At 59.4% G+C, this 115343-nt stretch carries 101 protein-coding genes, 2 tRNA genes and 4 pseudogenes (1 of these 107 running past the window's edge); 46 read left to right on the top strand and 61 right to left on the bottom strand.

Translation table 11 applies throughout. The features are described 5' to 3' along the window. Together PMI31_RS15390 and PMI31_RS29450 are read right to left on the bottom strand one after the other, a co-directional pair. A protein-coding gene (locus tag PMI31_RS15390) for a hypothetical protein (RefSeq protein ID WP_008019015.1) crosses the window boundary here: on the bottom strand, window positions 1-2259 show its 5' portion. Its footprint begins 411 nt before the window's first position; 2259 of the gene's 2670 nt are visible here — the first part of the coding sequence; it begins with the start codon at window positions 2257-2259; the stop codon falls past the left edge of the window. A gap of 117 nt (window positions 2260-2376) precedes the next feature. Beyond that, window positions 2377-2493 (bottom strand): annotated as a pseudogene (locus PMI31_RS29450) (IS3 family transposase); the annotation flags it as partial. A 241-nt stretch (window positions 2494-2734) separates the two neighbouring features. Between PMI31_RS29450 and PMI31_RS15385 the strand changes: the two are divergent. After that, entirely contained in the window at window positions 2735-3046 is a 312-nt protein-coding gene (locus tag PMI31_RS15385) for a TM2 domain-containing protein (RefSeq protein WP_008019014.1), read from the top strand. A 496-nt stretch (window positions 3047-3542) separates the two neighbouring features. Here the strand turns inward: PMI31_RS15385 and PMI31_RS15380 are convergent. The 7 genes from PMI31_RS15380 to PMI31_RS15350 all read right to left on the bottom strand — a co-directional run bounded on the left by PMI31_RS15380 (window position 3543) and on the right by PMI31_RS15350 (window position 9068). Further along, window positions 3543-3618 (bottom strand) — tRNA-Thr (locus PMI31_RS15380). A gap of 78 nt (window positions 3619-3696) precedes the next feature. After that, window positions 3697-4521 carry an FkbM family methyltransferase gene (locus PMI31_RS15375; RefSeq protein ID WP_008019013.1) on the bottom strand — a complete coding sequence of 275 codons (825 nt, stop codon included), beginning with the start codon at window positions 4519-4521 and terminating at the stop codon, window positions 3697-3699. 343 nt (window positions 4522-4864) lie between these two features. Next, window positions 4865-6094, bottom strand: a complete 1230-nt coding sequence (locus PMI31_RS15370; RefSeq protein WP_008019011.1) for a methyltransferase — start codon at window positions 6092-6094, stop codon at window positions 4865-4867. Further along, a complete protein-coding gene (locus tag PMI31_RS15365) occupies window positions 6075-6764 on the bottom strand; it encodes an ABC transporter permease (RefSeq protein ID WP_008019010.1) in 690 nt (229 codons plus the stop codon). Before PMI31_RS15365 ends, PMI31_RS15370 begins: the two co-directional genes overlap by 20 nt. Continuing rightward, entirely contained in the window at window positions 6761-7456 is a 696-nt protein-coding gene (locus tag PMI31_RS15360; protein ID WP_008019008.1) for an ABC transporter permease, read from the bottom strand. Before PMI31_RS15360 ends, PMI31_RS15365 begins: the two co-directional genes overlap by 4 nt. A 78-nt stretch (window positions 7457-7534) precedes the next feature. Then, on the bottom strand, window positions 7535-8281 hold the full coding sequence (locus tag PMI31_RS15355; protein ID WP_008019007.1) for an ABC transporter substrate-binding protein: 747 nt from the start codon (window positions 8279-8281) through the stop codon (window positions 7535-7537). A 13-nt stretch (window positions 8282-8294) separates the two neighbouring features. After that, entirely contained in the window at window positions 8295-9068 is a 774-nt protein-coding gene (locus tag PMI31_RS15350) for an ABC transporter ATP-binding protein (protein ID WP_007972784.1), read from the bottom strand. A 115-nt stretch (window positions 9069-9183) separates the two neighbouring features. Here PMI31_RS15350 and PMI31_RS30785 point away from each other — a divergent pair, with 115 nt between their 5' ends. Both PMI31_RS30785 and gabP read left to right on the top strand, forming a co-directional pair. Beyond that, entirely contained in the window at window positions 9184-9474 is a 291-nt protein-coding gene (locus PMI31_RS30785) for a hypothetical protein (protein ID WP_157213280.1), read from the top strand. 157 nt (window positions 9475-9631) lie between these two features. Continuing rightward, the gene (gabP, locus tag PMI31_RS15345) at window positions 9632-11023 is read left to right on the top strand and encodes a GABA permease (RefSeq protein WP_008019005.1); all 1392 of its coding nucleotides are present in this window, start codon (window positions 9632-9634) and stop codon (window positions 11021-11023) included. Window positions 11024-11093: 70 nt separating this feature from the next. Here the strand turns inward: gabP and vapC are convergent, their stop codons facing one another. The 6 genes from vapC to PMI31_RS15315 form a co-directional block, all read right to left on the bottom strand. Beyond that, window positions 11094-11501: a type II toxin-antitoxin system tRNA(fMet)-specific endonuclease VapC gene (gene vapC, locus PMI31_RS15340; RefSeq protein WP_008019004.1), complete on the bottom strand. Its 408-nt coding sequence runs from the start codon at window positions 11499-11501 to the stop codon at window positions 11094-11096. After that, window positions 11501-11731, bottom strand: a complete 231-nt coding sequence (gene vapB / locus PMI31_RS15335; RefSeq protein ID WP_008019002.1) for a type II toxin-antitoxin system VapB family antitoxin — start codon at window positions 11729-11731, stop codon at window positions 11501-11503. Before vapB ends, vapC begins: the two co-directional genes overlap by 1 nt. 163 nt (window positions 11732-11894) lie before the next feature. Beyond that, on the bottom strand, window positions 11895-12344 hold the full coding sequence (locus PMI31_RS15330; protein ID WP_008019000.1) for a hypothetical protein: 450 nt from the start codon (window positions 12342-12344) through the stop codon (window positions 11895-11897). A gap of 6 nt (window positions 12345-12350) precedes the next feature. Beyond that, complete coding sequence (locus PMI31_RS15325) at window positions 12351-12767, bottom strand: hypothetical protein (protein ID WP_008018998.1); 417 nt, start codon at window positions 12765-12767, stop codon at window positions 12351-12353. A gap of 38 nt (window positions 12768-12805) precedes the next feature. Continuing rightward, window positions 12806-13768 carry an alpha/beta hydrolase family protein gene (locus PMI31_RS15320; protein WP_008018996.1) on the bottom strand — a complete coding sequence of 321 codons (963 nt, stop codon included), beginning with the start codon at window positions 13766-13768 and terminating at the stop codon, window positions 12806-12808. Between the two features lie 68 nt (window positions 13769-13836). After that, entirely contained in the window at window positions 13837-14895 is a 1059-nt protein-coding gene (locus tag PMI31_RS15315; protein ID WP_008018994.1) for a PDDEXK nuclease domain-containing protein, read from the bottom strand. Window positions 14896-15149: 254 nt separating this feature from the next. Between PMI31_RS15315 and PMI31_RS15310 the strand changes: the two genes are divergently transcribed. Continuing rightward, window positions 15150-15599: a hypothetical protein gene (locus PMI31_RS15310; RefSeq protein WP_008018993.1), complete on the top strand. Its 450-nt coding sequence runs from the start codon at window positions 15150-15152 to the stop codon at window positions 15597-15599. Between the two features lie 30 nt (window positions 15600-15629). Here the strand turns inward: PMI31_RS15310 and PMI31_RS15305 are convergent, their stop codons facing one another. From PMI31_RS15305 to PMI31_RS15295, 3 genes are all read right to left on the bottom strand, one after another. Further along, entirely contained in the window at window positions 15630-16436 is an 807-nt protein-coding gene (locus PMI31_RS15305; RefSeq protein ID WP_008018991.1) for a TSUP family transporter, read from the bottom strand. A gap of 71 nt (window positions 16437-16507) precedes the next feature. After that, the gene (locus PMI31_RS15300) at window positions 16508-17587 is read right to left on the bottom strand and encodes a hypothetical protein (RefSeq protein ID WP_008018990.1); all 1080 of its coding nucleotides are present in this window, start codon (window positions 17585-17587) and stop codon (window positions 16508-16510) included. 601 nt (window positions 17588-18188) lie between these two features. Beyond that, window positions 18189-18923, bottom strand: coding sequence for a GIY-YIG nuclease family protein (locus PMI31_RS15295; protein ID WP_008018989.1), 735 nt, complete (start codon window positions 18921-18923; stop codon window positions 18189-18191). 890 nt (window positions 18924-19813) lie between these two features. On the opposite strand from PMI31_RS15295, the gene PMI31_RS15290 reads away from it, so the two are divergent. Continuing rightward, a complete protein-coding gene (locus PMI31_RS15290) occupies window positions 19814-20482 on the top strand; it encodes an NUDIX hydrolase (RefSeq protein WP_008018987.1) in 669 nt (222 codons plus the stop codon). A gap of 370 nt (window positions 20483-20852) precedes the next feature. Here the strand turns inward: PMI31_RS15290 and PMI31_RS15285 are convergent, their stop codons facing one another. The 18 genes and pseudogenes from PMI31_RS15285 to PMI31_RS15200 all read right to left on the bottom strand — a co-directional run bounded on the left by PMI31_RS15285 (window position 20853) and on the right by PMI31_RS15200 (window position 39227). Continuing rightward, window positions 20853-24053: a type I restriction endonuclease subunit R gene (locus PMI31_RS15285; RefSeq protein WP_008018985.1), complete on the bottom strand. Its 3201-nt coding sequence runs from the start codon at window positions 24051-24053 to the stop codon at window positions 20853-20855. Continuing rightward, window positions 24053-24670, bottom strand: a pseudogene (locus tag PMI31_RS31340) (restriction endonuclease subunit S); the annotation flags it as partial. The pseudogene PMI31_RS31340 and the gene PMI31_RS15285, both read right to left, overlap by 1 nt. 117 nt (window positions 24671-24787) lie before the next feature. Beyond that, window positions 24788-26755 (bottom strand): annotated as a pseudogene (locus PMI31_RS15280) (type I restriction-modification system subunit M); the annotation flags it as partial. 382 nt (window positions 26756-27137) lie between these two features. Beyond that, the gene (locus PMI31_RS15270; protein WP_008018981.1) at window positions 27138-27629 is read right to left on the bottom strand and encodes a hypothetical protein; all 492 of its coding nucleotides are present in this window, start codon (window positions 27627-27629) and stop codon (window positions 27138-27140) included. A gap of 543 nt (window positions 27630-28172) precedes the next feature. Next, complete coding sequence (locus PMI31_RS15265; RefSeq protein WP_008018980.1) at window positions 28173-29969, bottom strand: DUF927 domain-containing protein; 1797 nt, start codon at window positions 29967-29969, stop codon at window positions 28173-28175. Next, complete coding sequence (locus tag PMI31_RS15260) at window positions 29962-30837, bottom strand: toprim domain-containing protein (protein WP_008018979.1); 876 nt, start codon at window positions 30835-30837, stop codon at window positions 29962-29964. Before PMI31_RS15260 ends, PMI31_RS15265 begins: the two co-directional genes overlap by 8 nt. After that, window positions 30830-31120, bottom strand: coding sequence for a hypothetical protein (locus tag PMI31_RS29960; RefSeq protein WP_008018978.1), 291 nt, complete (start codon window positions 31118-31120; stop codon window positions 30830-30832). Before PMI31_RS29960 ends, PMI31_RS15260 begins: the two co-directional genes overlap by 8 nt. A gap of 3 nt (window positions 31121-31123) precedes the next feature. Beyond that, window positions 31124-31372, bottom strand: coding sequence for a hypothetical protein (locus PMI31_RS15250; protein WP_008018977.1), 249 nt, complete (start codon window positions 31370-31372; stop codon window positions 31124-31126). Further along, window positions 31369-31845, bottom strand: a complete 477-nt coding sequence (locus PMI31_RS15245; protein ID WP_008018976.1) for a Rha family transcriptional regulator — start codon at window positions 31843-31845, stop codon at window positions 31369-31371. Before PMI31_RS15245 ends, PMI31_RS15250 begins: the two co-directional genes overlap by 4 nt. Then, the gene (locus tag PMI31_RS15240; protein WP_008018975.1) at window positions 31842-32222 is read right to left on the bottom strand and encodes a hypothetical protein; all 381 of its coding nucleotides are present in this window, start codon (window positions 32220-32222) and stop codon (window positions 31842-31844) included. Before PMI31_RS15240 ends, PMI31_RS15245 begins: the two co-directional genes overlap by 4 nt. Next, window positions 32223-32483 (bottom strand): helix-turn-helix transcriptional regulator, encoded by a 261-nt coding sequence (locus PMI31_RS15235; RefSeq protein ID WP_008018973.1) that lies wholly within the window; start codon window positions 32481-32483, stop codon window positions 32223-32225. A 112-nt stretch (window positions 32484-32595) separates the two neighbouring features. Next, window positions 32596-33483 (bottom strand): DUF6387 family protein, encoded by an 888-nt coding sequence (locus tag PMI31_RS15230; protein WP_008018972.1) that lies wholly within the window; start codon window positions 33481-33483, stop codon window positions 32596-32598. Window positions 33484-33582: 99 nt separating this feature from the next. Continuing rightward, window positions 33583-34788 (bottom strand): tyrosine-type recombinase/integrase, encoded by a 1206-nt coding sequence (locus PMI31_RS15225; RefSeq protein ID WP_008018971.1) that lies wholly within the window; start codon window positions 34786-34788, stop codon window positions 33583-33585. A 209-nt stretch (window positions 34789-34997) separates the two neighbouring features. Further along, window positions 34998-35073: transfer RNA gene (locus PMI31_RS15220), tRNA-Phe, on the bottom strand. Between the two features lie 103 nt (window positions 35074-35176). Continuing rightward, window positions 35177-35449 (bottom strand): oxidative damage protection protein, encoded by a 273-nt coding sequence (locus PMI31_RS15215; RefSeq protein WP_007972770.1) that lies wholly within the window; start codon window positions 35447-35449, stop codon window positions 35177-35179. Further along, window positions 35446-36513 (bottom strand): A/G-specific adenine glycosylase, encoded by a 1068-nt coding sequence (gene mutY, locus PMI31_RS15210; RefSeq protein WP_008018970.1) that lies wholly within the window; start codon window positions 36511-36513, stop codon window positions 35446-35448. The genes PMI31_RS15215 and mutY overlap by 4 nt, the downstream gene beginning before the upstream one ends. Beyond that, entirely contained in the window at window positions 36510-38744 is a 2235-nt protein-coding gene (locus tag PMI31_RS15205) for an AsmA family protein (protein WP_008018969.1), read from the bottom strand. The genes mutY and PMI31_RS15205 overlap by 4 nt, the downstream gene beginning before the upstream one ends. A gap of 78 nt (window positions 38745-38822) precedes the next feature. Continuing rightward, entirely contained in the window at window positions 38823-39227 is a 405-nt protein-coding gene (locus PMI31_RS15200; RefSeq protein WP_008018968.1) for an acetyl-CoA sensor PanZ family protein, read from the bottom strand. Window positions 39228-39456: 229 nt separating this feature from the next. Between PMI31_RS15200 and PMI31_RS15195 the strand changes: the two genes are divergently transcribed. From PMI31_RS15195 to PMI31_RS15165, 7 genes are all read left to right on the top strand, one after another. Next, on the top strand, window positions 39457-41121 hold the full coding sequence (locus PMI31_RS15195) for an OFA family MFS transporter (protein ID WP_008018967.1): 1665 nt from the start codon (window positions 39457-39459) through the stop codon (window positions 41119-41121). Between the two features lie 250 nt (window positions 41122-41371). Further along, window positions 41372-41965, top strand: a complete 594-nt coding sequence (gene hisB / locus PMI31_RS15190) for an imidazoleglycerol-phosphate dehydratase HisB (protein ID WP_003186751.1) — start codon at window positions 41372-41374, stop codon at window positions 41963-41965. Continuing rightward, window positions 41965-42603: an imidazole glycerol phosphate synthase subunit HisH gene (gene hisH, locus PMI31_RS15185; protein WP_008018966.1), complete on the top strand. Its 639-nt coding sequence runs from the start codon at window positions 41965-41967 to the stop codon at window positions 42601-42603. The genes hisB and hisH overlap by 1 nt, the downstream gene beginning before the upstream one ends. Continuing rightward, window positions 42604-42864, top strand: a complete 261-nt coding sequence (locus PMI31_RS15180) for a DUF2164 domain-containing protein (protein WP_008018965.1) — start codon at window positions 42604-42606, stop codon at window positions 42862-42864. It begins immediately after the preceding gene. Between the two features lie 42 nt (window positions 42865-42906). Continuing rightward, the gene (hisA, locus tag PMI31_RS15175) at window positions 42907-43644 is read left to right on the top strand and encodes a 1-(5-phosphoribosyl)-5-[(5-phosphoribosylamino)methylideneamino]imidazole-4-carboxamide isomerase (RefSeq protein WP_007972753.1); all 738 of its coding nucleotides are present in this window, start codon (window positions 42907-42909) and stop codon (window positions 43642-43644) included. Window positions 43645-43653: 9 nt separating this feature from the next. Further along, window positions 43654-44424, top strand: coding sequence for an imidazole glycerol phosphate synthase subunit HisF (hisF, locus tag PMI31_RS15170; RefSeq protein WP_007972752.1), 771 nt, complete (start codon window positions 43654-43656; stop codon window positions 44422-44424). A gap of 78 nt (window positions 44425-44502) precedes the next feature. Then, on the top strand, window positions 44503-45258 hold the full coding sequence (locus tag PMI31_RS15165) for a substrate-binding periplasmic protein (protein ID WP_008018962.1): 756 nt from the start codon (window positions 44503-44505) through the stop codon (window positions 45256-45258). A 139-nt stretch (window positions 45259-45397) separates the two neighbouring features. Here the strand turns inward: PMI31_RS15165 and PMI31_RS15160 are convergent, their stop codons facing one another. The 4 genes from PMI31_RS15160 to gpmI form a co-directional block, all read right to left on the bottom strand. Next, window positions 45398-46174, bottom strand: a complete 777-nt coding sequence (locus PMI31_RS15160; RefSeq protein ID WP_008018961.1) for a divergent polysaccharide deacetylase family protein — start codon at window positions 46172-46174, stop codon at window positions 45398-45400. A gap of 1 nt (window position 46175) precedes the next feature. Beyond that, on the bottom strand, window positions 46176-47495 hold the full coding sequence (locus tag PMI31_RS15155) for a S41 family peptidase (RefSeq protein ID WP_008018959.1): 1320 nt from the start codon (window positions 47493-47495) through the stop codon (window positions 46176-46178). Between the two features lie 31 nt (window positions 47496-47526). Continuing rightward, entirely contained in the window at window positions 47527-48822 is a 1296-nt protein-coding gene (locus tag PMI31_RS15150) for a murein hydrolase activator EnvC family protein (RefSeq protein WP_043302410.1), read from the bottom strand. A 252-nt stretch (window positions 48823-49074) separates the two neighbouring features. Further along, window positions 49075-50604, bottom strand: a complete 1530-nt coding sequence (gene gpmI / locus PMI31_RS15145; protein WP_008018957.1) for a 2,3-bisphosphoglycerate-independent phosphoglycerate mutase — start codon at window positions 50602-50604, stop codon at window positions 49075-49077. Window positions 50605-50755: 151 nt separating this feature from the next. Here gpmI and PMI31_RS15140 point away from each other — a divergent pair, with 151 nt between their 5' ends. Genes PMI31_RS15140 through secB form a run of 3 tightly spaced genes read left to right on the top strand, consistent with a single transcriptional unit; the run spans window position 50756 to window position 51967 of the window. Then, window positions 50756-51169 carry a rhodanese-like domain-containing protein gene (locus PMI31_RS15140; protein ID WP_007989216.1) on the top strand — a complete coding sequence of 138 codons (414 nt, stop codon included), beginning with the start codon at window positions 50756-50758 and terminating at the stop codon, window positions 51167-51169. 1 nt (window position 51170) lies between these two features. Continuing rightward, on the top strand, window positions 51171-51425 hold the full coding sequence (gene grxC, locus PMI31_RS15135) for a glutaredoxin 3 (protein WP_008018956.1): 255 nt from the start codon (window positions 51171-51173) through the stop codon (window positions 51423-51425). 56 nt (window positions 51426-51481) lie between these two features. Further along, on the top strand, window positions 51482-51967 hold the full coding sequence (gene secB / locus PMI31_RS15130) for a protein-export chaperone SecB (protein WP_007972740.1): 486 nt from the start codon (window positions 51482-51484) through the stop codon (window positions 51965-51967). A gap of 169 nt (window positions 51968-52136) precedes the next feature. Here secB and trmL read toward each other — a convergent pair whose 3' ends face one another. Continuing rightward, window positions 52137-52592 carry a tRNA (uridine(34)/cytosine(34)/5-carboxymethylaminomethyluridine(34)-2'-O)-methyltransferase TrmL gene (gene trmL / locus PMI31_RS15125; protein ID WP_008018955.1) on the bottom strand — a complete coding sequence of 152 codons (456 nt, stop codon included), beginning with the start codon at window positions 52590-52592 and terminating at the stop codon, window positions 52137-52139. Between trmL and PMI31_RS15120 the strand changes: the two genes are divergently transcribed. After that, window positions 52591-53031, top strand: coding sequence for a hypothetical protein (locus PMI31_RS15120; protein ID WP_043302397.1), 441 nt, complete (start codon window positions 52591-52593; stop codon window positions 53029-53031). The two genes, trmL and PMI31_RS15120, sit on opposite strands and share 2 nt — an antisense overlap. Before the next feature lie 555 nt (window positions 53032-53586). Here the strand turns inward: PMI31_RS15120 and ntrC are convergent. From ntrC to glnA, 5 genes are all read right to left on the bottom strand, one after another. Then, complete coding sequence (ntrC, locus tag PMI31_RS15115; protein WP_008018952.1) at window positions 53587-55023, bottom strand: nitrogen regulation protein NR(I); 1437 nt, start codon at window positions 55021-55023, stop codon at window positions 53587-53589. Then, entirely contained in the window at window positions 55020-56105 is a 1086-nt protein-coding gene (gene glnL / locus PMI31_RS15110; protein ID WP_008018951.1) for a nitrogen regulation protein NR(II), read from the bottom strand. The genes ntrC and glnL overlap by 4 nt, the downstream gene beginning before the upstream one ends. 230 nt (window positions 56106-56335) lie before the next feature. Then, window positions 56336-56956: a DUF4124 domain-containing protein gene (locus PMI31_RS15105; protein ID WP_008018949.1), complete on the bottom strand. Its 621-nt coding sequence runs from the start codon at window positions 56954-56956 to the stop codon at window positions 56336-56338. Continuing rightward, a complete protein-coding gene (locus PMI31_RS15100; protein WP_008018948.1) occupies window positions 56953-57465 on the bottom strand; it encodes a DUF4124 domain-containing protein in 513 nt (170 codons plus the stop codon). Before PMI31_RS15100 ends, PMI31_RS15105 begins: the two co-directional genes overlap by 4 nt. A gap of 297 nt (window positions 57466-57762) precedes the next feature. Then, window positions 57763-59169: a glutamate--ammonia ligase gene (glnA, locus tag PMI31_RS15095; protein WP_007970634.1), complete on the bottom strand. Its 1407-nt coding sequence runs from the start codon at window positions 59167-59169 to the stop codon at window positions 57763-57765. 328 nt (window positions 59170-59497) lie between these two features. Between glnA and thiI the strand changes: the two genes are divergently transcribed. After that, complete coding sequence (thiI, locus tag PMI31_RS15090; protein ID WP_008018946.1) at window positions 59498-60952, top strand: tRNA uracil 4-sulfurtransferase ThiI; 1455 nt, start codon at window positions 59498-59500, stop codon at window positions 60950-60952. 139 nt (window positions 60953-61091) lie between these two features. Further along, window positions 61092-62912, top strand: coding sequence for a translational GTPase TypA (gene typA / locus PMI31_RS15085; RefSeq protein ID WP_008018945.1), 1821 nt, complete (start codon window positions 61092-61094; stop codon window positions 62910-62912). Between the two features lie 216 nt (window positions 62913-63128). Here typA and PMI31_RS15080 read toward each other — a convergent pair whose 3' ends face one another. Then, window positions 63129-63566, bottom strand: coding sequence for a YkgJ family cysteine cluster protein (locus PMI31_RS15080; RefSeq protein WP_008018944.1), 438 nt, complete (start codon window positions 63564-63566; stop codon window positions 63129-63131). Between the two features lie 257 nt (window positions 63567-63823). Here PMI31_RS15080 and PMI31_RS15075 point away from each other — a divergent pair, with 257 nt between their 5' ends. From PMI31_RS15075 to PMI31_RS15055, 5 genes are all read left to right on the top strand, one after another. Continuing rightward, window positions 63824-66274 carry a glycogen/starch/alpha-glucan phosphorylase gene (locus PMI31_RS15075; protein WP_008018943.1) on the top strand — a complete coding sequence of 817 codons (2451 nt, stop codon included), beginning with the start codon at window positions 63824-63826 and terminating at the stop codon, window positions 66272-66274. A gap of 174 nt (window positions 66275-66448) precedes the next feature. Next, window positions 66449-69652 carry a DUF2339 domain-containing protein gene (locus PMI31_RS15070; protein ID WP_008018942.1) on the top strand — a complete coding sequence of 1068 codons (3204 nt, stop codon included), beginning with the start codon at window positions 66449-66451 and terminating at the stop codon, window positions 69650-69652. Then, window positions 69649-71022 carry a DUF3999 domain-containing protein gene (locus PMI31_RS15065; protein WP_008018941.1) on the top strand — a complete coding sequence of 458 codons (1374 nt, stop codon included), beginning with the start codon at window positions 69649-69651 and terminating at the stop codon, window positions 71020-71022. Before PMI31_RS15070 ends, PMI31_RS15065 begins: the two co-directional genes overlap by 4 nt. A gap of 227 nt (window positions 71023-71249) precedes the next feature. Next, complete coding sequence (locus tag PMI31_RS15060; protein WP_008018940.1) at window positions 71250-72260, top strand: class 1 fructose-bisphosphatase; 1011 nt, start codon at window positions 71250-71252, stop codon at window positions 72258-72260. A gap of 3 nt (window positions 72261-72263) precedes the next feature. After that, complete coding sequence (locus PMI31_RS15055; RefSeq protein ID WP_008018939.1) at window positions 72264-72866, top strand: DUF924 family protein; 603 nt, start codon at window positions 72264-72266, stop codon at window positions 72864-72866. Between the two features lie 103 nt (window positions 72867-72969). Here PMI31_RS15055 and PMI31_RS31880 read toward each other — a convergent pair whose 3' ends face one another. Then, window positions 72970-73734, bottom strand: a complete 765-nt coding sequence (locus tag PMI31_RS31880) for a methyl-accepting chemotaxis protein (protein WP_443217012.1) — start codon at window positions 73732-73734, stop codon at window positions 72970-72972. A 90-nt stretch (window positions 73735-73824) separates the two neighbouring features. Next, window positions 73825-74850: pseudogene (locus PMI31_RS31875) on the bottom strand (HAMP domain-containing protein); the annotation flags it as partial. A gap of 292 nt (window positions 74851-75142) precedes the next feature. Between PMI31_RS31875 and PMI31_RS15045 the strand changes: the two are divergent. Continuing rightward, window positions 75143-75397 (top strand): hypothetical protein, encoded by a 255-nt coding sequence (locus PMI31_RS15045; protein WP_008018937.1) that lies wholly within the window; start codon window positions 75143-75145, stop codon window positions 75395-75397. 30 nt (window positions 75398-75427) lie between these two features. Further along, on the top strand, window positions 75428-75997 hold the full coding sequence (locus PMI31_RS15040; RefSeq protein WP_008018935.1) for a lipocalin family protein: 570 nt from the start codon (window positions 75428-75430) through the stop codon (window positions 75995-75997). Window positions 75998-76250: 253 nt separating this feature from the next. On the opposite strand, the gene PMI31_RS15035 is transcribed toward PMI31_RS15040, so the two are convergent. Beyond that, a complete protein-coding gene (locus PMI31_RS15035; RefSeq protein ID WP_008018933.1) occupies window positions 76251-77615 on the bottom strand; it encodes a formimidoylglutamate deiminase in 1365 nt (454 codons plus the stop codon). A gap of 146 nt (window positions 77616-77761) precedes the next feature. On the opposite strand from PMI31_RS15035, the gene hutC reads away from it, so the two are divergent. The 10 genes from hutC to PMI31_RS14985 all read left to right on the top strand — a co-directional run bounded on the left by hutC (window position 77762) and on the right by PMI31_RS14985 (window position 90460). Then, the gene (hutC, locus tag PMI31_RS15030) at window positions 77762-78472 is read left to right on the top strand and encodes a histidine utilization repressor (RefSeq protein ID WP_162135916.1); all 711 of its coding nucleotides are present in this window, start codon (window positions 77762-77764) and stop codon (window positions 78470-78472) included. Then, complete coding sequence (locus PMI31_RS15025; RefSeq protein ID WP_008018931.1) at window positions 78469-79038, top strand: HutD/Ves family protein; 570 nt, start codon at window positions 78469-78471, stop codon at window positions 79036-79038. Before hutC ends, PMI31_RS15025 begins: the two co-directional genes overlap by 4 nt. Window positions 79039-79534: 496 nt before the next feature. Continuing rightward, a complete protein-coding gene (hutU, locus tag PMI31_RS15020) occupies window positions 79535-81217 on the top strand; it encodes a urocanate hydratase (RefSeq protein ID WP_008018930.1) in 1683 nt (560 codons plus the stop codon). 151 nt (window positions 81218-81368) lie between these two features. Continuing rightward, window positions 81369-82841, top strand: a complete 1473-nt coding sequence (locus tag PMI31_RS15015) for a purine-cytosine permease family protein (protein ID WP_008018929.1) — start codon at window positions 81369-81371, stop codon at window positions 82839-82841. Window positions 82842-82910: 69 nt separating this feature from the next. Next, a complete protein-coding gene (locus tag PMI31_RS15010) occupies window positions 82911-83879 on the top strand; it encodes an ABC transporter substrate-binding protein (RefSeq protein WP_008018928.1) in 969 nt (322 codons plus the stop codon). Between the two features lie 70 nt (window positions 83880-83949). After that, window positions 83950-84801, top strand: coding sequence for an ABC transporter permease (locus tag PMI31_RS15005; protein WP_008018927.1), 852 nt, complete (start codon window positions 83950-83952; stop codon window positions 84799-84801). After that, a complete protein-coding gene (locus PMI31_RS15000) occupies window positions 84798-85628 on the top strand; it encodes a quaternary amine ABC transporter ATP-binding protein (RefSeq protein WP_008018926.1) in 831 nt (276 codons plus the stop codon). The genes PMI31_RS15005 and PMI31_RS15000 overlap by 4 nt, the downstream gene beginning before the upstream one ends. A gap of 141 nt (window positions 85629-85769) precedes the next feature. Further along, window positions 85770-87293, top strand: a complete 1524-nt coding sequence (gene hutH, locus PMI31_RS14995; RefSeq protein WP_008018925.1) for a histidine ammonia-lyase — start codon at window positions 85770-85772, stop codon at window positions 87291-87293. A gap of 115 nt (window positions 87294-87408) precedes the next feature. Next, window positions 87409-88941, top strand: coding sequence for a histidine ammonia-lyase (hutH, locus tag PMI31_RS14990; RefSeq protein ID WP_008018924.1), 1533 nt, complete (start codon window positions 87409-87411; stop codon window positions 88939-88941). 109 nt (window positions 88942-89050) lie between these two features. Beyond that, window positions 89051-90460: an amino acid permease gene (locus tag PMI31_RS14985; RefSeq protein WP_008018923.1), complete on the top strand. Its 1410-nt coding sequence runs from the start codon at window positions 89051-89053 to the stop codon at window positions 90458-90460. 92 nt (window positions 90461-90552) lie between these two features. Here the strand turns inward: PMI31_RS14985 and PMI31_RS14980 are convergent, their stop codons facing one another. The 7 genes from PMI31_RS14980 to PMI31_RS14950 form a co-directional block, all read right to left on the bottom strand. Beyond that, window positions 90553-91461 (bottom strand): MurR/RpiR family transcriptional regulator, encoded by a 909-nt coding sequence (locus tag PMI31_RS14980; RefSeq protein ID WP_008018921.1) that lies wholly within the window; start codon window positions 91459-91461, stop codon window positions 90553-90555. Window positions 91462-91587: 126 nt separating this feature from the next. Then, window positions 91588-92352: an ABC transporter ATP-binding protein gene (locus PMI31_RS14975; RefSeq protein WP_008018920.1), complete on the bottom strand. Its 765-nt coding sequence runs from the start codon at window positions 92350-92352 to the stop codon at window positions 91588-91590. 18 nt (window positions 92353-92370) lie between these two features. After that, on the bottom strand, window positions 92371-93483 hold the full coding sequence (locus PMI31_RS14970) for a succinylglutamate desuccinylase/aspartoacylase family protein (protein WP_008018918.1): 1113 nt from the start codon (window positions 93481-93483) through the stop codon (window positions 92371-92373). Between the two features lie 9 nt (window positions 93484-93492). Next, complete coding sequence (locus PMI31_RS14965; RefSeq protein WP_008018917.1) at window positions 93493-94191, bottom strand: ABC transporter permease; 699 nt, start codon at window positions 94189-94191, stop codon at window positions 93493-93495. 13 nt (window positions 94192-94204) lie between these two features. Further along, on the bottom strand, window positions 94205-94894 hold the full coding sequence (locus tag PMI31_RS14960; RefSeq protein ID WP_008018916.1) for an ABC transporter permease: 690 nt from the start codon (window positions 94892-94894) through the stop codon (window positions 94205-94207). Window positions 94895-94985: 91 nt separating this feature from the next. After that, a complete protein-coding gene (locus PMI31_RS14955; RefSeq protein WP_008018915.1) occupies window positions 94986-95762 on the bottom strand; it encodes an ABC transporter substrate-binding protein in 777 nt (258 codons plus the stop codon). 656 nt (window positions 95763-96418) lie between these two features. Next, window positions 96419-97372 carry a LysR family transcriptional regulator gene (locus PMI31_RS14950; RefSeq protein WP_008018914.1) on the bottom strand — a complete coding sequence of 318 codons (954 nt, stop codon included), beginning with the start codon at window positions 97370-97372 and terminating at the stop codon, window positions 96419-96421. A gap of 132 nt (window positions 97373-97504) precedes the next feature. Here PMI31_RS14950 and PMI31_RS14945 point away from each other — a divergent pair, with 132 nt between their 5' ends. The 5 genes from PMI31_RS14945 to PMI31_RS14925 all read left to right on the top strand — a co-directional run bounded on the left by PMI31_RS14945 (window position 97505) and on the right by PMI31_RS14925 (window position 101800). Continuing rightward, entirely contained in the window at window positions 97505-98674 is a 1170-nt protein-coding gene (locus PMI31_RS14945) for a M20 aminoacylase family protein (protein ID WP_008018913.1), read from the top strand. A 60-nt stretch (window positions 98675-98734) separates the two neighbouring features. After that, window positions 98735-99523, top strand: coding sequence for an ABC transporter substrate-binding protein (locus PMI31_RS14940; RefSeq protein WP_008018911.1), 789 nt, complete (start codon window positions 98735-98737; stop codon window positions 99521-99523). 89 nt (window positions 99524-99612) lie between these two features. Next, on the top strand, window positions 99613-100302 hold the full coding sequence (locus PMI31_RS14935) for an ABC transporter permease (protein ID WP_008018910.1): 690 nt from the start codon (window positions 99613-99615) through the stop codon (window positions 100300-100302). Further along, window positions 100299-101012, top strand: coding sequence for an ABC transporter permease (locus PMI31_RS14930; RefSeq protein WP_008018908.1), 714 nt, complete (start codon window positions 100299-100301; stop codon window positions 101010-101012). The genes PMI31_RS14935 and PMI31_RS14930 overlap by 4 nt, the downstream gene beginning before the upstream one ends. Before the next feature lie 20 nt (window positions 101013-101032). Next, entirely contained in the window at window positions 101033-101800 is a 768-nt protein-coding gene (locus tag PMI31_RS14925) for an ABC transporter ATP-binding protein (RefSeq protein ID WP_008018907.1), read from the top strand. Window positions 101801-101991: 191 nt separating this feature from the next. On the opposite strand, the gene PMI31_RS14920 is transcribed toward PMI31_RS14925, so the two are convergent. From PMI31_RS14920 to PMI31_RS14905, 4 genes are all read right to left on the bottom strand, one after another. Further along, complete coding sequence (locus PMI31_RS14920) at window positions 101992-102435, bottom strand: hypothetical protein (protein ID WP_008018905.1); 444 nt, start codon at window positions 102433-102435, stop codon at window positions 101992-101994. Window positions 102436-102774: 339 nt separating this feature from the next. After that, window positions 102775-103377: a TetR family transcriptional regulator gene (locus PMI31_RS14915; RefSeq protein ID WP_008018904.1), complete on the bottom strand. Its 603-nt coding sequence runs from the start codon at window positions 103375-103377 to the stop codon at window positions 102775-102777. 140 nt (window positions 103378-103517) lie between these two features. Next, on the bottom strand, window positions 103518-104846 hold the full coding sequence (locus tag PMI31_RS14910) for a spinster family MFS transporter (RefSeq protein ID WP_008018903.1): 1329 nt from the start codon (window positions 104844-104846) through the stop codon (window positions 103518-103520). Beyond that, window positions 104843-105826, bottom strand: a complete 984-nt coding sequence (locus PMI31_RS14905) for a flavin reductase family protein (RefSeq protein ID WP_008018902.1) — start codon at window positions 105824-105826, stop codon at window positions 104843-104845. Before PMI31_RS14905 ends, PMI31_RS14910 begins: the two co-directional genes overlap by 4 nt. Before the next feature lie 169 nt (window positions 105827-105995). On the opposite strand from PMI31_RS14905, the gene PMI31_RS14895 reads away from it, so the two are divergent. The 6 genes from PMI31_RS14895 (at window position 105996) to PMI31_RS14865 (ending at window position 115228) form a co-directional block, all read left to right on the top strand. Beyond that, complete coding sequence (locus PMI31_RS14895; protein ID WP_274517737.1) at window positions 105996-107459, top strand: coniferyl aldehyde dehydrogenase; 1464 nt, start codon at window positions 105996-105998, stop codon at window positions 107457-107459. Between the two features lie 55 nt (window positions 107460-107514). Then, window positions 107515-109167, top strand: a complete 1653-nt coding sequence (locus tag PMI31_RS14890) for a methyl-accepting chemotaxis protein (protein WP_008018900.1) — start codon at window positions 107515-107517, stop codon at window positions 109165-109167. Between the two features lie 85 nt (window positions 109168-109252). Further along, complete coding sequence (locus tag PMI31_RS14885; protein WP_008018899.1) at window positions 109253-110821, top strand: amidase; 1569 nt, start codon at window positions 109253-109255, stop codon at window positions 110819-110821. A gap of 219 nt (window positions 110822-111040) precedes the next feature. Next, window positions 111041-112750 carry an FAD-dependent oxidoreductase gene (locus PMI31_RS14875; RefSeq protein ID WP_043302393.1) on the top strand — a complete coding sequence of 570 codons (1710 nt, stop codon included), beginning with the start codon at window positions 111041-111043 and terminating at the stop codon, window positions 112748-112750. Between the two features lie 8 nt (window positions 112751-112758). Next, window positions 112759-114444, top strand: a complete 1686-nt coding sequence (locus PMI31_RS14870; protein WP_008018896.1) for an FAD-binding protein — start codon at window positions 112759-112761, stop codon at window positions 114442-114444. Between the two features lies 1 nt (window position 114445). Further along, entirely contained in the window at window positions 114446-115228 is a 783-nt protein-coding gene (locus tag PMI31_RS14865) for an SDR family oxidoreductase (RefSeq protein WP_008018895.1), read from the top strand. Window positions 115229-115343 lie beyond the last annotated feature (115 nt).

The raw sequence follows: 115343 nt of genomic DNA, 5'->3' as shown, positions 1-115343 counted from the left end.
GTCCTGTTCCTCTATGTAGAACGCATTGATTACGCACAGGGCGAACAACTCCATGAGGCTGGCGGCACCTACCCCATCTTGAGCAACCTTGGGCCTGTTGGCATCACACACTTTCTCCAAGCTAAAGTAGAGGCGCGTCCAGACCTTGCCGATTAGCACAGCAGACGGATTCAGCTTTGTGCGAAGACTCGCTGTGTCGTGAAGCCATTGTTCGACAGCGCGTTCGAGCGTGGCGAGTTTTGCCGCATCGTCGGTTGCATCCTGCTCGCTGTCTTCCTCTTCGACAGTGTCATTTTCCCATTGTGGACGGGAAACACTAAGCGGTGGATAGGGTTTAGGTAAGACGCTGAGCACGGGATATTGTTTTGTATGATCTGGTTCAAGTGCGAGCAAGCGGGCCATCAGACCTAAGATGTTGTAGATCGAGGCATACGTCCGTGAGGCGGTGCCTGATACGTCGACAAGGCTCAGTGCAAAAGCTGGGAGATCTTTACTGCTTTTGAGGACGCTGAGGGCTGTCTTATAGTTAGACTCGCTTTCCTTGGGGGCCTGATCTGGTTTGCCCTTGTTGAGCCCGATAATTCCGGAATAGACCACCGCGCGGTTTGGGTTAGCACCGTATGGTGCGGAGAAAATTGTTACAGCATGACGTGCCCAGTTGAGAGCATCTTCTTTACGCCCAATACCCATGTATTGCTCGAATTGCTGGCGTAGTGTCTGGGCGTCATCCCCGGTTCGGAGATCTTTACCCTTACGCCGTAGTACTTGGCCATACAGGGCTACACTGCCGGGAGCGGCTAGCATGTAGTCGATGAGAGCTGCAGGCTTTTCTGCGCAAAGTCGAGTGACATCTGCGGAAAGGGCCGCGAAGCTGTTTTTGAGGTCTGCATTGCTGGGTTGGGGGCGCAGGTAAGCGGCGGTGTCAAAGTCGCCGTCACGCACTGCAAGGTCGAATACGGCTTTGGTCAGCGCGGGTAGTTCGTGAGCAGCGATTGCGTCTACATCCACGCCGAATTTGTATAGGCTGCCCAATGCAAGAGCTCGAAGGCTTTCGCTTAGAGCTTCGGATAGTTCTTTATTCCATGCATAGGATTGATCATTTGAGTTGTCCTTTGCGAGGAAGGGCACGCACCGGCACAGTACCTGAAGTATTGAGCGCAACGGTTGTTTTAGAAGGAATTCGCGATACAGTTCTAGGTCACGGGGAGTTTTGATTCGAAGTCCTTGCCGGACCAATTCGTCCACCACTGTTGCGGGTTTTCTTGGGGTTTGCTCGCCCCATTTGTTGTAACTCAGTTTGTAAAGTTCTGAATCGCTTTTTAGCAGGTTCCATAATGGGCGCAACTGAAGGCGCCGTTGCATGGGAAAGAGTTTGAGCAGGTATTGGTCTTCCAAATGGTCGACCATTTTGTTGCGTTGATCTTTGCGTTCCGGCGTCTGATCATGCTTAGCCTCTCCGAGGCTGTCATAGAAATGATCGCGGACCATCAGGGAGTATAGCTCGATATCACCGGTAACTAAGATCACGAGGCGAGGGGTATCAAGGTATTTGCGAATGCATTCTAGGACATTGCGCGCGTGCTGGGCATTGGTGTCTGCATCGTCAAAGGCGAGAATCAACGCATCGACACCCAGCGAGTCGCAAGTAATATCGAACAGCGCATGCAAATTTTTACGAAGGTCCGCACTGTGTCCGGCGCGCTCAAGACCCCATTCAAAAAACAACTCAGCATCTAGGTCTTGGAGCTGATCGTGACTCTTTGTGAAGAGGCTCAGACCACCAGCAAGCTTCTTGAAACCCTCCCGAAAACTCTTATTTACTCGCTCCCCTTCTAGCGTGGAGGCCCTTCTTGAGAGTGCGAGCATCTGTGTTTTTAGAGCTTTGAGTATGCTCAGGAGGATAATTTCACTACGCTCGATGCGACTGGGGTCGATGTACGCTAGAGACTCAACTGTGTGCGCTTTAAGATCCTTTGGCAGGGCATGATAAGCACTTTGGAGGAAGGTGGATTTTCCGGCGCCGCGAGTGCCATCAATGAAGTAGACCAAACCACTGCCATAGGGGTAGTTCTTGGTGGGCCCGGTTTGCCCCTCTCGCTTGGAGTCTTGCTCAGCCTTGGCGAGGTCTGCGGTAATACTGTTTTTTAGACTCATATAACATGCATGCTGAACAAGCTGCTGCACATCGACGTTTGCGTTGTTGTCGCTGCAATCGAGATCGATAATGATGGTCTTACGGCTTTCTGTTTGTTCAGTCATGAGAGTCTCAAGGAAAAAATGGTGCCTTCATCATCGATATCAGACCATATGACTGATACAAACTCCATACGATAAGGTCCTCCAAGACGCTCTCCTCACTGAATCGCCCTGGATTCCCTAGACACCCTGCGAGCTCATTGCATTACGCTTTTCAAACTCTACCGGTGACAACTGATTGTTGAAGCCATGACGGCGTTTCGGGTTATAGAACATCTCGATGTAATCGAACACATCCCCCGTGCATCCTGTCGCGTGGCTTTGCAGCCCTGCTTGGATAGGTCTGCGTGGCCCCGAGATACTGAGGGTATACGCCTACTCTGTTGCTCCGCGTTTTGCCTTCAGCCCATTACCTTGAACAACACCGACACCAGCCCACTCAATTTCAGATGTTTGATTGCAAGATGCCATCCTTGCGCTTCAATTGACCTTAGTGTCATCCCGGCACACGGACTCCCTGACGGGAAAGGAAATCTGAATGTCTTCCCTGCAAGCTGAGATGCTAATTGAGCAAAAGGTCGCCAATGCTCAAAGATCAACAGGCGTGGCTTATCTGCTGTGGTTTTTCCTGGGAGGCTTCGGTGCCCACCGGTTCTATCTCGGTAAGACCGGAACTGCGGCTGCACAATTGATTATCACGATCGTTGGGCTTTTTACTCTGATCCCTCTTATCGTCACAGGCATCTGGCTGCTAGTGGACCTCTTTTTGATTCCTGGCATTATTCGTGAGCATTCTGAAAAAGTTCGACATGATGCCCGCCTCGAAGTGGCTCTAATGCAGGAAAAATAAAGTTCGTTACCCGATTCGAGTCAATCTTGGAGGTCGTTGAGTACACACGATTGATGAGGTTCTGCGCCGCCGGATCAACCCCGAAAATGATTCAGACTCTGTCAGCTCTTGCTGGTAACGAATCGATTTGAGTACCGGCAATCTCAGCTTCAACCAGTCTGGCCATCATCGTTGCTTGGCAGCTCAAATTGCTGTTCTACGTTGAGGGCTGGCTTGTCGAGGGGCTCATGTAGATTCTCGAGGCAAAGAAACCCGCACGATTTGAGCTTGCTGACTGGGTCAACCTAGGCTTGGCGGGTGTATTAGGGCTGCATTTTAAGTCGCTGGAGCAGGTCGTCAACGTCACGCTGAAGTGAAATTGTAACGGGTAGGTGTGTAGCCAGATTTTGGTGCAGGTGAGGGGTAAGACGGTGTCGATGGAGGCTGTTAGTAGTAGCTGGATTTCTGGATGCCAGAAACAACAAAGGCCCGCATTTCTGCGAGCCTTCGTTTTGTATGGTGCCGGCACCAGGAATCGAACCCGGGACCTACTGATTACAAGTCAGTTGCTCTACCATCTGAGCTATACCGGCGTGTCAGGGCGACGATTATAGCGATTGGCTGGCTTCTGTAAACCCCTGAATTTTGACTATTTTTGCGCAGGCTTCAGGTCAGGCGCGCAGCAGGGTTTTCTTGAGTTTCTGAATGGCTTTCCAGGCTCGACTGTTTTGCATTGCGCGCAGCTGGGCTTCGGCCTGTTCGGCGCGTTGCAGGGCGGCGGCGAGTTGGTGTTCGGCGTCGCCGACGGGGTGGCTGAAGTTGTGGCCTTTGCAGAACTGGAACTCGTCCAGGTTGCACGGCGGGATGTCGAAGGCGGGTTTGAGGTTCAGATGTTCTTCGGCGAGGTAGTAGGTGTTGATGCCGTCGAACAGGATGGACTGGTAGCCGGCGCCGGTGACGAGGGTTTCCCAGGTCTGGTCGCGCTCCCACGGGGTTTCGATGAGGATCACCCATGGTCGCCACCGGGTGAAGTCCATGCCGCGCAGGACGGTCTCTTCGTGGCCTTCGACGTCGATCTTCAGGAAGTGAATGTCACGGCCCCGGGCGTGTTCTTCGCAGATGGAAGTCAGGGTGCGGGACTGGACGGTCTGGCTGCGCACGTCCATGCCGGCGTCTTTGTGCATCTGCGCCATGGCAGGGTCAGCGGTCGAGAGGCCGGTGCCGGCGATGCCGTAGAAGGTCAGGCTGTCGGCACTTTCGCCGGCCACGCACTGCAGGTTGGTGTCTTTGGGGCGTTGCTGGCACAGGGCTTGGTAGTAGTTGGGCATCGGTTCGACGTTGATGCCGGTCCAGCCATGGTCATAGAACGCCTTGGTGACCGAGTCATGGGTGGGATCGTTTGCCCCGACGTCGATGTAGAAGCCGTTCTCGACGGTTTTCAGGGCGCGCCACAGGCGTATGTCTTCGAAGTTCTGTGCGTAGGAAATGAACGTCACTGGCGCATCCTGTCGGAAGAATGTTCTTGTTCGTGGCCGCGCTGCTGGCGCCCTTGCGTGTGTGTATAACAAGAGTCATGAAAGGGTGCAAACCCCCCTGTCCGCGGTCCGGGATTAGGCGTTTATGTCGTTTTCATTAAATGCTTATGCACAATGCCGTTAGAAGCGCACTGGGTTTAGGTCGAATTTGTGGATCCGTTCTCATTTGTCTGCAAATGCCTGTTTTTTCGATTTTTTATACGTGTGTACAAAAAGTGAACAGTATGGTTTTTGCTCTGAAACTGGCATGGATCTTGGATCCACGATAATTTCATCAACAGAGTTATCCACAGGCTGGGCGTGTTTAAGCGCGTTCGGCCAGGAGCAGAAAATTACGCGGCGTGAGCGGGGTTTTGCAGAAGGTGCCGACGCGGACGCTGTAGCCCTGTTCGGCGAGGAAAAGTGCTCGGTCAAGGACCAGCCAAAGCTCCAGCGGACGTCGGAAAAGTCCGCGTAGTAGCTCAAGGTTGCGCATCTCGGCCAGTCGCTGCCAACCGGCAGCTTCGAAGGCTGGCCAATCTTGCGGGCCGATTGTGGATAACTCTTTGAGTGCGGCCAGGTGATGGCAGTAATCGGCGAAGCGTTTGTCCAGCCAGGCGCTGGGCAGGGAAGGGGTTGGCAGATACTCGTCAACGCCGCGCAGTTGCCGTTGCAGCAGGTCGAAGCCCAGGCGCCGGGCCATGGAGGTGTCGCGTTGACGGCGCACGCGGGCTCCGGCGGTAACGGTTTCGCTCATGGGCAACGCGAGATCGTCGAGGGAAAGCTGTAAGCCGGAGCCTTGGGCGGCCGAGGAAATCGGTGAGTATTCGGCAAGACTGATCCGGTTGTAGCAGCACGGCGCAATGGCGAGTTGTTTGCAGCCTTTCGCACTGGCGAGTTGTATCAGCCGCACATGCAAATCACCGCAGGCGTGAAGTGCGACGGGCGTGTGATGCGCACTCAGTAAAGAAGCTGCGTTTGCCGCGAGCACGTCCTGTTCTATATGCAGCGCGTGCAGGTGATGACGTTGGCTGAGTGCCTGGCCGCTGGTTACCAGGGCCGGGTCGTATTCCAGGCATGTCAGTTGCTGCCCCGTTTGCAGCAGGCGGCGCCCGAGATGGCCCTTGCCCGAGCACCAGTCCAGCCAATGCTGCGGTGCCTCGGAAAACTGCAACCGACTGGCGAACGCTTCGATCTGTTGCCATTTGCGCCCCGGTACATCGACGTTCAATCGATGTCCTGCCGCTTCGAGCGTGCGTGCAGGCAACTCGTCCACTGCACTCAAAGCAACGGACATCGTTGCCAGCGATGCAAAGGGTTCGGGTGCGTGCAGAAGAGCCGGCTGGTTGTGAGCGTTTTCGGCGTCGTCCAGTGTTCGCCCGCGTAGCCATGCGGCTAACTCCGGGTAGGAGGCTTCCCAAGGTAGTTGCAGATAAGTGAACGGACGAGGTTTCCACAACGCCTGATGCTTTGTGAGAAAAGCATCCAGCGCAGTGAAGCGGGCGAGTAGCGCATCGCCCGTCAACACGCAGCTATCAACGCCCTTGGCAGGCATCGACGCGCAACCAGCGCTCCAGCAACTTGAAGCCACGCACCAGCACATAGGCCATCACCAGGTAGAACATGCCCGCGGCGAAGAAGATCTCCACCGGCAGGTAGGTCCGGGCAATGATGGTGCGGGCCATGCCGGTCAGTTCCAGCAAGGTCACGGTGCTGGCCAGGGCACTGGCCTTGAGCATCAGGATCACTTCGTTGCTGTAGGCCGGCAGGCCGATGCGCGCGGCGCGCGGCAGCATGATGTAGAACAGCGCCTTGGGTTTGGACATGCCCAGCGCCCGTGCCGCTTCGATCTCGCCCGGTGGAATCGCCTGAATGGCGCCGCGCAGGATTTCCGCAATGTAGGCCGCAGTGTGCAGGGTCATGGTTGCCGTGGCGCACCAGAACGGATCGCGCAGGTACGGCCACATCGAGCTGTTACGGATCACGTCGAACTGCGCCAGGCCGTAGTAGACCAGGAACAGTTGAACCAGCAGCGGCGTGCCCCGGAAAAAGAAGATGTAGCCGTAGGGAAATGCCCGCACCCACCACAGGCGCGACGAACGGGCGATGCCCAGCGGAATGGCCAGCAGCAAACCGGCGATCACGGCGATGGCCACCAGCTCCAGGGTCAGGGTCGCGCCTTGGGCCAGCTTCGGCAGCCACTTGATGATGACTTCCCAGTTCATTGGGCGCTCCTCGCGAAGCCGCGAGCGGCGCGCTTTTCCATGAAGTGCATGCCGGTCATGGCAAGAATCGTCAGGCCCAGGTACATGAACGCGGCCACCATATAGAAGGTGAACGGCTGTTTGGAGACGGTCACGCCGATTTGGGCGTGACGCATGATTTCTTCCAGGCCGATCACCGACACCAGCGCAGTGTCTTTCATCAGGATCATGAACAGGTTGCCCAGGCCGGGCAGGGCGATACGCCACATCTGCGGCATGATCAGCCGGGTGAAGATGCGCAATTTGGACAGGCCCAACGCCACGCCTGCTTCACGGTGACCTTTGGGGATGGCGAGGATCGCCCCCCGAAACACTTCCGTGGCGTAGGCGCCGAAGCACAGTCCCAGCGCAATCACGCCGGCGGCAAAGGCATTGAGTTCAAGGTCGGGGTTGCCGAAGAACTCGCCCAGGGCACGCATCAGGTTGACCGTGCCGAAGTAGATCAACAGCACCCAGAGCAATTCCGGGATGCCGCGAACCAGGGTCGAATAGGTGCCGCCAAGCCATTGCAGCGGCTTGTACGGGGAAGTCTTGGCCAAGGCGCCGAACAGACCGAGCACCAGCCCCAGGCACAGGGCCGAGAGCGCCAGTTTCACAGTCATCAGCGCGCCAGCGGCGAGCGCCGGGCCGAATCCGTAGAGGTCGATAATCATGGATTTCTTTTCAAATCGCGGCAGGCAAGGCCGGGGACCGGCGCCGTCACAAGGCGGCGTCGGTCCGGCAGGTCAGAATCAATAGATGCTGAACGGGAAGTACTTGTCGTTGATTTTCTTGTAGGTGCCGTCAGCGACGATTTCTTTGAGCGCGGCGTTCAGCTTCTCGCGGATCGGGTCCTTTTTGCGCACGGCAATACCGATCTTGTCGCTTTCCTCCACCGGATCGCCCTTGAACTCGTAGCCACGGCCAGCGTCGCTTTTCAGCCACTCGTAGTTGACGTACTTGTCGGCCAGGATGCCGTCCAGACGACCGGAAGTCAGGTCGAGGTAAGCGTTTTCCTGGGTGTCATAGAGTTTGGTTTCAACGCCCGGCATGTTGTCTTCGAGCCAGGTGCCGGCCAGGGTCGCGCGCTGAGCGCCGATCACTTTGCCCTTCAGCGCATCCTTGTCGGTCTTGAAGTCGACGTCTTTCTTGGCGATGAACTGCAGCTTGTTGGAGTAGTACGGGTCGGTGAAGTCCACCGCTTGCTTGCGCTCGTCGGTGATCGACATCGAGGAGATCAGGAAGTCGAACTTCTTGGCGTTCAGGGCCGGGATGATGCCGTCCCAGTCGGAAGTGACCACGGTGCACTCGACTTTCATCTTGGCGCACAGGGCGTCGCCGATCTCTTTGTCGAAGCCGACGACATTGCCACTGGCATCTTTATTGTTGAACGGCGGGTAGGCCGCTTCGATGCCCATCTTCAGGGTTTCGGCCATGGCACCGGCGCTGAACGCCAGGGTGACGGCGGCAGCCAGGAAGACCTTTTTGTACTTCTGCATGTGGATAGCTCCGTTAGCGGTTGCTGGACATGAATTGTTTGCAGCGTGCCGAAAGCGGGTTTTCAAACACCTGCTGTGGCGATCCTTGCTCTTCCACCAGGCCCTGGTGGAGAAACACCACTTCGCTGGAGACCTGGCGGGCGAAGCCCATCTCGTGGGTCACGAGCAGCATGGTGCGGCCTTCTTCGGCCAGTGCGCGGATGACATTAAGTACTTCCTGGACCATTTCCGGGTCAAGCGCGGAAGTCGGCTCGTCGAACAGGATGACTTTGGGCTGCATGGCCAGGGTGCGGGCAATCGCCGCCCGTTGTTGCTGGCCACCGGACAGTTGCGCGGGGTAGGCATGGCGCTTGTCGGCGATACCGACCTTGGCCAGCAGGGCTTCGGCAACTTCAATGGCTTCGGCCTTGCTCTGGCCGAGCACGCGGCGCGGGGCTTCGATGATGTTGTCGAGCACGCTCATGTGCGGCCACAGGTTAAAGTTTTGAAACACAAAACCGATTTCGCTGCGCAGGCGATTGATCTGTTTGCCGTCGGCGGCCACCAGTTCGCCGTTCTTCGCGGCCTTGAGCTTGAGTTCTTCGCCGGCGACCAGGATCTGGCCCTGGTGCGGGTTTTCCAGCAGGTTGATGCAACGCAGGAACGTGGACTTGCCGGAGCCGGAAGAACCCAGGATCGAGATCACATCGCCGTCGCGGGCGGTCAGCGAGATGCCCTTGAGCACCTCCAGCGAACCGTAGCGTTTGTGCAAGTTGCGGATTTCAAGCGCGGGCGTGGCCTCAGCCATGTGCGTTCCTCATATATGTTGCGCTCCTGCTGTTGGCGGCCTTCCTGACGAGGCGGCCAACCTAGCATAGCGTTTCAATGGCAGCCAACAGCGCTACGGACGGTAAACGGCTGGCGTGTGGCAGGTTGTCGCATCGGCGCAGCAGACTGTCGCCCCATCAACAACCGAACAGCCGTTTGAACCTTGCCTGTCGATAAAAAGCGCGGTGGCTGTCGCAAAAAAGGGCGCGATGTTGCCAGCTTTGGCGGGGGGTTGGAAGCGCTATCCGGCCGAACGTGGCAGATCTGCACTTTTATCGTGCGCCGTGTCGTTTTTAGATGTGTTTCCGGTGCGCAATTTCGTTCTCAAAGTGGGTCGCAGGGTAACGTTCTGGCAAAGTGCCATTGATTTCAATGGCTTGCGATGACTGCCAGGTCCGGTCGAAATCGCCGGGGTAGACGCTTTTGAAACATTTTGGCGCAATTATTGCGTGCAGATTCCGGAACACCCCGTTGGTTTCTTTTTACAAGAAGGGCATCCAAACGGGATGCACGCATTCGCTTTTCCTTACAAAGGTAGTTTCAATGAGCAGTACCCAAAGCTCTAACGGCCTCGAACAGGGGCTCAAACCGCGTCACGTGACCATGCTGTCGATTGCCGGGGTTATCGGTGCCGGCCTGTTCGTCGGCTCGGGTCACGCCATCGCGGCCGCAGGCCCGGCCGTGCTGTTGGCCTACGCTGCCGCCGGCATGCTGGTGGTGTTGGTGATGCGCATGCTCGGTGAAATGGCGATTGCATCGCCGGACACCGGCTCGTTCTCGACTTATGCCGATCGCGCGATCGGTCACTGGGCCGGTTTCACCATCGGCTGGCTCTACTGGTGGTTCTGGGTCCTGGTGATCCCGTTGGAAGCCAACGCCGCCGCGACCATCCTGCATGCCTGGTTCCCTGGCGTGGACATCTGGGCCTTCGCCCTGGTCATCACCATGCTGTTGACCGTGACCAACCTGTTCAGCGTGAAGAACTACGGTGAATTCGAGTTCTGGTTTGCCCTGATCAAAGTGTTGGCCATCATCGGTTTCATTGTTCTGGGCCTCATGGCGATCTTCGGCTTCCTGCCGGGCAGCCAGGTCAGCGGCGTTTCCCATCTGTTCGACACCCAGGGCTTCCTGCCAAACGGCATGGGCGCGGTGTTGGGTGCGATCCTGACCACCATGTTCTCCTTCATGGGCACCGAGATCGTGACCATCGCGGCCGCGGAATCGAAGAACCCTGGCAAGCAAATCTCCAAGGCCACCAACTCGGTGATCTGGCGGATCGGCTTGTTCTACCTCGTATCGATCTTCATCGTCGTGGCCCTGGTGCCTTGGAACGACCCGGTACTGGCAAGCCTGGGTTCCTACCAGACTGTGCTTGAGCGCATGGGCATCCCTAACGCCAAGATGATCGTCGATATCGTGGTACTGGTCGCCGTGACCAGTTGCCTGAACTCGGCGCTCTACACCTCGTCGCGGATGCTGTTCTCCCTGGGCAAGCGCGGCGATGCGCCGGCCATGTCCACCCGCACCAACAAAAGTGGCACGCCATACTGGGCGGTGATGCTGTCCACTGGTGCAGCGTTCCTGGCAACCTTCGCCAACTACGTGGCCCCGGCGGCGGTGTTCGAGTTCCTGCTGGCCAGCTCCGGCGCCATCGCGCTGCTGGTGTACCTGGTGATCGCGATTTCGCAACTGCGCATGCGCAAACAGCGCATGGCTCGCGGCGAGAAAATCGTCTTCAGCATGTGGCTGTTCCCGGGCCTGACCTACGCGGTGATCGCATTCATCGTTGGTGCCCTGACCATCATGCTGTTCCAGGAAGCCCATCGTGTGGAAATCCTCGCGACCGGTTTGCTCAGCGTGTTGGTGGTGGCTGCTGGATTGCTGGTGGCTCGCCGTCGCAAGCTGGAAAAAAGTGGCGCGGTGGTGTTGAACTGATCCATACCGCGTAACGCAAAACGGCCGCTGTCAGTGATGACAAGCGGCCGTTTTGGTTTCTGGGGCAGACTTACTCGGGATTAACCCAGTCTTCAACGCGCAATCCCGGGACCCGATCAAACTCCCTGACGTTGTTCGTCACCACAATGAAGCCGCGGGAACGCGCGTGCCCGGCAATCATTTGGTCGTACGGCCCTATAGGTGTTCCTGCCTTCGCCAACTCCGACCGAATCATCCCGGTATGCGCGGCAGCATCATTATCGAAAGGCAAGACTTCAAGACGGGCTGCAAATCCCTCAATGATCGCCAGGTTTTTCTCGGGATCTGCGGATTTTTCAGCTCCGTAGATCAGCTCCATCAACGTGACAGCACTGATGCACAATTGATCGTGATGGCGATTGAAGGCCTCGCGTACGACGGGTGGTTTGTTCTTGATGGTGAAAATGCAGATGTTGGTGTCGAGCATGAATTTAATCATCAGAACGCTTCACGTTCCTGATCGGCGGGTTGTTCGCGATCATTCATGAAGTCTGAAGTGATGCTGTCTCCATCGAACCAACTGTCCCAGCTTTCTCCAGCGGGCGTGATGATGCGCGCCCTGCCAATGGCGATAACATCCACCCGCTTGACGTCGCCAGGCATCGCAACGGCCTTTGGAAGGCGAACAGCCTGACTCCTGTTGCTCATGAAAAGGGTGGTCTGCTCCATATTTAGCCTCCTGGATCATTATGAGTACTGAGACAGGATAGATTCCAGGTGGGATATGTCAATGGGATATACGTTTCAGCGGATGTGCGTCGTCTTACACGTAATAAATAAAACGGCCGCTGTCAGTGATGACAAGCGGCCGTTTTTGTTTGAGTCGTAACCTTTACTCGGCTTTTTCTTCCGGCGCTTCCAGCGACTCGCGGTAGACATCCAGTGCAGCGCCGAAATCGGCAATGAACTGCGGCTCGCTCAGCCATGCCTGGGCGGCGTCGCGGTCCATGCCGTCGGCCCACATGCGGTAGTCGATCAGCATATCGGCGGCCAGGTGGGTGGCGGCCATGCCTTCGTCGTCGGCGTTTTCCATGTCCAGCAGTTCTGGATGGTCGATGATGATGAAGGCGAGATTCGTCAGCAGCACCGAGAGCATTTCGCTGCGGCTGATGGCTTCCGCGTCACGCATTTTGCTGAACATCGCCAGGGTGTATTCCGGGATCGGCTCCGGGAGATCCAGGTCGCTGTCCAGTGCCAGGGATTTACGGCCGACCATGCGGATTTGCTTGGCTTTGGCTTTTGCGCGCTTGGCGCGTTTCTGTTGCTTGTTCAGGGAGGCCATGGGAACTCAGTTCGGTTTCTGTTGGGTTTGCGCGGCAATGGCGTCGGACGCCGCCACGTAGTCAGCCTGGAAGGCCGGTGATTCGATCCACGCCAGTGCGCCGGCCTCGTCGGTTTCAGTGGACCATTGGCGATACTCGATCAGCGCGGCAAGGATGAAGTCCATCGCGCCTTCTTCACCTTCCTGCTCGTACACCAGTTCCAGCAGCGGGTCTTCGAGGAAGGCCGTGCACATGGCTTGCTGGCTGATCTTTTCGGCGTCGATCATTTTCTTGAACAGTTCGGTCAGGTCCACCGATTCGAAGTCGATGCGATCATCGTTCGGGTCCAGTTCGACCGGCGCGGCAGCCCGCTGGGTGCGGTTCTGCTTGGCCTTGGCCTTGGCGCGGGAAGCGCGTTTGTGCTGCTTGTTGGCGGAGGCCATGGGTGTTGTTCCGTAATTCGTTGAAAGGGGCGGGTGGCTCAGCTGCGTGGCACCGTTCGCCCGGGTGTACCGGGGGGCAGTTCGCCGTTTTGCAACCAGGACAATGCAATGGGCCATAGTGTGGCTTGGTATGCGCTGCGAAAAAAGGCGAAATGCCCAACTTCTTTTTCGCCGATGTCTTCGGGGGCTATGCGCAGGTGGGTGTTTGTGCTGCCGGTGAAATAGGCGAGCAGGCGTTCGATCGCCGGGATCGTGCCATAGGGATCGTCGCTGATGCTGATGGCCAGGGCTTTTGCGGTGACGGCGGCGAAGTTTCTGACATGGATGTCCTGGCCGCTGGGGCGCTGCTCGTAGCGAGCGGTGGGCGTGCTCCAGTCGCGGACTACACCGGCAGGTGTGTCTTCCAGCCAGCCGAGCCGTTTGCCGGGGAAGTAGCCGCACAGCATCGTCACCAGCGGCATCACCACATGCCACTTGCCGAACATCCGCCAGCGATGAGCGGGCGCATAGTCGCGCCAGTAAGCGAATTGTGCGCCGACCGTCACCAAGTGCCGGATGAGTTGTCCGGAGGCTCCCAGGCCCGCTGCACAGCCGCCAAAGCTGTGGCCGACCACATTGATCGGTTGCCCGGGGAATTCGCGCTGAGCGCGCTTGAGCATCGCCTCGAAATCCAGCGCACCCCAATCGGACCACGAGGCCTGAAGTCCCTTGAGCGATCCTGGCCGCGATTCGCCGATGCCGCGGTAGTCATAGGTGATGACATCGAAGCCGTGGGCGAACAGGTAGTCGGCAAAGCGCGAGTAATGGCGACAACGGACCGAGGTGGCGGCGTTGATGATAACGACCGGACGAGCGGCGTCCTGAGAAGGGTGCCGCCAGGTGAAGCCGCCGAGGATGAAACCGTCCGGGGCGGTTTCCTTGAACGGTTTGCCGGGCGTGGTAGTCGGCCGTGACAACTCGATGTGATTGGGGGCCAGTGAAGGCGTGTCCTGCAAATTCATTGGCGTCAGTCCTTTGCGGGTAGCTGACAACGATAGTCTTCATGCCGTTGATGAACAATCCATTGGCCTCAACGCAGTGGTTGATCGAGCAATCGCTCTTCAAGTGCCGCCCGTTCCCGATCCAGCTCGTTACGGAGTTCCTCCTCACTCGGCAGGACAAGCTTGTACTTGCTGGCGAACAGTTGCTCGTTTCCTTCAAGCACCGAGTAACGCACCACGGATTCATCCTTTTGCGCACAGAGAATGATGCCGACAGTGGGGCCGTCTTCCACGCCGCGTTTCAGGTCGTCGTACATGCGTACGTACATGTCCATCTGCCCCACATCCTGGTGGGTCAGTTCACCGCGCTTGATATCGAAGATGACGAAGCACTTGAGCAGGTAGTTGTAGAACACCAGGTCGATGTAGAAGTCTTTGCTGTCCGTACTGATGCGTTGCTGGCGGGCAATGAACGCGAAGCCCTTGCCCAGCTCCAGCAAGAAGCCTTGCAGTTGTTCGATCAACGCTTGTTCGATCTCGCTTTCCTGAAGCTTTCCGGCATTGGGTAGACCAAGAAACTCCAGCACTACCGGATCACGGATGAAATCCCGAGGGCTGGCTTTCATGTTCTGAATGTTGGTAGCGGCCTCCTGCATGATGCTTCCTCGATCGCGGCTTGCCAGCAGGCGTTCGTAATACAGTGTGTTGATCTGGCGTTCCAGAGCGCGGCTTGACCAGTTTTGGGTGGCTGATTCGTTCATGTACCAAAGACGAGCGCTGTCGTTGTCGACCCGAAGCAGGCGGCGGTAGTGGGTCCAGCTCAATTCGGAACGCACTGCGTTCCAAATTGGAAAAGTTTGATAAAAATCCCGCATGTAACGCAGATTGCGCTCGTCAAAACCTTTGCCGAAGTCGGCACTGAGCACTTTCGCCAAAGTGGCCAGCAAGCGCTTGCCATAAGCCGCCCGTCGCGCGCCGTTCTGTTCGAACTCAACGATGTGCCACCCGATCTGCCAACAGGTCTGCACTTGAACGGTATCGACCGCCCGAAGCACCTTCTGACGTGCCTGACGGATCAATTCGCCAAGGTTGCCAAGTAGTGATGCGAGTTGTGGGTCTTGAGTGTCATTGGATGTGAGAGTCGTCATGAAGTCTTCCGCAGCAGATTGAGCCGCGAAAGAGCATGACAAGTGAGCACCCTTCGAAGATGCCGGGAGTTACTGAAAGACAGGCAGGAAATACCGGGCTCTTCGGCAGGACGGGTCTAAATCCGGGCGAGGGCTGAGGAACAAATGGTGTAGTACGTTTCGTACTCAGGCCAAATCAATCTAAAACCCCTGTCCCCGCCTGGAAATCCAAAGGATGTAACGATAGGGTTCTGCGGAGCCCGGGAGTCGTCATCATGAAATACCTCCATTCACTCCTGTTGCCTCTCACCGCCGTCGGCGTGCTGATGTTTCCATCGATGTCGCCCGCCGCCAGCCTTGATCCAATAGACAGCGCTGGCGTACAGGTGCAGCGCCAGGAGCAAAACGGCATCGCCTACCTGTCCGGCGGTATCGGCGAGGATGAGTCGAAGGCTATTCAGCAGACCACCGGCTATAACCTGCACATGACGTTCTCTGTCGGGGCGGGAAATGAATACACTTCCGACGTGAGCGTCGTTATTCAGAAAGACCCAGGGCAAACCGTGCTGACGCTCAATGACGCCGGTCCGCTGGTTTACGTGAAACTGCCGGCCGGTAAATACACGGTCATTGCGACGCGCAAGGGCGAAACACGGCATGACGTTGCCAATGTTGACAGTGGTGCAGCTCATAGCCTGGTTTTCCACTGGAATGATGCGAGTTAACGAGAGGCTCTAAACCCTGAGTCCTGCGACTCAGGGTTGTTGGTTATTAACACCCGCGTACGCTTGGATGAGTACAACGCGTAAAGGGTTGGTTTCTACGCTCAGCAGCTTGATGGCCAAGGCGCAGCAGACCACGATCAACATGGGTTTGATCAGTCGTGGTCCGACCCGGACAGCGGCCCGTGCACCCAATTGAGCGCCGACGAAGGCCGCCAAAGCCATGGCTATGGCTATCGGCCAGATAATCACGCCTTTGGTAATGAAGACCGACAGAGAACCGAGATTGCATGAGGCGTTGGCAAGTTTGGTAAAACTCATGGCCCGCATCATGCCCAAGCCGCAGAGCAGGACAAATCCGACAATAAAGAATGAGCCCACGCCGGGGCCAAATATGCCGTCGTAAAAGCCCAGGATCGGCGCCACGGTAAACGAAAAGAGCAGAACACCGATTTTTTTGCGTCGATCTTCACTGGCCAGCTTTGGAGAGAATGCAAAATAGATGGCTACCAGAATCAGCATGATAGGCACGCAGACTTCCAGATAGCGCTTATCAATAGAGCTGACCAGCAAAGCACCACTGGCACCGCCAATAAATCCGCAGATAATCAGGTAGCGGCCTTCACGCCACTCGATCATTCCTTTGCGAGCAAAGGTTGCAGTTGCCGAAACAGTTGCCGAGGCCGCCTGGAATTTGTTGGTGGCAATTGCACTGATCGGATCTACACCTGCCAGGAACAATGCAGGCAAGGTGATCAAACCGCCACCACCGGCAATCGCATCAAAAAAGCCGGCGCAAAAAGCGACGAGCGCCAACATGCCAATTACATCCCAGGACATTACGTTCTCTCTTTTTAGTTATTGACCAGTAATCACATGACTGGTCGTTCAACAGCCTGATCACATGAAAATCAGCCCTGCAGTACTAGCGGGTCCTCTGACACAACGATGGGGGAAGAAAATTTTGAAAGTCCAAAAATACGAACCAAGACCCGTCTGTTGTCTTTGATGACATCGCGGCAGTGCAGAGCCCGGATGTTGTTGATGACCATGGCTGATTCCTGAGTCAGCGTGTATTCAACCGGAATTGCTTCACCCACACCTTGGCAAAGGGCGGTGTAAGCCGTTTTCACAAAGGTCGAGACGTTGTCATTGACCGAGAATCGATACGAGTTAAAGCGGGCGGCGAACCCTGTCTTGTCGTCGAACTCCAGAATCGAAACGTTGCGGCCATCTTCCCCTTTGCCATTGACAAAGGAGTCACTGCGGGTGAACTGGAAGTTACCCGTGGTTAGTGCGAGGCAGTTGGTGACGCCAATTTTCTCGAGTATGGAAGGTAGTGGAATGACTCGCGTAGGCTCAAGACTCGGGTTCCACAAGGCGGAAAGTATGAGCGACGATGGAGAGGGCGAGTGCCCGTCTTTCGCGTTCACGGCGCACCAGTAAGGCGCCTCTGTATGAGGGCCAAGCGCGAGGCCGGAATGGGAACTCAGTTCTTTGATGTCCGGCTCGGCAGGGATTTTGGTCAGTCCGCCGCCCTTGAAGTTGGCCACCAGTCGAACCAGTTTTCCTTCATTGTCCATGTCATAGGCAAAGGCAAGGTTATCCACCAGTTTCAACAAGATCTGATTGCGGGCGGCCAGACAAAGTACGTCGTAACGATTTTCCAGGGATGCCGGATCTGGCAGTTCATTTGGAGGGCTGACGTCGGTGATTTTTTGCAGCCCTTCAAAAATCAATACGGAAACAAGGCCATCGGAATAGGCGTCCAGCAGTTCACATTGGTTTTTCGAAAACGAGAACTTTAATTCGGTCGCTGCCAGAGACGCTTTGGACTTGGCTCCTGGTACCTGTGGTCCGCCGATGGCGGCCAGTTTTTTGGCGAACTTGTGCAGCAGGGTTGACTGCTGATTATCAAAGCTGAAAGTTCTGATTTCCTGTTCAGTAAAAAACTCGGCGGTTTCGACGTCTGGTTTGATGGCGTCAGTCATTGCCTATATCTCTGCTGTGTATCTGCTCCCGGTAATGCGGCAGCTCCTCTTTCGATTCTGCACAAACCAAAGATCGGCGTATGTCATCCGTTTCCGTTAAAGCATACGGAGCGTTCTTACAGGCCAGATACCGCCAGGAAGGGGGGCTCTCCAATGTCGGAAGCTTTTCAGGGCTCGGCCCCGGCAACCGTTGCGGATGCCTGTGGGTGCGGCGATAGGAGGTGGGGAATTGTCGCTTCGAAAGTGACTGGATCGGTGCCTGATCAAATCGCAGGCATAAAAAAACCCTGAATCTTGCGATTCAGGGTTTTCGGTATTTGGTGCCAGAGACGGAATCGAACTGTTGGGTTTTGGCCTAGTATTTACTGGCTTTTGAGTTGGTGGTTTATTTTTCTACTCACAAATCTACTCGCTTTTTTGTTTGCGGCCCTTCATCCAGTCGTTTCCCCTTTCGTCCAGGGCGTCTCCGTATCGGGATTTCTTCGATTTTTGCCATCGAACTCTAGGGCAGTTGCTGGAGCTGATTGAGCATGTGACCGACCGCGAAAGCTACTTGAAGCTGATACCCAGGGAGTTCAGAGGCAAGGTGCTGGAAGACGAGCTAGGGCTGTGAAAAATTAGTGTTCGCAGCTGCGGCAGTCATTCGCTCCATTTCCTCACGGGCTTCCTTCCTAAGCCTGTACAGTTCGCTTTGTCTCTTAAGGCGCCGCTCATATTTAAAGTTTTCGATGATGCCCAGGGCGATAGAAGCATCTGCTGATGGGGCGCGCTCGGTATCCTGGAACAACCTCGTACCGAACAGCCAGTTAATCACCGGAGCGATGACCTGCAGGCCAGAACGTAGCCTACTGAACAGATCCTCAACGAAACGCTCCTTGGCATCATCAAAGGCTTTTTGCTTGAGTGCCGTTTCTTCAGACGACCACGTACGCATGAGGATTGCCAGCTTAACGCTTGAGCGAGTCTTTTCCGATTGCTCCTTGGTGAATGCACTGTCCAGTCCCAAGATATCGTCGTAGTAAAGCTCCGACTGACCATTGCCACACAGCGGCATATCGGGAGCGGCACTGAACATGCGAAAGACACTCTGACTGGCAAAATGCGCGTGAAGCGTGGTTTCGAGATCGAAGGCATTCTCGTGGTAGACGAAGTACAATACCTCATCGATGTAAGCCTCATCGCCAGTGCCTTGATAGCCAAGACGCTTGGCCACCGACTCAAGCGAAGTGAAGCCCAGCTTGTAGAAAATACCAAGGGGCGTGTTAAGCCGCACGTAGTAAAGATTTCCATTCTTTTGGGCGGGCTGATGTGGCCTTAAAACTCGGTATCTGCGCATCGTCAGCGTCCTTGTCTGTGGCTTAAAACGCCCATGATCATATCGGCTTAATCAGCTCTTTGCATCGATGACTTCAGCTGCCGTTGCAACGTCTGGATAGTTTCGAAAAACGACCGTTTTATGAAACCGTTTCCGCTATCGCGGGGAAAGGCCACCAACACCCGAAAATCAGTGCAATAAATCCGTCTCACGAATCAAAGTTCGTTAGTTCGCAGTCGCTGACGAGTAAAACAAACTCTAATTCGGCTTACGTTGGTTTTCAGTTCCATTGCTACCCAAACCCCAATTTCTAATGATTTATAGGAACGACTGATTGCCTGCTGTGGGTCGAAATCGGCCATCACACGAATAGACTCCAGCCATGGCTGAAGCTCGGCTATGGCCGGATTTACCATAAACGCCGTTATACGCAGCCCCTCGCTCGCTTACATTGGCTCGGTTTACCGGCCGCTTGGGTCGTTCTTTGCCGGTCATAGTTACAAAGCGTGCTGGTCAAATCGAATGCAAATGACTGGTCAGGTCGAATGCAAACGGTTGGGCAAGTGGAATGCAATTTCGCACCTGAGCAGGGGAGACAAACCGTCCACCCCTTGGCGTCGGTTCACCCGATCAGGTTTTCCATGATGCGGTCTTCAGCTTCCGTGTCGTTCCGGTCAACCACCTTCACACCTACAGGGCAAGGGGCCGGAGGGCGCCTTGATCTGCCAGCGGACTGCGCTGAGAGCCATAAGGCGAAAAAGCATCGTCCTTTTTTTTGGGTTCCCGTGACAACAAGGGGGGTGACACGTCATCTTTGTCACCCCCTTGTCACCCCCGGCTCCATCATCCGCGCTGGCGCCGCTGTGATACAGACAATCCCCAGTCTTCGCCATGACAAAAAGGAGTAAGGCATGTCCATCTACCACCCACATCAGGACGAGCACGGGAAACCGGTTCTAATCAAGCATCCGAGTACATCCTCGACTGCCGAGACTTGGCAGGATGCCGCCACTATTGCTACGGCAATTCCCGGCGGAGATTTGCCAAGTATGATCAACGGCATCCCGGTCTCACCTTGGACAGAACACCCGACAACGGCTGAAGGCTGGAACGCGATTACAAGCCAGCTTCTCGACCAAGAGGCGCCACCACTCAAGCAAACGCCAGGCTTGAAAGCCAGTGCAGGCATTATTGTACTGGAAGGTGATGGTAGGGTATGGATCGTTGCACCCACCAACGGCTTCGGTGGCTACAACTGGACCTTTCCAAAAGGAACTGTCACCAAGGGCATGACGCTGCAAGCGACGGCGATCTGCGAGGCTATGGAGGAGTCGGGTCTACAGGTGCGGATCACCGGTCTGCTGGGTGACTTCACTCGCACGACCAGCGTTTGCCGCCTCTACATCGGCGAGCGCCTCGGTGGATCACCGGCGGCCATGGGCTGGGAAAGTCAGGCTGTCGGCCTGGTGCCATTGGATACCCTACCGAGACTGCTGAACGGTACGGCAGACAAGCCTGTAATCGAAGCGCTGAGGGAGCGCTTGGGCCAGAGGGGCGGCGCCGGACTGTCAGCACCTTAACGCTCAAGCTGGTGTCGGGCTTATCGGCAATGTCAGCAAGACGGTGGATAATCAATTTTTCAGTTAATCAATTACCCAGTTACCACGCTATTCAATTACGTAATTAACGGGTTACCTGCTTACATAGTAATCCGCTTGTGCGAGCACCCGCATTGCAGATGGTAGAGCGGGCCGTGGGCAAGAACCTCAGCCCCATTGGTCCGCTCCTGGGTAATTGCACAGACTTGCCCACCCATTTGCATTCGACCTGACCAGCACGATGTCGTGGACATGACCGGCAGAGATCGACCCATTGCAGCCGGTGGCGATGGGCAGACGTCGGCAAAAAGCAGATGTCGGCGCGTATTTCGTTGATGCGTTTTATATGGATTCAGGCATCGCTCAAGCCGAATTCATCAAAGGCGGCCGCCGACTTCAGCATCTTCAAAATCACCAAGGCAAATGCCCGGCTTTTGGTCTCATTATCCAGCACTTCCAGCGACAGCTTCTCGTGGTCGGTCATGGCATCCAGTACGGTGTCCAGAACGCGTTTGGGGAACAGGCCATGCATCACTTGATCCACCGAGTGATTGTTCACCTGGGCCATCACATCTTCCTGGCGGCTGATGCGCTGGGCGATGCCGGTGAGGAACTGCAGCTGGTCGTCATCGCTCACATCGGCACCAAAGATATCGTTCAGCGCCTCAATGATTTCCGACAAGCGCTTCTTCTCCGGGTCATGGGGCTTGCCGCTGCCCACATCACTGCCAGGTTTGAGGGTGTATTCGCCGTCGTCCTCGTTCAGACGTAACTGGTGTTCGGCGCGCTTGCTCAGGCGGTAGTGGCTCAGTTGCAGCTCGCCCACGTCCACGTCGTCTTGTTGCAGACGATCCACGCGCAGCAGAGGGTACAGGTGCTTGGCGTACACGCAGAGCTGCTCCAATTCGCGGTCCTCGTAGGGCACGATCTGTGAGAGGAACTCGTACAGGCGCACAAAGCTCTGCAGGTTCTTGCGGAACAGGTCTAGTTGGTCTATCTGCTCGCCGGCCTCTTTCAGCGCGTGCTCGGCTTTTTTCAGGCGAGTGCTGTCGCCGTCGGCTTCGGCTGTGCGCTTGTAATCCAGCGCTTGCTGGCGCGACTCCACCGAGAAGGCGTAGCGCTTGGCAAAGCGCTCCTTTGCCGGAGTGCAGTAGTAGCTGAGCTTGCTGGCTGCCGCCTTGGGGTCGAAGAAGGCCATGGCGAACGCCTCGACCTCCTGCCAGTGATAGATCCCCTCGGCATCCAGCTTCTTCTGCAGGTCATAGATGATCTGCGGGTCGGTTACATCTGTCAGCTCGGCCTTGGTGTAGTACGGTAAGAAGGCGTCGAGAATATCCTGCGGTTCATTGAAGAAGTCGAGGATGAATGTTTCCTTGCTGTCACCGAACGTGCGGTTCAACCGCGACAAGGTCTGCACGCAGTCCACGCCTTGCAGCTTCTTGTCCACGTACATGGCACACAGTTTGGGCTGATCGAAACCGGTCTGATACTTATTGGCCGCAATCATTACGTTGAAGTCTTGGGTGTCGAACGCAACTGCCAGGTCGCGGCCATTCAGGCTAGGGTTGAGCAGGCTGCTACTTTCCGTCACCTCTTCGGGGATCACCTCATCCGGTAGCACGCTGCCGGAGAACGCCACCAGTGGGTGCACATCGTTGTAACCCATCTGCTGTACATAGGCTCTCACCGCCAACTGGTAACGCACCGCTTCTTGGCGGCTGCTGGTCACCACCATGGCCTTGGCCTGGCCATTGAGCAGATTACGGATATTGGCTCGGAAGTGCTCGACGATCACTTCAACCTTTTGACTGATGTTGTATGGATGCAAACGCACCCAGCGCGCAAGTTTGATGCGTGCCTTCTTGCTGTCTACCTCGTCGTCTTCGCCATTCGGGTGGGCGATCTTCCAGGCGGTGCTGTAGGTGGTGTAATTGCGCAGCACGTCGAGGATAAAGCCTTCCTCGATGGCCTGGCGCATGGAATACAGATGAAACGCCTCCGGCTTGTTGCTGGAGCTAGCCGGCAGCATAGGGTCGGCCGGGCGACCGAACAGTTCCAACGTCTTGGCCTTAGGCGTGGCGGTGAAGGCGTAGTAACTGATGCGCTCATTCGGTTGGCGCGCCTGTACGGCGGCGTCCAACAACTCTTCGGCGCTGACTTCCTCGGCGTCCAGTGCATCGCTGCCGAGAATCTGCTTCAGTTTGCTGGCCGACGAGCCAGTTTGCGAGGAGTGCGCTTCGTCGGCGATCACCGCATAACGCCCGCTGGCCAGCTTGGGGTACTTGTCCAGGGCATCGAACAACGCCGGGAAGGTCTGGATGGTGACGATAATAATGCGCGTCTGTTCGGCCAGCGCCTCAGCCAGTTGTTCGGACTTGCTTTGGTTGCCGACATCACGACTGATTGGTTTGACCACGCCCTGGGCGTGCTCGAACTGGTAGATGGTGTTCTGCAACTGACTATCCAGCACCGTGCGGTCGGTGACCACGATCACCGAGTTGAACAGACGCTGACCAGCATCGTCGTACAGCGAGGCCAATTGATGCGCAGTCCAGGCGATGGAGTTGGACTTGCCCGAGCCGGCGCTGTGCTGGATTAAATAGCGCTTGCCCGGTCCTTCCGTGTGGGTGGTATTGACCAGCTTGTTGACCACTTCCCATTGATGGTAACGCGGGAAGATCATCGTTTCCTTGCGAACCAGCGTACCGTCGAAGCCTTCGCTGGTTTTTTTGTCCAGGTGAAGAAAGCGCCCCAACACTTTTAGCCAGGCATCTGGCTGCAACAGCCGTTGCCACAGGTAGCCGGTGGCGTACTGGCTATCGTCGGCAGGTATTGGGTTGCCAGCACCGCCTTCCTCGCTGCCGAGGTTAAAGGGCAGGAAGAGAGTGTCCTTGCCCGCCAGTTTCGTGGTCATCGCCACCTCATTCTGCCCTACGGCGAAATGCACCAGCGCGCCACGCTTAAAGGTCAGCAACGGCTCAGGCTTACGCGTTAGCGGGTCTTTCACAGGGCGGTCGTAACGGTACTGACGCTTGGCGTTCTCGACCGACTGCTTGAACTCGCTTTTCAGTTCCAGCGTGGCGGTGGGGATGCCGTTGACAAACAGCACAAGATCCAGCCGTGGATTGTAGCTCTGTCCACTGCTGCCGGCCTCACGCGCGTGTGGTGAATAGGACACCTCCGGCACCACGCGCAAGCGGTTGCATTGGTAGCGCTTGAGAGTGTCCGGGTTCATGCCGTGGTCGGGCTGAAAGCTACACAGCTCCACTTTTACCGCCGGCAGCTTAAAGCCATGGCGCAGCGCATCCAGGGTGCCACTCTGTTCCAGCTCGCGCACCAGCTTTTGCACCAGCACATCCTCTGGCGCATTCGGGTTCGCCTTGGCGAACTTATCCCAGCGCTCCGGCCAGGCGTCCTTGAAGTAACCCAGCGCATCTTCGGTATACAGCGCCGTGCGGCGGTCGTAGCCGCTGGCCGTGCCGACTAGCCAGCCTTGAGCGGCTAGGTCGTCGATGATGTCCTTCTGAAATTGAGCTTCCTTGCTGTCCGCCATTACACGGCCTCTTGTGCTAATTCGGGAATAAGCGCGCTGACCGGAGGCTGCCAGCCGCGCACGTCAATTTTGCCGGTGACGGCGGAAGAGATCACGGCCTGACGCTTTTCCTTGAGCATTTCAATGAGGCGTTGCTGCTCTTCAATAAGCGCGTCGATGCGAGCGGTTTCGTGGTCGAGAAAGCGAGCGATTTGGATTTGTTCTTGCATAGGAGGAATCAGGGCAGGTATTGCCCTAACGGAGTCAGTTGAGACGCTCGCCTGGTTGATGGCAGGCTTTGCTCGGCTCTCTATCTCTTGACGTATATTTTTGGACTTCAACCAATAGAAGATCCAATCACTCACGACATCAGTGCGAGGCTGTATCCGTAGCAAATTCATGCCATGCAAAAGGGATCTGCCGCCACGATAAAGCGCGACATTACCTACCATCGGCAAAGAGTTAATATGCGAAAAGAGAATATCACCCTCATTTAGCAAGAATCTCTTTGCGGCTTCGGCGTGATCAACATACCCAACTTTCTCAAAATTAATTTCGCCAGTAGATATAGTCTCGATTCGACTAACTGCAACGGTATTTTCAGTTTCATCAACCTGATCAGCAGTCGTCCCATTGCTTACCGACTTAATTAATCGTCTGAAGCTGCCTACATCCCAATGCTTCGGCACCTCATCAAGCCACTCCACCCCTGATTTTTTGTATTCCGGATTCCTTGGAAAGCTCATGCCGACAGCCCCCTCAATCATCTGTTTGATAAGGTCAGTGCAAGCTTTCAGATCGCGGTCAATATCAGCCAGCGCACGCGATGGCTGGAACTCATAGAAATAGCGGTTAAAGGGAATCTCGAAGCCCACGATGCCGACCTCGCCGTCTTGTTCGTCGGTTTTGCTTTCGTCAATCCATGCGTCCGGCACATGGGGCTTCACTTCGCGCTCAAAGTAGTCATTCACCGACTCTCCCAAGGGCACATTCTCGTTGTCGCGCAGGCCGGTATCTGCCTCCGGCACGCCCTTGTTGGTACAGATGTCAGCGTCGGGGTCGCGCTCGCTCAAGGCGTTGAGCAGCGCCTTGAGTTCCGCCGCAGTGGGAAATACTTCGTACTCGCTCAGGGACTTTTTTAACAGTTTGCCGAACTGCTCGCGATTGTTGTGTAGCACGCTGCCATTCATGGCCCGCAGGGCGCTTAGCAGTCGCTGCTGTGCGGCATTGTCGAGTTTCTGCATGATCTTTTCCTCCAGCACGCGCTCGATGCGCTCGGCGCTAGTCTGGAAGTTCAAGCGTAACGGGCGCTCGACGGTGATGCGGCGGTAGCCAAAGGCGTCGGTGGGGAAGATTTTGCTTTGCGCGGTTTGCTCGAAGCAGCCATAGAGGCGCACTAGCTCGCTGATTTGATCTTCGGTGATGTACTGGCGCTTGCTGCCAAGCGACTTGCGCATTTTGGCGAAGTGCTGGCTGCCATCGATCAACTGTACCTTTCCTTGGCGCGCAGCGGCCTTGTGATTGCTGAGTATCCACACATAGGTGGCGATGCCGGTGTTGTAGAACATGTCTGTCGGCAGCGCGACGATGGCTTCGACCAGATCGTTCTGCAGTAGGTAGCGACGAATCTCCGACTCGCCCGAACCCGCGCCGCCGGTAAACAGCGGCGAACCGTTGAGGATGATGCCTATGCGCGAGCCACCGTCACGCGGGTCGCGCATCTTGCTGACCAGGTGCAGGAGGAACAGCAGCGAACCGTCGGACACCCTTGGCAGACCCGGACCGAAGCGCCCGTCGAAACCCTTATTGTTGTGCTCGTCGGTGATTTGCTTCTGCACCTTCTTCCATTCCACACCAAACGGCGGGTTGCTGAGCATAAAGTCGAAGTGCTTGTCGGCCAGTTGGTCGGTTGACAGGGTGTTGCCCAGTTTGATGCTGGTCACGTCCTGGCCCTTGATCAGCATGTCCGCTTTGCAGATGGCGTATGACTCGGGATTCAGCTCTTGGCCGTGCAGGGAGACGCTGACCTTTTCGCTGATGGACTGGATGTACTCATCACCCTCGGACAGAAAACCACCCGTACCCGCCGTTGGATCATAGATGGTGACGATGCTGTTGGGCGCGAGTTTGTGGTCCTGATCGGTGATCACCAGCGAAGTGGTGAGGTGCACGATATCGCGCGGGGTGAAATGCTCCCCGGCGGTTTCGTTAGAGCTTTCCGCGAACTTGCGGATCAGTTCTTCAAAGATGATGCCCATGCCGAAATTGCTAATGCGCGCAGGTTCCAAGGGCGCGACGGCAAATCGCTGTACCACCTGATACAGCAGGTTGGCGGTCGCCAGCTGCTGGACGAAATCCTCGAAGTGGAAGTGCTCGAAGATCTCTCGGGCGTCCTTGCTGAAGGACTGCACGTAGCTCATCAGATCGGCCGAGGTCTGGGTATCGGACAGAGTGCCGAGGGTCAGCGGCGAGGCGTTAAAGAACTGCAGGCCACCTGCTGCACGCAGCATATACATTTCACGTACGGCGTCCGGGCGACCTTCCTGGGCGTAGAACTCGCGAATCACGGCATCCTTGGTTGGCGCCAGCACACACTCCATGCGCCGTAGCAGGGTGAATGGCAGGATAATGCGACCGTACTGAGACTGCTTGAAGTCACCGCGTAGCAGATCGGCAATCGACCAGAGAAAAGCGGCCGTCTGGGAATGATTTTCCGTATTCACGCAATAACTCCTTGGAGTTGGGGCAAAAGCGCAAGTCTAACACCCGAGGGTGCCCATCAGGAGCGTCCATCGGTTGAATCTACAGTTGTGACAACCGCTGAGCGGGGTCCGCTTTTGGCCGTTCTCTGCCGATCATGGTTACAAAGCGAGCTGGTCAAGTCCGATGCAATCGGTGGTCAGAACAAATGCAAATGACTGGTCAGGTCGAATGCAAACGGGTGTTCAAGTGGAGTGCGATTTCGCAGCTCCCAAGTCGATTGGTGAAGCACCTTCCACTCATGCGCACCTAGGAAGCACCACAGCTTGTCACCTGTCACGGATACATCCGTGCGGACGTGGCCCTTGACCTCGGACTTCAGCAGAAAAACCGCGCGCGTATCCATCAGACTCTCTTTGTAGTGCCGGTCAGCAGGCGAATTACGCTTTTAAGGCGATCGCCCATCTTCAGCGCGGTAAGATCCTCGTCGTCGATTTTCATCGCGTCGACCGTCGCCCATAGTAGCCAGCCGTAACAAGCCCGATACGGGTCATTGCCAAAGGTGTCCCGATTGTTTTGCCAGTAGTGGCCAAGGTCCGCCATCAGGTAGGCGCCCAGGCCGCCACCAGAGCGCGTGTTCCAGCCGATAATCCCGGCATAGTCCGGATTCTCGCCGGAGAAGATTGCGGCAAACTTGCGACTGCGCGCATAGGCCAGCTCGGTCATCTCATCCGCGGTCATGGCACCGCTCGAGCGCTGCCCCACCCACCCGTAAATCTCGGTCACGAACTCATTGAGAATCTCGGCAACCGCGTTCGGGTTGCCCAGGTAGTTCGGCGCCATCTGCTCAACGAGGGGCGCCGGGTACTCGGTCAAATACTCTTTGCGATCAGTCATGCTTGCGTATCCACAATGCTTATCTCCGATGTATGCATTTCACGAATCTTTCGGACATGCCTTCACTCTGCGGGCTGCGAATTGGGGTGGTCATTTTTCGAAGCAGGCTTGTTCAGAATACCCTGCTCATCGCCGTCCTCCCCAGCGAGGCAACTGTTCGCCGCACTAGGAGTAAATCAAAAGCAACTGCTGGGTAATTCAACCTGCTCGAACCTTTAACAAACACATGCTCCTGTGAATTCAAAAACACCGGCAACCGTGGCAACAATGGCAACAGCCTCTTAAACCGTGGCTTCCAGGCGTTGCCGATGCCGGGATTTTGTTGCCACCGGTTTTTTACCGGCAACAGTGATAACCAAAAGCAATGTTCGACAGGCTCTTTTATATTGAAATTGATGTGTGTGTTGCCAGTTGTTGCCACTTTTTTATAGGGTGGCAACGGCTCTAAGCCACGGAGCACAAGGCCGTTGCCGGTGTTGCCACTGTTGCCAGTGATTCTAGGTTCCTGTGAACTCGGGCATTAGTGTTTGGTGGTAGTGGCGGTCATACGCGGCCCCTTTCGCCGTCAAGGGCTTCGGGGTCAATCACATACAGACGTTCTTGCCCGCCACCAGGCAGGCGGTAGTTTTTCATCTTGCGCTCGTTGTTGTGGTCTGCGAGGGCGTTTGCCCCCTCCAGCGCCTTGACCACGCGGGGCAGGCCATGGCCGTGCGCGGCCTCGATCAGTGCCGGCTTGTTGAACAGGTACAGGCGCTTACCCATTGATAACTCCCAGTACCCGGCCCGGTTGAACACCTTGGTGTCATCTTCTGATGCGTTCACGTTGGAAAAGCGGCTGCTGCCGTGCTTGGCGATGAAGTCGGCGATGCCTGCGAGGATCTGGCGGTCTTCGGCATTGCCGCTGCCTACCCGGCTCAACCACTCGCCATAGAGCAACTGGCAATCGGCCAGGGCGCTGCCTGGCGCCCAAGGCAGCAGACCATAGGCGATGGCCATTTCCCCCGCCAGCGCGATGACGGCGAACCGATCCGCTACCCGTCCGGCTTGAGCGTTGTCATCGATGAACTGGGCGCGGATGCCGGCGAAGTCTTTCAGCAGGCCGGGACGGTCATCACTGGCGAGCAGCTTTTCCACGAATGCTGGCCCGATATGCCCATGGTGGGCACCGACAGCAACCGTCAGCTCACGGTGGAAGTTGGCGCCGTCCAGGCCGTGCAACTCGTCGAAGGCCCGATGGGTGCGAGTACCGGCATTCACGTCCACCATGCGCAGTTCAGCGCCAGCGTGGGCCGCATTGCCACCGATGGCCGCGTGTTCGGACAATGACCGCTCGCCGCTGGAGAGCGTCAGCAGGCGCCAGCTCAACTTGGGCCGACCTTCACGCTCGCGGGTCATGGTGCCCTTGCCCTGGCCGTTGGCGAGCGAGTAGGCCATTTCCTGTACGCGCTTGGGGTCGGCGCGCTTGATCTCGTCCAAGGGCAGCAGAGTGTCATTGCGGCCCGAGGCTTCAATCTCCAAACCGCCCTTCGTCATGTCCCAGGACGCGGCAAAGATGCTAGGGTCGCCCCACACGGAGGAGCCGATCAGTTGTGCCAGTGACTTGCCGCTGGAGCTGTCACCCACCAGATGAACACCGCCACCCAATACGCCCACCAGGCTCAGCAGCGGGCCAGCTAATGCGCAACCGATAGCGAGGGTCAGCACCGGGTTGCCTTCACACTTGGTCGCGACTTCGGTTTTCCAGCCCTCCAGGTCGCCGCGCAGACTGAACAGGTTCTGCCCCTTGCCGCTGGACTGATAGCGCACCTTGTGGCTGCCAATGGTGCGCCCTGGCAGTACAAAGGCGCCCGACGACTCATGCCAGCCGGGACGGCAAGTGGTGGCGAACACCTCGGTGGGGCACTGCGCCAACAAGTACTCCATGAACGCGCCACGTTTCTTGAGCGCGATGATGACGCCCATGCCGAACAGCTGCCGTCTAGCATCCTCGCCACTGCCGCCGAAGACCTCCATGGGGATGATCCATTCCCTGACCCCGCGCTCGGTCACCAGACGCAGTAAGCGGCCTTCGCTGTCGTCGTCGCTGTTGGTGGTGCGGGCAATCACCGTCACCGGGCTGGCGATCCACTCGTCAACGGTGGTGCGGGCGGTGTTGGTGTCCTCGTCGGTATCTTGATCGAGGACGCTACGCTTGAAGCCATGCCGGTACACGCCCGGACGCAGCTTTTCGCCCTTCTCGTTCGTTACCCAGTGTTCATACACCGCCCAGCACGGGCGATCCGGCTTAATGGTCGCAACGTCTGGGCGCAGTTTGATGACGTTGGCGTCAGGGTTATTCATGGGAGCGTTTCCAGTTGGCGAGGTCGTTGAAGTCGGAGAGAGCGGTGGGCGCGTCGGCGGGCCAGTCGGGGAAAGCCACTTGACCACCGGCAGCGACTGCCGCCGCATTGGCAGCGGTGCGCCCCGGATTGCCCTCGGTATGCCGGTCGTCGTCGCCAGCGAGGATGAGTTCCAGACCCGGATAGCGGGCACGCAGCGCCAGCGCCACCGGCTTGAGGTTCCCGGCGTTCATCGCGGCGGCAACCGTGTAGCTGCCGTCCTGGTGGAGCGTGGCGCCCGTGGCCCAGCCTTCGCAGATACACAGCGGACGATCGGCGGCGACCTGCCCCAGTGGCGAATAGCAGCCCTTGATGCGACCGCCGAACAGAAAGCGCTTGCTGCCGTCCTGGGCAATGCGTTGCAGGTTGACCAACTGGCTATCGGCGTACAGTGGCACCAGCAGTTCGTCACCACGCTGGCGCAGGCCGTGAGGGCCTACCCTCTTGGCCAACAAGTACGGGTGATCCGGATCGGCGCGGCGCGCATCCCTCCACCAGTGGTTGGCCAACTTGGCGGTCTTCTGCTGGCGCCGCTGTTGCTCGGCTTCGCGCTGCTGGCGGGCCTGCTCGACGCGTTGGCACACCTGCTCGGCTTCGCGGTAGTCGGCAGGTTCACGACTGGTCCAGGTGTGAGTGCCGCCAGCCTTCCAGCTGCCGAACGCCCCCGAGGCAATGCCGTCCAGGTACAGCACGTACCAGCCGTTGAGCGAGCCGGGCTTGTCGTCGGGCACACGGAAGCGGTGAATGGCGCCATCGGGCACCGGCAGTCGGTCGAGCGGGCCATAGACCGACTGGAGCGCGTCATGGAAAAGGATCGTGGCGTCAGTCATGGCAGACGCTTCCTTGGTGATCAGCGCCAGCAAAGGCCCGACAGACCTGCCCGTTATTCACGGCGTGCGAGCGGGTGAAGTCGTCCAGGTGATCGATCAGAGCGGACGTGACCAAGGCATCGGCACTACGCATGACGATGCGCCCACACTCGGCGTCAGCCTCGGTCAGGAACGGCCCTAGCAGCGCTTTGGGCGCCTTCGGGTGGGTCACATAAAACAGCTCGGTGGCTTTCTTCGGGCAAGCCGATCCCGTCAGCGCTTGCGCACTGTTTTGAGTTTTCAAGGGTTACGCCCTCAGTTCGATAGCTTCGAGCTGGTCGTTGAGTTGGCTGAACTGGTCGTCCAGATTATTGCGGTGATCGTCAGCGAGGTATTGGGCGAGGTCCGCCAGATCCTTTGCGATAAGGCCGTGACCAGTGGACAGGTCAGTGTGAATCGCCTTGCCGAGTGCCGACAGCCACCGTAGGTGGTCGCGACTGCATTCCATAGTGTCGAGCGATTCATTGGCGATTTGCGCGAAAGTTCCGAACGTCATGAGCGCATGTCCTCCAGCTCGATAGGCAACTTCAGTTGCTCTTTCAGATAAGCCACATCTTGCACCAGGCCTGGCTTGTCCCAGCGAAAGTGGGCGAGGCTGCGACCGCTCTGGCTTGCCTCCTGCGTCCGAGACTCCAGCTTCTGGCAGGCGTACCCATAACGGGTCTCGCGAAACGCCACAATCAGATCCGACTTCAGCTCTACCACTTGATCAGTATTGCGAGACAGCGCTAGCAGGAAAAACGCTTGATCTTCGTTCAGCAGGGCGAACCGCCGATGTTTTGCACCTCGAGAGCCTGGCGCCTTCACTGCCTCCGTTTGAAACGGAAGAAGTCCAAATCGTTTGATCTCGCTGGCGTACCGGTCGATCAATTCCATGGTGTTTTTGTGTTGATTACCCATCTGTTTGGCGAGCACGCGACTATCCACGCGGGGCTCGCCTTGGGATTTGATTAGGGTGATAGGGCTCATGCCGCCACCTTCTGGCGCTTGGCTGTTCGGTTGAACATCAGCGTCAGCACCTTGTCGGCCAGGGCGAACGAGCTTTCCAGCAGGCGGTAACGGTTACAGTCGCAGGGCTCACCCCAATTGTTCGGCGACTTCTCCGGCAAGTGTTCAAAGGTCAGGCAGTAGCTGTTCTCCAGTACGGGGATGGTCGAGTTCAGGCTGGTATCGCCAACCCACGTTGGCGCCTCAAAACGGTTGAGCGATTCAAAGTTATGGAAGTACACCAGGACGCGGGCAATCTTGGTGGGCGCCGTTTCCAGCAGGGCGGCTAGCGTGCCGCTGGTGGTAGTATTGCCTTGCGACAGGCTGCGTTTCTCTTCGAGGATCGTGGCCTTTTTCATTTAGGCCACCGCGCGGCTTTCGGCGATGCGGTCGTTCATCCAGTCGTAAATTTCAGCCTCGACCCACACTACGCACTTCGGCCCCAGCATTACTTGCTTTGGGAAGTTGTCGGCGGCAATGCGGCGGTAGATCTCGGTACAGGAAAGGCCGGTGATACCTTCAACTTCCTGGCGCTTGATAAAGCGGATTGCTGGCTTGTCGCCGGGGGCAAGTACGGCTTGCTTGGATTGTGTGCGGATGGGGTGGGGGGTGGCTGTCATCGTCTAGTCGCTCCAGGGAGGTTTGGGTAATTGACGATGGCTATTTGATACATTGCGCTTACGTGTTTCTATCCGAGTTTCAACGTCCGAAAGTTTCCGGAAAGTTTAAGCCTTAGAAAGCTTCCGGTTCTGCTGGTGCTCGGGCGGCGGCTTCTATCAGGGCCAAAGTTTCAAGCTCCGACAGATCTATCATCAGGTGGGCTGCCAGCGGTGCGATGGTCTTACGTAAGTTCGCCTCGCCAGCATCGTAGAGGCTTATAGCCGCGGACATGACGCGATCCGGAATATGGGTTTCGGTCTCCAGTGACCAGATCAGAAGGTCAAGGTAAGGCAGCAGTCCATAGCGCGCCCAGCGATCAAAGGGTGGTGTTCGGGGTTTACGCGCTCCGACCTGGTGGCTTGCCCTAGCATTCTTCAACCACGAATCGAATGCTCTTTTCAGTAAGGCATCAGGCGTACGCATATCAACCAAAAGTGCTGCGTTAGGTATTGGCTGGAAGAGAAAATAGTCGCGGAACTCAAGCGGCAAGTGAAAGTCACAATCGTCGGGGACGGGAGAATGGCCGGTTATAGCAGTCCATCTCTCAGCAAGGTCGCGCCCACACAGGCCATTTTCTGCTCCATGCTGGTCAGACTCCGCCTGCATACGCAAGTCGAGCGTGGTTATGTCTCTTACTGGCTGATTACCAGGGTGGCTAAGCCATGAAGAAGGCGAAGCTTCGCCATAGATGCGGCACCATAGTGGATTTTCGCGTACCTCGCGTAACTCCTCTGCCCTTACTTTTAGCCGCTCGCTCCATGCGTTGTAAAAATCTTCGGAGGTGGCGTCCGGCGATGCGCGTCTGCTTATTTCGCTAAGGAAATTGGGATGATCAAAAAGCGCCCACTTCCGCACGTCCAAGCACTCGAACCAGTCCACTGCGCCGAACGATCCAGTCCATCGGTACTTCTCCAGATCGAACCATTCCGGCAGGTCTTCTACGCGATCAATTTTTGCCATTTCTGCGCCCTCCCAGGCGATCCCGTATTGAATAGATCGGCTGACCAAGCGGGTGGGAAATTCGCGTTTCGGGAGCTACCCTAGATCAGCCAAAACTTGTTATGCCTTTCGCTTGATGCTCACCACGTTAGCGCCAGCGCATACGGCATCGATTGAGTCGGCCCAAGATTGCATCATCTCCCGGCGTTGCTCGACGTAGGCGGCATGGTTGTAGGTGCCCCGGATCTCATCGGTGTCACCGTGGGCGAGCTGGCGCTCGATCCAATCTTTGTTATACCCGCGTCCGTTCAGCTCGGTGCTGAGCAGGTGGCGGAACCCGTGGCCGGTCTGGCGCCCTTCATATCCCATTAGGCGAAGTGCCTTATTTACGGTGTTCTCGCTCATGGGGCGTTCAGGGTTGGCGCCAGCAAAGACCAGGGAGTAACGTCCGGTGACACCTTGGAGCTGGCGCAGGATGGCAACGGCTTGGCGGGGCAGGGGCACGATATGCGGGCGACGGGCTTTCATGCGCTCAGCAGGTATCGTCCAAGTGGCGGCGTCTAGATCGAATTCGGCCCATGGCGCTTGACGTAATTCACCAGGGCGAACCGCTGTCAGCATCAGCAGGCGGATGGCGTGTCGGGTCAGGATATGGATGTTCGCGGCTTCGCACTGGCCCAGCAGCTCGGGCAGCTCGGCAAAAGTGACGTGCGGGTGATGGCGGGCTGCTTTGACTGGAGCCGCTACCACGCTCAGATCGGTGGCCGGGTTGGCGTCTACCACGCCCTTGGCCAGGCCGTAGCGGAATATCTGGTGTAGCCATTGGCGGATCTTGCCGGCTGCGTTGAGCGTGCCCCGCGCTTCGACCGAGCGCACCAGCTCGACCAGCTCGGGTCGGGTGATGGTTTTTATCGGGCGGCTACCGATGCCGGGGATGATGTCGTTATCCAAATACAGCTTGGCCTTGTAGGCGGTAGCCTCTGCCCATCGTGGCGAGTTGTAGTCGTACCATTCCCGCGCTAGCGTCTCGAAGGTCAGCCCATCGACCTTCTGAGCCTGTTTGGCGGCTTTCTTGTGTTCGGCGGGGTCTGTGCCCTCTGCCAGCAGGTTGCGAGCCTCATCGCGGCGCTGGCGAGCTTTTAGCAGGGTGACAGCGGGGTATGCGCCAAGTGCCAGCATCTTTGCGCTGCCATTGAAGCGGTACCGATAGCGCCACAGCTTGGAGCCGGTCGGGGCTACTTCAAGGCATAGGCCATTGGCGTCGGTAAGCCGGTAAAGCTTGTCCTTCGGCTTGGCGGTGCGGATGGTGGTATCTGATAGTGGCAAAGCAGCCCCCTTGCAGGCCGCACCAGGCAGGCATTTAGCCGACTTGGTGTGAGTAGATTCCTAGACCGAACTGGGTCTACTCACGAATCTACTCACAAATGTTTGGGCTTACAAGGGAAGGGGTGGGAACCCTAGATAGCAAAAAACCCGCACTAGGCGGGTTCTCTGTGGGCTTTCAGGTGTTGTTGGTACCACCTGAAAACGAAAGGTGGTGCCCAGAGACGGAATCGAACCGCCGACACGGGGATTTTCAATCCCCTGCTCTACCGACTGAGCTATCTGGGCAACGGGGCGCATTAAACGGGTTTTTCAGGGGGTCGTCAAGCAAGTTTTCAAAAAAAATTTAATTATTACCGTCGCTTACGTTCCGACCCCCGAAAAATCGGGGTTATTCCGACGGCGGCACGTAGCCTTCGGCCTTGGCGTAATCCTCGCCGGAGAAGTACTTGTCCATCTCGCCTTGCAGATATTTGCGATCTTCGGCGTTCATCATGTTCAGGCGTTTTTCGTTGATCAGCAGGGTCTGGTGCTTTTGCCAGTCGGCCCAGGCCTTGGCCGAGACGTGGTCAAAAATGTCCTGGCCTTTGGCACCCGGGAACGGTGCGCGCTCCAGGCCTGGCAATTCTTCTTTGTACTTGCGGCACATGATGGTGCGGGTCATGACGACTCTCCTGCGTTCAATACGGCGGCCGCGCGTTCGAGCAAGGTCTTGACCGGGGCGGCAAGGCCCAGGCGCGGCGGGGTGGCGAGGTTATACCAGAGCCAGTCAGCCTCGGCCACGTGATGGCCGGTCTCCTGGACCTGAACCAGCCAGGGTTCGATGGATAACTGAAAATGGCTGAAGGTGTGCACCAGGCTCGGCAATGCCTGTTGTGTGCCCAGTTCCAGCGAATGCTGCGATGCCAGGTGCGGCAGGTCGTCGAGGTCGTCGAGCTCCGGAAGGCTCCACAAGCCGCCCCACAGGCCCGTGGAGGGGCGACGGTAAAGCAGAATGGCGCCCTCGGCGTTGGCCAGCATTGGCATCAGCGTGCGCTTCTGCGGGATGGCCTTGCGCGGCTTGGGGATCGGGTAACTGGTTTCCAGGCCAAGCATGTGCGCCTCACAGCCCTTTTCCAGCGGACACAGCAGGCAGCTCGGTTTACTGCGGGTGCAGAGCGTGGCACCGAGGTCCATCATCGCCTGGGTGTAGGCGTTGACCCGGTCGTGCGGCGTGAAGCGCTCAGCGTTGGCCCAGAGCTGTTTCGCGACCTTCGGCTCGCCGGGGTAGCCCTCTTGTGCGGTAAAGCGCGCCAGCACCCGTTTGACGTTGCCGTCGAGGATCGGCGCGCGCAGGCCCATGCTGATGCTGGCAATCGCACCAGCGGTGGACAGGCCGATGCCCGGCAGATCAGTGAGTTTTTCCACGTCCCGGGGAAATTCGCCGCCGTACTGCTCGACGACGATTTTCGCGGTCTTCTGCAGATTGCGCGCACGGGTGTAGTAACCCAGGCCTGTCCACAGGTGCAGCACTTCGTCTTCCGCTGCCGCCGCCAGGGCCTCGACCGTTGGCAACGAGGCCATGAAGCGATCGAAGTAGTTCAGCACGGTGCTGACCTGGGTCTGCTGCAACATGATTTCCGAGACCCATACCCGATACGGGTTGATGCCCTGCTGCCAGGGCAAATCGTGACGGCCGTGGCGGTCGAACCAGTCCAGCACCGCCGTTGAAAACTGCTCGGCTCTCATCGCTTGAACAGTTCCTTGAGTGCGTCTTTCAGTTTCGGGTCGACTTTGTCGCCCCATTTTTCCTCGATTTTTTCGCTGATCCTGTCGCCGGCCACCTTGGTCGCGACCTGGCTCATGCGTTCGTTATCCACGCGGCAAGCCTTGGCGCCCAGCTCCAGCGGGCCGCGGCAGCGCAGTGGCCACTCGATACCGACAAACTTGTCGCCGACCTGGCAGGCCGGGTCCGGCATGGCGCTCGTATCGCCTTCGACGATGATGCCGACGCGATAGTCCATGCCCAGCACTCGCAGATCGATGTCACCGTCACCTTTGACGGCCATGCCCGGGATGCGCACTTTCAGGTCCGGGTTGCTGGCTACGCCGTTATGGAAGGTCAGGTTGCCCTTGAGCTCCTGGAACGGTGTGTCCTTGCCCCGCGGCTCGCCGCTGAGGGTTTTGCGGTTGAGCGTGGCGATGCCTTTGCACAACTGCTGCTCAATGTTGGCATTGAGCAGCACGCCATTGTTGATGACGATACTGGCGTTGCCATTGAGGGTTTCGATCAATGCTTTCTGGCTGTTGCCGTTGCCGGTCAGGCTGCTGTTGAGCGTGACCAGGCCTTTGACAGGCGGATTCTTGCCCTGGCTTTCGAGGATTTTTTCTGCCGGTACCCGGTTGATTTTCGTCTGCAGATTCAGCGCCGGCACTGGCTGGCGCACATCGAGCGTGCCAGCGGTTTCGAAGTTGCCCTCGTACAGATCGCCACGCAGGTTGGCCAGCGTCAGCAGGCCGCCCTGGCCGGTGGCCTTGAGCGCAGCGTTATGGATCGGCAGTTTTTGCAGGGTCAACTGGCCGAAGGTCAGGTCGGCGTCCACATCGAGCTTGCTCAAGCGTTCCACTGGCAACAGGCGCTCGCTGCTCCAGGCGTCCTTGGTCGGCGCGGGGGGCAGTGGTGTGCTGCCCGCACCGGCCATGGCATCGGCTTCGGTGCTGGCGACTTCGGCCTGGCGGACTTGCGTGGCGCTATTGGCCTCAGCGGATTTCGGCGGCAGGTAACGGTCGACGTTGAAGGTGTCGGCCTTGAGCACGGCGCGCAGCGATTGTTTGGCAAAGTCTTCGACGGCAATGCGGCCGCTGAAGGTGCTGTCGTCGACTTTCAGGTTGAGGTTGTCGAGCGCCAGGCTGGTCGGTGTCGCTGCCAATCGGCTGACCAGCTCGACTTTGCTCAGGCTGCCTTCGGCCATGGCCGGGAGTTTCTGGCCGATGCTTTCGACGAATTTCGCCAGGTCGAACTGGGCAATCGAGACGCCACCGCTGACCTGTGGGGTCTTGTCGAGGTCGTTGACCTTCAGTTCACCCAGTGCCCGCAGTTGGTTGGCGGAGATCTTGATACCGGTCCACTCGGCAACGTTGGCGGCCTTGTCCAGCACCAGCTGGCCTTGGGCGGAGAACGTCATGGTCTTGCCTTGCAGCGGGTCGCCGGTCACTTCACCGGACAACTTCATGTCTTCGAACTGATAACGCTGCAGCGCTCGTGCGATACGCACCTCACCATTGAGCTCGGTCCGAACCCGCAGTGCCGGCTGGTTGGCAGACAGGAAAGCCGTGAGCTTGAGCGGAATGTTGACTGAGTCGTGAACCGCACCGGTACTCAACTGAATACTTTCGGCGCTGAAGCTCTTGCCGGTTCGTTCGTCGGTGTATTCAACCCGTGCGTTGTTCACGGTCAGGCTGTCGATGTCCAGGCGAATCGGCTGAGGCGGTTTCTCCGCCGCGACGCTGGCTTCGGGCGCAGGTTCGACAGCGGCTGGCGGGGTGCCGGTCGCCGCGCCGGTGTTGGTCGTTGCAGGCACCTTGCCGATGTCCTCCCAGTTGCCGTGACCATCCTTGTCGCGGTTCAGGCGCAGATTCAGGCCTTCGACGCGCACGTCGCTCATCTGCACTTCACGGCGCAGCAGCGGCAGGACGCGCACCGACAGGCCGAGCATCTGCAGATCGGCGTACGGTTCGGTCGGTTTGACCAGGGTCGCGACACTGGCGTCGTGCAGTTCCAGGCCCAGCCACGGGAACAGGCTCCAGCCGATATCGCCATTGAGCGTCAGCTCGATGTGGGCCTTGTCGCGGGCAATCTGGCGGATCTCGTCTTTGTAGTCGTTGGGATCGAAGAGGTGGGTCAGGGCAAAGCCCAGCGCCACAATGATCAGCAACAGCCCGAGAAGTACCAGACCCAGGATTTTGCCGAACGCTTTCATGGGCGAGTCCTTGTAGATAGTCGAATTCAAAATTTAGCCGAGGAGTATAGCGCCACCGGATAGACGACCGGTCAGCGATCACTCCGGCAACACATCCAGCGACAGTTTCAGCTTGGCGGCCAGTGCCTGTGCCTCCAGGTGCCCGGCAGGCGCCAGCAAGCGCAGGGTCATGCCCGATTGCTCGGCCATTTTCCGGGCTTCGGCCACCAGTCGCTCGGCAACACCGCGGCGACGGGTAATTTTTCGCACACAAATTTGTGACAAGTACCAGGCGTCCTGGTGCCTTTGCAAACGGGCCGCGCCCAGCAGGCGATCATTGAAGCGCCCGGCGATCAGTGTGCCGTCGCGCAAACAGTCTTCGATCAACTGCGCTTCCCCGGAAAACGGAGCGAACAACCAGTCTGGAGCATCGCGGTAGATCTTCTGCAGATCCTGCCGATCCTGGGACGTGGCGTGGTTCAGCGGCTCGACAATGATCGGCATGGTGATTCCTGTGAGGTCATGAGGCGAGAGAGATCGGATAACGTACAAAAGGTGATGTCAGTTTGGTTTTTCGGTCACTTGCAGATGGTAACCTTTGCCCGTTCGTCCGTCCTTCTGCGACCTGTTGTCGCACAACAAGGTGCTCCGCAAAAAACGGTCATGCCTGCGTGCATAAAGGCCGGGAGTGGACCGTGGCTGGCGAACCCTACTGATAATTGGGGGAAACACAATGACTACGAGCATCACGGCGGACGGCTTCAATGCCAGCCAGCCTGCGTTCCTGTCCAAGGAACGGATCATCGCCAGGCCCGGTTTCAACCGCTGGCTGGTACCACCGGCCGCGTTGGCCATCCACTTGTGCATCGGCATGGCCTACGGTTTTTCGGTGTTCTGGCTGCCGCTGTCCAAGGCGCTGGGCATCACCGCTCCGGTAGCCTGCGCGCCGGACATGAGTTTTATCGCACAAGTCTTTTCGTCTCAGTGTGACTGGCCGATCTCGATGCTCGGCTGGATCTACACGCTGTTCTTCATCTTCCTGGGGTGCTCGGCCGCCATCTGGGGTGGCTGGCTGGAGCATGCCGGACCGCGCAAGGCCGGTGTCGTATCGGCGCTGTGCTGGTGCGGCGGTCTGCTGATTTCAGCGCTGGGGGTGTATACCCACCAGATCTGGCTGATGTGGATCGGCTCCGGGGTCATTGGCGGTATCGGCCTGGGCCTGGGGTACATTTCACCGGTATCGACCCTGATCAAGTGGTTCCCGGACAAGCGCGGCATGGCGACCGGCATGGCGATCATGGGCTTCGGCGGCGGCGCAATGGTCGGCGCTCCGCTGGCGGCGGCGCTGATGGGGCATTTCGCTTCGCCAACCAGCGTCGGCGTGTGGCAGAGCTTCCTGGTGATGGCCGCGATCTACTTCGTGTTCATGATCGGTGGCGCGCTGTCCTACCGCGTTCCGCCAACCGGCTGGAAGCCCGAAGGCTGGACCGCCCCGGTGAAAAAAGCCTCGAACGCGATGATCACTCATCGTCATGTTCACGTGAATGTGGCCTGGAAGACGCCGCAATTTCGTCTGGTGTGGCTGGTGCTGTGCCTGAACGTATCCGCCGGTATCGGCATCCTCGGCATGGCGTCGCCGCTGTTGCAGGAAGTGTTCGCCGGCAAGTTGCTGGGCAATGACCTGGCGTTCGGTCAGCTCGACGCCTCGCAGCTTGCTTCAATTGCCGCCATCGCTGCCGGTTTCACCGGTTTGCTGAGCCTGTTCAATATCGGCGGGCGTTTCTTCTGGGCTTCGTTCTCGGATTACCTGGGCCGCAAAAACACCTACTTCGTGTTCTTCGCCCTGGGCTTTGCCTTGTACGGACTGATTCCGAACCTTGGTCATCTGGGCAGCGTCGCGCTGTTCGTGGCGGCGTTCTGCATCATCCTGTCGATGTATGGCGGCGGGTTTGCGACTGTTCCGGCGTATCTGGCGGACCTGTTCGGTACGCAAATGGTCGGCGCGATCCACGGTCGTCTGCTGACCGCCTGGGCTGCTGCCGGCGTGCTGGGTCCGGTACTGGTGAACTACCTGCGTGAATATCAACTGAGCATCGGCGTCGAGCGCGCAGCGGCGTACGACATCACCCTGTACATCCTCGCCGGCCTGCTGGTGCTGGGTTTCCTGTGCAATCTGCTGGTGCGTCCGGTGGCCGACAAGTATTTCATGACCGACGCCGAACTGGCCGCCGAACAGGCGCTGGGCCATGACAAGGGCGCTGACAGCAGCACCGTGTTGGAGTGGAAAGCGGCTGCCGGCACCAAGCCTTTGGCTGTTGCAGCCTGGTTGGTGGTGGGTATTCCGTTGGCGTGGGGCGTTTGGGTGACCCTGCAGAAAACAGCGGTCCTGTTCCACTAACGCAATACCTTGTAGGAGCTGGCTTGCTGGCGATCAATGCGGCACGGTGTGTCAGATACGCCGCCTTCGCTGCGATGCGTCGACCCGACAAGCCAGCTCCTGCAAGTCCGTGTTTCAGGTTGTCATGACAGGTATATCCCCGACGGCACGGGGTTCTATCCGTCAGCCATATCACCTCGCGTGTTTCTGTTTGGCGCCCGCGCCCCTATAATGGTTGCCTTTTTCGCCCAATGATTTTGCGGAGCTGGTGATGGCCGAACGTAAGGCGTCTGTCGAGCGCGACACTCTGGAAACCCAGATCAAAGCCTCGATCAACCTCGATGGCACCGGAAAGGCCCGATTCGATATCGGTGTTCCTTTTCTTGAGCACATGCTGGACCAGATCGCCCGTCACGGGCTGATCGACCTGGATATTGTCAGCAAGGGCGACCTGCATATCGATGATCACCACACCGTGGAAGACGTCGGTATCACCCTCGGCCAGGCTTTCACCAAAGCCATCGGCGACAAGAAAGGCATCCGTCGCTACGGTCACGCCTACGTGCCGCTCGATGAAGCACTCTCGCGTGTGGTGATCGACTTCTCCGGCCGTCCAGGCCTGCAGATGCATGTTCCCTACACCCGTGCCACCGTCGGCGGCTTCGACGTTGATCTGTTCCAGGAATTCTTCCAGGGCTTCGTCAACCACGCCAACGTCACCTTGCACATCGACAATCTGCGTGGGCACAACACCCACCACCAGATCGAAACCGTGTTCAAGGCTTTCGGCCGCGCCTTGCGCATGGCCGTCGAACTCGATGACCGCATGGCCGGGCAAATGCCTTCGACCAAGGGCGTGCTGTAATGCAGACAGTCGCGGTTATCGATTACGGCATGGGCAACCTGCACTCGGTGGCCAAGGCCCTCGAGCATGTCGGTGCCGGCAAGGTCCTGATCACCAGCGATGCGAACGTGATTCGCGAGGCCGACCGGGTGGTTTTCCCCGGCGTGGGTGCCATTCGCGATTGCATGGCGGAGATCCGTCGCCTCGGCTTCGATTCGCTGGTACGTGAAGTCAGCCAGGACCGTCCGTTCCTTGGTATCTGCGTGGGCATGCAAGCCTTGCTCGACACCAGCGAAGAGAACGACGGCGTCGACTGCATCGGTCTGTTCCCGGGCCAGGTGAAGTTCTTCGGCAAGGATCTGGTCGAGGACGGCGAACACCTGAAAGTCCCGCACATGGGCTGGAACGAAGTGAAGCAGAAGGTGAGTCACCCGCTGTGGCACGACATCCCGGACCAGGCGCGGTTCTACTTCGTGCACAGCTACTACATCGCTGCCGCCAACGCGCGGCAGGTGGTGGGTGGCGGTCACTACGGTGTCGATTTTGCCGCGGCGCTGGCCGAAGGCTCGCGTTTCGCCGTGCAGTTCCACCCGGAGAAAAGCCATACCCATGGCCTGCAGTTGCTGCAGAACTTCGCTGCGTGGGACGGTCGCTGGTAAATGGCCGTCAAGAAATCCAAGCCGCCCATCCTCACGCTCACCCCTGAGCAAGAGGACGAGGCCAATCGCAAGATCAAGCGTTTCATGGAAGACCGCTTTGAACTCGACCTCGGCTCGTTCGAGGCGGCGGAGATTCTTGAGCTGTTTACCCGTGAAATTGCTCCGCACTATTACAACAGGGCGATTTTCGATGTGCAGGCGCACCTCAAAGAGAGGTTCGAAAGCATCGAAAGCGACCTGTGGGCGCTCGAGAAAAACTGATTCCCGAGCCAAGCTGAACATTCAATTTTGAAGGTTTGCCAGATGCTGATTATTCCCGCTATCGATCTTAAAGACGGTGCCTGTGTTCGTCTGCGCCAGGGTCGCATGGAAGATTCCACAGTGTTCTCCGATGATCCGGTGAGCATGGCTGCCAAGTGGGTGGAGGGCGGTTGCCGCCGTCTGCATCTGGTCGACCTGAACGGCGCATTCGAAGGCCAGCCGGTCAACGGCGAAGTGGTCACCGCCATCGCCAAACGCTACCCGAACCTGCCGATTCAGATCGGCGGCGGTATCCGTTCCCTGGAAACTATCGAACACTACGTGAAAGCCGGCGTGAGCTACGTGATCATCGGCACCAAGGCCGTGAAAGATCCGGCTTTCGTCGCCGAAGCCTGCCGCGCATTCCCGGGTAAGGTGATTGTCGGTCTTGATGCCAAAGACGGCTTCGTCGCTACCGACGGCTGGGCTGAAATCAGCACCATTCAGGTGATCGACCTGGCTAAACAGTTCGAAGCCGACGGCGTGTCCGCGATCGTTTATACCGACATCGCCAAAGACGGCATGATGCAGGGTTGCAATGTACCCTTCACCGCCGCACTGGCTGCCGCCACGAAGATCCCGGTGATCGCTTCCGGCGGCATCCACAACCTGGGTGACATCAAGACCCTGCTCGACGCCAAGGCGCCAGGCATCATCGGTGCCATTACCGGTCGTGCGATCTACGAAGGCACCCTCGACGTCGCTGAAGCGCAAGCTTTCTGCGATTCGTACAAAGGCTGAGGACTGATCATGGCGCTGGCCAAACGCATCATCCCTTGCCTGGACGTGGATAACGGCCGGGTGGTCAAGGGTGTGAAGTTCGAAAACATCCGCGATGCCGGTGACCCGGTGGAAATCGCCCGTCGCTACGACGAGCAGGGCGCCGACGAAATTACCTTTCTCGACATCACCGCCAGTGTCGACGGTCGCGACACCACGCTGCACACCGTAGAGCGCATGGCCAGCCAGGTGTTCATCCCGCTGACCGTGGGCGGCGGCGTACGCACCGTGCAGGACATCCGCAACTTGCTCAATGCCGGCGCGGACAAGGTCTCGATCAACACCGCTGCGGTGTTCAACCCGGAGTTTGTCGGCGAAGCCGCGCAGCATTTCGGTTCGCAATGCATCGTGGTTGCCATCGACGCGAAGAAGGTTTCCGGGCCGGGCGAAACCCCGCGCTGGGAAATCTTCACCCACGGCGGCCGCAAGCCAACCGGTCTCGACGCCGTTGAGTGGGCGAAGAAAATGGAAGGCCTGGGCGCCGGTGAGATCCTGCTGACCAGCATGGACCAGGACGGCATGAAAAACGGTTTCGACCTGGGTGTCACCCGCGCCATCAGCGATGCGCTGGGCATTCCGGTGATCGCCTCCGGCGGTGTCGGCAACCTGCAGCACCTGGCCGATGGAATTATCGAAGGTCACGCCAGCGCGGTATTGGCGGCGAGTATTTTCCACTTCGGCGAATACACCGTGCAGGAAGCCAAGGCCTATATGGCTCATCGCGGAATCGTGATGCGTTAAACAAACCGATACAGGCCAGTGGACATCATGGCGGGCTCAAGGCACTCTTGGGTACGCCATGGATTTCGGTAGCCAGACATGCTTAAACGCCTTCTTCTAGCCCTCGCCAGTGCTTCTCTCTTGTTGGTCACCGGGGCGTACGCTAAAGACAGTCCCGATAGCGACATGGTGTTGCTGACGGAAAACTTCCCGCCGTACAACATGGCGAAGAACGGCAAGAACTTCGCTCAGGACGAGAACATCAATGGCATCGCCACCGATATCGTCCGCGAGATTTTCAAGCGCGCCGAGATTAACTACAGCCTGACGCTGCGCTTCCCTTGGGAGCGAATCTACAAACTCACCCTCGAGAAGCCCGGTTACGGCGTATTTGTCATGGCGCGGTTGCCGGATCGCGAAAAACTCTTCAAGTGGGTTGGTCCCATCGGCCCGGACGACTGGATCATGCTGGCCAAGGCTGACAGCAAGATCACCCTCGAAACCCTGAATGACGCACGCAAATACAAGATTGGCGCCTACAAGGGCGATGCGATCGCCGAGACGCTGGCCAAGCAGGGGCTCAATCCGATCGTCGTGCTGCGCGATCAGGACAATGCGAAGAAGCTGGTCAACGGTCAGATAGACCTGTGGGCTACGGGTGACCCGGCCGGGCGCTATCTGGCACGCCAGGAAGGGGTAAGCGGGTTGAAAACCGTACTGCGTTTCAACAGTGCCGAACTGTACCTGGCACTGAACAAGGATGTGTCGGACGAGACGGTGGCCAAGCTCCAGGCGGCGCTGGATCAGATGCGCAAGGAAGGGCGGGTGGACGAGATCATGGCGCAGTATCTCTAACTGCACACCTGCACACCTGCACACCTGCACATCCCTGTAGGAGCTGGCTTGCCAGCGATGGCGGCCGCAAAGGCAATGCAATATTCAAGACCGCTTCGCCGGCAAGCCGGCTCCTACAGTGGTTCGGTGGTGCTACGGATTAGCGGTATACGCCATCCTTGCCATGCGCTGCCGTCGCCCGATTGCCGCGCACACTGATCATCTGCCGGATATCAATCCACTCGATCCCTTGAGCCTTGAGCTTGGGCAACTCGCGTTCCAGCACCGTGAGCGTCTGTGGATACGGATGCCCGATCATCACTGCCGAACCCTGCTTGCGCGCGAGGCTGATCGCCGTCTGTAACTGCGTAAAGATCGCTGCTTCAGTACGTTCATCGTCGAGAAACACATCCCGCGAAACGCTCGCCAGGCCGATCTTCTGCGCTTCGGCAGCAGCCACGGTCTGCGCGCTGGTGCGACTGTCGACGAAGAACTTGTGCCGTCGTTGCAAGTCCGCCATCAGCCAGGCCATGGCGGCGGGTTGTGCGGTCATGCGGCTGCCCATGTGATTGTTGATGCCGCTGGTGTACGGGACCATTTTGAACGCGGCGTTCAGGCGTTTTTCCAGCTCGTCGATGGGCAACTCGGGGTGCCAGGCGAACGGTCCGGTAGCCGGATCCATGGGCATGTGCAGGATGACGATCTTGCCGGCGCGATGGGCTTCGCGGGCGAATTCGGTGGCGTGGGGCGTGTCGGGCATGATTGCCGTGGTCACCGGGCCGGGCAGGGCCAGCACGCGACGATCCCGAGGCAGGTTCTGCCCCAGGTCGTCGATGATCAGACTCAGGTAGGCTTTGTGGGGCGTCGATCCGGCGGGTTCTGCGTGGGCAATACCCGCCAGACAGCACAACAGAGCAATCAGCAACCGCAGAAACATCTCAACGGCCGGACGTGATGCTCAGCCCTTTGAGCAGGCTCAGGGCCTGGGCCAACTGGTAATCATCATCCTGTGGCATTGGCTTGGCTTTGCCGCTGGAGCCGGTCGGTTTGTCGGCGCCGCCGTTGCCGTTGCCCAGGTGACCCTGCAAGTCAGCTTCCTTGAAGTAGTCGCCGTCCTGCTCGCTGGTGATCTTGGCCTTGCGCACTTCGATGTCCGGGACGATGCCCTGGGCCTGGATGGAGCGGCCGTTCGGCGTGTAATACAACGCCGTGGTGATTTTCAATGCGCGTTCATTGTTCAGCGGCAGTACGGTTTGCACCGAACCTTTACCGAAACTGGTGGTGCCCATCAGCACGGCGCGTTTCTGGTCCTGCAGGGCGCCGGCGACAATTTCCGAAGCCGAGGCGCTGCCGCCGTTGATCAGCACGACCATTGGCACGGCTTCGCTTTCGTCCTTGCCGGTGGCAGAGAAACGCAGCTCGGAGTTGGCGATGCGGCCCTTGGTATAAACGATCAGGCCCTTGGTGATGAAGTGGTCGACCACTTCTACCGCCGCCTGCAACACCCCGCCCGGGTTGTTGCGCAGGTCGAGAATGATGCCCTTGAGTTTCTTGCCGTTGTCCTTGCGCAGCTTGGCCAGGGCCTTGGAAACCTCTTCACCGGTCTTGACCTGGAACTGGGTGATACGGATGTAGCCGTAGCCCGATTCCAGCAACTGGCTCTTCACGCTCTTCACCTGGATAACGGCGCGGGCCAGGGTCACGTCGAACGGCGTGCCGCCGTCGCGCACCAGGGTCAGGGTGATTTTCTGGCCGATCTTGCCGCGCATCTTGTCGACGGCTTCGGTCATGCTCTGGCCGCGGGTAGGCTGGCCGTTGATCTTGACGATGAAGTCGCCGGCCTGAATGCCGGCCTTGGAGGCAGGAGTGTCGTCAATTGGCGACACCACCTTGATGAAGCCGTCTTCGGCGCCGACTTCGATGCCAAGGCCGCCGAATTCCCCACTGGTGCTTTCCTGCAACTCGGCGAAATCTTCAGGGCCGAGGTAGGCAGAATGCGGGTCGAGGTTGCTGAGCATGCCCTTGATGGCGTTTTCCAGCAGGGTCTTGTCGTCTACCGGTTCGACATAAGCGGCCTTGATCCGGTCCATCACCTCGGCAAAGGTGCGCAACTCGTCCAGCGGCAGTGGCGCCTTGGTGGTCGCAGCAGTGCCCGCAGGCGCAACCGCCGGGGCTGGTTGAGCGGCAAACGCCAAAGGCGCGCCGATCACCAGGGCGATCGTCAGGGCCAGCGAGGTAAGGCGGGACAAATGCAGCATGTCGAACGAACTCCTGAATTAGGCGACGCGCTTATCCTTGCGCGTGACACCATTGCGCCGGGTCACTCGGGTGACCCTGCTGACGAATTGCGAAATACAGCGCTGGTGTGTCCTGCCCGCCACTGTTACCGACAGTGGAAATAGGCTCACCGGCTTTTACAACGTCACCCGCAGACTTGAGCAGTGTCTGGTTGTGACCGTACAGGCTCAAATAACCATTGCCGTGGTCGAGAATCACCAGCAGCCCGGCGCCGCGCAACCAATCTGCGAACACCACGCGACCACCGTGTACGGCATGCACCGCACTGCCGGAAGATGCGCCGATCATCACGCCATCCCACTTGGTCCGGGCATCATCGCCACGGCTTTCACCGAAGCGCGCCAGCAGTCGACCATCGACAGGCCAGGGAAGTTTGCCGCGGGTTGATGCAAACGGGCCGCCAAAAGTCTCGCCGGAACTGGAAACCAGTGCGCCGGGAGTCGACTTGACCGGTTTGCGTGGGGCATCGTCGTTGGCATCTGCCAGCGCCTGGGCCTCACGTAAACGCTTTTTTTCGGCTTCCTGCTGGGCAATCAGCGCTTTTTGCCGCGCTTCTTCTGCCTCACGGGCCTGGCGGGCCAGAGTTTCTTCAATGGTTTTAAGGACTTTAGACAGGTCTGCCTGATCCTGCTCGCGCGCCGCCAGCTTCTGATCGCGAGCCTTTACATCGTCATTGAGCTTGGCCAGGACTTGCTGGCGCTCCTTGCGGACTTTCTCGAGCTCGTCGCGCTGGGTGTCGAGGCTGCTTTGCTGCACCAGCAGTTGCGCCTGCTGCATCGCGATGTCTTTCTCGACATTGGACAGTTGGCGCAGGGTTTCGTTGAAACTCTTCAACTGCTCCAGGCGAGCCTGGCTCAGGTAATCGTAATAGGTGAGGGTACGGGCGAACTTCTCGGGGTTCTGCTGGTTGAGCAGCAGCTTGAGGTATTCCTGGCGACCGTTCTGGTAGGCCGCCCGGGCCTGTATGGCGATCAGTCGTTGCTGTTCAGTGCGCGCGCTCTGGAGTTTTTTTTTCTCTGCATCGAGGCGCTGCAGCTCGGCTTCGCTTTTCTTCAGCTCTTTTTGCAGGGCTTCGACCTGCTTCTCGAGCTTGCCCATTTCGGTTTCGGTGCCCTTGAGCTCTTTCTGCACACCGGACTTCTCTTCCTGCAACTTGCCCAGCAGTTTCTTCAACTCGGCAATGTCCTGACGCGTGGCGTCCAACTGTTGTTGGGTTTCTGCGCGCTCGTCAGCAAAGGCCGGTTGGAGCAGGCATGTCAGAGCTAGGGCTATCAGGACGCGAAGCATAGGGGCGGGCGGCACCAGGGAAAGGGACGGCCTAGTATGCCCGCCATGGGCGGCAAAAAAAATGCCCATTTCTGACTGTGTGATAACTGGAGTGAGCGGCAGGCTGAATTCCATTTCGAAAACTCCATAAACCACTGTGGGAGCTGGCTTGCCAGCGATTGCGTCGGCACATTCAACATAGCTGTTGGCTGCCAGATTGCTATCGCTGGCAAGCCAGCTCCCACAGGGTTTAGCGGGGTTTCGCGGATTCAGTTACACCAGAATCGAAGTCCCGGTCATTTCCGCCGGTTGATCCAGGCCCAGCAACTTCAGCATGGTTGGCGCCACGTCTGCCAGCACGCCGCCTTCGCGGACCTTCAGGTCGCGCTTGCCGACATAAATGAACGGCACCGGCTCGGAGGTGTGTGCGGTGTGCGCCTGGCCAGTGGTTTCATCGGACATTTGCTCGACGTTACCGTGGTCAGCCGTGATCAAGGCTTCGCCGCCGACTTTTTCCAGGGCGTCGACGATGCGGCCCACGCACAGGTCCAGGCATTCAACGGCTTTCACCGCTGCTTCGAACACGCCACTGTGGCCGACCATGTCGCCGTTGGCGTAGTTGACCACGATCACGTCGTAACGCTGGTTTTCGATGGCGTCGACGATGCGATCGGTGACTTCCGGTGCGCTCATTTCCGGCTGCAAGTCATAGGTGGCGACTTTCGGCGACGGAATCAGGATGCGCTCTTCGCCCGGGAACGGTTCTTCGCGGCCGCCCGAGAAGAAGAAGGTCACGTGGGCGTATTTTTCGGTTTCGGCGATGCGCAGCTGGGTCTTGCCGTTTTTCGCCAGGTAGTCGCCCAGCACGTTTTCCAGGCTGCCGGCAGCGAAGGCCGATGGCGCAGGGATGCTGGCGGCGTATTGGGTCAGCATGACAAAACCGGCCAGTTTCGGCTGGCGGGCACGCTCGAACTCACTGAAGTTGTCTTCGACGAACACGCGGGTCAGCTCGCGGGCGCGGTCGGCGCGGAAGTTCATGAACACCACGGCATCGCCGTCTTCGACTTTTACCGGCTCACCGATGGAGGTGGCTTTGACGAACTCGTCGCTCTCGCCGCGCTCGTAGGCCGCTTGCAGGCCTTCCTGAGCGGTGGCGGCGTTGAATTCGCCCTGGCCGTCGACAATCAGATTGTAGGCTTGGGACACTCGGTCCCAACGGTTATCGCGGTCCATGGCGTAGTAACGGCCGATCAGGCTGGCGATCCGGCCTTTGCCCAGGGCCTGGAAGGTCGCGTCGAGCAGTTCGATCGACGATTGCGCGCTTTTCGGTGGGGTGTCGCGGCCGTCGAGGAAGGCGTGCAGGTAGATGTTTTGCGCACCGCGCTTGAAGGCCAGTTCGGCCATGGCGACCAGGTGATCCTGGTGGCTGTGCACGCCACCATCGGACAGCAGGCCCATGAAGTGCACGGCTTTTCCGGCGGCGACGGCTTTGTCCACGGCGGCGCAGATGGTCGGGTTCTCGAAGAACTCGCCGTCGCGGATCGATTTGGTGACCCGAGTGAAGTCCTGATACACCACGCGGCCGGCGCCCAGGTTCATGTGGCCGACTTCGGAGTTGCCCATCTGGCCATCCGGCAGGCCGACGTCCATGCCGCTGCCCGAGATCAGGCCGTTTGGCACAGTGGCCCACAGACGATCCAGTACAGGCTTCTTCGCCGCGAAAATGGCGTTCGATTCGGGGCTGTCGCTGTGACCGAAGCCGTCGAGAATCATCAGGACCAAAGGTTTAGGCGTGGTAGTCATGGAATCCACTCTGGCTTAAGTTAAAGGGGCGATGGAAAAGGGAGTCGCAGTTTAAAGCGAAGTTCCGGCCACGTCACCGCCGGACGGGGTTTGGCCCACCATAGTGGCTGTGTATACTGGCCGACATTTTAACGCCCTGGAACCTCCTTCGATGGTTGCTCACCTGATTGAATTCGCCACTAACCACTACATTCTCGTCGGTATCTTCGTCGTACTGCTGGCGTTGCTGATTGCCTATCAAATGCAGGGCGGCGGCCGCAGCCTGAGCACCGGCGAACTGACCGGCCTGGTCAACAAGGACGCGGGCGTCGTGGTCGACATCCGTCCGAGCAAGGATTTCGCCGCCGGTCACATTGTCGGTGCGGTGAACATTCCCCAGGACAAGCTGGCCGCCCGCGTTGGCGAACTGGAAAAACACAAGGCCAAGACCATCATCCTGGTCGACGCCATGGGCCAGACCGCCGGTACCCACGCCCGCGAACTGATGAAATCCGGCTTCACCGCGGCCAAGCTGTCCGGCGGTATTTCCAGCTGGAAAGCCGACAATCTGCCGCTGGTGAAGTGATATGAGCAGCGTCGTCGTCTATTCCAGCGATTACTGCCCTTACTGCTCGCGAGCCAAGTACCTGCTCGAGAACAAAGGCGTGGCCTTCGAAGAGATCAAGGTCGATGGCAAGCCGCAGGTGCGCGCTGCGATGGCCCAGAAGGCCGGGCGTACGTCCGTGCCGCAAATCTGGATCGGCAGCACTCACGTGGGCGGTTGTGATGATTTGTTCGCCCTGGAGCGCGCCGGCAAGCTCGACGCGCTGCTCAAGGCCTGACGGCAATACCCCAAACCAGCAAACCTAAAAGAACCCTGGATCAAGAAGGATCTGCGATGACTGACCAACAGAACACTGCTGCGAACGAAGAAGAAACTGCACCGCAATTCTCCTTGCAGCGCATTTATGTGCGTGACCTGTCCTTCGAAGCTCCGAAAAGCCCGGCGATCTTCCGCCAGCAGTGGGAGCCGAGCGTCGCTCTGGATCTGAACACCCGTCAAAAGACACTGGAATCCGACTTCCACGAAGTCGTGCTGACCTTGTCGGTTACCGTGAAAAACGGTGACGAAGTGGCGTTCATCGCCGAAGTGCAACAGGCCGGGATCTTCCTGATCAAGAACCTGGACGACGCTTCGATGAGCCACACCCTGGGTGCGTTCTGCCCGAACATCCTGTTCCCGTACGCTCGCGAAACCCTGGACAGCCTGGTGACCCGCGGTTCGTTCCCGGCACTGATGCTGGCTCCGGTGAACTTCGATGCGCTGTACGCACAAGAGCTGCAACGCATGCAGGCTGCTGGCGAGACGCCGACCGTTCAGTAAAAGCTTCGTTTGCTCCATGAAAAAAGCGCCTCTGAAGGCGCTTTTTTCATGGAGCAAACGAAACCTGTAGGAGCTGGCTTGCCAGCGAAGGGGCCATCACGCTCAGCCTCTGTGCTGACTGTTACACCGCTTTCGCTGGCAAGCCAGCTCCTACACAAGGGTGGCGGTGTTATTTGAAGTTGTTCTGGCGCCAGGCTTCGTACACGGCCACTGCCACGGTATTGGACAGGTTCAGGCTGCGGCAGCCTTCGCGCATCGGCAGGCGCAGGCGTTGCTCGGAGGGCAGGGCATCGAGCACCTCGGCAGGCAGGCCGCGGCTTTCCGGGCCGAACAGGAATGCATCGCCGGGGACGAAACTGGCGTCGTGGAACGGACGCGAACCTTTGGTGGTGAAGGCGAACAGCCGCGGGTTGCCCAGGCTTTCCAGGCAGCTGGCCAGGTCCGCATGGCGTTGCAGGGTGGCATACTCGTGGTAGTCGAGGCCGGCGCGGCGCAGACGCTTGTCGTCCATCTCGAAGCCCAGCGGTTCGATCAAATGCAGGTGGCAGCCACTGTTGGCGCACAGCCTGATAACGTTGCCGGTGTTCGGCGGAATTTCTGGTTGGAAAAGGATGACGTGAAACATGCACGGCTCCGAAGGTAAAGATGACGCGCATTCTACGCCGCCGGAAGGCGTGCGTTCGAAACTATTCCTGCCGGTGATGGGCTCGCTGGCGATTGTCGGGGTGATGGTCGGGATGATGATCGGTCGCCTGACCACACCAGACCCCAGTCAGTTGCAGCAGGTCGAGGTGACGAGCGACGGGCTGGTGGTGTGGTTCAACAACGAACCCAAGACTCACGGCGAAATTGTCGACGGTAGTGTCGCGCTGCTGTTTGACGCCGAGGGCAAGGCGCAGAAAGGCCAGCTCAAGCTCGGCGACAGGGAGGTGAACTGGCGGGTACGTTTGAGCGATGGGGGGGTGTTGCTGACACTGGTGGCGGCCCGGCCCCTGCAGGGCGAGTGGGCCGGTAGCGAGGTCGACGACCGCTGGCGACTGGAGATCCATCTCCGAGAGCAATAAAAGAGGGAATCCCCGGCCTGCCTGTACCAAGGTTCCCGAAACGGGAGGCTCGTCGCGACTGCGGTTTGAGCCTGGTGTAAAGAGGGAACCCCTGACCTGCCTGTATCAAGGGCCCCAAAACGGTTGGGCTCGTCGCGGAGGCGGTGTGAGCCCGGTGTAAAGAGGGGAATCCCCGGCCTGCCTGTACCAAGGTCCCCGAAACCGGTCAGGTGAACTGATTCACCTGAAAGAGTTATTGCAGGGGGCGTGCCAGGTTTTAAGAATGCGAAACAAAATAACGCCTCAAAACGCCGAAAGCCCCGTAATCCGGGGCTTTCGTGTTTTTTCGATAGGGGTTCGATTGTGAGCTCTGGCAGGGTTTCGGAGCGATTGCTGTGCGCGATTGCGGTTCACGGTGCATTGCGGCGGTGCATTAGGCCTCCAAAAGCATCGCGGGCAAGCCCGCTCCCACAGGTTTCAATGTTGCTCACCAGATAGTGAAAACACAGAAAATCCATTGTGGGAGCGGGCTTGCCCGCGATTGGATCTAACGGTCAGTAAAGTACTAAAGGCAGTTCAGCCCTCATCCCCCTCATCATCATCCCCACCATCCACCTTCATCCCCAGTTCCTTGATCTTGCGGGTCAGGGTGTTGCGCCCCCAGCCCAGCAAAACGGCGGCATCGCGGCGGCGACCGGCGGTGTGTTTGAGCGCGGTCTCGATCATGATCCGCTCGAAGGCCGGCACGGCACTGTCGAGCAGGCTCGACTGACCGCGGGCCAGCGCCTGGTCCGCCCACTGGCGCAGGGCCTGTTCCCAGTTGGTCACGGGGGCCGAATCCTGCGGCAGGCTCAGCAACTCCGGTGGCAGGTCGCCGATGTGCACTTCGCGACCCGAAGCCATCACCGTGATCCAGCGGCAGGTGTTCTCCAGCTGCCGCACGTTGCCGGGCCACGGCAGGTTCTTCAGGTATTCCTCGGTTTCGCTTTTCAGCAACTTCGGCTCGACGGCCAGCTCCTGGGCTGCGCGGCTGAGGAAGTGCCTCGCCAGGGTCGGAATGTCTTCGCGACGATCCGACAGGCGCGGGATATGGATGCGGATCACGTTGAGGCGATGGAACAAGTCCTCACGGAATTTCCCGGCATGCACCAGGGTTTCCAGATTCTGGTGAGTCGCAGCGATGATGCGCACATCGACCTTCACCGGCACATGACCGCCGACGCGGTAAAACTCGCCATCAGCCAGTACGCGAAGCAAGCGGGTCTGGGTGTCGGCCGGCATGTCGCCGATTTCATCGAGGAACAGCGTGCCGCCGTCTGCCTGTTCGAAGCGCCCGCGCCGCAGGTTGGCTGCGCCGGTGAACGCACCTTTCTCGTGGCCGAACAGCTCGGACTCCATCAGATCTTTAGGAATCGCCGCCATGTTCAGTGCGATGAATGGCGAAGCTGCCCTTGGGCTGTGACGGTGCAGGGCGTGGGCCACCAGTTCTTTACCTGTACCGGATTCACCGTTGATCAGCACGGTAATGTTGGAGTGGCTCAAGCGGCCGATGGCGCGAAACACCTCCTGCATCGCGGGTGCTTCACCGATGATTTCCGGGGTGCGGGTCAGGGTCGGGGCGACTTCCAGGCCTTGTTGTTCCTGGGCGTGCTGGTTGGCGCGCTTGACCAGGGAAACCGCTTCATCGACGTCGAACGGCTTGGGCAGGTACTCGAAGGCGCCGCCCTGATAGGACGCGACAGCGCTGTCCAGGTCAGAGTGAGCGGTCATGATGATCACTGGCAGCCGTGGATGCTGCTCGCGAATCCGCGCCAGAAGGTCCAGGCCGCTGGTGCCGGGCATGCGGATGTCGGAAATGATCACGTCCGGTTGCTGGCGCGCCAGGCGGCTCATCACGCCATCGGCGCTGTCGAAGCTTTGCGTGGTCATGCCTTCCTGTTGCAAGGCTTTTTCCAGGACCCAACGGATAGAACGGTCGTCATCGACGATCCACACGGTTTCACTACGGCTCATGTCGATGTGGCTCCTTGTTCCAGTGGCAGAAAGATCGAGAAGGTGGTGTGGCCGGGGTGGCTGTCACACTCGATCAGGCCCTGGTGCTGGCTGATGATGTTCTGGGTAATGGCCAGGCCAAGCCCGGTACCGTCCGGACGGCCGCTGACCATGGGGAAGAAAATGGTTTCCTGAAGTTCCGCAGGGATGCCCGGACCGTTGTCGATGATCTCGATCTTGGTTACCAGGCGATGGCGCACGTGGCCGATGGTGAACTGGCGCATGGTCCGGGTGCGCAGGCTGATGCGGCCCAGGCGCAGTTCGTTCTGGCTACTGATGGCCTGCATCGCATTGCGCACGATGTTCAGTACGGCCTGGATCATCTGTTCGCGGTCGATCAACACGTCGGGGATGCTTGGGTCGTAGTCGCGCACCAAAGTGATGCAACCCTGGCTTTCGGCCTCCACCAGCTGGCAGACACGCTCCAGCACTTCGTGGACATTGCACAGAGCCAGTGACGGCAACTTGTTGGAGCCGAGCATGCGGTCCACCAGATTACGCAGGCGGTCGGCTTCTTCGATGATGACGTTGGTGTAGTCGCGCAGGCTTTCTTCCGGCAGTTCCCGGGCCAGCAATTGCGCAGCGCCGCGAATCCCGCCCAAGGGGTTCTTGATTTCATGAGCCAGGCCACGCACCAGCATCTTGCTGGTTTCCTGCTTGGACAGCTGCGCTTCTTCCTTGGTGATCCGCAGCAAGCGGTCACGAGGGTGGACTTCAAGCAGCAGCATCGTGTCGCCATTGCTCAGGATCGGCGTTACTGCGTAGTCAACGGTCAGGGTCTGGCCGGTGAGGGCGGTGAGCATGGCTTCGCGCTTGGTGAACGGGTGCGCTTGTTCGACGGCCTGGCGCAACGAATTCAGCGCTTCGGCCGATTCGGTAAACAATTCACTGATGAACTGCCCATGGCTGCGCTGGCCGCTGATGGCCAGCAGCATCTCCGCCGCCGGGTTCATATACTCGAGGCGCAGTTCGGCGTCGAGCAGGATGGTGGCGGTGGTGAGGTTATCGAGTAGCAAACGGTGGAGTGCGTCGCTAATGGTCATCGGGACCTCTTTCTGGGCAGAGCATGCGCTAGAAAACAGCGCTGATACGGGCAAAATGCAAAAACCAAACCAAGGCTCCGAAAAGAAGCGTTCAGCGCCTGAAACGGGTGTTTGACGCTCGATTGCGTGGCGCTTTGCCAGCTTTCGCGGGTAGTTTCGAACCAAAATGGGTTGGAATGTGAGTACGGTGCAAGCAATTGCACCAATATAGTGCGCAAACCTGAACGAGGTTAGAAAAGTCGCAAGAAAGGCTTTTTTTCTTCGGTGGGTTTGTCGCTGAGAGGGCATTCCGGCCGCTGACCGTAGTCATCGAGGGTGCAGGGTTTGATCTTGCGCTTCTGGGCGAGCGACGTGCGCTGCATATGGAAGGGTTGGCTGGCGGTGCGTTCGACGATGCGTCCCTGCTCATCAAGGATTTCCACGGACAGGGTATGGCTGCCGCGATCGATGTTGCTCAACGGGAACACCGGGCTCAGGCCGGGTTCGGCAGTGGGCTGGCCGTCGAGCAGCAGCCGGTAGCGGTGACCGGGTTGCAGGCCGGGCTCGTTGGTGGCGCTGACGATGACTTCGCCGGCGTTGCTGCGGATGGTCACGTCGGGTTCCGGGACCAGGATGCGCAGCAGGTCATAATGGAGCGGCACCTGTGCTTCGGGGCTGCTCTGGGCAATCAACGGCGCTGTGCGGGTAGGGTCGGCTGCCATTCGATTGCTCTTTGTCAGCGGCACACGCCTGGCGTTACCGGGTTTGGGCTGGTCGGTGAAAACCCGATTGCCTTGGGGGTCAACGTAAGTAAAGACCTCCGCCGACGCGGACAGCGCGATGAAGCAGGCGAGCAGCAACCAAAACTTCAAGGCGTGTGTACCCGTTGCACGGTGACGGTCGTGGCGGGGCTTTGCTGCACTATTTTTTCGCCTTCGATCACTTGCACGGCGAGGCGGTGTTCGCCGCGATCGATGTTCACCAGTTGCAGGGTCGGCACATTGCCAGGCTGGCCATAGGGCTGACCGTCGAGTAGCAGGCGCAACAGATGGGAGCCTTGCAAGCGCGGTTTGATCTGTACGTTAACAGTGAACGTGCCGTTGTTGGCGCGCAGGGCTTCGGTGGTGGGCAGGCCGGTGAGTTCGAGTAGCTCGTAGGCGTTGCTGGACTGTTCGCGGTTGTCTGCGGCAGCTTGAGCAGGGTTGCCCGGCGATTGGGGTTCGACGCTGTTGAGCGGCGGCAGCTCGACCGGTTGGGCTTTCACGCCATCAGGCGGTTGATTGCTGTAAGCGGTGTTGCCGTAGGTGTCGGTGTACTTGTAGATCTGCGCTGCGGCGGGCAGGGCGATCAGTAGCAGGATGAAGAGAAAACCACGATCCATAAAATCGACCGGAAACGAAAGCGATGGGTTGCAGCATAGGTCAGGGATGGTGGTTGGCCCAGCTCGTTAACATCCGGTTTTGGTTTCGCTGTGGTATCAAATCGCCTTAATTTCCTGTGGGAGCGGGCTTGCCCGCGATAGCGTCGGCACACCCAGCATCAATGCGGCAGACAATACGCCATCGCGGGCAAGCCCGCTCCCACAGGGCTCTCTATCGTCCGTTGAATCGCTGGCAATAAAAAAGGCCTCCCGAAGGAGGCCTCTTTTTGTCACGCCGCGTAGCGCAGCGCTACTGGATCAGCAGCTGTAGTACAGCTCGTATTCCAGTGGGTGTACGAAGGTACGTACCTTGATTTCTTCTTCGCTTTTCAGAGCGATGTAAGCGTCGATGAAGTCGTCGCTGAAAACGCCGCCTTTGGTCAGGAACGCACGACCTTTGTCCAGCTCTTCCAGGGCTTCTTTCAGGCTGCCGCAAACTTGTGGGATCTCTTTGGCCTCTTCAGGCGGCAGGTCGTACAGGTTTTTGTCAGCTGCGTCGCCAGGGTGGATCTTGTTCTGGATGCCGTCCAGGCCAGCCATCAGCAGTGCAGCGAAGCACAGGTACGGGTTGGCAGCCGGATCCGGGAAGCGTGCTTCGATACGACGGGCTTTCGGGCTCGACACGTAAGGAATGCGGATCGAAGCGGAGCGGTTGCGGGCCGAGTAGGCCAGCATCACTGGAGCTTCGAAGCCTGGAACCAGACGCTTGTAGGAGTTGGTTGCCGGGTTGGTGAAGCCGTTCAGGGCCTTACCGTGCTTGATGATGCCGCCGATGAAGTACAGGGCGGTATCGGACAGGCCGGCATAGCCTTCGCCTGCGAAGGTGTTCTTGCCGTCTTTCCAGATGGACATGTGTACGTGCATACCCGAGCCGTTGTCGCCGTACAGAGGCTTAGGCATGAAGGTAGCGGTACGGCCGTAAGCATCGGCAACGTTGTGCACGACGTACTTCAGGGTCTGGGTTTCGTCGGCTTTCTTCACCAGGGTGTTGAACTTGACGCCGATTTCGTTCTGGCCGGCAGTTGCCACTTCGTGGTGGTGAACTTCAACGGTCAGGCCCATTTCTTCCAGTGCGTTGCACATGGAGGTACGGATTTCGTGGTCGTGGTCGAACGGTGGAACCGGGAAGTAGCCGCCTTTGACGCCTGGACGGTGGCCCTTGTTGCCGCCTTCGATGTCCTGGTCGGACATCCACGAACCTTGTTCGGAGTAGATCTTGAACATGGAACCGGAGATGTCGGACTTGAATTTCACCTGGTCGAAGATGAAGAACTCTGGCTCTGGACCTGCGAATACGGTGTCACCGATACCGGTGGCTTTCAGGTGCTCTTCGGCACGCTTCGCGATCGCACGTGGGTCGCGGTCGTAACCTTGCATGCTCGAAGGTTCGATGATGTCGCAGACCAGGATCAGGGTCGGCTCTTCGGTGAACGGGTCCAGCACGGCAGTGGAATCGTCCGGCATCAGGATCATGTCGGAGGCTTCGATGCCTTTCCAGCCAGCGATGGAGGAGCCGTCGAACATTTTGCCGACTTCGAAGAAGTCGTCATCCAGCGCATCGCGAGCCGGCATGGTCACGTGGTGCTGAGTGCCTTTGGTGTCCGTGAAGCGCAGATCAATCCACTTGACGTCATGATCTTTGATGAGTTGAACCGACTTCGACATAGTGTCCTCCGGGTGGATTAGGGCTGGTAGTGGATGCCCTTAAATGTTTGTGATGCCGGCGCGAATACTCTGCCAAGGCAACCTGCCTCACAAGGGAGCAAATTGCATGCCAGTGCCCCAGCATGGGTTTTTTGCTCCAAATTCACGCTTATAAAGCGCTAAAGCACCTTAAAGCGGAAAATCCCGCCCTACAATGTGGCGTTCATTTCAATAAATGACCTGTTTTGGTGCGTGCAAAACCTTCTGCACATTAACTGGTTAAACCTTGAGCAATTTCCGCTATAATCCGCGCCCCCCTTTTTCGGCTGGCCCAGCGCGCGCTGTTTTCATGAAACTAATCGTAAAAGTCTTTCCCGAGATCACCATCAAGAGCCGCCCGGTACGGATGCGTTTCATCCGTCAATTGGCCAAGAACATCCGTGCCGTGCTCCGCGATCTGGACCCGGCCGTGGTGGTGAACGGCGTGTGGGACAACCTCGAGCTGGAAACCCGCGTCAGCGACCCCAAGGCCCTGAAAGAGATGGGCGAGCGCCTGAGCTGCATGCCAGGCATCGCGCACTTCCTGCAGATCGATGAATACCCGCTGGGCGATTTCGACGACATCGTCGAAAAGTGCAAGCAGCACTACGGTGATGCACTGGCCGGCAAGATCTTCTCGGTGCGTTGCAAACGCGCCGGCAAGCACCCATTCAGCTCGATAGATATTGAAAAATATGTCGGCAGCCAGTTGCGCCGTCAGTGTGGTGCCGCCGGGATCGACCTGAAAAAGCCGGAAATCGAAGTCCGCATTGAAGTTCGCGACCAACGGTTGTTCGTGATCCACAGCCAGCACAACGGCATCGGCGGATATCCGCTGGGCGCCTTGGAGCAGACGCTGGTGCTGATGTCCGGCGGCTTCGATTCCACCGTTGCGGCCTACCAGATCATGCGCCGCGGCCTGATGGCGCATTTCTGCTTCTTCAATCTGGGCGGACGGGCCCATGAACTGGGCGTCATGGAAGTCGCGCATTTCATCTGGAAGAAGTACGGCAGCTCCCAACGCGTGTTATTTGTCAGTGTGCCTTTCGAAGAAGTGTTGGGAGAAATTCTCGGCAAAGTCGATAACAGTCATATGGGCGTAGTATTGAAGCGTATGATGTTGCGCGCTTCCTCCCGAATTGCCGATCGACTGCACATCGAAGCGCTGGTGACCGGTGAGGCGATCTCCCAGGTGTCGAGCCAGACGTTGCCGAACCTGTCCGTGATCGATTGCGTGACCGACAAACTGGTCTTGCGCCCGCTGATCGCCAGTCACAAGCAGGACATCATCGACACGGCCAACGAGATCGGCACCGCCGATTTCGCCCGACACATGCCGGAGTACTGTGGCGTCATCTCGGTGAATCCGAAGACGGCCGCCAAACGCTACCGTGTCGAGCACGAAGAGAAAGAATTCGATATGGCGGTGCTCGAGCGTGCGCTCGAAAACGCCAAGCTGGTGCCGATCGATCGCGTGATCGACGAATTGGGCCAGGACTTGCAGATTGAAGAAGTCAGCGAAGCGCTGGCCGGTCAGATCGTCATCGACATCCGTCACCCGGATGCCGCTGAAGACGACCCGCTGGAGCTTGCTGGCATCGAGGTACAAACGATGCCGTTTTATGCACTGAACGCTCGTTTCAAGGAACTGGACCCTACTCGCCAGTACCTGCTGTATTGCGACAAAGGCGTGATGAGTCGCCTGCATGCCCACCATTTGCTCAGTGAGGGGCATGCCAATGTGCGCGTTTATCGACCGAGCTAAGTGCCCGGGGCTGTTTGCCTGTGGCTTGCGTCACCGGCCCCCCGATGCCGCCGTCAAGCTGTAACGGCTTTCACGGACGCTACTGTTAATCGCTGCCAAGACTTGTCAGCACACCGAATCCTCTGATCGAGATACACAAGTGATCGAAAATCTACGCAACATCGCCATCATTGCCCACGTTGACCATGGTAAAACCACCCTGGTAGACAAACTCCTGCGTCAATCCGGCACCCTGGAGCGCAACGAGCTCAACGACGAGCGCGTGATGGACTCCAACGACCAGGAAAAAGAGCGCGGTATTACCATTCTGGCGAAAAACACCGCCATCAACTGGAACGGCTACCACATCAACATCGTGGACACCCCGGGCCACGCCGACTTCGGCGGCGAAGTTGAACGCGTAATGTCGATGGTCGACTCCGTTCTGCTGCTGGTTGACGCTCAAGACGGCCCTATGCCGCAAACCCGTTTCGTGACCAAGAAGGCTTTCGAAGCCGGCCTGCGTCCAATCGTGTGCATCAACAAGGTTGACCGTCCAGGCGCGCGTCCGGACTGGGTTCTGGACCAGATCTTCGACCTGTTCGACAACCTGGGTGCCACCGAAGAACAGCTGGACTTCAAAGTCGTCTACGCCTCGGCCCTGAACGGTATTGCCGGTCTGGACCACAACGAAATGGCTGACGACATGACCCCGCTGTACCAGTCGATCGTCGACAACGTACCGGCGCCGGCTGTTGACCGTGAAGGTCCGTTCCAGATGCAAATCTCCGCACTGGACTACAACAGCTTCCTGGGTGTTATCGGCGTTGGCCGTATCGCTCGTGGTCGCGTCAAGCCGAACACTCCGGTTGTTGCTATCAGCGCCGACGGCAAGAAGCGCAACGGTCGTATCCTGAAGCTGATGGGTCACCACGGTCTGCACCGTGTAGACGTTGAAGAAGCTGCAGCAGGCGACATCGTGTGCATCAGCGGTATGGACGAGTTGTTCATCTCCGACACCCTGTGCCAGCAGGACACCCCGGAGGCGATGAAGCCTCTGACCGTCGACGAGCCAACCGTTTCCATGACCTTCCAGGTAAACGACTCGCCATTCTGCGGTAAAGAAGGCAAGTTCGTGACTTCCCGTAACATCAAGGAACGTCTGGACAAAGAGCTGCTGTACAACGTTGCACTGCGCGTTGAAGAAGGCGACTCGGCTGACAAGTTCAAGGTTTCCGGCCGTGGCGAACTGCACCTCTCGGTACTGATCGAAACCATGCGTCGCGAAGGCTTCGAAATGGCTGTAGGCCGTCCGGAAGTGATCATCCGTCTGGTTGACGGCGTGAAGCACGAACCGTACGAAAACGTCACCATCGACCTGCCGGAAGAATCCCAGGGCAAGGTGATGGAAGAGATGGGCCTGCGTAAGGGCGACCTGACCAACATGGTGCCGGATGGCAAGGGCCGTGTACGTCTGGAATACAACATCCCTGCTCGTGGTCTGATCGGTTTCCGTAACCAGTTCCTGACCCTGACCAACGGTGCTGGCATCCTGACCTCGATCTTCGACCGTTACGACGTGATGAAGTCCGGCGACATGTCCGGCCGTCAGAACGGCGTTCTGGTTTCGGTTGAAACCGGCAAGGCACTGACCTACTCCCTGGAAACCCTGCAGGCGCGTGGCAAGCTGTTCGTTGAACACGGTCAGGAAATCTACAACGGTCAGATCGTTGGTCTGAACAGCCGTGACAACGACCTGGGCGTCAACCCTACCAAGGGCAAGAAGCTCGACAACATGCGTGCTTCGGGTAAAGACGAAACCATCGCCCTGGTTCCACCTGTTCGCTTCACCCTGGAACAGGCTCTGGAATTCATCCAGGACGACGAGCTGTGTGAAGTCACTCCTAAGTCCATCCGTCTTCGCAAGAAGATCCTGGACGAAAGCGAGCGTACCCGCGCTGCCAAGAAAGCCAAGGCATAAGATTTAGCCAGGCTTAAAAAAACGCCCCCGGTCGAAAGGCCGGGGGCGTTTTTGTTTGTCTGCGATTTATGTGGCGTTAGTACCGGCCTCATCCCTGGCAAGCCAGCTCCCACAGGTATTATTGGTGTTCACACAATTTGTGTTTCACCTTGAACCCTGTGGGAGCTGGCTTGCCAGCGAAGGCGGCCGATCAGCCGCCATATTCATCAGGAACTATCAGAACCGCTCGATACTCCGCGAATTGCGCTCACGCTCCACTTCTTTTGGCTTATAAGCGCAATACCCTGGCCGCGGGCCGATTTTCGGGTGGTTGCGGCAAGTATCCGGGCGCTTTTCATAAATAGTGCACAGACGGCTCTTACGATCCAGGTACAGGCAATCGTTGTTGCTCATGCGCTGGAGGGTAAAGATTCCTGACTTCTGGTTGAAACGCTCGACCAGACCTTCCTTTTGCAGACGTTTGGCGATGTTCTTCGGCGGATCACCCAGCTCGAACTCATCGACCACGCCGATGCGGATCAGGTCCTTGATCTTGACCTCGACGGGCAAGGTGCAGCAGCTGGACATGCACGAGCCGCACATCGGGGCAGAGTACTTGGCCCAGGTATCGAGGCGGTCGATCTCTGCGGCAGCGATCAGGTTCGGCTTCATCATCGTTTGTTACCAGCGTGTGCATCAGGGCGCGCGATCATACCGGGACTGGTGGATTTTTGAACAACCTTTCGCCAGTTTTTTTCGCAAGCGGTGCAAACAACCGGAAAAAACGGCACGGGCCCTGCATTCAATCAGGCACATGACAACGCATTGTCGATTCAGCTCGTATTCAAGGGAAAAACTGCCGAACCAGAGCCTCTACCGCCTGTCAGACCGTCTAGGCTCAGACAACTCCAAGCTCGCTCGAGGTCCTATCGATGACTCAAGAACCACTTGTTCGCGAAGCAGAGGTGGCCGCATTCCGCGACGCCGTCTTGACCAAACTCACTTATGCAGTGGGTAAAGACCCGGATCACGCCTTCGACCATGACTGGTTCGAAGCCATTGCCCTGGCCGCGCGGGACCACATGGTCGAGCACTGGATGGACCACACGCGGCAGATCTACCGCAAAGGTCAGAAGCGCGTCTATTACCTCTCCTTGGAATTCCTCATCGGTCGGCTGTTGTTCGACAGCCTGAGCAACCTTGGCCTGCTCGACGTCGCCCGTGAAGCCCTGACCGAACTCGGTGTCGACCTTGAGCGCATCCGCCTGCTGGAGCCCGATGCGGCCCTGGGCAACGGTGGCCTTGGGCGTCTGGCAGCGTGTTTCCTGGAAAGCATGTCGACCCTCGGCATCGCCGGTCATGGCTACGGCATCCGCTATGAGCACGGGTTGTTCCGCCAGGCAATTGTCGATGGCTGGCAGCAGGAACAGACCGAACACTGGCTGGATTTCGGCAACCCGTGGGAGTTCGAGCGGCCGGAAGTGGCTTACACCATCGGTTTCGGCGGCAGTGTCGAGACCCTCACCGACGACACCGGCAAGTCCCGACAAGTCTGGCACCCGGCGGAAACCGTACGGGCCATTGCCTATGACACGCCGGTGGTCGGCTGGCGCGGGGCGAGCGTCAATACGCTGCGCCTGTGGCGTGCCCGGGCCATGGAAGACCTGCATCTGGAGCGTTTCAACGCCGGTGATCACCTGGGCGCCGTGGCTGAAGTGGCCCGGGCCGAGAGTATCTCCCGGGTGCTGTACCCGGCGGACAGCACCGAGGCCGGCCAGGAGTTGCGCCTGCGTCAGGAGTATTTCTTCGTCGCCGCCTCATTGCAGGATCTGCTGCGCCGCCATCGCAACATGCACACCTCGGTGCTGACCTTGGGCGATCACGCCTCGATCCAGCTTAACGACACTCACCCCTCGATAGCCGTGGCTGAACTGATGCGGCAACTGGTCGACGTCTATGACGTGGCATGGGATGCGGCGTGGCAGGTCACCGTCGATACGCTGTCCTACACCAACCACACATTGCTGCCCGAAGCGCTGGAAACCTGGCCGGTCGGCTTGATGGAGCGCATGTTGCCGCGGCACATGCAGATCATTTACCTGATCAACGCCCACCACATCGACTCCCTGCGGGCCAAAGGCATTCACGATTTCGACGTACTGCGCGCGGTGTCGCTGATCGAGGAAGACAACGGTCGTCGGGTGCGCATGGGCAACCTGGCGTTTCTCGGCTCCCACAGCGTCAACGGTGTGTCCGGGTTGCACACCCAACTGATGCGCAAGACGGTGTTCTCCGAATTGCACAAGCTGTACCCGGAGCGAATCAACAACAAGACCAACGGCATTACCTTTCGCCGCTGGCTGTACCAGGCCAACCCCGAGCTGACTTCGATGCTGGTCGATGCCCTGGGCCCCGCGGTACTGGATAACCCGGAACAGCGTTTGCTCGCCCTCGAACCGTTCGCCGAGAAAAACACGTTCCGCAAGGCGTTCGCCGAACAACGCCTGCACAGCAAGAAAGCCCTGGCGTACCTGATCCATGAGCGGTTGGGTGTCGCGGTCAACCCGGCGGCGATGTTCGACGTGCAGGTCAAGCGGATCCACGAATACAAACGCCAGTTGCTCAACCTGATGCACACCGTGGCGTTGTACCAGGCGATCCGCGCGGAACCGGAAATCGACTGGGTGCCACGGGTGAAAATCTTCGCCGGCAAGGCTGCCGCGAGTTATCACCAGGCCAAACTGATCATCAAGCTGACCAACGACATCGCCCGGGTGGTGAACAACGACCCGACCGTGCGCGGCTTGCTCAAGGTGGTGTTCCTGCCCAACTACAACGTCAGCCTGGCGGAGAGCATCATTCCGGCAGCTGACTTGTCCGAGCAGATCTCCACCGCCGGTTTCGAAGCGTCAGGCACCAGCAACATGAAGTTCGGCCTGAACGGCGCGCTGACCATCGGCACCCTGGACGGGGCCAATGTGGAAATGTGCGACCGCATCGGCGCCGAGCACATGTTCATCTTCGGCCTCAGCGCGCAGCAGGTGGAAGCGCGCAAGCAAAACCATGAGTTCAGTGCCGCACCGGACATCGCTGCGTCCCATCGTCTGAACGATGTGCTGCAAGCGATTCGTGGCGGGGTGTTCTCCCCGGATGATCCGTCCCGTTACACCGGGTTGATCGATTCGCTGGTGGATTACGACCGCTTCCTGGTCTGCGCCGATTTCGACTCCTACTGGAGCGCGCAGATGCGTGTCGAAGCCCATTGGCACGACTCCAAGGAATGGTGGCGTTCAGCAGTATTGAACACGGCGCGGATGGGCTGGTTCTCGTCGGACCGGACCATTCGCGAGTACGCCACGGAAATCTGGAAGGCACTGGAGTAGTTTTCAGCCAGAACTGCGAGCAAGGCCCGGTTGTTGCCGGGCCGGATCGATATACTGGGCGCCGGACTGCCGAGCGGTAGGAATCAGCTTGATTGTGGTGTTTTCACACTAGACTGATCAGACGCTGTACCGCTTGGACTTGCCTCATGACGAGGCGGCTTAGGGATATCGACCATGCAATGGATTTTCATGCTGATCGGGCTGGTGCTCGGCTGGATGCTCGACGAGTCATTCAGTGAGGCACTGCTGGGCGCATTACTCGGATTGGGTATCGGCCAGGCCGTTCGAATTGCTCGTATGGACATTCGGGCAGTCGAGCAGCAGCGCTTGCTGGATCAGGCGCAGGTTGCGCTTCAGGCGGTAGAGCAACGGCTGGCAGCGCTCGAAGCCTCGGGCGTCAAGGCGCCGGAAAGCCGCGAACCGCCTGCATCACCTGAAATCCTCGTTGATGAAGCCCCTGCCGCAACCCCGGAATTGGTCTGGGAACTGCCGCCCGAACTCGAGCCGATCCCCGCAGCGGCCAGCGAAATCAGTCGCCCGACTATCGATGCCTGGAAATCCGAGACGACCGCTCGCCAAGCGCAACCGCCTGTCACGCCGCGTGGCCCGAATCTCATCGAGCGCGCGATCGGCCGCGCCCGGGCCTGGCTGTTCGGCGGCAATACCGTGTTGCGGGTTGGCGTGGTGTTGCTGTTCCTCGGCCTGGCCTTTCTGCTGCGCTACGCCACCGAAGGCATGGTGGTGCCGCTTGAATTGCGTTACGCCGGCGTAGCGGCCGCAGCATTGGGCTTGCTCGGATTGGGCTGGTGGTTGAGGGCCCGCAACGGCAGTTACGCGTTGATCCTGCAAGGTACCGGGATTGCCGTGTTGTACCTGACGGTGTTTGCCGCCATGCGCCTGCATCCGCTACTCGATCCCTCGGCGGCGTTCGGCCTGCTGGTGGCGGTGACCGTCTGTTCGGCGATTCTCGCCATTACCCAGGACTCCCTGGGGCTGGCCGCCGCTGCCGCATTGGGCGGATTCGCCGCGCCCATCCTGGCCTCCACCGGCGCCGGCAACCACGTCGCGCTGTTCAGCTACTTTGTCCTGCTCGACGCCGGCATCCTCGTCATCGCCTGGTTCAAGGCCTGGCGGCTGCTGAATGTCATCGGGTTCACCGGCACCTTCGGCATCGGTTTCGCCTGGGGCTTGCGTTCCTACTCGCCGGAGTTGCTGTGGAGCACCGAGCCGTTCCTGATTGTATTTTTCCTGATGTACTTGGCCATCGGTCTGCTGTTCGCCCGGCGCAAGCTGATGGAGATGAGCGATGCACCGGCAGAGGGCAGCCGCGAAGCGCTGCTGCAGTGGTCGGCGCGCAAGGGTGACTACGTCGACGGCACGCTGCTGTTCGGCCCGCCACTGGTGGGTTTCGGTTTGCAGTTCGCACTGGTGCAGCATCTGGAATTCGCAGCGGCGTTCAGTGCCTTGGCGCTGGGCATGATCTACATGGGGCTCGCCCGTTGGCTGATGGCCGGGCGCACCCTGTTGCTGGGGGAAACTTGCTTGGCCTTGGGCGTGATCTTCGCCAGTCTGGCGATTCCGCTGGGGCTCGATGCGCGCTGGACGACGGCGGCGTGGGCGGTGGAAGGCGCGGGGATCTTCTGGCTCGGTCTGCGCCAGCAAAGGCCCTTGGCCCGGGCCTTTGCCTTGCTGCTGCAATTGGCGGCGGCGCTGGCGTTTCTCGGCGAGTTGCACAGCAGCGAGAGCAGCCTGCTCGGCGGTGTTCCGTTAGGCGCGCTGTTGCTTGGCGTCGCGTTGCTGTTCAGCTTCTACCAGTTGCGTAAAGCCTTGCCGGAACAGATCCGGCCTTGGGAACCGAAAGGCCTGCCAGTCCTGGCTTGCCTCGGGCTGGCGTTTCTCTATTTGCTGGCACCATTGTTTTTCTTCAGTCACGGTACGGTGATCAGTTGGGCATTGGCCGGGGTGTTGACATTGTTTGCTGGCTTGCGCCTGGCATCGCGCACGTTCGTGTACACCGCGCTCGCTGTGCAATTGTTGGGTGGTGTGCTGTTCCTGATGACAGGGCCGCAGTTCAGTGAGGACCTGCGCCCCCTGGCCCATGGCGGGTTCTGGGCGCCGCTGATGCTGGGGCTGGCCGCGATGGTCGGGGCCTGGCGTTCGCAGATGGGGCATGCGCGTGGAGCGCTGGCAGGGCCGAGTCTGTCGCGGTTGTCCCAGGCGTTGCTGGTGTGGGGCGCAGGCTGGTGGGCATTGGCCTGGGTCATCGACGTGCTGCATTTTGCGCCGTTGCCGATGCAGGCGACCTTGCTGTTGAGCGTCGCTGCCGCGAGTGTTGCGCTGTGGACGGTATTGGCACTGCGCCTGAGTTGGCCGTCATTGGGAGTGCTCTGCGCGGTGTTGATTCCCGCGGCGGCGCTGGTGCTGCTCGCGGCCTGGCACCCGCGTTATCACCCGGCGGCCAACTTCGGCTGGCTAGCGTGGGCTGTGGTGTTCGTCGTGCATTTCATGTCCCTGCGACGCCTGGCGACCATGCTGCCGGCGCTGGTGCCAAGCGTCGCCCATGTGCTCGGCTGCTGGCTGTTGATGGGGGTGCTGGCTCTGGAGCTGCGCTATGGCTTGCTGGTGTTGTCCGAGCAATACAACGCCTGGCGCTGGTTGGGGTGGGCGATTCTGCCAGGTCTGTATCTGGTGTTGGCGGCGGCACCTCGTACGTGGCCGTGGCCCGTGTCGACGTATTCGAGGGAATACCGTGTATACGCTGCCGCGCCGCTGGCTTTACTGATGCTTGGCTGGTTCTGGCTGGCGAATGTCGCCAGTGACGGCAATGCCGAGCCATTGCCCTACGTGCCATTGATCAACCCGCTGGAGCTGGGCCTGTTGTTTGCGTTGTTCGGCGTCCATGTCTGGACCCGCAGTGCCATGACGCTACTGGCGGCCAGCAAGGATTACGCCACTAAAATCACGCAAGGGGTCGCAGGTGCCTCGCTGTTCGTGTTCTTTACCGCCTTGGTCATGCGTACGGCGCACCATTGGAGCGGGGTGCCGTTCGAGCTGGGTCCGTTGCTGGAGTCGATGCGTGTACAGGCCGGCCTGTCCATCGTCTGGACCTTGATGGCCCTGAGCCTGATGATCGGCGGCCATTTGCTTCGCCGCCGTGAAATCTGGCTGATCGGTGCTGTCTTGATCGGCGTGGTCGTGGCCAAGCTGTTCTTTGTTGAGTTGAGTAATCGCGGCGGGCTGGCGCGAATCGTGTCGTTTATCGGAGTCGGCGTGTTGCTGCTGGTGGTGGGCTATTTCGCCCCGCTGCCGCCCAAACGCGCCGAAGCTGTGCTGGATACCGAGAAACCGGCCCCGGAATCCGAAGGAGTGTCGTCTTGAGTCAGAAGCTGAAGCTGGGTTGGCTGGGCGTTGCTGCAATGGGTGTGGTGTTGTCGGCGGTTGCTCAGGAAAAACCGGCGGACTTCACCACCCAAGTGCCCTTGGCGGTGGCGGGCGAAGGCCCTTGGTATCGCCTTGAACTGCCCCTGAGCGTGCAACTGAATGCACGGCAGGCTGACCTGAGCGATGTGCGTGTGTTCAATGCCGTGGGCGATGTTCAGGCGTATGCCTTGGCCCGGGAGTCGGCGCAGAGCAGAGAAACCCGCACCTTGAACGAGGTGAAATGGTTTCCGTTGTACAGCTCGGTGGATGCCACTGAAACCGCGCCGAGCGTGCGGGTGCAATCGAACACCAATGGCACCTTGATCGAAGTGCAACCCTCCAGTCAGCTGGAGGCGGGCGAGGAGGAGTTGCGCGGCTGGTTGCTTGACGCGTCCGCCATCAAGGCGCCGTTGCAGCAATTGATCCTCGACTGGACCAGCGAGCACGACGGCTTCCAGCGTTTCACCCTCGAAGCCAGCGACGATTTGCAGCATTGGCAATCCTGGGGTGAAGGGCAGGTGGCGCGCCTGAGCTTTTCCGACGAGCGGGTCGAACAGCATGAGGTCGGCCTGCCGGGGCAGTCGGCGCGCTACTTGCGATTGCTGTGGATCACACCGCATTCGGCACCGACACTGACGTCGGCGCAATTGCAAAGCAGCAGTACCCGCAGCCTGCCGCTGCCGTTGGTCTGGTCCCAGGCGTTGGCCGGCAGCAGCGTGAAGGCGGGTGAGTACACCTGGCAGTTGCCGATGGGGCTGAATGTCGAGCGAGTGCAGGTCGAGTTGAGCCAGCCCAACAGCTTGGCGCCGGTGAGCCTGGCCGGTCGGCGCGACAGCAGCCTGCCATGGCAGCCGTTGGGCAGCGGTCTGCTCTATCGCCTGACCCAGAACGGTCAGGATGTGGTGCAAAACGAATTGCAGTTGTCAGGGCAAATCGTGCAGCAATTGAAACTGACCGTGGATGAGCGCGGCGGCGGCCTGGGTGATCAGGCGCCAACGCTGAAGTTTGCCGTGCGCGCCACGCAACTGGTGTTTCTGGCGCGTGGGCCAGGGCCTTACACGCTGGTCGTGGGAAGTGCGACGGCGAAGGCGGCGAACTTGCCGCTGTCGACGCTGATTCCGGATTACAGCCCGGCGAAGCTCGCGACCCTGGGCCGGGCCATGGTGGATGTCGGGGCGGTGGCTGCGAAGCCGTCGACAGGCACTACGACTGCGCCGATCGACACCAACTGGAAGAAATTCGGCTTGTGGGCGGTGTTGTTGCTTTGCGTAGTGTTCCTGGTGGCGATGGCGTTCAGCTTGCTGCGCAAGCCGCCGGCCAAATCATAGGTTGGCGCTGTCCTTGTGGGAGCGGGCTTGCCCGCGATAGCGGTATCTCAGTCAATAAAAATGCTGAGATGACCGCTACTTTCCGGCTCGCACCCAGCCCTTTTCCAACTACGCTCATCCCCGCACATGAACTCTCTTCAGTCGATCACGTCTGATAGGAGGAAATGCGCCCCGACTCGCGTTAAACTGCGCGGGTTTTTAGCCCCCCCATTCCACCGGAGCCGTCCATGTCCCGCGTTACCTTGAGTCGCTATTTGATTGAGCAGACCCGCAGCAACAACACTCCTGCCGATCTGCGCTTCCTGATCGAAGTGGTGGCGCGTGCCTGCAAGGAGATCAACCACGCCGTGTCCAAAGGCGCCTTGGGTGGCGTTCTGGGCAGCATGGGCACTGAAAACGTCCAGGGCGAAGTGCAGAAGAAGCTCGACGTGATCTCCAACGAGATCCTGCTCGAAGCCAACGAATGGGGCGGCCACTTGGCTGGCATGGCGTCCGAAGAAATGGACAACGCCTACCAGATCCCGGGCAAATACCCGAAAGGCGCCTACCTGCTGGTATTCGACCCGCTGGACGGTTCGTCGAACATCGACATCAACGCCCCGGTCGGCACCATCTTCTCTGTGCTGCGTTGCCCGAACGAATACCTGAGCCAGAACGAGCCCTTGAATGAAAAGGCCTTCCTGCAGCCAGGTACCCAGCAAGTGGCTGCCGGTTACGCGATCTACGGTCCGCAGACCATGCTGATCCTGACCCTGGGCCACGGCGTGAAAGGTTTCACCCTGGACCGTGAAATGGGCAGCTTCGTGTTGACCCACGAAAACATCACCATTCCTGAATCCACCCAGGAATTTGCCATCAACGCGTCCAACCAGCGTCACTGGGAAGCACCGGTACAGCGCTACGTCGGCGAATTGCTGGCAGGCGATGAAGGCCCGTTGAAAAAGAACTACAACATGCGCTGGGTCGCTGCGATGGTCGCCGACGTGCACCGCATCCTGACCCGCGGCGGTCTGTTCATGTACCCACGCGACAGCCGCGAGCCATCCAAGCCGGGCAAACTGCGCCTGATGTACGAAGCCAACCCGATGTCGTTCCTGGTGGAACAAGCGGGCGGCGCATCCACCGACGGCCACCAGCGCATCCTCGACATCCAGCCGGAAGGCCTGCACCAGCGTGTTGCGGTGTTCCTCGGTTCGAAAGAAGAAGTGGCCCGCGTCACGGCTTACCACAAGGAATAAACCATGACCGCGCCCTGGCAGCCGTTGCTTGATTGGTGGTTCGGAAGCTCCGGATCGGCGAGCGAAGTGGCGGCGCAGAAGGGCAGGTTATGGTTCGGCAAGCGCGACAGCCAGGACCTCGAAGCGCGCGAGCGTTTCGGGGACTGGACCGAGCAGGCACTGGCCGGCGGATTGACCGAGTGGATGCAACGTCCCGAAGGTTGGCTGGCCCTGGTGCTGTTACTCGATCAAATCCCGCGAATGATCTTTCGCGATACTCCCAAAGCCTTTGCAGGCGATCTCCGGGCGCAGAAGCTGGTAGCCCAAGGTATTGCCGCGGATTTCGACCGGCAATTGCAGCCGATTCAGCGGGTATTCATCTACCTGGTGTTCGAGCACAGCGAAAACCTCGCGGTGCAGAACGAAGGCGTCTCGCGCCACCTCGAACTGCTGGCGCAGCAGCCGGAGACTGATCGGGCGCTGTTCAGCGATTACCTGGACTATGCCGAGCGGCATCAGAAGGTGATTGCGCAGTTTGGACGGTTTCCGCATCGCAATGCGGTGTTGGGGCGGGAGTCTACGGCTGAGGAATTGGCGTTTCTTTCGAAGCCGGGATCCAGGTTCTAGATTTTCAGGGCGGCCGATGCCGTCTTCGCTGGCAAGCCAGCTCCTACAGTAGATCTCCACTTGTAGGAGCTGGCTTGTCAGCGAAGAGGCCGGTGAGGGCGCCCTAGATTCTGAAACTACCCACCAACTGCTTCAACCGCGCCGCCTGCTGCTCAAGATCGGCACACGCGCGCAAGGTCGACTGCAGGTTCTCCACACCTTCCTGGTTCAGCGTGTTGATCTCGGTGATGTCGACGTTGATCGACTCCACCACGGCCGTCTGTTCTTCGGTCGCGGTGGCGACCGACTGGTTCATGCCATCGATCTCACCGATGCGCTGGGTCACGCTGCCCAGGCGTTCGCCCGCCAGGTTGGCGATACCGACGCTGCTTTCGCTCTGACGCTGGCTGTCGGTCATGATGCCCACCGCTGCCCGGGCGCCGACTTGCAGCTCTTCGATCATCGTTTGCACTTGCTGCGCCGAGTCCTGGGTGCGGTGAGCGAGGTTGCGCACCTCATCGGCCACCACGGCAAAACCACGACCGGCCTCGCCAGCACGCGCCGCTTCGATGGCGGCGTTCAGTGCCAGCAGGTTGGTTTGCTGGGAGATGCTGGTAATCACTTCCAGAATCTGTCCGATGTTGACCGTATTGCTGTTGAGGGTTTCGATGTTGCCGCACGAATCGCTGATCTTGGCCGACAGCTGCTGCATCGCCGCGATGGTTTTATCCACCACTTGCTGGCCGTCTTCGGCCAGGCTGCGGGCATCGCTGGAATGTTGCGAGGCCAGGGCGGCGTTCTGGGCGATTTCCTGGGCGGCGGCCCCGAGCTGGTTGATGGCCGCTGCCACGCTGCTGGTGCGCGAGGCTTGCTGGTCGGAGTTGAACATCGACGAGTTGGAGGCTGCGACCACGCGCAACGCCACCTCGTTGACCTGGCCGGTGGCCGAGGACACTTCGATGATCGAGGCATGAATGCGCTCGACGAAACGGTTGAACGACAGTCCCAGCGCGCCGAATTCGTCGTGGCCGTGAATGGTCAGGCGCTTGGTCAGGTCACCTTCGCCTTCGGCGATGTCATGCATGGCGCGACCCATGGTCAGCAGCGGCTGCATCAGCAGGCTGATGAGCATGCCCAGCAAGGCGATGATGATCACCACGGCAATCACCATGGCGATGATCGCCGAGGTGCGGAACTCGCTGAGCATCGAGAACGCCGTTTCCTGGTCGAGCACCAGCGCCACATACCAGTCCGCCGATGGCACGCCGTTGACGTGGGTGAACGAGATGAACTGGCGCTTGCCATCGATCTCGACTTCTTTCATGCCCGGGCTGACTTTGGGTGTGTCACTCGGATAGGCCTCGGCCAGGCTCTTGAGCACCAGCTTGCTGTCCGGGTGAATCAGGATCTTGCCGTCGGCACCGACGATGAACGCATGACCGTGGCCGCCGAAGTTCAGCGAATTGATGATAGCGCTGACGCTGGACAGGTCGATGTCGGCGCCGGCGACGCCGATCATCTGGCCCTGGTGCTGCACCGGGGTGGCCACGGTGATGACCAGCTTGCCGGAAGACGCGGCAATGTACGGTTCGGTGACGATGGTCTGTTGGGCGCTATTGGCCGCCTTGTACCAGCCACGGGCGCGTGGGTCGTAGTCCGCCGCGCGGTTGCCCGCCGGGACCGAGAACATTACGCCGTCGGTGCCACCGAAGTAGCTGAGCTGGAAATTGCCGGTGTAGGCGGGCAGGTCGATGATCCGTTTCAGGCCAGCGGGAGCATTGCCATCGGCGCTGATCTGTTGGGCCATCGACTGCAGCAATTGCATGCGGCTTTCCAGCCAGGTCTTGATGTTGCTGGTGGTCAGGCTGCCGAGTTCCTGCATCGAGGCTTCGGTACTGTTGTGCAAGGTTTCGCGCTGGCGATAGTCGTTGAACAGGATGAAACAAGCGAATGCGACGGCCACCACGAGGGCGGCAGCCAGCAAAATCTTGTGGCTGAACTTCATGTTTCTGGTCATGGATGAGCTACCGCAGAGGGTCTGGTCTACAAAAAGGGGGCAAATGCCAGCGAGATGACTTTGCGTTGCCTGTATGTCGACTGAGCGGCGCCAAAGATTAGGCGGATTTGCTGAAAAACGACGAAATGCTCGATTAACAAGGAAACTGGTTGATTTTCGGCAAAAGGTAGACGAGTGGCCCGACAAATAGCCTGCCGGGCACGGAACCTCACAGGGGTTTTCTCTTCTAAGCTTCAGCTTGGCAGCCATGCCAATCCCCTACGCCCCCCGGAGTTTCACCATGTCGTTGCGTTCCATCGCCCTGCTTTCGTTCTGCGTGTTGCTGGCTGCCTGCAGCAAGGTCAATCAGGAAAACTACTCGAAGCTCTCGTCCGGCATGGCCAAGGCCGATGTGGAAACCCTGTTGGGCAAACCCGCCGATTGTTCAGGCGCGCTCGGCATGTCCAGTTGCACCTGGGGCGACAAGAACAGCTTTATCAGCGTGCAGTTCGCCGGTGACAAAGTGCTGATGTTTTCCGGCCAAGGCCTGAAGTAAACCGGGGCGTTTGCCCACGGGAGAAAAATAATGAAGCAGTTATTGATCATCCTTTTTGCCGGCCTGATGTTGGCCGGCTGTGCCACGCCTGGCCATGACCCATTGGCCCCCAAGACTGTCAAAAGCGTCAACCTCAAGCGCTACCAGGGCACCTGGTACGAGCTGGCCCGCATGCCGATGTACTTCCAGCGCGACTGCGCGCAATCCGAAGCCCATTACACGCTCAAGCCTGACGGTAACGTAGCGGTGCTGAACCGCTGCCTGACGGCGCAGTGGCAATGGGAAGAGGTCAAGGGCACGGCTTTTCCACAGGAACCCGGCAAGAACGACAAGCTGTGGGTCGAATTCGATACCTGGTTCTCCAGGCTGATTCCGGGTACGGCGAAGGGCGAATACTGGGTGCTGTACGTCAGCGATGACTACAAGACCGCCATTGTCGGCGATCCAAGCCGGAAGTATTTGTGGTTGTTGTCGCGCACGCCGACCGTGAACGGTGTGGTGCGTGAGGAGCTGCTGAGCAAGGCGCGTCAGCAGGGTTACGACACCACTCGGCTGATCTGGCGGGCGTCGGAACAGCAGATGGCCGAGACCTCCAACTAAGCACATACCCTGTGTAGGAGCTGGCTTGCCAGCGAATGCGATTCGTCAGCCAACACATCTGTTGAACCTGATGACCGCTTTTTGTAGGAGCTGGCCTGCCAGCGAAGACGGTCCGTCGGCCCAACACATTTGTTGAATCTGATGGCCTCTTTTTGTAGGAGCTGGCTTGCCAGCGAAGACGGTCCGTCGGTCCAACACATTTGTTGAATCTGATGGCCTCTTCGCTGGCAAGCCAGCTCCTACAGGGTTTGGGTCAGCCCAGGAGTTCGCGCAGGACTTGAGTGAAGGCGCGATTGCTTTCTTCCTCATCAGCATGCCGCCCGTCGCGCACCACCCACTGGCCGTTCACCAACACGTCCCGCACCTGACGATCGCCACCGGCAAACAGCCAGCGGTTGAGAATCCCGTCGCCATTGGCTGTCGCCAGATATGGATCGTTGCCGTCCAGCACCAGCCAATCCGCGCGCTTGCCGACTTCCAGTGCACCAATCGGTTGCCCCAGCGCCTGAGCGCCGCCGTCCAGCGCTGCATCGAACAACGTGCGGCCGACCATTGGCTGATCCGCGGCATACAAGCGGTTACGCCGCTGGTCGCGCAGGCGCTGGCCGTATTCCAGCCAACGCAATTCTTCCACCACGCTCAACGACACATGGCTGTCGGAACCAATGCCCATGCGGCCGCCCTGGGCGAGGAAATCCACTGCCGGGAAGATCCCGTCCCCCAGGTTGGCTTCGGTGGTCAGGCACAGGCCGGCGATGGCGCGGCTCTTGGCCATCGACGTGACTTCTTCCGGGTTGGCGTGGGTCGCGTGGACCAGGCACCAGCGCTGATTGACTTCGATGTTTTCGTACAGCCATTGCAGCGGACGACGACCGCTCCAGGTCAGGCAGTCGTCGACTTCTTTCTGCTGCTCGGCGATGTGGATGTGCACCGGGCATTGCTTGTCGCTGGCCGCCAGCACTTCGCTGATCTGCTGCGGCGTGACCGCGCGCAGCGAGTGGAAGCACAGACCCAGGGCTTGCGCCGGTTGTTGTGCCAGGACCGGTTGCAGGCGCGATTGCAGCTTCAGGTAGTTTTCCGTGCTGTTGATAAAACGGCGCTGACCGTCGTTCGGCGCCTGGCCACCGAAACCGGAGTGGCTGTAGAGCACCGGCAGCAGGGTCAATCCGATACCCGCGGAGCTGGCAGCCTGGCTGATGCGCAGGGCCAGTTCGGCCGGATCCGCGTAAGGCTGACCATTGCTGTCGTGATGCACATAGTGAAATTCAGCCACCGAGGTGTACCCGGCCTTGAGCATTTCGATGTACAGCTGACGAGCGATGACGCCGAGTTGCTCCGGACTGATTTTTCCGACGAGACGATACATCAGGTCGCGCCAGGTCCAGAAACTGTCGTTCGGATTACCCGCCACTTCCGCCAGCCCGGCCATGGCCCGCTGGAAGGCGTGGGAGTGCAGATTCGGCATGCCCGGCAGCAGCGGGCCGCTCAACCGCTCGGCGCCATCTGCATGGGAATCGGCCTGGATATGGGTCAATACGCCGTCGGCGTTGACTTCAAGACGTACATTATTGGCCCATCCACTAGGCAGCAGCGCGCGTTCGGCAAAGAAGGCGGACATGGTTCAGCACCCCATCGTGTGTTATTTGTATATACATATACAGACGTTTGCCTGCCCGGTAAACTCCGGCAAGCTAGCAATCTCTTTTCAACGAACAAGGATTAACCGTGCCGACTCCGCCTCCAGTCTCTCCGTTGGCCGCGAACATGGGCGACAGTCCGGCGCCCTTGTACGCCCGCGTCAAACAGATGATCACCCAGCAAATCGACAGTGGAAACTGGCCGCCGCATTACCGCGTGCCGTCGGAAAGCGAGCTGGTCAGCCAGCTGGGCTTCAGTCGCATGACCATCAACCGCGCGCTGCGCGAGATGACTGCCGACGGTCTGCTGGTGCGCATGCAAGGCGTCGGTACGTTCGTCGCCGAGCCGAAAAGCCAGTCCGCACTGTTCGAAGTGCACAACATCGCTGATGAAATTGCCTCTCGCGGTCATCGCCACACCTGCAAGGTCATCACCCTTGAGGAAGAGGCCGCCGGCTCCGAGCGCGCCCTGGCCTTGGACATGCGCGAAGGGCAGAAGGTGTTCCACTCGCTGATCGTGCATTTCGAAAACGATATTCCGGTGCAAATCGAAGACCGTTTCGTCAATGCGCTGGTGGCGCCGGACTACCTCAAGCAGGACTTTACCCTGCAAACGCCCTACGCCTATCTCAACCAGGTCGCGCCGCTGACCGAAGGCGAGCATGTGGTCGAGGCAATCCTGGCCGAGCCGTCCGAGTGCAAGTTGCTGCAGATTGAAAAGGGCGAGCCGTGCCTGCTGATCCGTCGCCGCACCTGGTCCGGCCGCCAGCCAGTGACCGCTGCCCGCTTGATCCACCCCGGTTCCCGTCATCGTCTGGAAGGTCGGTTCCATAAATGAGTGAATTGAAAGTTTTACGCGCCAAAGATTACCCACGCATGCCGTGGAAAAACGGCGGCGGCAGCACCGAAGAAATCACCCGCGATGCCGGCACCGGCCTGGACGGGTTTGGCTGGCGCCTGTCGATTGCCGACATCGGTGAATCGGGTGGGTTTTCCACCTTCGCCGGTTACGAGCGGATCATCACCGTGTTGCAGGGCGACGGCATGACCTTGTCGGTTGATGGTCAGAGCACGCGGCCTCTGTTACCGCTGGACCCGTTTGCCTTCAGCGGTGAAAGCAAGGTGTCCTGCACCTTGCTCGGCGGGCCGATCCGCGATTTCAACCTGATCTACGCACCGCAGCGTTACAGCGCACGGCTGCAATGGCTGAGCGGTGAGCAGCGGTTTTTCAGCGAGGCCGGGACTGTGCTGGTGTTCAGCGTCAGCGATGCGCTTGAGGTGAAGGTCGGTAACAGTGCTTCGCAGCTGGGTCGTCATGATTGCCTGCAACTTGTCGGTAACACTGGCCTGCTGGAAGTCACCAGCAATACAGCCTGCTGCGTGATCGAACTTTCTGCACGCTAATACACCATCCCTGTAGGAGCGAGCTCGCTCGCGAAAAAACCAGATTCGCCGCTGGGCATCTGGTTCTACACGTTATCGTTCACGACCATCGCGAGCAAGCTCGCTCCTACAGGGAGCGTGGTTTGCCCGCGATGTTGTTTTATCCCTCAGATCGTTTCCCTCCGCGCACCACTTTGTTACCGAACGCCCCAGTGTGGCGCAAAACCACGCTCAAGTAACAACCCGCCTATCCTCCAAAATATCCCCTCGAAAAATTTCATCTACGCCAAAACCCTTGTTCCAGGCGCTCTGCAGCCGTTTCAGAATTTTTCTTGAATGCTCATCCGGCAAGTTGGCCGCTTGATTGCATATGCTTGTATGTACAAGTAAAGACGTATGTGTATGAGTCACGAGGACTCAACCATCGTCCACTGATTCGCCGGTGTGCACTGATGCCCATTGGCTTGCTCGCCCACTGCCTGGGTTGGTTTGGATTGATTGCTGAGGAGTTCTTTTCGTGACTGACAATAAACCTACTAAGTTTCGTGACGTTGAAATCCGTGCTGCCCGCGGTAACAAGCTGACCGCCAAGAGCTGGCTGACCGAAGCGCCGCTGCGCATGCTGATGAACAACCTCGATCCGGAAGTTGCCGAGAACCCTAAAGAACTGGTGGTTTACGGTGGTATCGGTCGTGCGGCACGTAACTGGGAATGCTACGACAAGATCGTCGAAAGCCTGACCAACCTGAACGACGACGAGACCCTGCTGGTGCAATCCGGCAAGCCGGTCGGCGTGTTCAAGACCCACAGCAACGCCCCGCGCGTGCTGATCGCCAACTCCAACCTGGTTCCGCACTGGGCGAGCTGGGAACACTTCAACGAACTGGACGCCAAAGGCCTGGCCATGTACGGCCAGATGACCGCCGGCAGCTGGATCTACATCGGCAGCCAGGGCATCGTCCAGGGCACCTACGAAACCTTCGTTGAAGCCGGTCGCCAGCACTACAACGACAACCTGACCGGTAAGTGGGTACTGACCGCTGGCCTGGGCGGCATGGGTGGCGCTCAGCCTCTGGCTGCAACCCTGGCTGGCGCTTGCTCGCTGAACATCGAATGCCAGCAGGTCAGCATCGATTTCCGTCTGAAAAGCCGTTATGTCGACGAGCAAGCCAAAGACCTCGACGACGCGCTGGCCCGCATCGCCAAATACACCAAAGAAGGCAAAGCGATTTCCATCGCCCTGCTGGGCAACGCGGCAGAAATCCTGCCGGAACTGGTCCGTCGCGGTGTGCGTCCGGACATGGTCACCGACCAGACCAGCGCCCACGACCCGCTCAACGGCTACCTGCCGGCTGGCTGGACCTGGGAAGAGTACCGCGCTCGTGCCAAGACCGAGCCGGCAGCTGTGATCAAAGCCGCCAAGCAATCGATGGCCGTGCACGTCAAGGCGATGCTGGAATTCCAGAAGCAAGGCATCCCGACCTTCGACTACGGCAACAACATCCGCCAGATGGCGCAAGAAGAAGGCGTGGAAAACGCATTCGACTTCCCTGGCTTCGTACCGGCCTACATCCGTCCGCTGTTCTGCCGTGGTATCGGCCCGTTCCGTTGGGCGGCTCTGTCGGGCAACGCTGAAGACATCTACAAGACTGACGCAAAAGTAAAAGAACTGATCCCGGACGACGCCCACCTGCACAACTGGCTGGACATGGCCCGTGAGCGCATCAGCTTCCAGGGTCTGCCGGCACGTATCTGCTGGGTTGGCCTGGGCCTGCGTGCCAAGCTGGGCCTGGCGTTCAACGAAATGGTGCGTAGCGGCGAATTGTCCGCGCCAATCGTGATCGGTCGCGACCACCTGGACTCCGGTTCGGTATCGAGCCCGAACCGTGAAACCGAATCGATGCAGGACGGTTCCGACGCCGTGTCCGACTGGCCACTGCTCAACGCCCTGCTCAACACCGCGAGCGGCGCGACCTGGGTGTCCCTGCACCACGGCGGCGGCGTCGGCATGGGCTTCTCCCAGCACTCGGGCATGGTGATTGTCTGCGACGGTACTGACGAAGCGGCCGAGCGTATCGCTCGCGTACTGCACAACGACCCGGCCACCGGTGTCATGCGTCACGCCGATGCCGGTTACCAGATCGCCATCGACTGCGCCAAGGAACAAGGGCTGAACCTGCCGATGATTACCGGCAAATAAAACAGGCTTCGGCTTAACGCAAAAAAACCTGTAGGAGCCGGCTTGCTGGCGATTCAGACACCGCAAGGTGTCAGGCAAACCGCCATCGCCAGCAAGCCGGCTCCTACAGGGGTTGCTCCAACCAAGAATAACAATCCACAGAGGTTGAACCATGGCTGTTAACAGCGAACGTGCAGGCAACAAACCGTTGATCGAGAAACGCTCGATCGACTACATCCCGGAAGCGGAAAGACACGGTCGTCTGTTTAGCCAGTTCACCCTGTGGATGGGTGCCAACCTGCAAATCACCGCGATTGTCACCGGGGCCCTGGCCGTGGTGCTGGGCGGTGATGTGTTCTGGTCACTGATCGGTCTGTTGATCGGGCAACTGCTCGGCGGCGGGGTTATGGCGTTGCATGCGGCACAAGGTCCAAAGCTTGGCCTGCCGCAGATGATCTCCAGCCGGGTCCAGTTCGGCGTTTATGGCGCGGCCATCCCGATCGTGCTGGTCTGTCTGATGTACCTCGGTTTCACCGCAACGGGCACCGTACTTTCCGGCCAGGCGCTGGGCCAGTTGTTTGGCGTCAGTGACACCGTCGGCATCCTCCTTTTCGCCAGTGTCATCGTGCTGGTCACGGTGCTCGGTTATCGGGTGATCCATTGGATCGGCCGTGTTGCCAGCATCATTGGCGTGATTGCCTTTGTTTATCTGTTCAGCCGTCTGATGAGCCAGGTTGACGTTGGCGCACTGTTGCAAATCCGCCACTTCAGCTGGAGCAGTTTCTTGCTCGCGGTGTCGCTCGCGGCGTCCTGGCAGATCGCCTTCGGCCCTTATGTGGCTGACTATTCTCGCTACCTGCCGAGCAAGATTTCCGCGGTGAAAACTTTTTTTGCCGCTGGCGCAGGTTCGGTCATTGGTGCGCAGGTGGCGATGGTCCTCGGCGTGTTCGCTGCCGCTTCGGCCAACGGGCAATACGCCGGCCATGAAGTGGCGTACATCGTGGGTCTGGGTGGTACCGGTGCCACTGCTGCGCTGCTGTACTTCAGCATCGCGTTCGGCAAGGTCACCATCTCCACGCTGAACTCCTACGGCAGTTTCATGTGCATTGCGACCATCATCAGCGGTTTCCGTGGTGACCTGAAGGTAACGCGCTTGCAGCGTCTGGTCTTCGTGCTGGTCATCGTCGGTGCTGCGACCCTGATGGCGTTGCTCGGTCAGCACTCGTTCCTCGGCGCGTTCAAGTCTTTCATCCTGTTCCTGCTGGCGTTCTTTACCCCTTGGAGCGCGATCAACCTGGTGGACTACTACTGCATCACTCGCGAGCGCTATGACGTACCGGCGCTGGCCGATCCGAATGGTCGCTACGGTCGCTGGAACCTTCTCGGTATCAGCGTCTATGTGTTCGGTGTGCTGGTGCAACTGCCGTTCATCTCTACCAAGTTCTATACCGGTCCGCTGGTGGCGGCCCTGGGTGATGTGGATATTTCCTGGGTCATCGGCCTGGTGCTACCCGCAGCCCTGTATTACCTGTGTGCTAAAAAATGGCACGGCACAGTGCCTGATCAATTGATTCTGCCGGTCGAGCAGAACAGCGTTGTACAACCTAAAACAAGCGAAGCTGGTCGCGCTGCGGCGCAGGCCTGATTGGACGTGGACAGGGCTGGATGCCACTTGACTGCCGTAAGCCAATTCATGATTAGGAGCGTCACAACAATGAAATCGAACAAGACCCTGCTGACCACATTGCTTTCCATGGGCCTGCTGGCCAGCGCTGGCGCCACTCAGGCGGCAGGTTGGTGCGAGTCGGGCAAACCGGTGAAATTTGCCGGCCTGAACTGGGAAAGCGCCATGCTCCTGACCGACGTGCTGCAAGTCGTGCTGGAGAAAGGCTACGACTGCAAGACCGACAGCCTGCCGGGCAACTCCATCACCATGGAAAACGCCCTGAGCAGCAACGACATCCAGGTGTTTGCCGAAGAGTGGGTCGGCCGCAGCGAAGTCTGGAACAAGGCTGAGAAGGCCGGCAAAGTCGTCGGTGTCGGCGCGCCAGTGGTGGGCGCCGTCGAGGGCTGGTACGTACCGCGCTACGTGATTGAAGGCGACGCCAAGCGCAAGCTGGAAGCCAAGGCGCCAGACCTGAAGAACATTGCTGACCTGGGCAAGTACTCGGCGATTTTCAAGGACGCCGAAGAGCCCTCTAAGGGCCGTTTCTACAACTGCCCCGCTGGCTGGACCTGTGAGCTGGACAACAGCGAAATGCTCAAAAGCTACGGTCTGGAAAGCACCTACACCAACTTCCGCCCAGGCACCGGCCCGGCGCTGGATGCTGCCGTGCTGTCGAGCTACAAACGTGGCGAGCCGATCCTGTTCTACTACTGGTCGCCAACCCCGCTGATGGGCCAGGTCGACGTGGTCAAGCTGGAAGAGAAACCAGGCGTGGACAAGACCGTGACCATCAAGGTCGGCCTGTCCAAGACTTTCCACGAAGAAGCCCCGGAACTGGTGGCCGTGCTGGAAAAGGTCAACCTGCCGATCGACCTGCTGAACCAGAACCTGGGACGCATGACCAAAGAGCGGATCGAGTCGCCAAAACTGGCCAAGATCTTCTTGAAGGAACATCCTGAAGTCTGGCACGCATGGGTGAGCGACGACGCAGCCAAGAAAATCGACGCGGCCTTGTAGGTTGGGCCTCTCCGGCTGCCGGTAGCGGCAGTCGGATGCTTGATCACAACCCCTTGATTGAGAGTCTCTTATGTTTCCCGAAAGCTTTACCTTTTCCATCGCCGACTGGGTCAACAGTTGGGTCGATTCGCTGGTTACCAACTACGGCGACGTGTTCCGGCACATCTCCGATACCCTGTTGTGGGCCATCGTCAATCTTGAAGGGCTGCTGCGCGCAGCGCCCTGGTGGCTGATGCTGGCGATCGTGGCGGGCGTGGCCTGGCACGCGACCCGTAAAGTCGTGACCACGGCAGTGATCGTCGGGCTGCTGTTCCTGGTGGGTGCGGTCGGCCTCTGGGACAAGCTGATGCAGACCCTGGCGCTGATGATGGTAGCGACGATCATCTCGGTGCTGATCGGCATTCCGCTGGGCATTCTCTCGGCACGCAGCAATCGCCTGCGTTCGGTGCTGATGCCGTTGCTGGACATCATGCAGACCATGCCGAGCTTCGTGTACCTGATCCCGGTGCTGATGCTGTTTGGCCTGGGCAAGGTTCCGGCAATTTTCGCCACGGTGATCTACGCCGCGCCACCGCTGATCCGCCTGACCGATCTGGGCATTCGCCAGGTCGACGGTGAAGTGATGGAAGCGATCAACGCCTTCGGTGCCAACCGCTGGCAGCAACTGTTCGGCGTGCAATTGCCGCTGGCCCTGCCGAGCATCATGGCCGGGATCAACCAGACCACCATGATGGCCCTGTCGATGGTGGTGATCGCCTCGATGATCGGTGCCCGTGGCTTGGGTGAAGACGTGCTGGTGGGGATTCAGACCCTCAACGTCGGACGTGGTCTTGAAGCCGGCCTGGCGATCGTGATTCTGGCTGTAGTGATCGACCGCATTACACAGGCGTATGGTCGCGCACGGCATGAGGTGAGCAAATGAACAACGCAACCGTGAGCAAGATCGAAGTCAAGAACGTCTTCAAGATATTCGGCAACCGTGCCAAGGACGCGCTGGCCATGGTCGGCCAGGGCAAGACCAAGGACCAGGTGCTGGCCGAAACCGGCTGCGTGGTCGGCGTGAACGACCTGTCGCTGAGCATTGGCAGCGGCGAGATCTTCGTGATCATGGGTCTTTCGGGATCCGGCAAGTCGACCCTGGTGCGCCACTTCAACCGTCTGATCGACCCGACCAGTGGCGCGATCCTGGTGGACGGCGTGGACATCCTGCAATACGACATGGAAGCCCTGCGCGAATTTCGTCGGCGCAAGATCAGCATGGTGTTCCAGAGCTTCGGCCTGCTGCCGCACAAGACTGTGGTGGAGAACGTCGCCTACGGCCTGAAAATCCGTGGCGAAAGCAAAGCCATGTGCGCCGAGCGTGCGCTGCACTGGATCAACACCGTGGGCCTAAAGGGCTACGAAAACAAATACCCGCACCAGCTCTCCGGCGGCATGCGTCAGCGTGTGGGCCTGGCCCGCGCCCTGGCGGCGGACACCGACATCATCCTGATGGACGAAGCGTTCAGCGCCCTCGACCCGCTGATCCGCGCGGAGATGCAGGATCAGTTGCTGGAACTGCAAAAGACCCTGCACAAGACCATCGTTTTCATCACTCACGACCTCGACGAGGCCGTGCGCATCGGCAACCGCATCGCGATCCTCAAGGACGGCCGCCTGATCCAGGTCGGCACGCCGAGAGAGATCCTGCATTCGCCGGCGGATGAGTATGTCGACCGCTTTGTGCAGCGTCGGGCGGCGGTGGTTTAAAAGGTTTGTATCGGCTGTGCTGACCTCTTCGCCGGCAAGCCGGCTCCTACAGTGCGTGCGCAACCCTGTAGGAGCTGGCTTGCCAGCGAAGGGGCCAGTAAAGCTGCATCAATATTCAGGTTTGTACGCACGAGGTTAATGATGTCCCAGGCCGAAAAAATCCTTATCACCGAGGCGCAGGTCACTTGGCGGGATGTGGTCGCCGTGGCGCGTCATGGCGCACAGCTTGAGCTGTCGGCGCCGATCTGGGCGCGTATCGAAAATGCCCAGGCCATCGTCCAGCGCATCGTCACCAGCGGCGAACGTGCCTACGGCATCAACACGGGCCTGGGCGCGCTGTGCAACGTCTCGCTGCAGGACGAACAACTCAGCCAGTTGTCGCGCAATACCTTGCTCAGCCACGCCTGTGGCGTTGGTGCGGTATTGAGCGACGAGCAGACCCGCTCGATCATGTGCGCGGCCATCGTCAATTACAGCCACGGTAAATCCGGCCTGCACCGTCAGGTCGTCGAAGCACTGCTGGCACTGCTCAACCGTGGTATCACCCCGCAAGTGCCGTCCCAGGGTTCCGTGGGCTACCTGACCCACATGGCGCACATCGGCATCGCGCTGCTGGGTGTTGGCAATGTCAGCTATCGCGGTCAGGTGGTTTCCGCGCAGCAGGCCCTCGCCGAAGAAGGCCTGCAACCGGTTCGCCTTGGCGCCAAGGACGGTTTGTGCCTGGTCAACGGTACGCCCTGCATGACCGGCCTGAGCTGCCTGGCGATTGCCGATGCCACGCGCCTGCTGGAATGGGCCGACGTGATTGGCGCCATGAGCTTTGAAGCCCAGCGCGGTCAGATTGACGCCTTCGACCCCGAGATCATTGCGCTCAAGCCGCACCCGGGCATGCAACAGGTCGGGATCAATCTGCGGGCCTTGCTCGATGGCAGCGAAGTGATCGCCCAGAGCAAAGGCATTCGCACGCAAGATGCCCTGAGCATCCGTTCGATCCCGCAGGTGCACGGCGCCGCTCGCGACCAATTGGTACACGCGATCAGGCAAATCGAAACCGAACTCAACGGTGCCACCGACAACCCGCTGGTGCTGGGCACCGCTGACAATTACCGCGTGGTGTCCCAGGCCAACCCTCATGGCCAGTCCGTGGCATTGGCGGCGGACCTGCTGGCGATTGCCATGGCGGAAATCGGCTCCATCGCCGAGCGCCGCCTGGACCGTTTGATCAACCCGCACGTTAGTGGTCTGCCGGCCTTCCTGGTGGCCAACCCGGGAGTAAACTCGGGGATGATGATCGTGCAATACGTGGCTGCTTCGCTGTGCGCGGAGAACCGTCAACTGGCGCAACCGGCGGTGCTGGATAACTACGTGACATCGGGCCTGCAGGAAGATCACCTGAGCCTGGGCACCAACGCCGCGCTGAAGCTGCACCGCGCCCTGGAAAACTGCACGCAGATTCTCGCCATCGAGTACCTGCTGGCGGCCCAGGCGTTCGAATTCCTCAAGGAGCAACGTTTTGGCGCCGGCACCGATGCGGCGTGGCGTCTGCTTCGTGAGCGCGTTCCGGCTTACGACCAGGATCGCTGGCTGGCACCGGACATCGCCGCTGCTGCGAGCGTTTTGAAAGACCCGGCCTTGCTGCAGAAAGCTTTGCCGAATTTGAACTGATTTCCACACAACACCAACGTGCCAAGGCGCGGCTCCCCAAAAGGCAGACGCGACGGACAACGGACAACTCCGGAGCGTCTGGTGAGTTAATGACAACTCTCAAAAGGAGCACAAAATGACTGCGCTAAACCTGATCCCCGGCCAACTGAGCCTCGCCCAACTGCGTGACGTCTATCAGCAGCCGGTGAAACTGACCCTCGACCACAGCGCCGCGGCCCAGATCGAGGCCAGCGTGGCCTGCGTGGAACAGATCCTCGCCGAGAACCGCACCGCCTACGGGATCAACACCGGTTTCGGCCTGCTGGCCTCGACCCGCATCGCCAGCGAAGACCTGGAAAACCTGCAGCGTTCGCTGGTGCTGTCCCATGCCGCCGGTGTCGGCCAGCCGATCAGCGACGAGCTGGTGCGCCTGATCATGGTGCTCAAGGTCAACAGCCTGAGCCGGGGTTTCTCCGGCATCCGCCGCGTGGTGATCGATGCGCTGATCGCCCTGATCAACGCCGAGGTGTACCCGCACATTCCATTGAAAGGCTCGGTCGGTGCCTCCGGTGACCTGGCGCCGTTGGCGCACATGTCGCTGGTGCTGCTGGGCGAGGGCAAGGCGCGCTACAAGGGCGAGTGGATGGAAGCCACCGAAGCGCTGAAAGTCGCCGGCCTGACCCCGCTGACCCTGGCCGCGAAAGAAGGCCTGGCCCTGCTCAATGGCACCCAGGTGTCCACCGCGTTCGCCCTGCGCGGCCTGTTCGAAGGTGAAGACCTGTTCGCCGGCGCCCTGGCCCTCGGCGGCCTGACCGTTGAAGCGGTGCTGGGTTCGCGTTCGCCGTTCGACGCGCGCATCCACGCCGCCCGTGGCCAGAAAGGCCAGATCGACGCCGCCGCCGCTTACCGCGATCTGCTGGGCGAGCGCAGCGAAGTCTCCGACTCCCACGAGAATTGCGAAAAGGTCCAGGATCCGTACTCCCTGCGCTGCCAGCCGCAAGTCATGGGCGCCTGCCTGACCCAGTTCCGTCAGGCCGCCGAAGTGCTGGCCATCGAAGCCAACGCTGTCTCCGACAACCCGCTGGTGTTCGCCGCCGAAGGCGACGTGATCTCCGGCGGCAACTTCCACGCCGAGCCGGTGGCCATGGCCGCCGACAACATGGCCCTGGCCATCGCCGAAATCGGTTCCCTGAGCGAGCGCCGTATCTCGCTGATGATGGACAAGCACATGTCGCAACTGCCGCCGTTCCTGGTGGCCAACGGCGGCGTGAACTCCGGCTTCATGATCGCCCAGGTCACCGCGGCGGCCCTGGCCAGCGAGAACAAGGCGCTGTCCCATCCGCATTCGGTGGACAGCCTGCCGACCTCGGCCAACCAGGAAGACCACGTCTCGATGGCCCCGGCGGCGGGCAAGCGCCTGTGGGAAATGGCCGAGAACACCCGCGGGATTCTCGCCGTGGAATGGCTGGCCGCGGCTCAGGGCCTGGACCTGCGCAATGGCCTGAAGACTTCGCCGAAACTGGAACAGGCTCGCGCCATCCTGCGTAACGAAGTGCCGTTCTATGAGAAGGACCGCTTCTTTGCGCCGGACATCAACGCGGCGACCGAGTTGTTGGCGTCGCGCTGCCTGAATGAGCTGGTGACGGCGAAGTTGCTGCCGAGCCTGTGATGGCCCCTTCGCTGGCAAGCCAGCTCCTACAGGGGGTGCGCTGAACCTGTGGGAGCTGGCTTGCCAGCGATTCGATTTTGCATCGAACAAGAATAAATAAGGACGAGCAATGCATCAGCCAGCAAAAGGTTTGAAACGAGGGCTCTCTGCCCGACATATTCGCTTCATGGCACTGGGGTCGGCGATCGGCACCGGGCTGTTCTACGGTTCTGCCTCGGCCATTCAAATGGCTGGCCCCGCGGTCCTGCTCGCTTACCTGATCGGTGGCGCGGCGGTGTTCATGGTCATGCGCGCCCTCGGCGAGATGGCCGTGCACAACCCGGTGGCCGGCTCGTTCGGCCAGTACGCCAGCACCTATCTGGGGCCGATGGCGGGCTTCATCCTCGGTTGGACCTACGCGTTTGAAATGGTCATCGTCGGCATGGCCGACGTGACGGCGTTCGGCATTTACATGGGGTTCTGGTTCCCGGAAGTCTCGCGCTGGATCTGGGTGCTGGGCATCGTCTCGGTGGTCGGCGGCTTGAACCTGTGCAACGTCAAGGTCTTCGGTGAAATGGAGTTCTGGCTGTCGTTGCTCAAGGTTGCGGCCATCGTTGCGATGATCCTGGGCGGCTTCGGCATCATGCTGTTTGGTATCAGCAGTGCGCCGGGTGCCCAGGCGACGGATATCAGCAACCTCTGGACCCAGGGCGGTTTCATGCCCAATGGCGTGGGCGGTCTGATCGCCTCGTTTGCGGTGGTGATGTTTGCCTTTGGTGGCATTGAAATCATCGGCGTTACCGCCGGTGAGGCCAAGGACCCACAGCATGTGCTGCCGAGGGCAATCAATGCCGTGCCGTTGCGTATTCTGTTGTTCTACGTGTTGACGATGCTGGTGTTGATGTCGATCTTTCCGTGGCAGCAGATCGGCAGCCAGGGCAGCCCGTTCGTACAGATTTTCGACAACCTGGGCATCAGCTCGGCGGCCACTATCCTCAACATCGTGGTGATCTCGGCGGCAGTGTCGGCCATCAACAGTGACATCTTCGGTGCGGGTCGCATGATGTATGGCCTGGCTCAGCAAGGGCACGCCCCGAAAGGCTTCGCCCGCTTGTCGCGCAATGGCGTACCGTGGCTGACGGTGGTTGTGATGAGCTGTGCGCTGCTGCTGGGCGTGTTGCTGAACTACCTGATCCCGGAAAACGTTTTTCTGCTGATCGCCTCCATCGCGACCTTTGCCACGGTGTGGGTCTGGCTGATGATTCTGTTGACCCAGGTGGCCATGCGTCGCTCCATGAGTGCCGAGCAGGTTGCGCAACTGAAGTTCCCGGTGCCGTTCTGGCCCTATGCGCCGATGGCGGCGATTGCCTTCATGCTGTTCGTCTTCGGTGTGCTGGGCTATTTCCCGGACACACAGGCTGCGTTGATCGTCGGCGTGGTCTGGATCGTGTTGCTGGTGCTGGCCTACCTGACGTGGGTAAAACCGATGGCAGGACAGGCGGCCCTGATTTCCAAGGAGTCCCCCCTCTCTCAGCGTTAATCTGATTTGAGTGAGCTGCGAGTGAAACTGGCCGGCTGACATTTGTCAGCCGGCCAGTTTCATTTTCAAGGCATCGCCAAACGATAACGGCATCACTTTTTCGGTGGTTTACCGCTGGTTGGGATGTGCAGGTACGACATCACGCTTTCTGTCAGTTCGGTCGCCAGTTTGACTGCTTCTTTGTTGCGCGCCATCACACCGGCGACCAACCCTTCGATCAAGGCGAGCATGGCGATGTTGGAACTGGTCAACACCGGATGATCGCAAGGCGCAAACAGCACATGCTCGGCAATGCCGGTTAGCGGCGAGGCGGGTGAGTCGGTAATTGCCAGCACCGACGCGCCACGTTCATTGGCGAAACGTGCCAGTTGCAGGGTGTCGAGGGAGTAGCGTGGCAGGGAGATCGCCAGCAACACGTCCTGATCGGTGATCGCGGCCAGTCGGTACGCGGCATTTTCGTTGCCGCCTTCCATGCTGATAGCGGTGGCGTCGGCGCAGAAGGGCATCAGGGTCGAGGCGGCGAGGCCGGCGAAGTAAACACTGTTGCCGAACCCCAGGATATAAATCTTGCGCGCGGTGGTCAGGCGCGTGACGAACGCTTCAAAGGTGTCGGCGTGGTTGTTGGTCGCCGCCGTGGCCAGGTTGCTGCTGGCGCTCTGGATTTGCTCATGCAGGCCAAATGCACCGCCCGGGCGATGGGCCAGTTCGTTGCGTAGCTTGTCGACCGGCGACACCATCTGCTGCAGTGTCGCGACCAGTTCGGCCTTCATGCCGGTGTAACCACCGAGGTTCAACGCCTTGGCCAAACGGTTGACGGCGGCGGGTGAGGTCGAGGTTTCGTGAGCCATTTCCTCGATGGTCAGCGTCGCGGCTTTCAACGGGTGACGCAGGATAAAGTCTGCCACCTTGCGCAGTGACGGCGGCAACTCGGAAACGATTTCCGTCAGTTTGCGCATGACCGGTGCGGCGTAGACCGTGGTGTCTCTGGATGGGGTTGGCATATCCGGCTCAACGGTTCCTGAAGGTGGGAGAAGGGCTGTGCCTGATGCCCTGACAAGGTTGGCTGGAGTGTATCTGAAGCCAACCCGGTCAGGGCAGCGCAGCGCAATCGATCGCTGAACAGCGGACTACTTCAGGCTCCCGGCCAGAAACTGCTGAAGGCGCTCGGACTGTGGATTGACCAGCACTTCACGCGGGTCGCCGCGTTCTTCGACCAGGCCCTTGTGCAGGAACACCAGTTGGTTGGAGACCTCGCGGGCAAAACCCATTTCGTGGGTCACGACCACCATGGTGCGACCCTCGAGTGCCAGGTCCTGCATGACCTTGAGCACTTCACCCACCAGTTCGGGGTCGAGGGCCGAGGTTGGCTCATCGAACAACATCACCTCCGGCTCCATCGCCAGTGCGCGGGCAATCGCCACGCGCTGCTGTTCGCCACCCGACATATGGGCGGGCCAGGCATCCTTGCGGTGCGCCACCCCGACTTTGTTCAGGTAGTGCTCAGCCTTTTCCCGAGCCTCTTTCTTGCCCAGGCCCAGCACATGCACGGGGGCCTCCATGACATTCTCCAGGGCACTCATGTGCGACCAGAGGTTGAAGTGCTGAAACACCATCGACAGGCGTGAACGCATGCGTTGCAACTGCCTGGGCTCGGCAGCCTTGAGCCCGCCGAGTTTGTTGGCCACCAGTTTGAGCGGTTCGCCGTTGAGCACAATGTTGCCGGCGTTGGGCTGCTCCAGCAGGTTGATGCAGCGCAGGAAGGTGCTTTTGCCCGAGCCACTGGAGCCAATGATGCTGATCACGTCACCGGCCTGGGCTTGCAGGGATATGCCCTTGAGCACCTGGTGGTCGCCGTAGCTTTTGTGCAGGTCCTGAATTTCAAGTTTGTACATGGTTTGAACTCTCTGGCATCAGTCGCTGAGCAAGCGGCCTTGGCGAATAGGGGTGAAGCCTGCGACTTTGGCCAGCCACAAACCGGGCTGGGCAAAACGCAGACGTTCACGGGCGTAGAGGATGCCGTCGGTGCTGGCGCGCACTACGCTATGGTGGTCGTTCAGCGGGTCAATGACTTCGAACAGTGGGTCGCCGACCTTGACTCGCGCTCCCAGCGGTTGCAGAAAACTCACCACCCCAGGGTGCGGCGCATACGCGTACTGCGCACCGGCGAAGGGCATCGCTTCACAACGGGACGGCGGTGCTGCCGGCCATTCACCGCTGATCAGGCCTTGCTCTGCGAGATAACCGAGAATGGCCTGAGCGCTGTCGACGCATTGCTCACGCTCGGTGTCCGCCATGCCACGTAATTCAATGGTGGTGGCCGCGCACGACAGCGGGATATTGGCTTCAGGGAAGATCTCGGTCAGGCGCAACCAGGGAATCGCGCAGGCTTCGTCGAAGGCATTGCCGCCCGCACCTTCGGCCAGCAGCGTGACGCCAGCACCCAGGCGCGCGGCCAGTGACTGCAAGCGTGGCCAGTGTTGCGGCATCGCATACAACAACATGATCGATTCGAAATCGCAGTGCAGGTCCAGCACCACATCGGCGTCACAGGCATGCTGCAGCAACACGCGGCGCAGGCCATCGAGCTCCGAAGCCGGTGGCGGCATGTCGGCGAGCACATCGGCCATGGCACGGCGGATCAGTGCGACGTTGGCGTCGGCGTCATTTCCCAGTCGACCTTCCAGTAACGGTGCGACGGCTTCGGCCAGCTCCGGGAAGTCGCGGTTGAAGTTCTTGCCGCTGGAGAACTCGAAGCGACCCTGATGGGTGGCCTGGAACATCTGGCCGATACCGATCGGGTTGGCCATCGGTACCAATTCGATGATTCCTGTCAGGCGGCCTTGTGCTTCCAGTTCAAGCAGACGGCGCTTGAGTTCAACGGCGACACGCATCCCCGGCAGCTCGTCGGCATGCAAGGAAGCCTGGATGTACGCCTTGCGTGGCCCGCTGCCAAAACGAAACAGCGACAGCGTGCGTTCAGTGCCCGAAGCACTCCACGGCAGCAGGTATTGAATGTGTTCCATATCAGCTCCTTAATGCTTGCGCGGTGCCAGATACGCCAGCCAGCGGCGCTCGGCCAGCTTGAACAGACGCACCAGAATGAAGGTCAGGGCGAGGTAGATGAGGCCGGCGGTGATGAACGCTTCGAACGGCAGATAGAACCGTGAGCTGACCGTGCGTGCCGCGCCGGTGATATCCACGAGGGTGACGATGGAAGCGAGGCTGGTGGTTTGCAGCATCATCAACACCTCGTTGCTGTACTGCGGCAATGCCCGGCGCAAGGCCGACGGCAGGAGAATGCGGCGGTACAGGGTCAAACGGGACATGCCCATGGCCCTGGCGGCTTCGATCTCGCCATGGGCGGTGGATTTCAGGCTGCCGGCCAGCAGCTCTGCGCTATAGGCACTGGTGTTGATCGCGAAGGCCAGGCAGGCGCAAAAGGTGGCGCTGGACAGGTAAGGCCAGAGCACGCTTTGGCGCACAGCTTCGAACTGCGCCAGGCCGTAATAGATCAGGAACAGTTGCACCAGCATCGGCGTGCCACGAATCACGTAGGTATAGAGCCAGGCCGGGAAGTTGATCAGCGGCGATCGCGACACCCGCATCAGCGCCAGTGGAATCGCCAGGACCAAGCCCAGGGCCAGGGAAATGAGCAGGACTTTGAGGGTCAACAAGGCGCCATTGAAGTACAGCGGCAGGTTTTCCCAGATCAGGTTGTAGTCGAGAATCATGGGTGGGCTCCCCTCACAATTCGGCGGCTTTGATGCCGACCGAGTAGTGTTTTTCCAGATAGCGCAGCACCAGCAAGGACAGGCTGGTGAGCATCAGATACAGCGCCGCCACGGCGAGGAAAAACGTGAATGGCTCGTGCGTGGCATCCGCTGCGTTCTTGGCTTTGAACATCATGTCCTGCAAGCCGATCACCGAGATCAGCGCGGTGGATTTGGTCAGTACCAGCCAGTTGTTGGTGAACCCGGGAATGGCGAAACGAATCATCTGCGGTACCAGAATTCGCCAGAACACCTGCGCCCCGCCCATGCCATAGGCCAAGCCAGCCTCGGCCTGACCTTTGGGGATCGCCATGAAGGCACCGCGAAAGGTTTCCGAGAGGTAGGCGCCAAAAATGAAGCCCATGGTGCAGATGCCGGCGATAAAGGGGTTGATGTCGATATAGCGGGTGTAACCGAGCGCCAGGGCCATGCGGTTCACCAGATCCTGGCCGCCGTAGAAGATCAGCAGGATCAGCACCAGGTCTGGAATGCCGCGAATCAGGGTGGTGTAACTTTCTCCAAGCATGGCCAGCCATTTGAGTGGCGACAATCGGAATGCCGCGCCGATCAGGCCCAGGGCAATCGCCAGGGACATGGAGGTCAAGGCCAGGTTTATGGTCAGCCAGGCGCCATCGAGAATGCTCGATCCGTAGCCGTGAAGCATGATGAAATTCCTCAAGCGAGCGCCGCGAGGCGCGCGAGACAAGCCCGAATCGGCGCCTGCAATGAGCCGGCACCGGGGCTATGGGTAAGGCTTACTCGCCGTAGATATCGAATGCGAAGTACTTGGCCATCACTTGCTGGTACTTGCCGTTGGCGCGGATCGCGTCAATCGCCGCACTCAGGCGCGCAACGTTGGCGGTGTCGCCTTTGCGCACGGCGATCCCGGCGCCCCGGCCGAAGTATTTCGGGTCGTTGATGTCCGGCCCGGTCAACGCAAAACCCTGGCCGGCCGGTGTCTTGATAAAGCTTTCGTCGGTGTTGACGATGTCGGCGAGGGTGGCATCCAGTCGACCCGAGGCGAGATCGAGGAAGGCTTCATTTTGTGAGGAGTAGCGCACCACGACGACGCCGGCTTTTTCCAGTTGCTCGCTGGCAAAACGGTCGTAAGTCGAGGAGCGTTGCACACCGAGTTTCTTGCCCTTGAGGTCCAGCAACGGGTCATTGATCACGTTGCCGGTCTTCATCGCGAACTTGCCCGGTGTGTGGTAGTACTTTTTGCTGAAGTCCACGGACTTCATCCGGTCTTCGGTGATCGACATCGACGACAGCACGGCGTCGATCTTGCGCACTTTGAGCGACGGGATCATGCCGTCGAATTCCTGAATGACCCACTCGCATTTGACCTTCATTTCTTCGCACAAGGCATTGCCGATGTCGTAATCGAACCCGCTGACGTTGCCCTCCGGTGTCTTGAAGGAGAAGGGCGGGTAGGCGGCTTCGATACCGATGCGCAGGCTGTCTTCGTCGGCATGTGCCAGGAAGCTGAAAGCGCACAGCGCCAGAGCACCTAGAAGTTCTGTCTTGTTCATTTTGTTGACTCCTTGGAGGGCATTGGGGGGGAAACGGGTGCCCGCCATCCAGATTGGCGCGATGGATCAGTCCTGTGATCGGCGGGACTATAAATGACACAATAAAAATCAATATGCAACAAAATGAAAATAAACGTGTCAGTGCCTGATATGACAAAGCGCAACGGCACCCGGCCGGTGCGGGCACTTCAGCACACGACGAAAGCGTCGGTCATACTGTGGTCGGCGTCTTCCAGCCAGCAAGGTATTGCGCGACGCAGCATCAGTAATTCCCTCGGAGCAACGAGGCCATGCTCGGCGATCAACCCTTTTTTTAGCTTGGTGCTCAAGGAATAAAGCGATAGCCAACGCCCGTTTCGGTGATGAAGTGTCGTGGCTGGGAAGGGGCTGCTCGACTTTCTTGCGTAAACCGCCCATGAATATTCGAAGGTAATTCTCCGGTGCCAAACGGTTGAGCTGCGTTTGGTGAAGCGGGGGAATCAAACCTCCAATCATCTACTGCGGTTCTACCATTTGGGTTGCAATTGAGTCGGGATTTGGCGCAGCGCACGGTTGGAGGCGCCACGCTTCGATATCGAGCAGAAACGGGTTGATCCGGTATGTCATGAGGCAGTGAAGCAAACGGCCTGTTAAGCCCTGGCGGTGCGTCCTGTGCCTTACATCCGCAGACGCAACGTTTCAAAGAGTTGTCGATCTTCCTTTCTGGCCGAACGGGCATGACGCCGAATGACCTGCAACAGGCAGTCGGTGAAGCAGAGTGCCGGGTTACTCAGCGACCCGTTGCGTCGGGTGACGATGCTCAGTTGTCGGGGCTCGAATTGCTCGGTCAGCCCCAGGGACACCACGCGACCCAGGAATGGCGGGGCTGTGCTCACAATGGACGGCCCCCAGGTGCACATGTTGGCCCGCTCGACCATCATCTGCAAAATGGCCAGTGAGTGGGCGCGCACGATTCGGTTCTCATCAATTTGCGCGCCGTGTTTCCAGAACAGTTCCTGCATCAGCCCATCGTGCCCGTCCGGCGCGTAGTTCAGGGTCCAGTTTTCCTCCAGTAACTCGTGGATCGATCGTGCGTGCTGGCGGGCGTGACCCTCGCGGACCAGCACCGAAGTCTGGTAATCGAGCAAGGTTTCGCAAGCGAACTCCTGAGTCGATTGTGCTGGATGGAGCTGACCGATCGCGAAATCCATGCTGCCGTCGCGCAACAACGGTTGGGCAACGGCCATCAGGCTTTCAAACAGCTCCAGCTTGATTTGCGGCATGCGCTCGCGAAAAGCCAACACCACTTCGGGCAGGAAGGTCAGGGCGATCCATGGGGTGATCCCGACGCAGAGCCGTCCCTGGGCCTTGCCACGCATATGGTCGAGCTCGGTCTGCGCATGTTCGAGCTGCTTGATCACCAGCCGCGCGTGGGTCAACAAGACTTTCCCGTATTCGGTGAAGTGCAGGCCGTTGGGGGTTCGGGTGAACAACGGCAGCTGTTGACTGGTTTCCAGTTCGCGCAACGCTTTGGTCACGGCGGCCTGGGAAATCTCCAGCGAGCGCGCGGCCGCACGGATGCTGCCCGTTTCGGCGCTGGCAATCAGCGCCTGTAATTGATGCAGTTTCATCTGACCACCTTGATGACAACCAATGGTTGTCATCATAACCAAACTGCGCCTCCCCAGCACAGTGTCCGTTCCCTAAGATCGAACCCAACAGCGCTTTCGCTGCTGCCCAGCCCCTGTCGAAGGAGAACACCCATGAATGCCGGCCTGGTCCTGCCTGGTATTGCCGCGATGCAAGATGAAATGATCGCGATACGTCACAGCATTCACGCGCACCCTGAACTGGGGTTTGAAGAGTTCGCCACCAGCGAGCGGGTTGCGCAGTGTTTGACCCGGTGGGGTTTCGAGGTCAGCACCGGCGTGGGCAAGACCGGGGTTGTTGCCACCCTGAAAAATGGTGAGGGCCGGTCCATCGGTTTGCGCGCCGACATGGATGCATTGCCGATACAGGAAACCTCCGGTTTGCCCTATGCCAGCCGGATCGACGGCGTCATGCATGCCTGCGGCCACGACGGCCATACCGCAATCCTGCTGGCGGCAGGTCAGTATCTGGCCCGGACACGGGCGTTCAAGGGCACGCTGCACCTGATTTTCCAACCGGCGGAAGAAGGGCTGGGCGGTGCCAGGAAAATGCTCGAGGAAGGGTTGCTCGAACGGTTCCCGTGTGACGCGATCTTCGCCATGCATAACGTGCCGGGCTATCCCGTCGGGCATTTGGGTTTTTACAGCGGGCCGTTCATGGCGTCTGCCGACACGGTGAACATCAGAATCATCGGCAATGGCGGTCATGGTGCGGTGCCGCACAAAGCCGTCGACCCGGTGGTGGTCTGTGCCTCGATTGTGATCGCCCTGCAAAGCATCGTTTCGCGCAATATCAACCCGCAGGAGATGGCGATTATCACAGTGGGCTCCCTGCATGCCGGAAGCGCCTCGAATGTCATTCCGTCCAGTGCCGACTTGAGCCTGAGCGTGCGCGCCCTGACCCCCGAGGTTCGCCACTTGCTGGAAGTCAGAATCACAGAATTGGTTCAGGGCCAGGCTGCCAGTTTTGGCGCCCAGGCCCACATCGATTATCAGCATTGCCATCCGGTGTTGATCAACGATCCCGAACACACTGCATTTGCCCGTGAAGTCGCCCGCGACTGGCTGGGCGAGGAACACCTGATCGATGACTTGCGGCCGTTCACGGCCAGTGAGGACTTTGCCTTTGTCCTGGAAAAATGCCCCGGCAGCTATCTGGTGATCGGCAACGGTGAGGGAGAGGGCGGGTGCCTGTTGCACAACTCTGGCTACGACTTCAACGACGGCTGCCTGCCGGTGGGCGCGAGTTACTGGGTCAAGTTGGTCGAGCGATTTCTGTGTTGAGACGGCGCTTTTTTTGCGCGTCATTTGGGTAAAAAATCTGCAGCCTGGAGAGGAATGACAATGAACAAGATGATTGCAGCCGTTTCCCTGGTGCTCCTGACGGCATCGAACCTGGCCGGTGCAGCCGACTGGTCTGGCAAAGTGTTGAAGCTGGGGGTGGACCCGACGTACCCACCGCTGGAATACAAGAATCAGGATGGCACGCTGACCGGCTTCGGGGTCGACATCGCCGAGGCACTCTGCGCCGAACTGAAAGCCCGATGCGTCTGGGTTGAAAGCAGTTGGGACGGGATGATCCCGGGACTGCTGGCGCGCAAGTTCGATGCGGTGGCGTCTTCGATGACCATCACACCCAAACGTCTAGAGCAGATTGCGTTTACCGACAAGGTGTCCAATGCGCCGGCACGCCTGGTGGCTAAACGTGGATCGGGATTACAGCCGACCCTCGAATCGCTCAAGGGCAAGCGCATTGGTGTGGAGCAGGGCTCGACCCAGGAGTCCTACGCCAAAGCGGTGTGGGGTTCCAAAGGCGTAGACGTTCTTTCCTATCAAAATCAGGATCAGGTGTACGCCGACCTGGTGGTGGGGCGACTGGATGCTTCGTTGCAGGGTTCCATTCAAGCCAGCTACGGCTTCTTGAAAACAGCGGAGGGCAAAGACTATGAGTTTGCCGGTGCGACCCTGGATGATCCGGGCTTCTTCGGCGTGGGTGATGGCCTCGGTCTGCGCAAGAACGATGTCGCCTTGCGCGAAGACTTGAACAAAGCCCTGGCAACCATTCTCGCCAACGGGACTTACGCAAGGATCAACGACAAGTACTTCGATTTTGACGTCTACGGCGCCAAGTAACCCCCCGCCGATTCGTTGAGCAGGGCGCTCGATCGAGCGCTCTATTGCTCCCCCTTTCACCTCACCCTAACAAGAACAAGGAGAGTGAGATGCTTCTGGAAGGCTTTGGCCCGCAGATTCTGCTGGGCACCCTGGCCACCCTCAAACTGGCGCTTTGGTCATTGCTGATCGCCGTCCTGGCCGGGCTGATGGGCGCCAGCTCCAGGTTATCGTCCAGCCGTTTGTTGCGTGCGTTGGCCACGGGGTATACCACCGTGATCCGCAGCATGCCGGACCTGGTGATCATGTTGCTGCTGTTCTTCAGCCTGCAGATGTTGCTCAACCGGATGACCGATTGGCTGGGCACCGCTCAGATTGATATCGACCCGTTTCTGGCCGGTGTCGTGACGCTGTCCTTCATCTACGGTGCCTACTTTACCGAGACGTTTCGCGGTGCCTTTCAGGCGGTCCCGGTCGGTCAGATCGAAGCGGCGAGGGCCTATGGCATGACCCGTGGGGAAGTTTTTCGCAAGGTCCTTTTTCCTCAAATGCTGCGCCACGCCTTGCCGGGCATCGGCAACAACTGGCAGGTACTGATCAAGTCGACGGCCCTGGTGTCGATCATCGGCCTGACCGATGTGGTCAAGGCCACGCAGGATGCGGGCAAGGGCTCGATGCAGTTCTTTTACTTCACCCTGGTCGGTGGCTTGATCTACCTCGCCATTACCACGGTCTCCAATGGCGTGTTGCTGTGGCTTGAGCGCCGCTACTCGGTCGGTGTCAGGAAGGCTGCGCTATGACCGGCATTCTCGAATCCTACTGGCAGGCGTACCTGTGGAGTGACGGGCCGCATCTTTCCGGGCTGGTGGTGACCTTGTGGCTGCTGATTCTGGCGGTGACGATGGGGTTTGTGCTCGCGGTGCCGTTGTCGATTGCCCGCGTCAGCCGCAACCCGCTGCTGCGCTTGCCGGTCTGGTGTTACACCTATGTGTTTCGTGGCACACCGTTGTACGTCCAGTTGCTGTTCTTTTACACCGGGGTGTACAGCTTGCATGTGGTGCGGTCCCAGGATTTTCTCAACGCGTTTTTCCGTGATGGCTTCAACTGCACGGTGCTGGCGTTCGGGCTCAATACCTGCGCCTACATGACCGAGATTTTTGCCGGTGCCATCCGGGCAACTGCCCACGGTGAAATCGAGGCCGCCAGTGCCTACGGAATGAGCCGGTTCACGCTTTATCGGCGGATTATTCTGCCGTCGGCGTTGCGCCGGGCGCTGCCGTTTTTCAGCAATGAAGTGATTCTGATGCTGCATTCCACCTCAGTGGCCTTTACCGCCACGGTGCCCGATTTGCTGAAGATCGCTCGGGATGTCAACTCGGCGACCTATGCATCCTTTACCGCCTTTGGCATTGCCGGGGTGCTGTATGCCGCCAGCGCGTTTTTCCTGATCTGGCTGTTTCGTCGCGGCGAACTGCATTGGCTGGCCTACCTCCAACCGCGGACGCACTGACCCCTATCGGACTTGCTCGAATGTATAAATTGATCGTTGAAGATGTCCATAAAAACTACGGCAACCATGAAGTGCTCAAAGGGGTTTCGCTCAAGGCCAGGGCAGGTGACGTGATCAGCATCATCGGCTCCTCCGGGTCCGGGAAAAGCACCTTCTTGCGCTGTATCAACCATCTCGAACAACCGTCGGCCGGGCGCATTGTTGTCAATGACGAAGAGTTGCTCACCCGCAGAAACTCAAGGGGCGAGTTGTGTGTGGTGAACCCCGGGCAGCTACGGAGCCTGCGCAGCCGGTTGTCGATGGTGTTTCAGCACTTCAATTTGTGGAGCCACATGACCGTGCTGGAAAACATCATCGAGTGCCCGATGAGCGTACTCGGTATCAGTCGGGCGCAGGCACTGGAGCGGGCGCGTCATTACCTGGCCAAGGTGGGCCTGCCACAAAAAGTCGAGGCCCAGTACCCGGTGCATTTGTCCGGCGGCCAGCAACAGCGGGTGGCCATTGCACGGGCGCTGGCCATGGAGCCGGAGGTGATGCTGTTCGATGAACCGACCTCAGCCCTCGACCCTGAACTGGTGAGCGAAGTGCTCAAGGTCATGCAACAACTGGCCGAAGAGGGCAGGACGATGGTGGTGGTCACCCACGAGATGGCGTTTGCCAGGCAGGTGTCCAGCCACGTGATCTTTTTGCATCAGGGGCGGGTGGAAGAACAGGGCGCGCCGAGCAGTGTTCTGGAGCATCCCCGCAGTGAGCGCTTGCAGCAGTTTCTGGCGGGGAGCCTCAAGTAACGCTGAACGCTCAAAGTCAGGCATACGCGCGTACATATCCGTCATGACTGACCGGGAATGGCGATTGCAGCCCTTCGCAACAGGCTGTAATCGGCCATCAAGCGCCTTTCAAATTTCTCCACCTGAGGCTTCACCGCAGCCTGTCGGATGTTGCACAGGCCACGGTACCGAACAGTTTGCTCGATGCGCCCCTAGCCAGCGGTGATGTTGCCACAGAAAAGAGGGCGGCTGCCGTCTGCCGGGCTGGCACGAACGAGCAACGCATATTCACCCTTGGTCAGTTCGTTCAGCGCCACCGGTGCCTGAGCCCAGTACTGGGTTCGCGGCGCTAGCGATGGATAATCGACACTGTTGGCCTGATGGGTCCTGTACGCCGGTTGTGCGCCCAACTGCTGGCACGAGCCAGCATAGATAGCGGTGTCAAGGCGGCTAGGTATGGCCATGTTGTGGGGGACACCACCGATGGTGAGCCAGATGCTGGTTTGATTGCCCACCGGGCTGAGGGTGGCTCGAGCGATATGCTCGGCGTTTTGTGGGGTAGCCTGCAAGGGGACATCAACAATCTCGGTTCTGCTCGCGCAACCTGAAATCGCTCCTGCCGCTACTACCAACGCCAGCCAAGATGTTCTGTTCATCACAGTTCTCCTGATTTGAGGTGCGTTGATTTCATCCCCCTTGTGAAGTTTAGTGGCTTGCTCCGTGTGCGGGATCGAACTGATGGATGGTTGAATCGCCCCCGGATAAGCAGGCAATCGGGAGTGTCCGTTTTTGGCCCAGCGTGTGTAAAAACGCATTCGTGCTTCGTCGGCGTAAAGCGCCGACGGCCGTCCGCTGTGTAAAAACTGCGCTGACCTGTTCCAGGTCACGACCGGTGCTATCCGAGGTTGTTCGTTGTGAAATCACGAAACCTGGCTTGATGCGAGGTCTCCTTTGATGGGGGCGTTGAAGGTGTGCGTTGTAAAGATGAATCAATTTTAGTTGCTTCTGTAATTGGCAGTTATGTGTGTAATAATATTTGTTAGTGTCGCTGCGAGCTCCTGTTCGGTTGTTTCAGAGCTATACCACTGTGACTGCCCAAATAGAATGATGACGGCTGTATTAGTAAGTGGGAAGATGTCGCCACTAAGCTTTTTTTTCTCATTGCACTCATTGGTGATAACGGTGCTTAAAAGCGATGAATATATGTTTTTCAGCTGAATAATCCGAGTCTGTTGTTCTTTGTTAAGATTGGCAAACTCGCTGGTAATCAGAGTTAACTTGTGTTTTTCATTAAATTTGAATTTGACGAAGGTTTTAATAAATAAATTCAGTCGCTCGCAAGGGCTCCGGGCAAACTTCATTCGACGCTTCGTTTCCTGCAGTAAATCCAATAAGCCAGATTCCATGAGTTCGAACAACAAGGCCTGTTTGTTATCGATGTGATGGTATAACGATCCGGCATGCAATCCCAGGTAGCTTGCCAGATCTCGCAAGCCGACTGCCTGAAAGCCACGAGTGGCAAAGAGTTCAACCGCAGCGTCAAGAATTCGATCGCGAGCGCTGTGTACTGGATTGGCTGATGCGATGGTAGTTTGCATGTGGACCCGTCTGTTGGATAAATGAAATCGTGGTCTATACGCTTCGTAGATTGATGCAGGCTCATTCATCTCCACGTAAAGGGACACGCGCGCCGCAATTCTGAGAATGAAAGCATTTTCACCATAGGACTGGACTCAATTTATCCCCTGTGGCTATAGCCCGTTCTGGAGGCATTGCTCGCGGTGCGCATCAGCAATAGCACTGCGCAAATGACCGGCAAGTTCACCAGCAGCAGCGCATACCGCAATGACTCGTGGCCAAACAGCGGTAGCAACATATCGCTGAACAAGCCGGTTATCAGTGGCCCGACGCCAACCCCGAGCAGTGTGCTGACGATAGTTTGCAGAGCCATGGCTGTACCGCGTCGATCGGGTGGCACCAGTTGGGTGACGAGGTTGTAGGACGGGGCGACCCACCACACGGCGAAGAAGGAATAGAGCGCGCACCAGACCATGGCGGATGGAATCGGCACATCGCCCAAACGCACCAACAGGGAGTCGGGCCAAAGCAGATAGGGGACCAGCGCGCAGATGGCCGCCAAGTGGCCGAATATCGGAATCGAGACTTGCCAGTGTGGATTGCGACGGCTCAGGCGGTCACTCAACCAGCCACTGAACAGGCCACCTATCCCGGCCGAAGTACCGCAGATCACCCCCGCCAACAATCCAGCGTGTTGCAATGACAAACCGTGGGAGCGCACCAGGAAACTGGTGTTCCACATGCCAATGGCATAGGAACTGAGTGTGGTCAGGCCGCCTGCCAGGATCAGGCAGCGGTAGGCTGGCAACGCCCAGAGCTTGCGTGCTTCGGCGCGCATGCCCAGTAATGCAGGTTGCGTGTGGAGGTGTGGCGTGAGGTCCCAGCGGCCACGCTGCGGATCACGCACGGCGAAGGCCAGGATGGCGCTGAACAGCAGGGCCGGCACGCCAAGGGCAATGAACGCACTGCGCCAGCCGTAATGCTCCACCACCCAGGCGCCGATGCTCAAACCGATGATCGAGGAAAAGGTCGGCGCTGCGGTAAAACAACTGATGGCGAACGAGCGTCGTTGTGGTGGATACAGGTCAGCGATCAACGACAGCGAGGCCGACGTCGTCGGCGATTCGCTGACGGCAACCAGCATCCGCGCAAAGGCCAGCGCCAGGAAGCTGCCGGCCAACCCGCAAGCCATGGTCGCCACGGCCCACAACAGGCAAGACATTGCCAGCAGGCGGATACGCGGCATGCGGTCCACCAGCCGTCCCGCTGGCAGCCCCATCAGCGCATAGACGGCGGCGAAAGCCAGGCCCGAGATCAAGCCGATGGCGGTGTCGCTGACCGCGAATTCGGCTTTGATCGGTTCGACCATGACCGCGAGTATTTGTCGCCCGACGAAGTTGTCGGCAAACACCATGGCCAGCAGCAATAGCAAGCCATGGCTGCCCCAGCCGACACTGACCGGTGACAACAACCCTGCGCGGGCTGTCATCGCGGTGCCCACAAATCTGGCAACCCAGGATCACTGACCACGATCAGGCGCTTGAGCAAGACCTTCAAGGCTTGAGCGTCGGCGGCGCCAAGCTTGACCGAAAGGTCTTCCTCCACGGCCTTGGCCAGCGCCAGTTGATGCAGGGAAACCTCGCGGCCCTGAGCCGTGAGGACAAACCGTAGCGAATCTGCCGAGCCCTCGAACGCGACCAGGCGCTGACGTTCGAGAAAACGCATGCTCGCCAGCGTGACTTCGCGGCCGGTGTAGTTGACGAAGGTGTTGATTTCCTCAAGGGTCAGGTTGTCACGGATGCACAAAATCGAAAGGACAAAAAACGTCTGTTCGTCCAGCTGCTGACTGTTCAGCAACTGGCGCAAGGCGTTCAGTACCTGGTAATGGCCACGCCCCAACAGGTAACCGAGCAAGTCCTCGGTGTAGCAGCACTCCGGTGGCGGTGGAGTGGTTGCCAGGCGCAGCTCGCTGCGTGGCTTGCGCGTGGCCAGGGCATATTGGCCGCTCTGGAACGCCAGCGGCGCTCGGTCGCTGTGATCGAAGGCGAGGACTTCACCGACAAAGATCACGTGGTCGCCGCCTTCGTACTGGAAGGCCGTGCGGCACTGGAAGCGCGCCGTGCAATCTTGCAGCAGCGGTGCCTCGCTGACGCCATGATCGAGTTCGATCTCGGCGAACTTGTCTTCGCCCTGGGTGGCGAAACGTCCCGACAGGGTCTCCTGCTCCGTGGACAGCACGTGCACGTTCCAATGCTTGCCGCTGCTGAACACCGGCAGGCTGCGCGCTTGCTTGGACAAGCTCCAGAGCACCAGTGGCGGGTTGAGTGAAACCGAGTTGAAGCTGTTGGCGGTAATGCCCACGGGCGAACCGTCTTCGGTCTGGGTGGTGATGATCGTGACCCCGGTTGTGAACGTACCGAGCGCGGCACGAAACGCCTGGGGATCGAAGCTGATGTTTTGCATTGCCATGACTGGCCTCATGGAGTGGGGTTTTCGTATGGCCAGTATTGGGCGTTTGCAGGCACTGAACATCGTCTCAACGGACTAACGCCAATGTACGGCCTCGTCCGATTGGACGAGGCGGCGCAGGTGGTCGCGAGGCTAGGGTGGTGCCAGGCGCATCGGGCGCTCAACGGCCATCGAGCCAACCTGCAAGGGGATAACAATGAGTACAGCCGCGTCTTGCGTCCAAGACCTTTCCAGCCTGCTGGCGCAACAGAAAAAAGCCTTTGCCGGCGCTGGCAGTGTCAGTGCCGCCACCCGTCGCCAGCGACTCCAGCAAGTGATCGACCTGTTGGTCCGCAACCATGCTGCATTGACCACGGCAATCGACGAGGATTTCGGCGGGCGGCCTGCCGGATTTTCATTGATGAATGACGTGCTGGGTGCACTGGCCTCGCTCAAATATGCCCGTGACCATCTGCCGGAATGGATGCAGGACGAACCGCGCGAGATGTTTGCCCCTTATGACCAGCTCGGGGCAAGGGCTTGGGTCATGCATCAGCCAAAAGGTACGGTGGGCATCCTGGGTACCTGGAACGCACCGCTGTATACCTTGTTCAGTCCGTTGGCTTCGGCCCTGGCCGCCGGCAACCGGGCGATCCTGAAACCTTCGGAAGTGGTGCCACGCACCGCCGAACTGGTGGCGCGCCTGTGCACCGAACACCTCGACCCGCTGGTGGTGGCGGTGGTCAACGGCGGGCCGGAATTGGGCGAGGCCTTCAGTAGCCAGCCCTTCGATCACCTGGTGTTCACCGGCAGCACGGCGATTGGCCGGCTAGTGATGGGCAATGCCGCAAAAAACCTGGTGCCGGTGACCCTGGAACTCGGCGGCAAGTCGCCGGTGATCGTTTCGCGCACTGCCGACCTGAACAAGGCGGCGTTCAGTATCGCCGCGGGCAAGGCCTGCAATGGCGGGCAGATTTGCATCAACCCGGACCTGGTGTACGTGCCCAAGGCCCAGCTCGAATCGTTCCTCGATGCATTGCGCAGTGCCTATCGCGACCTCAACCCGACAGTGGCTGGCAACCCGGATGTGGTGGCGGTGGTCAACCAGCGTCACCTGGACCGGGTCGAGAGCCTGGTCGAGGACGCGCAGTTGCGCGGTGCGCGCATCGAGTGCCTGCCCGAACCCCTGGCCGTGGATGCACAAGACCGTCGGCGCCCGCTGCGGGTGGTGGTAGATCCGGCCCCGGACAGCCAGATCATGCACGAGGAAATCTTTGGCCCTGCGATGGTCGTGCTCGGCTATGACGACCTCGATCGGGTCATCGCTGACATTAACGGCAGACCACGTCCGCTGGCGCTGTACTACTTCGGCGAAGATGCGCAGGAGCAACGTCACGTGCTGGAGCACACCCTGTCGGGTGGGGTCACCATTAACGACGTGATGATGCACGCCGCCATGCACGATGCGCCGTTCGGCGGCGTCGGCGCCTCGGGCATGGGCCATTACCATGGTCGCGAAGGCTTTCTCCAATTCAGTCATTTGCGCACGGTGTTCAAGGCATCGGCCCACGACCCGCGCCGCGAATGGGGTCTGTTGCCGCCTTATGGCGAGCACTATCTGGCGGCCATGCTGGCCGGGGTCACTTGCGACTGATTTCAGCGTGGGGGCCTTGCGCCCCCCATCCGCTGCATGAGACAGGCCATTGGTTATGTTCAAGGTAATTACTATCGCCCAGCGCCTGTGGCTCTGGGCGCTGTTGGCGACTTTGCTGTTCGTCCTGGCGGTGCTGTTCGGCGCCTATGGTTTGCAGCAGGCACGCGACAGCCTGCGGGCAATCAACGAGGACAACCTGGCAACATTGTTGATGTTCGGTGATATCGAATATCGGCTCGGTGAAAGTCGGCGCCAGGTTTTGCTGGCGATCCAGCAAGACCCGGAAGGCCCGCTGGTGGCAGCGTTCGACCGTCCGGTGGAAGCCACCCTGAGCGCCATCGAAAGCAACAACCGGGCACTGGCCGAGGTCTGGACGAACTATCGTCAACGCACGTTGAGCGGCGAAGAGCAGCAGGCGGCCGATACGTTCGACAAACACTATCAGGCGTGGCAGGACGAGTTGGGGATCCTTCTGGAATCCTTTCGCGTCGGCGACTTTCGCCTGCCGGGCATCTTGTCTTTTCTGCGCATGGCCGAGCCTGAGGGCAGCGCCGCCGTGGCCGAGTTGAGCAAGTTGCAGGCGCTGCAGAAAGCCAGCGCCGCGCACGCCTACGAGGCGGCAGAACGCCGCTATCGCTCGACACTTTGGGCTTACATGGTACTGGCGGTGGTGGGCGGGCTGGCGGGCAGCCTCACGGCGTTTTCCACTCTGCGGCGACTCAAGCGCGCTTTTGCCCAGGCCGGTGCCAGCGTGCGGGCCATCGCCAGTGGCGATCTGGTGCAGCCGATAGAAATCAAGGGCGGCGACGAATTCGCGCTGATGCTGCGTGACATTGCACGGATGCGTGACAGTCTGCACGGGCTGATTTCACAAATGCGCGAACTGGTGCAGCGTGTCAGCCGTGAAGCGGCGCACATGGCCGAGTCGGCGGAATTGGCCTCCACGGCCACCCAGCACCAGGCGGACGCGGTGCGCGGAATTTCCCGGGCGGTGGAGGATCTGTCGGGGTCGATCGGCGAAGTGGAAAACCAGGTCGGTGTCTCACGCGACATCACCCAGAATTCGGCGGGACGCTCGGGCAAGAGCGAGGGTTTTATCCGCGACATGGCCCAGGAGATGAACCGCATCAGTGACGTGATCAGTGACACGGCCGTGCACATTCGTGAGCTCGAAGGGTTTTCAGGGGAGATCAGCCATGTGCTCAAGGTGATTCGCAGCATTGCCGAGCAAACCAACCTGCTGGCGCTGAACGCTGCGATTGAGGCTGCGCGCGCTGGCGAGGCTGGTCGTGGATTTGCCGTGGTCGCCGACGAGGTACGCCTCTTGGCCCAGCGCACCGCCAGTTCCATTGGCGAAATCGACCTCACCGTGCAGCGCATTCAAGAAGGCACGCTGGCGGTGGTCGAGGGCATGGGCCGGGTAGTCAGCCGGGTACGCGACGGCGTCAACCTGGCCCATGAGGCTGGCGATTCAGTGGCGCAGATTCGCAGTGGCACCGATGATGTAATCCGCAGCGTGGACACCATCGCCGCCGTGATTACCGAACAGGCGCGCGTCACGCGGGAAATGGTCAGCCGGGTCGAGAGTGTCTCCACCGGCACCGGAGCATTGTCGGCCAACGCCGGGCGTAGCGCGGTTGCCGCCGCGGACCTGGAACAACTGGCGCGGGCATTGGATCAATTGTCGGCGCGCTTTAATGTCGCTTGAACACCTGCCTTGTTCCATCTGAATACCGTAAGGAATTGGGCCTCAATCCCTCAATAACCCACAAAATCAGGGCGCGATCATTACAATGGATAACCACGAAAACGCACCACTCAACTCCACCACAGGCTGGCCGCGCCGCAGCGTGCTCAAGGCCGGTGCCGTGGCTCTCGGCGTCGGGCTTCTGGGACGTTTTGCCGACGCTCGCGCGGCGGGACTGTCGGCCAGCGATTACCAGGCCATGGATGCCTGGGCGATGAGTCAGGCGATCCGCAGTGGCGAACTGAGCGCCGAGGACCTGTTGGCGGCGGCGCTGGCCCGCTACAACGAGGTCAACCCCAAGGTCAATGCGGTGAATATGCTGCATGAAACCTACGCGCGTACCCTGCTCGCCCAGCGCCGCGCCGCCGGCACCTACAACCAGGGCACCCTGGCCGGTGTGCCGCTGCTGTTCAAGGACCTGAACACCACGCTACAAGGTACGATCACCAGTAACGGTAGCCGGATGTTCAAGGACTCACCGCCCGCTGCCCGCACCAGCACCCTGATCGCCCGCTACGAGCAGGCCGGTGCGGTGCCGTTCGGCAAGACCGCATCCCCCGAGTTTGGCTTGACCACCACCACCGAATCCCTGGCCTGGGGCCAGACTCATAACCCGTGGAACCTGGCCATGAGCGCAGGCGGTTCTTCTGGTGGCTCGGCCGCAGCGGTGGCGGCGGGGATCGTTCCCGTGGCGCATGCCACTGATGGCGGCGGATCGATCCGCATTCCCTCTTCGTACTGCGGCGTGGTCGGGCTCAAGCCGACCCGCTATCGCACCCCCAGCGGGCCACTGCATTTCGAAGGTTCGTTTGGAGCCAGCGCTGCCAATGTGGTGTCGCGCACGGTGCGCGATACCGCGCTGTTCCTCGATGCCGGTCAGGGGCATGAGGCGGGCAGTGCATATTGGTGCCCACCGTTGATTCGGCCTTATGTGGAAGAATTGCAACGTGATCCGGGTAAGTTGCGCGTGGCCGTGGTACGCCAATCACTGACCGGCGCCCCTTTGGATCCGGCGATTGCCGCCACGCTGGAACAGACCATCAAGCAACTGTTGGCCCTTGGGCATCAACTCGACGAATTGACGCTGAACATCGATCCGCGCCAGTTGTTCGGTGCCCATGGCACTGCGCTCGGCATGGCATTGCGTGTGCAGATTCATGACCGGGAGCAGGTACTCGGACGGGCTGCCACGGTTCAGGATCTGGAGAAGATCACCTTGGTCAACCTCGAACGCTCGAAAGCCACCAGCGGCGAAGACCTGTACCGCGCGCGGCAAGCGTTCGAGAGTATTGGCGCGACGATGGAGCAGCACTTCGAACGCTACGACGTGATCCTGTCGCCGGTCACGGGCAGCCTGACCCCGAAGCTGGGTCTGTTGTCGCTTGACCAGCCTTGGGACAGCTACGTCCATCAGGCCATGGGCAGCGCCGGTTTCACCGTGATAGCCAATGTCAGCGGCCAGCCGGCCATCTCCCTGCCGCTGGGCCAGAGCGCCGACGGCCTGCCGGTGGGCATGATGTTCACCGCTCGCCTGGGTGGCGAAGACGTGTTGCTGCGCCTGGCGAGCCAGTTGGAACAGGCCCATCCGTGGGCCGCCAGGCGCGCCACGCTATAACCCACACCCTCCGCCTTGCAGGAGCAGGCTTGCCAGCGAAGGCGTCCCTGAGATCGCCTTCGCTGGCAAGCCAGCTCCTACAGGGGGGGCGTTAACATCCCCTAGTCCACTTTGACGATGAGCCCGTCCCCCCGCAGCCCCGATCATGGGCTGCACTCCGCCAGCGCACCCTGCGTGGTCGGCGGTTTCTTTCTGACCTCAGCTAATGGCATAACAACAATGACGGCTCAAGTTCAGTCTCAGACCCACTACGACGTGATCGTCGTCGGTTCGGGCGCAGGTGCGATGACATCGGCGGTATTCCTCGCCGACCAGGGTTTACGCGTGCTGGTGGTGGAGAAAAGCGACCAGTACGGCGGCACCTCGGCGATCTCCGGCGGCGGTATCTGGATCCCCAACAACCATTACTTCGCGCGCATGAACGGCAACGACAGCTACGCCACGGCCCTGACTTACCTGCAAGCGGCTGCGGGCGAGCATGTCGATGAAACACGCCTGCGTGCCTACCTGGACAATGCGCCGAAGATGATCGAACAGCTCACCCGCAACAGCCGGGTGCGTTATGCAGTAGCGGCCAAATATCCTGATTACTATCCGCATTTACCGGGAGCCCTTGCCGGTGGGCGGACCCTGGACCCTGAATTTTTCGACACCAGTTTGTTGGGTGACGAACTGGCAAACCTGCGCAAGCCATCGCCTTCAACTCTGCTGATGGGGTGCATCGCCTGGACTGCGCGTGATGCGCACAAGGTCATGGCTCGCAGTTTCGGCTGGCGTCTGCTGATCATGAAACTAATGCTGCGTTACAAGCTGGACTTCAAGTGGCGGCGCAAAAGCAAGATTGATCGCCGTGCGTCCCTGGGCAGTTCGCTGGTGGCCTCGTTGCGTCGCTCGCTGATGGATCGCAATGTTCCGCTGTGGCTCAACACCGATTTTTGCGGCCTGATCACCGACAACGGACGGATCAGCGGCATCACCGTGCGTCGTGACGGTGCCGAACTGCAACTGCATGCGCGGTTGGGGGTGATCCTGGCCTCGGGTGGCTTCGAACAAAACCAGGTCCTGCGCGACCAGTACCTGCCCAAGCCAACCCGCAAAACCTGGAGTGCGACACCGCCTGGCAACAACACCGGCGCGGCGCTGGAAGCCGGCATGGCTCAGGGCGCAGCCACCGCCTTGATGGATTGGGCCTGGTGGGCGCCGACCATTGCCGTACCGGGAGAGGACAAACCCCGGGGGATCTTCGCCGAACGGGCGTTCCCCGGCGCCATCGTGGTCAACGGCCAGGGGCAACGGTTTGTCAACGAGGCAGCGCCGTACCTGGAGTTCGTCGATGCCATGCATCGGGACAACCAGAAGACCGGCGGGAAATCGGTGCCGGCCTGGGTGATCTTCGACGCGCATTTCCGCTTCAACTACGCCATGGGCCCGTTGATGCCCGGCCAGATCATGCCCGACAGCCGCCTGCGCAAGGAGTGGCTCAACAACCTGTACTGGAAGGCTGACACCCTGGACGGCCTGGCCCGGCGGATCGGCGTCGACAGTGCCGGTCTGGAAGCCACCGTCAGCAAGGTCAACGACTATGCCCAAAGCGGTGTGGACCTCGACTTCGCCCGTGGCGGCAACGTCTTCGACCGTTATTACGGCGATTGCAACGTCAAACCCAACCCTTGCCTGGCGCCGCTGCGCAAAGGCCCGTATTACGCCATGCGCCTGGATGCCGGGGACATCGGCACCAAGGGCGGCTTGCTGACCAACGAACATGCACAAGTGGTGCGCGAAGATGGCACCGCCATCGCCGGCTTGTACGCCATCGGCAACTGCTCGGCGTCGGTGATGGGCACCAGCTATCCGGGGGCGGGTGGCACCCTGGGACCGGCGATGACCTTCGGCTATGTTGCCGCCAACCACCTGGCCAGCCAGCGTTAGGAGGGGCTATGTCCGATAACATCCCCAGCACCGAAGTACTGCCGCCCTTGCAGGTGGCCGATGGCAACAGCCTGACCTGGGACGAACAATGTGACGTGCTGGTCGTCGGCTGGGGCGCGGCCGGTGCCTGCGCCGCGCTGGAGGCTCGCGCCCAGGGCGCCGATGTGCTGATCGCCGACCGCTTCACCGGCGGCGGTGCCAGCGCCAAGAGCGGCGGGGTGGTGTACGCCGGTGGCGGCACTCGCCATCAGCAGGCAGCGGGTTTCAACGACAGCCCCGAAGCCATGTTCGATTACCTCAAGCACGAAACCCGGGGTGTGGTCAGCGACGACACCCTGTGGCGTTTCTGTGCCGACAGCGTGAGCAACCTGCAGTGGCTGGAAAGCCACGGCGCGCCCTACGCCCACCAGATGCCACCGGGGGGCAAGACCTCGTATCCGCCCGACGGTTACTTCCTCTATTACTCCGGTAACGAGTTGGTGCCCGACCACGGTGGTCCTTTGCCCCCGGCGCCACGTGGTCATCGCACCGTGGGCAAGGGGCAGGGCGGCGCGGTGCTCTATACCCATCTCAAGGCGGCGTGCTTGAAGGCCGGAGCCCGGCCACTGTTGCAGGCGGCGGCGCGGCGACTGGTGATCGATCCCCGGGGACGGGTGCTGGGCGTCGAGTTGTGGTGCCTGCCCGAAGGCAGCAAAGAGGCTGAACTGCATGCGCGACTGGCGGCCCGCGCCGAACGCCTGCAGAACTTCGCCGCCGGCTATTGCAAGAAACTGCGGCAAAAGGTCTGCCAGCTCGAACGGGATTTCGCCCGGCCACGGCGGGTCCTGGCGCGCAACGGGGTGATCCTGACGACTGGCGGCTTCATCTTTAACCGCCAGTTGATCGAGCAGCACGCGCCGAAGTTCCGGCGCAACTTCAAGGTCGGTGCTACCGGCTGCGATGGCAGCGGCTTGCGCCTGGGTGCGAGTGTCGGTGGCCAGGGCGCCGGGCTTGAGCGGGTATCGGCGTGGCGCTTCCTCAATCCGCCGTACAGTTGGCACAAAGGCATCGTGGTCAATCGCGAGGGCCGGCGCTTCTGCAATGAAGAAGTCTACGGTGCCACCCTGGGCCAGCCGTTGATGGAAGAGCAGGGCGGCAAGGCGTGGCTGGTGCTGGATGCACCGTTGCGCAAGAAGGCCATTCGCGAGGCGCTGTTCGGCGGCTACTGGTGGTTCCAGAGTTTTCCGGCTCTGGCGTTGATGCTGTTCAAGGTTCGCAAGGGCAAGAGCCTGAGTGAGTTGGCCAGTGCGACCGCCATGGACCCCGCCGTGCTGCGTGCGTCGGTGCTGGCCGCCAACGCCGCCGCCCGTGGCGAAGCGCCGGAGCCGTTCGGCAAGTCCGAGGGCGGACGCCAGGTGCTTGAGCAGGGGCCTTTCTATGCCTGCGATATCTCCGTGACCAATCCGGTCTTCCCTCTGGGAGCCCTGACCCTGGGCGGCTTGCGCGTGGATGAGCGCAGCGGCGCGGTGCTGGACCAACAGGGGCAAGCCATCAGTGGCCTGTATGCAGCCGGGCGCAGTGCCTTGGGCATTCCTTCGCACTTGTACATCAGTGGTCTGTCCCTGGCCGACTGCGTGTTCTCCGGTCGTCGTGCCGGCGCCGCTGTCGCCCGCGCCCAGCAACCTCAATCGATTCACGCATACGAGATGAGATGAGATGATGATGCTCAATCAACATAACAAGAACGGCCGGGTTCACGGCAAGGTCGCGCTGGTCACCGGTGGCGCCAAAGGGATCGGTGCTGCCAGCGTGCGGTTGCTGGCGGCTGAAGGTGCCCAGGTGCTGATCAGTGATCTGGACGTCGAGGCTGGCCAGGCCTTGGCGGCTGAAATCGGGCCGACTGCAGCCTTTATTCGCCACGACGTCAGCAGCGAAGATGAGTGGCGCCAGGTCATCGACCATGTGCGCGCGCACTACGGTCGCCTGGATATCCTGGTCAACAACGCCGGCATCCTGATCGGCGGCTCGATCGAGGAAACCAGTCTGGAGCAGTGGAGCAAGGTGCTGCGAGTGAATGCCGACAGTGTGTTTCTGGGCTGTCGCGAAGGCATCGCTTTGATGAAGGACTGCGGTGGTTCGATTATCAACCTGTCGTCCATCGCGGCCCTGGCCGGGCGTGACGATTATCTGGCCTACAGCGCCTCCAAGGGGGCGGTGGCGGCGTTGTCGCGTTCGGTGGCGGTCCTGTGCCGGCGGCGCAAATACCGCATCCGCTGCAACACACTGCATCCGGATGGCGTACTTACCGACATGACTCGCGGCGGCTTCCCCGAGGGCGTCGACCCGAATCGCCTGACCATCGATAGCGACCCGATGAACCGCATGTGTCGGCCCGAGGATGTGGCGGCCAGCGTGCTGTTCCTGGCCAGCGACGAGGCCCGGGCGATCAATGGTGTTGAGTTGCGCATCGATAGTGGGCAGATGGTGATGAGTATCTAAATCCCTCTGCTCGCGATGGTCGTCAACGATAACGCTGGCTGCCTGAATGCCCGCGTTGTCCCGGCGTTTTTCGCGAGCAAGCTCGCTCCTACAAGGGAAACGCGTTCAATTGCGA

This window comes from Pseudomonas sp. GM55, from assembly GCF_000282395.1.
GTDB classification, from domain to species: Bacteria; Pseudomonadota; Gammaproteobacteria; order Pseudomonadales; family Pseudomonadaceae; genus Aquipseudomonas; species Aquipseudomonas fluorescens_CC.
The sequence above is the reverse complement of the archived record's forward strand: the minus strand, read 5'-3'. Positions and strand labels throughout refer to the sequence as shown.

Excerpts from the sequence above, each read along its gene's own strand:
- PMI31_RS15150 (WP_043302410.1), bottom strand. The coding sequence starts at position 48,822 with ATGCTTCGCGTCCTGATAGCCCTAGCTCTGACATGCCTGCTCCAACCG.
- PMI31_RS15015 (WP_008018929.1), top strand. The coding sequence starts at position 81,369 with ATGGCTGTTAACAGCGAACGTGCAGGCAACAAACCGTTGATCGAGAAA.
- PMI31_RS15205 (WP_008018969.1), bottom strand. The coding sequence starts at position 38,744 with ATGAAAGCGTTCGGCAAAATCCTGGGTCTGGTACTTCTCGGGCTGTTG.
- PMI31_RS14885 (WP_008018899.1), top strand. The coding sequence starts at position 109,253 with ATGGATAACCACGAAAACGCACCACTCAACTCCACCACAGGCTGGCCG.
- PMI31_RS15120 (WP_043302397.1), top strand. The coding sequence starts at position 52,591 with ATGCACGGCTCCGAAGGTAAAGATGACGCGCATTCTACGCCGCCGGAA.
- PMI31_RS14975 (WP_008018920.1), bottom strand. The coding sequence starts at position 92,352 with ATGTACAAACTTGAAATTCAGGACCTGCACAAAAGCTACGGCGACCAC.
- PMI31_RS15350 (WP_007972784.1), bottom strand. The coding sequence starts at position 9,068 with ATGGCTGAGGCCACGCCCGCGCTTGAAATCCGCAACTTGCACAAACGC.
- mutY (WP_008018970.1), bottom strand. The coding sequence starts at position 36,513 with ATGAGAGCCGAGCAGTTTTCAACGGCGGTGCTGGACTGGTTCGACCGC.
- PMI31_RS14985 (WP_008018923.1), top strand. The coding sequence starts at position 89,051 with ATGCATCAGCCAGCAAAAGGTTTGAAACGAGGGCTCTCTGCCCGACAT.
- PMI31_RS15240 (WP_008018975.1), bottom strand. The coding sequence starts at position 32,222 with ATGAAAAAGGCCACGATCCTCGAAGAGAAACGCAGCCTGTCGCAAGGC.
- PMI31_RS15235 (WP_008018973.1), bottom strand. The coding sequence starts at position 32,483 with ATGACAGCCACCCCCCACCCCATCCGCACACAATCCAAGCAAGCCGTA.
- PMI31_RS15260 (WP_008018979.1), bottom strand. The coding sequence starts at position 30,837 with ATGACTGACGCCACGATCCTTTTCCATGACGCGCTCCAGTCGGTCTAT.
- hisH (WP_008018966.1), top strand. The coding sequence starts at position 41,965 with ATGCAGACAGTCGCGGTTATCGATTACGGCATGGGCAACCTGCACTCG.
- PMI31_RS14940 (WP_008018911.1), top strand. The coding sequence starts at position 98,735 with ATGAACAAGATGATTGCAGCCGTTTCCCTGGTGCTCCTGACGGCATCG.
- PMI31_RS14960 (WP_008018916.1), bottom strand. The coding sequence starts at position 94,894 with ATGCTTCACGGCTACGGATCGAGCATTCTCGATGGCGCCTGGCTGACC.
- PMI31_RS14905 (WP_008018902.1), bottom strand. The coding sequence starts at position 105,826 with ATGGCAATGCAAAACATCAGCTTCGATCCCCAGGCGTTTCGTGCCGCG.
- vapB (WP_008019002.1), bottom strand. The coding sequence starts at position 11,731 with ATGGAGCAGACCACCCTTTTCATGAGCAACAGGAGTCAGGCTGTTCGC.
- PMI31_RS15040 (WP_008018935.1), top strand. The coding sequence starts at position 75,428 with ATGAAGCAGTTATTGATCATCCTTTTTGCCGGCCTGATGTTGGCCGGC.
- PMI31_RS15045 (WP_008018937.1), top strand. The coding sequence starts at position 75,143 with ATGTCGTTGCGTTCCATCGCCCTGCTTTCGTTCTGCGTGTTGCTGGCT.
- vapC (WP_008019004.1), bottom strand. The coding sequence starts at position 11,501 with ATGATTAAATTCATGCTCGACACCAACATCTGCATTTTCACCATCAAG.
- PMI31_RS15295 (WP_008018989.1), bottom strand. The coding sequence starts at position 18,923 with ATGCGCAGATACCGAGTTTTAAGGCCACATCAGCCCGCCCAAAAGAAT.
- PMI31_RS15250 (WP_008018977.1), bottom strand. The coding sequence starts at position 31,372 with ATGACGTTCGGAACTTTCGCGCAAATCGCCAATGAATCGCTCGACACT.
- hisA (WP_007972753.1), top strand. The coding sequence starts at position 42,907 with ATGCTGATTATTCCCGCTATCGATCTTAAAGACGGTGCCTGTGTTCGT.
- PMI31_RS14950 (WP_008018914.1), bottom strand. The coding sequence starts at position 97,372 with ATGAAACTGCATCAATTACAGGCGCTGATTGCCAGCGCCGAAACGGGC.
- PMI31_RS15070 (WP_008018942.1), top strand. The coding sequence starts at position 66,449 with ATGCAATGGATTTTCATGCTGATCGGGCTGGTGCTCGGCTGGATGCTC.
- PMI31_RS15370 (WP_008019011.1), bottom strand. The coding sequence starts at position 6,094 with ATGCCTGCCAAGGGCGTTGATAGCTGCGTGTTGACGGGCGATGCGCTA.
- PMI31_RS15000 (WP_008018926.1), top strand. The coding sequence starts at position 84,798 with ATGAACAACGCAACCGTGAGCAAGATCGAAGTCAAGAACGTCTTCAAG.
- PMI31_RS14870 (WP_008018896.1), top strand. The coding sequence starts at position 112,759 with ATGTCCGATAACATCCCCAGCACCGAAGTACTGCCGCCCTTGCAGGTG.
- PMI31_RS14955 (WP_008018915.1), bottom strand. The coding sequence starts at position 95,762 with ATGAACAAGACAGAACTTCTAGGTGCTCTGGCGCTGTGCGCTTTCAGC.
- hutH (WP_008018925.1), top strand. The coding sequence starts at position 85,770 with ATGTCCCAGGCCGAAAAAATCCTTATCACCGAGGCGCAGGTCACTTGG.
- PMI31_RS14935 (WP_008018910.1), top strand. The coding sequence starts at position 99,613 with ATGCTTCTGGAAGGCTTTGGCCCGCAGATTCTGCTGGGCACCCTGGCC.
- PMI31_RS15100 (WP_008018948.1), bottom strand. The coding sequence starts at position 57,465 with ATGGATCGTGGTTTTCTCTTCATCCTGCTACTGATCGCCCTGCCCGCC.
- PMI31_RS14970 (WP_008018918.1), bottom strand. The coding sequence starts at position 93,483 with ATGGAACACATTCAATACCTGCTGCCGTGGAGTGCTTCGGGCACTGAA.
- PMI31_RS15355 (WP_008019007.1), bottom strand. The coding sequence starts at position 8,281 with ATGCAGAAGTACAAAAAGGTCTTCCTGGCTGCCGCCGTCACCCTGGCG.
- PMI31_RS15055 (WP_008018939.1), top strand. The coding sequence starts at position 72,264 with ATGACCGCGCCCTGGCAGCCGTTGCTTGATTGGTGGTTCGGAAGCTCC.
- PMI31_RS14920 (WP_008018905.1), bottom strand. The coding sequence starts at position 102,435 with ATGAACAGAACATCTTGGCTGGCGTTGGTAGTAGCGGCAGGAGCGATT.
- PMI31_RS14910 (WP_008018903.1), bottom strand. The coding sequence starts at position 104,846 with ATGACAGCCCGCGCAGGGTTGTTGTCACCGGTCAGTGTCGGCTGGGGC.
- PMI31_RS15245 (WP_008018976.1), bottom strand. The coding sequence starts at position 31,845 with ATGAGCCCTATCACCCTAATCAAATCCCAAGGCGAGCCCCGCGTGGAT.
- gpmI (WP_008018957.1), bottom strand. The coding sequence starts at position 50,604 with ATGACTACCACGCCTAAACCTTTGGTCCTGATGATTCTCGACGGCTTC.
- PMI31_RS14890 (WP_008018900.1), top strand. The coding sequence starts at position 107,515 with ATGTTCAAGGTAATTACTATCGCCCAGCGCCTGTGGCTCTGGGCGCTG.
- PMI31_RS15290 (WP_008018987.1), top strand. The coding sequence starts at position 19,814 with ATGTCCATCTACCACCCACATCAGGACGAGCACGGGAAACCGGTTCTA.
- PMI31_RS14875 (WP_043302393.1), top strand. The coding sequence starts at position 111,041 with ATGACGGCTCAAGTTCAGTCTCAGACCCACTACGACGTGATCGTCGTC.
- PMI31_RS15320 (WP_008018996.1), bottom strand. The coding sequence starts at position 13,768 with ATGAATTTGCAGGACACGCCTTCACTGGCCCCCAATCACATCGAGTTG.
- PMI31_RS15200 (WP_008018968.1), bottom strand. The coding sequence starts at position 39,227 with ATGCCGATCATTGTCGAGCCGCTGAACCACGCCACGTCCCAGGATCGG.
- PMI31_RS15165 (WP_008018962.1), top strand. The coding sequence starts at position 44,503 with ATGCTTAAACGCCTTCTTCTAGCCCTCGCCAGTGCTTCTCTCTTGTTG.
- PMI31_RS14915 (WP_008018904.1), bottom strand. The coding sequence starts at position 103,377 with ATGCAAACTACCATCGCATCAGCCAATCCAGTACACAGCGCTCGCGAT.
- hutH (WP_008018924.1), top strand. The coding sequence starts at position 87,409 with ATGACTGCGCTAAACCTGATCCCCGGCCAACTGAGCCTCGCCCAACTG.
- PMI31_RS14925 (WP_008018907.1), top strand. The coding sequence starts at position 101,033 with ATGTATAAATTGATCGTTGAAGATGTCCATAAAAACTACGGCAACCAT.
- glnL (WP_008018951.1), bottom strand. The coding sequence starts at position 56,105 with ATGACCATTAGCGACGCACTCCACCGTTTGCTACTCGATAACCTCACC.
- PMI31_RS14865 (WP_008018895.1), top strand. The coding sequence starts at position 114,446 with ATGATGATGCTCAATCAACATAACAAGAACGGCCGGGTTCACGGCAAG.
- ntrC (WP_008018952.1), bottom strand. The coding sequence starts at position 55,023 with ATGAGCCGTAGTGAAACCGTGTGGATCGTCGATGACGACCGTTCTATC.
- PMI31_RS15365 (WP_008019010.1), bottom strand. The coding sequence starts at position 6,764 with ATGAACTGGGAAGTCATCATCAAGTGGCTGCCGAAGCTGGCCCAAGGC.
- secB (WP_007972740.1), top strand. The coding sequence starts at position 51,482 with ATGACTGACCAACAGAACACTGCTGCGAACGAAGAAGAAACTGCACCG.
- PMI31_RS15230 (WP_008018972.1), bottom strand. The coding sequence starts at position 33,483 with ATGGCAAAAATTGATCGCGTAGAAGACCTGCCGGAATGGTTCGATCTG.
- PMI31_RS15265 (WP_008018980.1), bottom strand. The coding sequence starts at position 29,969 with ATGAATAACCCTGACGCCAACGTCATCAAACTGCGCCCAGACGTTGCG.
- PMI31_RS15155 (WP_008018959.1), bottom strand. The coding sequence starts at position 47,495 with ATGCTGCATTTGTCCCGCCTTACCTCGCTGGCCCTGACGATCGCCCTG.
- PMI31_RS15315 (WP_008018994.1), bottom strand. The coding sequence starts at position 14,895 with ATGACGACTCTCACATCCAATGACACTCAAGACCCACAACTCGCATCA.
- PMI31_RS14980 (WP_008018921.1), bottom strand. The coding sequence starts at position 91,461 with ATGCCAACCCCATCCAGAGACACCACGGTCTACGCCGCACCGGTCATG.
- PMI31_RS15010 (WP_008018928.1), top strand. The coding sequence starts at position 82,911 with ATGAAATCGAACAAGACCCTGCTGACCACATTGCTTTCCATGGGCCTG.
- PMI31_RS15325 (WP_008018998.1), bottom strand. The coding sequence starts at position 12,767 with ATGGCCTCCGCCAACAAGCAGCACAAACGCGCTTCCCGCGCCAAGGCC.
- PMI31_RS15025 (WP_008018931.1), top strand. The coding sequence starts at position 78,469 with ATGAGTGAATTGAAAGTTTTACGCGCCAAAGATTACCCACGCATGCCG.
- PMI31_RS15305 (WP_008018991.1), bottom strand. The coding sequence starts at position 16,436 with ATGTCCTGGGATGTAATTGGCATGTTGGCGCTCGTCGCTTTTTGCGCC.
- PMI31_RS15160 (WP_008018961.1), bottom strand. The coding sequence starts at position 46,174 with ATGTTTCTGCGGTTGCTGATTGCTCTGTTGTGCTGTCTGGCGGGTATT.
- hisB (WP_003186751.1), top strand. The coding sequence starts at position 41,372 with ATGGCCGAACGTAAGGCGTCTGTCGAGCGCGACACTCTGGAAACCCAG.
- PMI31_RS15195 (WP_008018967.1), top strand. The coding sequence starts at position 39,457 with ATGACTACGAGCATCACGGCGGACGGCTTCAATGCCAGCCAGCCTGCG.
- PMI31_RS15215 (WP_007972770.1), bottom strand. The coding sequence starts at position 35,449 with ATGACCCGCACCATCATGTGCCGCAAGTACAAAGAAGAATTGCCAGGC.
- PMI31_RS31880 (WP_443217012.1), bottom strand. The coding sequence starts at position 73,734 with ATGTTCAACTCCGACCAGCAAGCCTCGCGCACCAGCAGCGTGGCAGCG.
- PMI31_RS15270 (WP_008018981.1), bottom strand. The coding sequence starts at position 27,629 with ATGACTGATCGCAAAGAGTATTTGACCGAGTACCCGGCGCCCCTCGTT.
- PMI31_RS14930 (WP_008018908.1), top strand. The coding sequence starts at position 100,299 with ATGACCGGCATTCTCGAATCCTACTGGCAGGCGTACCTGTGGAGTGAC.
- PMI31_RS15005 (WP_008018927.1), top strand. The coding sequence starts at position 83,950 with ATGTTTCCCGAAAGCTTTACCTTTTCCATCGCCGACTGGGTCAACAGT.
- PMI31_RS15080 (WP_008018944.1), bottom strand. The coding sequence starts at position 63,566 with ATGATGAAGCCGAACCTGATCGCTGCCGCAGAGATCGACCGCCTCGAT.
- PMI31_RS15140 (WP_007989216.1), top strand. The coding sequence starts at position 50,756 with ATGGTTGCTCACCTGATTGAATTCGCCACTAACCACTACATTCTCGTC.
- gabP (WP_008019005.1), top strand. The coding sequence starts at position 9,632 with ATGAGCAGTACCCAAAGCTCTAACGGCCTCGAACAGGGGCTCAAACCG.
- PMI31_RS15310 (WP_008018993.1), top strand. The coding sequence starts at position 15,150 with ATGAAATACCTCCATTCACTCCTGTTGCCTCTCACCGCCGTCGGCGTG.
- PMI31_RS15285 (WP_008018985.1), bottom strand. The coding sequence starts at position 24,053 with ATGGCGGACAGCAAGGAAGCTCAATTTCAGAAGGACATCATCGACGAC.
- PMI31_RS15075 (WP_008018943.1), top strand. The coding sequence starts at position 63,824 with ATGACTCAAGAACCACTTGTTCGCGAAGCAGAGGTGGCCGCATTCCGC.
- PMI31_RS15180 (WP_008018965.1), top strand. The coding sequence starts at position 42,604 with ATGGCCGTCAAGAAATCCAAGCCGCCCATCCTCACGCTCACCCCTGAG.
- PMI31_RS15360 (WP_008019008.1), bottom strand. The coding sequence starts at position 7,456 with ATGATTATCGACCTCTACGGATTCGGCCCGGCGCTCGCCGCTGGCGCG.
- PMI31_RS15385 (WP_008019014.1), top strand. The coding sequence starts at position 2,735 with ATGTCTTCCCTGCAAGCTGAGATGCTAATTGAGCAAAAGGTCGCCAAT.
- trmL (WP_008018955.1), bottom strand. The coding sequence starts at position 52,592 with ATGTTTCACGTCATCCTTTTCCAACCAGAAATTCCGCCGAACACCGGC.
- PMI31_RS14965 (WP_008018917.1), bottom strand. The coding sequence starts at position 94,191 with ATGATTCTCGACTACAACCTGATCTGGGAAAACCTGCCGCTGTACTTC.
- hisF (WP_007972752.1), top strand. The coding sequence starts at position 43,654 with ATGGCGCTGGCCAAACGCATCATCCCTTGCCTGGACGTGGATAACGGC.
- PMI31_RS15330 (WP_008019000.1), bottom strand. The coding sequence starts at position 12,344 with ATGGCCTCCCTGAACAAGCAACAGAAACGCGCCAAGCGCGCAAAAGCC.
- glnA (WP_007970634.1), bottom strand. The coding sequence starts at position 59,169 with ATGTCGAAGTCGGTTCAACTCATCAAAGATCATGACGTCAAGTGGATT.
- PMI31_RS15035 (WP_008018933.1), bottom strand. The coding sequence starts at position 77,615 with ATGTCCGCCTTCTTTGCCGAACGCGCGCTGCTGCCTAGTGGATGGGCC.
- grxC (WP_008018956.1), top strand. The coding sequence starts at position 51,171 with ATGAGCAGCGTCGTCGTCTATTCCAGCGATTACTGCCCTTACTGCTCG.
- thiI (WP_008018946.1), top strand. The coding sequence starts at position 59,498 with ATGAAACTAATCGTAAAAGTCTTTCCCGAGATCACCATCAAGAGCCGC.
- PMI31_RS15060 (WP_008018940.1), top strand. The coding sequence starts at position 71,250 with ATGTCCCGCGTTACCTTGAGTCGCTATTTGATTGAGCAGACCCGCAGC.
- PMI31_RS15300 (WP_008018990.1), bottom strand. The coding sequence starts at position 17,587 with ATGACTGACGCCATCAAACCAGACGTCGAAACCGCCGAGTTTTTTACT.
- PMI31_RS14945 (WP_008018913.1), top strand. The coding sequence starts at position 97,505 with ATGAATGCCGGCCTGGTCCTGCCTGGTATTGCCGCGATGCAAGATGAA.
- hutC (WP_162135916.1), top strand. The coding sequence starts at position 77,762 with ATGGGCGACAGTCCGGCGCCCTTGTACGCCCGCGTCAAACAGATGATC.